General features: G+C 62.7%; 71 protein-coding genes, 1 tRNA gene and 1 pseudogene (1 of these 73 only partly in view). 29 read left to right on the forward strand and 44 right to left on the reverse strand.

Features of this window, described 5'->3' with window-relative positions; all coding sequences use genetic code 11:
* Positions 1-3,082, reverse strand: the 5' portion of a protein-coding gene (gene hrpA / locus P3T21_RS20250; protein WP_429257727.1) for an ATP-dependent RNA helicase HrpA. It extends 1,445 nt beyond the left edge of the window; 3,082 of the gene's 4,527 nt are visible here — the first part of the coding sequence; its start codon is at positions 3,080-3,082; its stop codon lies beyond the left edge, outside the window.
* Between the two features lie 23 nt (positions 3,083-3,105).
* On the opposite strand from hrpA, the gene argA reads away from it, so the two are divergent.
* From argA to proP, 3 genes are all read left to right on the forward strand, one after another.
* Positions 3,106-4,485: an amino-acid N-acetyltransferase gene (gene argA / locus P3T21_RS20255; RefSeq protein WP_429257728.1), complete on the forward strand. Its 1,380-nt coding sequence runs from the start codon at positions 3,106-3,108 to the stop codon at positions 4,483-4,485.
* 54 nt (positions 4,486-4,539) lie between these two features.
* Positions 4,540-4,815, forward strand: coding sequence for an oxidative damage protection protein (locus tag P3T21_RS20260; protein WP_228877117.1), 276 nt, complete (start codon positions 4,540-4,542; stop codon positions 4,813-4,815).
* Positions 4,816-5,506: 691 nt separating this feature from the next.
* Positions 5,507-6,976: a glycine betaine/L-proline transporter ProP gene (gene proP, locus P3T21_RS20265; protein WP_429257729.1), complete on the forward strand. Its 1,470-nt coding sequence runs from the start codon at positions 5,507-5,509 to the stop codon at positions 6,974-6,976.
* A 116-nt stretch (positions 6,977-7,092) separates the two neighbouring features.
* On the opposite strand, the gene P3T21_RS20270 is transcribed toward proP, so the two are convergent.
* The 4 genes from P3T21_RS20270 to P3T21_RS20285 all read right to left on the reverse strand — a co-directional run bounded on the left by P3T21_RS20270 (position 7,093) and on the right by P3T21_RS20285 (position 10,317).
* Positions 7,093-7,593 (reverse strand): metallophosphoesterase family protein, encoded by a 501-nt coding sequence (locus P3T21_RS20270; protein ID WP_429257730.1) that lies wholly within the window; start codon positions 7,591-7,593, stop codon positions 7,093-7,095.
* Positions 7,590-8,465, reverse strand: coding sequence for a hypothetical protein (locus P3T21_RS20275; protein ID WP_429257731.1), 876 nt, complete (start codon positions 8,463-8,465; stop codon positions 7,590-7,592). The genes P3T21_RS20270 and P3T21_RS20275 overlap by 4 nt, the downstream gene beginning before the upstream one ends.
* A gap of 283 nt (positions 8,466-8,748) precedes the next feature.
* Positions 8,749-9,684 (reverse strand): hypothetical protein, encoded by a 936-nt coding sequence (locus P3T21_RS20280; RefSeq protein WP_429257732.1) that lies wholly within the window; start codon positions 9,682-9,684, stop codon positions 8,749-8,751.
* A gap of 276 nt (positions 9,685-9,960) precedes the next feature.
* The gene (locus P3T21_RS20285; protein ID WP_429257733.1) at positions 9,961-10,317 is read right to left on the reverse strand and encodes a hypothetical protein; all 357 of its coding nucleotides are present in this window, start codon (positions 10,315-10,317) and stop codon (positions 9,961-9,963) included.
* A gap of 265 nt (positions 10,318-10,582) precedes the next feature.
* On the opposite strand from P3T21_RS20285, the gene P3T21_RS20290 reads away from it, so the two are divergent.
* Together P3T21_RS20290 and P3T21_RS20295 are read left to right on the forward strand one after the other, a co-directional pair.
* Positions 10,583-11,242, forward strand: a complete 660-nt coding sequence (locus P3T21_RS20290) for a response regulator (protein WP_429257734.1) — start codon at positions 10,583-10,585, stop codon at positions 11,240-11,242.
* Positions 11,239-12,642, forward strand: coding sequence for an ATP-binding protein (locus tag P3T21_RS20295; RefSeq protein ID WP_429257735.1), 1,404 nt, complete (start codon positions 11,239-11,241; stop codon positions 12,640-12,642). Before P3T21_RS20290 ends, P3T21_RS20295 begins: the two co-directional genes overlap by 4 nt.
* On the opposite strand, the gene P3T21_RS20300 is transcribed toward P3T21_RS20295, so the two are convergent.
* The 5 genes from P3T21_RS20300 to P3T21_RS20320 all read right to left on the reverse strand — a co-directional run bounded on the left by P3T21_RS20300 (position 12,624) and on the right by P3T21_RS20320 (position 18,628).
* Positions 12,624-13,673 carry a lysylphosphatidylglycerol synthase domain-containing protein gene (locus P3T21_RS20300; protein ID WP_429257796.1) on the reverse strand — a complete coding sequence of 350 codons (1,050 nt, stop codon included), beginning with the start codon at positions 13,671-13,673 and terminating at the stop codon, positions 12,624-12,626. The genes P3T21_RS20295 and P3T21_RS20300 overlap by 19 nt on opposite strands.
* Before the next feature lie 31 nt (positions 13,674-13,704).
* Positions 13,705-14,901 (reverse strand): bacteriohopanetetrol glucosamine biosynthesis glycosyltransferase HpnI, encoded by a 1,197-nt coding sequence (hpnI, locus tag P3T21_RS20305; protein ID WP_429257797.1) that lies wholly within the window; start codon positions 14,899-14,901, stop codon positions 13,705-13,707.
* Between the two features lie 92 nt (positions 14,902-14,993).
* Entirely contained in the window at positions 14,994-16,415 is a 1,422-nt protein-coding gene (gene hpnJ, locus P3T21_RS20310) for a hopanoid biosynthesis associated radical SAM protein HpnJ (RefSeq protein ID WP_429257736.1), read from the reverse strand.
* Positions 16,416-16,628: 213 nt separating this feature from the next.
* Positions 16,629-17,969, reverse strand: coding sequence for an ATP-binding protein (locus P3T21_RS20315; protein ID WP_429257737.1), 1,341 nt, complete (start codon positions 17,967-17,969; stop codon positions 16,629-16,631).
* Entirely contained in the window at positions 17,966-18,628 is a 663-nt protein-coding gene (locus P3T21_RS20320) for a response regulator (RefSeq protein WP_429257738.1), read from the reverse strand. Before P3T21_RS20320 ends, P3T21_RS20315 begins: the two co-directional genes overlap by 4 nt.
* Before the next feature lie 217 nt (positions 18,629-18,845).
* Here P3T21_RS20320 and P3T21_RS20325 point away from each other — a divergent pair, with 217 nt between their 5' ends.
* Genes P3T21_RS20325 through P3T21_RS20335 form a run of 3 tightly spaced genes read left to right on the forward strand, consistent with a single transcriptional unit; the run spans position 18,846 to position 24,449 of the window.
* A complete protein-coding gene (locus P3T21_RS20325) occupies positions 18,846-20,285 on the forward strand; it encodes a TolC family protein (protein ID WP_429257739.1) in 1,440 nt (479 codons plus the stop codon).
* On the forward strand, positions 20,275-21,375 hold the full coding sequence (locus tag P3T21_RS20330) for an efflux RND transporter periplasmic adaptor subunit (protein WP_429257740.1): 1,101 nt from the start codon (positions 20,275-20,277) through the stop codon (positions 21,373-21,375). The genes P3T21_RS20325 and P3T21_RS20330 overlap by 11 nt, the downstream gene beginning before the upstream one ends.
* Positions 21,372-24,449, forward strand: coding sequence for an efflux RND transporter permease subunit (locus tag P3T21_RS20335; protein WP_429257741.1), 3,078 nt, complete (start codon positions 21,372-21,374; stop codon positions 24,447-24,449). The genes P3T21_RS20330 and P3T21_RS20335 overlap by 4 nt, the downstream gene beginning before the upstream one ends.
* Before the next feature lie 131 nt (positions 24,450-24,580).
* Here the strand turns inward: P3T21_RS20335 and P3T21_RS20340 are convergent, their stop codons facing one another.
* From P3T21_RS20340 to P3T21_RS20385, 10 genes and pseudogenes are all read right to left on the reverse strand, one after another.
* On the reverse strand, positions 24,581-24,913 hold the full coding sequence (locus P3T21_RS20340) for a DUF4148 domain-containing protein (protein ID WP_429257742.1): 333 nt from the start codon (positions 24,911-24,913) through the stop codon (positions 24,581-24,583).
* A gap of 150 nt (positions 24,914-25,063) precedes the next feature.
* Positions 25,064-25,777 (reverse strand): response regulator, encoded by a 714-nt coding sequence (locus P3T21_RS20345; RefSeq protein WP_429257743.1) that lies wholly within the window; start codon positions 25,775-25,777, stop codon positions 25,064-25,066.
* Positions 25,774-27,210 carry a sensor histidine kinase gene (locus P3T21_RS20350; RefSeq protein WP_429257744.1) on the reverse strand — a complete coding sequence of 479 codons (1,437 nt, stop codon included), beginning with the start codon at positions 27,208-27,210 and terminating at the stop codon, positions 25,774-25,776. The genes P3T21_RS20345 and P3T21_RS20350 overlap by 4 nt, the downstream gene beginning before the upstream one ends.
* Before the next feature lie 232 nt (positions 27,211-27,442).
* Complete coding sequence (locus P3T21_RS20355; RefSeq protein ID WP_429257745.1) at positions 27,443-28,276, reverse strand: shikimate dehydrogenase family protein; 834 nt, start codon at positions 28,274-28,276, stop codon at positions 27,443-27,445.
* 86 nt (positions 28,277-28,362) lie between these two features.
* Positions 28,363-28,746 (reverse strand): annotated as a pseudogene (locus tag P3T21_RS20360) (porin); the annotation flags it as partial.
* 176 nt (positions 28,747-28,922) lie between these two features.
* The gene (locus P3T21_RS20365) at positions 28,923-29,309 is read right to left on the reverse strand and encodes a cupin (protein WP_429257746.1); all 387 of its coding nucleotides are present in this window, start codon (positions 29,307-29,309) and stop codon (positions 28,923-28,925) included.
* A gap of 26 nt (positions 29,310-29,335) precedes the next feature.
* Positions 29,336-30,754 (reverse strand): FAD-containing oxidoreductase, encoded by a 1,419-nt coding sequence (locus P3T21_RS20370; protein WP_429257747.1) that lies wholly within the window; start codon positions 30,752-30,754, stop codon positions 29,336-29,338.
* Positions 30,755-30,879: 125 nt separating this feature from the next.
* Complete coding sequence (locus P3T21_RS20375) at positions 30,880-31,068, reverse strand: hypothetical protein (RefSeq protein WP_429257748.1); 189 nt, start codon at positions 31,066-31,068, stop codon at positions 30,880-30,882.
* 343 nt (positions 31,069-31,411) lie between these two features.
* Positions 31,412-32,530 carry a 3-deoxy-7-phosphoheptulonate synthase gene (locus tag P3T21_RS20380; RefSeq protein ID WP_429257749.1) on the reverse strand — a complete coding sequence of 373 codons (1,119 nt, stop codon included), beginning with the start codon at positions 32,528-32,530 and terminating at the stop codon, positions 31,412-31,414.
* Between the two features lie 89 nt (positions 32,531-32,619).
* Complete coding sequence (locus P3T21_RS20385) at positions 32,620-32,928, reverse strand: high-potential iron-sulfur protein (RefSeq protein WP_429257750.1); 309 nt, start codon at positions 32,926-32,928, stop codon at positions 32,620-32,622.
* Between the two features lie 296 nt (positions 32,929-33,224).
* On the opposite strand from P3T21_RS20385, the gene P3T21_RS20390 reads away from it, so the two are divergent.
* Positions 33,225-34,331 (forward strand): OpgC domain-containing protein, encoded by a 1,107-nt coding sequence (locus P3T21_RS20390; RefSeq protein ID WP_429257751.1) that lies wholly within the window; start codon positions 33,225-33,227, stop codon positions 34,329-34,331.
* Entirely contained in the window at positions 34,328-35,995 is a 1,668-nt protein-coding gene (locus tag P3T21_RS20395; protein WP_429257752.1) for a tannase/feruloyl esterase family alpha/beta hydrolase, read from the forward strand. The genes P3T21_RS20390 and P3T21_RS20395 overlap by 4 nt, the downstream gene beginning before the upstream one ends.
* Before the next feature lie 38 nt (positions 35,996-36,033).
* On the opposite strand, the gene P3T21_RS20400 is transcribed toward P3T21_RS20395, so the two are convergent.
* Positions 36,034-36,936: a DMT family transporter gene (locus P3T21_RS20400; protein WP_429257753.1), complete on the reverse strand. Its 903-nt coding sequence runs from the start codon at positions 36,934-36,936 to the stop codon at positions 36,034-36,036.
* 178 nt (positions 36,937-37,114) lie between these two features.
* Complete coding sequence (locus P3T21_RS20405; protein WP_429257798.1) at positions 37,115-37,546, reverse strand: Lrp/AsnC family transcriptional regulator; 432 nt, start codon at positions 37,544-37,546, stop codon at positions 37,115-37,117.
* Between the two features lie 225 nt (positions 37,547-37,771).
* Here P3T21_RS20405 and P3T21_RS20410 point away from each other — a divergent pair, with 225 nt between their 5' ends.
* Together P3T21_RS20410 and ctlX are read left to right on the forward strand one after the other, a co-directional pair.
* Complete coding sequence (locus tag P3T21_RS20410; RefSeq protein WP_429257754.1) at positions 37,772-38,833, forward strand: ornithine cyclodeaminase; 1,062 nt, start codon at positions 37,772-37,774, stop codon at positions 38,831-38,833.
* Positions 38,834-38,890: 57 nt separating this feature from the next.
* Complete coding sequence (gene ctlX / locus P3T21_RS20415) at positions 38,891-39,829, forward strand: citrulline utilization hydrolase CtlX (RefSeq protein WP_429257755.1); 939 nt, start codon at positions 38,891-38,893, stop codon at positions 39,827-39,829.
* A 188-nt stretch (positions 39,830-40,017) separates the two neighbouring features.
* On the opposite strand, the gene P3T21_RS20420 is transcribed toward ctlX, so the two are convergent.
* From P3T21_RS20420 to P3T21_RS20465, 10 genes are all read right to left on the reverse strand, one after another.
* A complete protein-coding gene (locus P3T21_RS20420) occupies positions 40,018-41,052 on the reverse strand; it encodes a class 1 fructose-bisphosphatase (RefSeq protein ID WP_429257756.1) in 1,035 nt (344 codons plus the stop codon).
* 72 nt (positions 41,053-41,124) lie between these two features.
* Positions 41,125-42,573 (reverse strand): glucose-6-phosphate dehydrogenase, encoded by a 1,449-nt coding sequence (zwf, locus tag P3T21_RS20425; RefSeq protein ID WP_429257757.1) that lies wholly within the window; start codon positions 42,571-42,573, stop codon positions 41,125-41,127.
* A gap of 66 nt (positions 42,574-42,639) precedes the next feature.
* Positions 42,640-43,692, reverse strand: coding sequence for a class II fructose-bisphosphate aldolase (gene fba / locus P3T21_RS20430; protein WP_429257758.1), 1,053 nt, complete (start codon positions 43,690-43,692; stop codon positions 42,640-42,642).
* A 113-nt stretch (positions 43,693-43,805) separates the two neighbouring features.
* Positions 43,806-45,842 carry a transketolase gene (tkt, locus tag P3T21_RS20435; RefSeq protein WP_429257759.1) on the reverse strand — a complete coding sequence of 679 codons (2,037 nt, stop codon included), beginning with the start codon at positions 45,840-45,842 and terminating at the stop codon, positions 43,806-43,808.
* Between the two features lie 99 nt (positions 45,843-45,941).
* Positions 45,942-46,613 carry a dihydroxyacetone kinase subunit DhaL gene (dhaL, locus tag P3T21_RS20440; protein WP_429257760.1) on the reverse strand — a complete coding sequence of 224 codons (672 nt, stop codon included), beginning with the start codon at positions 46,611-46,613 and terminating at the stop codon, positions 45,942-45,944.
* Positions 46,610-47,617 (reverse strand): dihydroxyacetone kinase subunit DhaK, encoded by a 1,008-nt coding sequence (locus P3T21_RS20445; protein WP_429257761.1) that lies wholly within the window; start codon positions 47,615-47,617, stop codon positions 46,610-46,612. Before P3T21_RS20445 ends, dhaL begins: the two co-directional genes overlap by 4 nt.
* A gap of 26 nt (positions 47,618-47,643) precedes the next feature.
* The gene (locus P3T21_RS20450; protein ID WP_429257762.1) at positions 47,644-48,414 is read right to left on the reverse strand and encodes a GolD/DthD family dehydrogenase; all 771 of its coding nucleotides are present in this window, start codon (positions 48,412-48,414) and stop codon (positions 47,644-47,646) included.
* Positions 48,415-48,429: 15 nt separating this feature from the next.
* Entirely contained in the window at positions 48,430-49,431 is a 1,002-nt protein-coding gene (locus P3T21_RS20455) for a substrate-binding domain-containing protein (RefSeq protein WP_429257763.1), read from the reverse strand.
* A gap of 45 nt (positions 49,432-49,476) precedes the next feature.
* On the reverse strand, positions 49,477-50,463 hold the full coding sequence (locus P3T21_RS20460) for an ABC transporter permease (RefSeq protein ID WP_429257764.1): 987 nt from the start codon (positions 50,461-50,463) through the stop codon (positions 49,477-49,479).
* On the reverse strand, positions 50,460-51,938 hold the full coding sequence (locus P3T21_RS20465) for a sugar ABC transporter ATP-binding protein (RefSeq protein ID WP_429257765.1): 1,479 nt from the start codon (positions 51,936-51,938) through the stop codon (positions 50,460-50,462). Before P3T21_RS20465 ends, P3T21_RS20460 begins: the two co-directional genes overlap by 4 nt.
* A 287-nt stretch (positions 51,939-52,225) precedes the next feature.
* Here P3T21_RS20465 and rpiB point away from each other — a divergent pair, with 287 nt between their 5' ends.
* Together rpiB and P3T21_RS20475 are read left to right on the forward strand one after the other, a co-directional pair.
* On the forward strand, positions 52,226-52,696 hold the full coding sequence (rpiB, locus tag P3T21_RS20470) for a ribose 5-phosphate isomerase B (protein ID WP_429257766.1): 471 nt from the start codon (positions 52,226-52,228) through the stop codon (positions 52,694-52,696).
* Between the two features lie 87 nt (positions 52,697-52,783).
* Entirely contained in the window at positions 52,784-53,770 is a 987-nt protein-coding gene (locus tag P3T21_RS20475) for a sugar-binding transcriptional regulator (protein ID WP_429257767.1), read from the forward strand.
* Positions 53,771-53,833: 63 nt separating this feature from the next.
* Here P3T21_RS20475 and P3T21_RS20480 read toward each other — a convergent pair whose 3' ends face one another.
* Positions 53,834-54,973, reverse strand: coding sequence for an ABC transporter substrate-binding protein (locus P3T21_RS20480; RefSeq protein ID WP_429257768.1), 1,140 nt, complete (start codon positions 54,971-54,973; stop codon positions 53,834-53,836).
* 89 nt (positions 54,974-55,062) lie between these two features.
* Positions 55,063-56,082, reverse strand: coding sequence for a zinc-dependent alcohol dehydrogenase family protein (locus P3T21_RS20485; protein ID WP_429257799.1), 1,020 nt, complete (start codon positions 56,080-56,082; stop codon positions 55,063-55,065).
* Positions 56,083-56,273: 191 nt separating this feature from the next.
* Between P3T21_RS20485 and P3T21_RS20490 the strand changes: the two genes are divergently transcribed.
* A complete protein-coding gene (locus P3T21_RS20490) occupies positions 56,274-57,215 on the forward strand; it encodes a LysR family transcriptional regulator (protein ID WP_429257769.1) in 942 nt (313 codons plus the stop codon).
* 123 nt (positions 57,216-57,338) lie between these two features.
* On the opposite strand, the gene P3T21_RS20495 is transcribed toward P3T21_RS20490, so the two are convergent.
* A tRNA-Leu gene (locus P3T21_RS20495) sits at positions 57,339-57,423 on the reverse strand.
* Positions 57,424-57,574: 151 nt separating this feature from the next.
* Between P3T21_RS20495 and P3T21_RS20500 the strand changes: the two genes are divergently transcribed.
* The 7 genes from P3T21_RS20500 to P3T21_RS20530 all read left to right on the forward strand — a co-directional run bounded on the left by P3T21_RS20500 (position 57,575) and on the right by P3T21_RS20530 (position 64,912).
* Entirely contained in the window at positions 57,575-58,630 is a 1,056-nt protein-coding gene (locus tag P3T21_RS20500; RefSeq protein ID WP_429257770.1) for a LacI family DNA-binding transcriptional regulator, read from the forward strand.
* 97 nt (positions 58,631-58,727) lie between these two features.
* Positions 58,728-59,744, forward strand: coding sequence for an ABC transporter substrate-binding protein (locus P3T21_RS20505; RefSeq protein WP_429257800.1), 1,017 nt, complete (start codon positions 58,728-58,730; stop codon positions 59,742-59,744).
* Positions 59,745-59,826: 82 nt separating this feature from the next.
* On the forward strand, positions 59,827-60,651 hold the full coding sequence (locus tag P3T21_RS20510) for an ABC transporter permease (protein WP_429257771.1): 825 nt from the start codon (positions 59,827-59,829) through the stop codon (positions 60,649-60,651).
* Positions 60,652-60,671: 20 nt separating this feature from the next.
* Positions 60,672-61,604 (forward strand): ABC transporter permease, encoded by a 933-nt coding sequence (locus P3T21_RS20515; RefSeq protein ID WP_429257772.1) that lies wholly within the window; start codon positions 60,672-60,674, stop codon positions 61,602-61,604.
* A complete protein-coding gene (locus P3T21_RS20520) occupies positions 61,601-62,641 on the forward strand; it encodes an ABC transporter ATP-binding protein (protein WP_429257773.1) in 1,041 nt (346 codons plus the stop codon). Before P3T21_RS20515 ends, P3T21_RS20520 begins: the two co-directional genes overlap by 4 nt.
* Before the next feature lie 52 nt (positions 62,642-62,693).
* Entirely contained in the window at positions 62,694-63,521 is an 828-nt protein-coding gene (locus tag P3T21_RS20525) for a phosphodiesterase (protein WP_429257774.1), read from the forward strand.
* Positions 63,522-63,706: 185 nt separating this feature from the next.
* The gene (locus P3T21_RS20530) at positions 63,707-64,912 is read left to right on the forward strand and encodes an MFS transporter (RefSeq protein WP_429257775.1); all 1,206 of its coding nucleotides are present in this window, start codon (positions 63,707-63,709) and stop codon (positions 64,910-64,912) included.
* Between the two features lie 42 nt (positions 64,913-64,954).
* Here P3T21_RS20530 and P3T21_RS20535 read toward each other — a convergent pair whose 3' ends face one another.
* The 4 genes from P3T21_RS20535 to P3T21_RS20550 form a co-directional block, all read right to left on the reverse strand.
* Positions 64,955-65,404 (reverse strand): response regulator, encoded by a 450-nt coding sequence (locus P3T21_RS20535; RefSeq protein WP_429257776.1) that lies wholly within the window; start codon positions 65,402-65,404, stop codon positions 64,955-64,957.
* An 8-nt stretch (positions 65,405-65,412) separates the two neighbouring features.
* The gene (locus P3T21_RS20540; protein WP_429257777.1) at positions 65,413-66,045 is read right to left on the reverse strand and encodes a response regulator; all 633 of its coding nucleotides are present in this window, start codon (positions 66,043-66,045) and stop codon (positions 65,413-65,415) included.
* A 114-nt stretch (positions 66,046-66,159) separates the two neighbouring features.
* A complete protein-coding gene (locus tag P3T21_RS20545) occupies positions 66,160-66,723 on the reverse strand; it encodes a ferritin-like domain-containing protein (RefSeq protein ID WP_429257778.1) in 564 nt (187 codons plus the stop codon).
* A gap of 85 nt (positions 66,724-66,808) precedes the next feature.
* Positions 66,809-66,970: a DUF1328 domain-containing protein gene (locus P3T21_RS20550; protein WP_012400904.1), complete on the reverse strand. Its 162-nt coding sequence runs from the start codon at positions 66,968-66,970 to the stop codon at positions 66,809-66,811.
* A gap of 328 nt (positions 66,971-67,298) precedes the next feature.
* Here P3T21_RS20550 and P3T21_RS20555 point away from each other — a divergent pair, with 328 nt between their 5' ends.
* From P3T21_RS20555 to P3T21_RS20565, 3 genes are all read left to right on the forward strand, one after another.
* Entirely contained in the window at positions 67,299-68,687 is a 1,389-nt protein-coding gene (locus tag P3T21_RS20555; RefSeq protein ID WP_429257801.1) for a sensor histidine kinase, read from the forward strand.
* Between the two features lie 190 nt (positions 68,688-68,877).
* Positions 68,878-69,015: an entericidin A/B family lipoprotein gene (locus tag P3T21_RS20560; protein WP_429257779.1), complete on the forward strand. Its 138-nt coding sequence runs from the start codon at positions 68,878-68,880 to the stop codon at positions 69,013-69,015.
* Positions 69,016-69,400: 385 nt separating this feature from the next.
* Positions 69,401-71,431 carry an FAD-dependent oxidoreductase gene (locus tag P3T21_RS20565; RefSeq protein WP_429257780.1) on the forward strand — a complete coding sequence of 677 codons (2,031 nt, stop codon included), beginning with the start codon at positions 69,401-69,403 and terminating at the stop codon, positions 71,429-71,431.
* 79 nt (positions 71,432-71,510) lie between these two features.
* Here P3T21_RS20565 and P3T21_RS20570 read toward each other — a convergent pair whose 3' ends face one another.
* From P3T21_RS20570 to P3T21_RS20590, 5 genes are all read right to left on the reverse strand, one after another.
* A complete protein-coding gene (locus P3T21_RS20570; protein ID WP_429257781.1) occupies positions 71,511-72,428 on the reverse strand; it encodes an EamA family transporter in 918 nt (305 codons plus the stop codon).
* A 333-nt stretch (positions 72,429-72,761) separates the two neighbouring features.
* Positions 72,762-73,022, reverse strand: a complete 261-nt coding sequence (locus tag P3T21_RS20575) for a pentapeptide MXKDX repeat protein (protein WP_429257782.1) — start codon at positions 73,020-73,022, stop codon at positions 72,762-72,764.
* A gap of 105 nt (positions 73,023-73,127) precedes the next feature.
* Positions 73,128-73,910: a molybdopterin-dependent oxidoreductase gene (locus P3T21_RS20580; RefSeq protein WP_429257783.1), complete on the reverse strand. Its 783-nt coding sequence runs from the start codon at positions 73,908-73,910 to the stop codon at positions 73,128-73,130.
* A gap of 9 nt (positions 73,911-73,919) precedes the next feature.
* Positions 73,920-74,558 (reverse strand): cytochrome b/b6 domain-containing protein, encoded by a 639-nt coding sequence (locus tag P3T21_RS20585; protein ID WP_429257784.1) that lies wholly within the window; start codon positions 74,556-74,558, stop codon positions 73,920-73,922.
* 71 nt (positions 74,559-74,629) lie between these two features.
* Positions 74,630-75,502: a DUF1223 domain-containing protein gene (locus tag P3T21_RS20590; RefSeq protein WP_429257785.1), complete on the reverse strand. Its 873-nt coding sequence runs from the start codon at positions 75,500-75,502 to the stop codon at positions 74,630-74,632.
* 742 nt (positions 75,503-76,244) lie between these two features.
* On the opposite strand from P3T21_RS20590, the gene thiC reads away from it, so the two are divergent.
* The 4 genes from thiC to P3T21_RS20610 all read left to right on the forward strand — a co-directional run bounded on the left by thiC (position 76,245) and on the right by P3T21_RS20610 (position 81,176).
* Positions 76,245-78,176 (forward strand): phosphomethylpyrimidine synthase ThiC, encoded by a 1,932-nt coding sequence (gene thiC / locus P3T21_RS20595; protein WP_429257786.1) that lies wholly within the window; start codon positions 76,245-76,247, stop codon positions 78,174-78,176.
* 229 nt (positions 78,177-78,405) lie between these two features.
* Positions 78,406-78,618: a glycine zipper 2TM domain-containing protein gene (locus P3T21_RS20600; RefSeq protein WP_429257787.1), complete on the forward strand. Its 213-nt coding sequence runs from the start codon at positions 78,406-78,408 to the stop codon at positions 78,616-78,618.
* A gap of 180 nt (positions 78,619-78,798) precedes the next feature.
* A complete protein-coding gene (locus P3T21_RS20605; RefSeq protein ID WP_429257788.1) occupies positions 78,799-79,287 on the forward strand; it encodes a hypothetical protein in 489 nt (162 codons plus the stop codon).
* Positions 79,288-79,577: 290 nt separating this feature from the next.
* Positions 79,578-81,176: an L-lactate permease gene (locus P3T21_RS20610; protein WP_429257789.1), complete on the forward strand. Its 1,599-nt coding sequence runs from the start codon at positions 79,578-79,580 to the stop codon at positions 81,174-81,176.
* The last annotated feature ends 239 nt before the right edge of the window (positions 81,177-81,415 follow it).

The raw sequence follows: 81,415 nt of genomic DNA on the forward strand, positions 1-81,415 counted from the left end.
CCGCCGTCACACCGTCGCGCGGCGAGCCCGGCTCGAAGTGATACGTGAGCGCCATCTCGACGCCCGACATCGTCATCCGCTTCGGGAAGAGATCGGTCGTGACGCCGGCCGCCTCGTGCCGCATCAGATCGTCGCGCGACAGATACAGCAGACGCAGTTTGTCCTCGGGCTGACCGCTCTTTTTGACTTCGTCCTTGTACCAGCGCTCGAACGACGCGCCGGTGTAGATGCCTTCGGGAATCGCCTGATCGTAGAAACCGAAGATCAGTTCATCGTCGACCAGCACGTCCTGACGACGCGACTTGTGCTCCAGCTGTTCGATGTCGGCAAGCAGCTTCCGATTGTGCGCGAAGAACGCGAGCGTCGTGTCGAACTCGCCCTCGACCAGCGCACCGCGGATGAACAGTTCGCGCGCGCGCGACGGGTCCTGCTTGCCGAAACCCACACGCCGCCGGTGGTAGATCGGCAGCCCGTACAACACGGCGCGCTCGTACGCCGACACTTGCGCCGCGCGCTTTTCCCAATGCGGTTCGGACAACGATTTCTTCAGCAGATGCGCGCCGATCTGCTCGATCCACTCGGGCTCGATCTTCGCGATACACCGCGCGTACAGACGGCTCGTCTCGACCAGTTCCGCCGCGATCACCCAGCGGCCGGCTTTCTTCACCAGCGCCGAACCCGGCCACAGATAGAACTTGATGCTGCGCGCGCCGAGGTAATACGGTTCGTCGTCGGCCTTGAGGCCGATGTTACCGAGCAGGCCCGTCAATAGCGCGAGATGGATCTGCTCGAACGTGGCTTCACTTTCGTTCAGCCGCCAGCCGTGTTCACGCACCACCGTCAGCAGTTGCGAATGCACATCGCGCCATTCGCGCAGCCGCAGATGCGACAGAAAATTCGCGCGGCACGCGTCGACGAGCTGCCTGTTCGACTTCTTGTGCGCGACCGCTTCCTCGAACCACGTCCAGATTTTGAGCCATTGCAAGAACTCGGAGCGCTCGTCGGCAAAACGGCGGTGTGCCTGGTCGGCCTGCTCCTGCGCTTCGATCGGCCGGTCGCGCGGATCCTGCACCGACAGCGCGCTTGCGATGATCAGCACCTCGCGCAGCGCCTGCTGGTCACGCGCAGCGAGAATCATCCGGCCGACGCGCGGGTCGAGCGGCAGGCGCGCGAGTTCGCGGCCGAGCGTCGTGAGATCGTTGTCGTCGTCGACGGCGCCGAGTTCATTCAGCAATTGATAGCCGTCGGCAATCGCACGGCCCGGCGGCGGTTCGATAAACGGGAAGGTTTCGATCGCGGTCAGATGCAGCGATTTCATCCGCAGAATGACGGACGCCAGCGACGAGCGCAGGATTTCCGGATCGGTAAATCGCACGCGGCCCTGATAATCACTTTCTTCGTAGAGACGAATACACACGCCATCGGCGACACGGCCGCAACGCCCTGCCCGCTGGTTCGCCGCCGCCTGCGAGATCGACTCGATCTGCAACTGCTCGACCTTGTTGCGATACGAGTAGCGCTTCACGCGCGCGAGCCCGGTATCGACCACATAGCGAATGCCCGGCACCGTCAGCGACGTTTCGGCGACGTTCGTCGCGAGCACGATGCGGCGTGCGTTCGATGGCTTGAACACACGCTCCTGCTCCGCGGCCGAGAGACGTGCGAACAGCGGCAGGATCTCGGTGTGCGGCGGATGGTGCTTGCGCAGCGCTTCCGCGGCGTCGCGAATTTCGCGCTCGCCGGGCAGAAACACGAGCACGTCCCCGGAGCCTTCGCGACAGAGCTCATCGACGGCATCGACGATCGCTTCCATCAGATCGCGGTCGGCGTCGCGTTGTGATTTCTGCCGCTCCGGACGGTCCGCACGTTCACGACCGGACGACGTGCCTTCGGCGGACTTCACGGCCGGGCTGTCTTCGACCACAGGCCGGTACCGCACCTCGACCGGATACAGACGTCCGCTCACCTCGATCACCGGCGCGGGCTTTTCGTCGCTGCCGAAATGACGCGCGAAACGGTCTGCGTCGATGGTCGCGGAGGTCACGATCAGCTTGAGATCGGGCCGCTTCGGCAGGATTTCGCGCAGGTAGCCGAGCAGGAAATCGATGTTCAGACTGCGCTCGTGCGCTTCGTCGATGATGATGGTGTCGTAGGCCTTGAGCAGCGGATCGGTCTGCGTTTCGGCAAGCAGAATGCCGTCGGTCATCAGCTTCACCGACGCGCCGGGCGCGAGGTTGTCCGTGAAACGCACCTTGTAGCCGACCACTTCGCCAAACGGCGTGCCGAGTTCTTCGGCAATACGCCGCCCGGTTGCCGAAGCCGCGATCCGGCGCGGCTGCGTGTGACCGATCAGACCTGAGCCACCCGCGCCGAGGCCGCGTCCAAGCGACAGACAGATCTTTGGCAACTGCGTCGTCTTGCCGGAGCCCGTCTCGCCGCTCACGATCACGACCTGATGCTGCGAAATTGTCCGTGCAATCTCATCGCGGCGGCCGGAGACCGGCAGCGCTTCAGGGAAGCTAATCGGCGGAATCGGGTTTGGTTCGACGATGCGCGGCGCGCGCGGCGGTTTTTTTTCGCGCGGGGTGGTCTCGTTGCGGGGCGGTTCCTCGCTGGGTGTTTGCTGGCCGCTGCGCAGCTGGTCGGCGTTGCGCCGCTGCCCGGCGCTGTGCGGTTGCCGGCCGTGATGCGGTTGCCCGGCGCTGCGGGATTGTTCGCCCTTACGCGGCTGTCCCGCGTCGCGAGGCTGACCGCCATCGCGCGGCGGCCGTTGCGCGCGCGCGTCACCCTGCTTGCCCGACGGAATGCTTTTTTCCGCACGCGGCGCGTCACCAGCGGCCGCTTGATCCGGACGGCGCTGCGACTGCTGCGAAGTAATCGACGGCTTCGGTTGCGCCTTCTGCTGGGGGCCCTGCGGCGGTTTCTGACTCGCGAGCTGCTGACGCAACTGCTCCAGCGCGTCCGTCCCGCGCGCCTGCGTGCCGCCCGCACTTTCGCTGCGCGTCTGCGCCGGTTGGCCGGGTCCGCCCTCGGGCGTCTGATTCACGTTCGCCGAAGCGGGACTTTTGGGTACATTCGACATGGGGGCGCATTATAATCCCGGGCATGAATTCCCAAACCGACCTCGTCCCCGCGCCCGCAAGCGCTCCGGCCCCGACCGGCGCAGCGGAAGATCTCGCCCAGCACGCGCAATTCGTCGACTGGATGCGTTCGGTCGCCCCGTATATCCACGCGTTCCGCAACAAGACGTTTGTCGTCGGGTTCGGCGGAGAAGTGGTGCATCAGGGCCTCCTGAACGCGCTCGTGTCCGATATCGCGCTGTTGCAGGCGATGGGCATCCAGATCGTGCTCGTCCACGGCTCGCGACCGCAGGTCGAGGAGCAGATGAGCCTGCACGGCGTGGAATCGGAGTTTTCGCACGGCATGCGCATCACCGATGCCCGCGCGCTGGAATCCGCGAAGGAAGCCGCCGGCGAAGTGCGTCTCGACATCGAGGCGGCGATCAGCCAGGGCTTGCCGAACACCCCGATGGCGCATGCGCACATCAGCGTGGTGTCGGGCAACTTCGTGACGGCGCGGCCGGTCGGCATTCTGGACGGCGTCGATTTCGCGCACACGGGTGTCGTGCGCAAGATCGATGCGGATTCGATCCGCCATTCGCTCGCGAGCCGCAAGCTCGTGCTGCTCTCGCCGCTTGGCTTCTCGCCCACGGGCGAAGCGTTCAACCTGAACATGGAAGATGTCGCGTCCGCTGCCGCGATCGCGTTGCGCGCCGACAAGATCGTGTTCCTGACCGAAACGCCGGGCCTGATGGACGAGGAAGGCTCGCTCATCCGCGAACTCTCGCTCGACGACGCATACAAGCTGCACGAAAGCGGCGAACTTCAGGGCGACGAAGCGTTCTATCTGAAACACTCCATTCGCGCGTGCCGCGGTGGCGTCGCACGGGCGCACATCGTGCCCTACGCGCTCGACGGCAGCCTGCTGCTCGAACTGTTTCTGCACGATGGCGTAGGCACGATGATCTCGTACGAGAACCTCGAAAGCCTGCGTGAGGCCACGCCGGACGACGTCGGCGGCATCCTGACGCTGATCGAGCCGCTCGAATCGGACGGCACACTCGTACGTCGCGGCCGCCACCAGATCGAACGCGACATCGACCATTTCTCGGTGATCGAGCACGATGGCGTGCTCTTCGGCTGCGCGGCGCTTTACCCGTACACGCAGGAGCGCATCGGCGAAATGGCGTGCCTGACGGTCGCACCGGAAGCGCAAGGCTCCGGCGACGGAGAGCGTCTCTTGAAGCGCATCGAGCAGCGCGCCCGTGCGCGCGGCCTCACGCGCATTTTCGTGCTGACGACACGCACCGAACACTGGTTCCTGAAGCGCGGCTTCGTGAAGGTCACGGTCGACGACCTGCCCGAAGACCGTCGCCGGCTCTATAACTGGCAGCGCAAATCGCTCGTGCTGATGAAACAGCTCTGAGCGGCCCCATATAAGGCGACTGCCGCCCCACACTGATTACAGGAGAAGCACAGCATGGCTCGTATGGTTCAATGCGCGAAGCTCGGCAAGGAAGCCGAAGGCCTCGATTTTCCGCCGCTGCCGGGCGAACTCGGCAAGCGCATCTATGAAGGCATCTCGAAAGAAGCCTGGCAGGCGTGGCTCAAGCAGCAGACGATGCTGATCAACGAAAACCGTCTGAACATGGCCGATCCGCGTGCACGCCAGTACCTGATGAAGCAGACCGAAAAATTCTTCTTCGGCGAAGGCGCCGATCAGGCTTCGGGCTACGTGCCGCCGTCGCAAGGCTGATTTCCTTCCGCCTCCGGTAAAAAAATCCGCGCGTTGCGCGGATTTTTTTTGTCTCTTTCGCCACGCTTTTCACCCGGCTTTTTCCCCTCTCAGCGAGCAATTCTTCGCCCGCGCGAGCGTCCCACGGCGCTGGTTTTAAGCCGCTTTTTCAAACCCTCTCGATCCGCTGCATCCCCCGCCAGGCATGGGATTGAGCAAGGTTCCACGCCCCTCCGACAGCTGGGTCATTTGCACGATCCGCTGCTATCGTGCTACTATGTACCTCGTTTCAACAGCAATCCACCTTCATTCGCGTTCAATTCGCAACCGGTCAACCTGAGAAGATCAGGGGCCAACCGGGCACGGTTGAATAGTTTTTATACAAGAAGGCTTGTCGGTCGCTTCGCAACTCCTCTGCGGAGTCGCGATAAATCACCGGCCTTTTTCGTTTCAAGCCTTTCAGTGGCGCGAGCGGGCAACCTGTCCGGTTCAGCGTCCTCATGCATCTGCCCCCCTTCCACGGCCACGCAGGTGCAACAGTCAGCAGCAACTCGAACGAGTGCACTTTCGCGACCACCTTCGCGAGGCACGGGCGTTTCTTTTTCGTCCTTGCGTGGGTCCCAGGCCCACAGCGTTATCGCGAAACTGCACTTCCCCGGCAACCGTGGCGGATCGCTCATGCGTTTCAGCCGCAGTCATTGGAGTATCAACCTTGACCGCTTCCAGCAACGGCTTCTGGCGACATCACAAAAAAGAACACAGCCTCACCCTCGACGACATCACGATCGTCGATAAATCCCTCCTCAAGCGCGCCGTCGCCGCCATGGCGCTCGGCAACGCGATGGAATGGTTCGATTTCGGCGTGTACAGCTACATCGCCGTCACGCTCGGCAAGGTGTTCTTTCCCTCGAGCAGTCCGTCCGCCCAGTTGATCGCCACGTTCGGCACGTTCGCGGCCGCGTTCCTCGTGCGCCCGATCGGCGGCATGGTGTTTGGCCCGCTGGGTGACCGCATCGGCCGTCAGCGCGTGCTCGCGATGACGATGATCATGATGGCGCTCGGCACCTTCGCGATCGGTCTGATTCCGGACTACGGCTCGATCGGCATCTTCGCGCCGGTGCTGCTGCTCGTCGCGCGTCTCGTGCAGGGTTTCTCGACCGGCGGCGAATACGGCGGCGCGGCGACCTTCATCGCCGAGTTCTCGACCGACCGCAAACGCGGCTTCATGGGCAGCTTCCTCGAATTCGGCACGCTGATCGGCTACGTGCTCGGCGCGGGCACGGTCGCCGTGCTGACGGCAACGCTGTCGCAAGACGCGCTGCTGTCGTGGGGCTGGCGTATCCCGTTCCTGATCGCGGGTCCGCTGGGTCTCGTCGGTCTCTACATCCGGATGAAGCTCGAAGAAACGCCCGCGTTCAGAAAGCAGGCCGAACAGCGTGAAGCCGAAGACAAGGCGGTGCCGAAGCAGTCGTTCCGCGATCTGCTCGCGCAGCACTGGAAGCCGCTCCTGCTGTGTGTCGGCCTCGTGCTGATCTTCAACGTGACGGACTACATGGCGCTGTCGTATCTGCCGAGCTATCTGTCGGCGACGCTGCACTTCAACGAAACGCACGGCCTCTTCCTCGTGCTGGTCGTGATGGTATTGATGATGCCCATGACGCTGTATGCGGGTCGTCTGTCGGATGCGATCGGCCGCAAGCCGGTGATGCTGGCGGGCTGCGTGGGTCTGTTGCTGCTGTCGATTCCGTCGCTGCTGCTGATCCGTACGGGCGCGCTGCTGCCGGTCTTCTTCGGCCTGCTGATTCTGGGTACCCTGCTGTCGTGCTTCACGGGCGTGATGCCGTCGGCGCTGCCGGCGCTGTTCCCGACGAAGATCCGTTACGGCGCGCTCGCCATCGGCTTCAACATCTCGGTGTCGCTGTTCGGTGGCACGACACCGCTCGTCAGCGCGTGGCTCGTCAATTCAACCGGCAATCTGATGATGCCCGCGTACTACCTGATGGGCGCATCGCTGATCGGGATCGTGTCGGTGCTCGCGTTGAAGGAAACGGCGAAGAAGCCACTGCTGGGCTCGGGTCCGTGCGTCGCGACGCGTGCCGAAGCGCATGCCGTGTTGCGCGGCGAACGCGAAGCTGCGGAGATGGATGAAGCGTACGCGTCAGCTGCGACGGCCCGCGCCTGATGTAGCGCAGGTACAGCGCTAAAGCGCGGCGTTCCAGGAACGCAGAACGTCTCTGCAACGCATCGCTTGCATCGCTTGCATCGCTTGAAGAGAAGGCCAGCTCGCGCTGGCCTTTTTTATTCGATCAGCCGATGCAGCGACGCTTCAGCATGCGCACCATCGATCAGCAGGATTGCCGCTGTAACAGGCAGTTTGAACCGCCGTGGACCCGCGCTGCCAGGATTGACGTACAGCACGCCATCGCGTGTTTCGATTCGCGGCTTGTGCGAATGGCCGGTGATGACGACGCCGATCCCTTCTTCGCGTGGATCGGCGTTCAGATCGGCAATATCGTGGACGACGAGAATCTTCGTCTGCTGCACGCTCATCCGCTCGTGCGTGCGCAACGATTCCGCCCAGCCGCCGGCATCGTTATTGCCGCGCACGGCGGTGACGGGCGCGATCTGCGCAAGCGCATCGAGCACGGGCTGTCCGCAGATATCGCCCGCGTGAATGATCGCGTCGCAACCGGCCAGGTGCGCGAGCGCTTCAGGACGCATCAGATTATGCGTGTCGGAGATCAGGCCGATACGGACGGTACGCACGATACGCACCCCGACGCGGGACGTAGTGCTCATCGGGCCGACGTCGAAGTATGGGGCCACGTCAGCGTGAAGCGCACGCTGCCTCGCGATGGCACGTAGAGTTCGCGGGCGCGCGCGACGCCATCGACGGTCGCGACCACACGATAACGCCCGGACGGAAGCCGCGCAAAGAGATACGGACCTTCCGACCGCGCCGCCAGCACGACCGTTCCATCAGGCCGCGACACCTGCACCCCGACACCCGACAGGTACTCGCCATTTCCCAGCGTAAACGTCGCCCGCATGTTGTAGCTGGGCGCGAGCTGGCGCAGCGCGGCGGCTTCGTCCTGGCCGACGCCGCCCGTCACATAGTCGACGCCGCGGTCGTGCCCCACGGGTACTCCATTGCGCGTTGCGTCCGGCGCTGCCGTTGCGGAAATGGGGGCTTCATTGACCGGCGTCTTCGGGAGGGGTGCATCAGCCACCGGCGTATTGCGGGCCGACGCTGGACTCGCGGCGGCAGCGCCGCGTACGGGTGCATCGCGGGCCGGAGCCGGGGTCGCGGCCGGCGCAGCGGGCCTGGTCGACCGCTGTGTGCAACCGAGGCCCGGAATACTGTCGCCGGCGCCGCCGGGTACGCTGGCGCCACGCGCGTCCAGCAGCCACGACGGCAGCGCGACATCCTGCGCGCTCGCGCGCGGTGTCAGCGTATCGCGCAGACTCCGTAACACGGCCTGACGCTCCGCCTGGGTCGAAGCACGCTGCATCTGCGCGCAGAAATCGACGCGTTCGTCGTCGCTCAAGAGCTGTGAGGGGATCGTATCGGGCGGCCGCTGTGCCCGCGCGCCCAGCGCCACGGTCGTCGCGAGGCACAGGACAGCAACCGCAACGGTCCCCGATAAACCCAAACGCAATATCCTGGACATGAGGAGCCTCCGGGTCGATCCCGGGAACGCAATAGATGACCGGTTCCGGGCGCGTCGGCCCACGCGGGGTTCGGTCTGGACCGGCGACGGCACTGACGTTGCTCCTGCGCGGGAAATGAGCGGGAAATGAGCGGGCCGGAATACCCATTCAGTGTAGCAAGCCGATATCCATGCAACGGCCGCGGTCAGAATAACCCGCGACCACGCGGCCGAATGAACCGGGCCAGCCGGAATTGCGCGCTTGAAGGGCTAATCCGAGGCAAAACGCCCCCAATGCCCCCCGTTACTGCACCGTTTGCTGACGCGTGTATTCGTTATTTTTCATCTGAAGATACGCATCGCGATCGACTTCGTGGAGTTGCCGCGGATACTGCTCGGTCGCGTCGAACCACGTGATCAGACGCTGCTGCAGGCGTCCGCCGGCCGGAACCGATAGCGCGGCGAGGTAAGCGTCGATTGCGAGGTAATAGCGCATCGTGTTGCGCTCCAGCAGGCCGCGCACACCGCCGATATATTCAGGTTGTCCGGACGACGGATCGTTCACGGTCGTGAACCCGACCTTGTCGCGGCCGATGGTCGACAGATAGGTTTTCATCGCCACACGTCCCGCGAGGCCGTATCCGTACGCATAGATCAGATGCAGGAAGGTGCGGTTACCGCTGACCGGTATCGCCTCCAGCACGATCCGATAGTCTTTCGTGCTGAGCGGGCCCGTGTCCGCATTCAGTTCCACCCTGAAATACTCCGCACTGGTAACCGCCGGGCGGTAGTTGAACTCCACCCGGTAGGTGGACGACAGCTTCTCTTCGACCTTCTTGCCCAGATTCACGCTGAGCTGCGCGACGCCGTTGTTTGTCGCGGCGTGGCAGTACTTCACGTTGAGATGCAGGATCAGCACATCGCACCAGTTGGCCGGCCCTTTCACCGGATCGTTCAACGCACCGCTGACCGTCGCAAACGGATAGTCGACGACGGCGTAGATATCGCCCTTGAGATTCGTCGGCGATTCCGACGAATCCATATACAGCTGTCGATGAAACTGATTGTGGTCGAGTTGCTGCGTGTGGTTCTGGTAGTGCTCGCGCAGGCTCGCGGCGTCGTCCGTGCCCTGCGCCAGCAGCGTTCGACCTGGCAGGCATACCAGCAGTAGCAGCATTGCCAGCAATAGCCACGCTACGCGGACGCGAGTGATGAAGAGGCTTTTCGTCTGCGCGCTCATGTGCGTTCTCCGGTTCTCTACCTCTCTCCGCGCCGCCTGCCATGCGCGCTATCCCTTGAGGCGCGGGACGCTCATTCTATCGCGCCACGCAAGACCCACCGGTGGTGCCCTTTCAAACCACCCGGGCACACGCGGAGAGCACTTCGATTTGCAAAACGGGAGAACAGGACGAGATGTCCGCGTAAGTCACGCACACCTGGCGTTCGACGAATCGCCACGGCCGACATGACGCTGACGACACTAACCGTTGTGCGCGATTCGCGACGCCAGCGTGGTTCAGGCCTTCACGAGCTCGAACGACCTGCCGCTGAACCGTAGATGCAGGATCACCAGCTCGCGCAGCGGGCAGTTCGACGCAACCGATACCATTGCGCCCTTCGAGGCCGGCGTGCGAAACGTCGCGTGATGGCTTTGCAGCGCGCGACTGAACGACATCGATGCAATCTGTCGCGTCAGCGCGACCCCGCAGACAATGCTCACCATCGCGGCCAGCCGGAACGGCAAGGATTCGAGCGACGACTCGGAGACATCGAAGAGCGGCAGCGACAGCAGAAGAATGACCTGAATGCACATCGCTGCCAGCGACGCCGTGATCAGATGGGCGCGTAGCATGTCGACGGTGACTGGTTTCATGACGTGACCGGGCGTTCCATATGAAAAAACATAAGAGAGAAAACGCGAACCGGGACGAAGGCACGCATGAACCGCCAGCGATGGTAACGTTCCGACCTGAAGGAAACCTGATGCGGCATCCGGGGAAAACCAGCGCAAGGCGGCGTAATATGCCTTCGGCGAAGCTGTCGCCGTTAAACTGCCTGCAAGTTGCAATTCGCAGGCCGCAGAAACGACCGGGCGCCCACTGCAACGTCATAGCCTCTCTGAAACGGATATTTTTCCCATGCGTGTTCTCCTTGTTGAAGACGACGACCTGATCGGCTGCGGTGTCGAAGCAGGCATGCGTCAGGCTGGCTTCACCGTGGACTGGGCGCGGGACGGCCACAAGGCCGACCTCGCCCTCTCCACCACCGACTACTCGCTCGTTATCCTCGATCTTGGCCTGCCGAGAATTTCCGGTACTGAAGTGCTGAGGCGGCTGCGCAGCGCCGGAAAGGATGTACCGGTGCTCGTACTGACCGCGAAAGGCACGGTCGCGGACCGCGTGGACGGTCTCGACGCAGGCGCCGACGACTATCTCGGCAAGCCCTTCGATCTCACCGAACTGATCGCTCGCTGCCGCGCATTGCTGCGACGCGCGCAGGGCCGCAGCGTCGAATTGATCCGCCACGGTGTTCTGACCGTGGACCCCGTCGCGCGAACCGCCGCAGTCGATGGAAACCGTGTGCCGCTCACTTCCCGCGAATGGGCAATCCTGCATCAGCTGGTGACGAATCCAGGCGTGCCGCAATCGCGCTCGCGACTCGAAGAAAGCCTGTACGGCTGGCAGGAGGAAGTCGAGAGCAATGCGATCGAAGTGCACATTTCCAACCTGCGAAAAAAACTCGGCGCGACGCTGATCACAACCGTGCGCGGTATCGGCTACGTCGTGGAGAAACCATGATTCTGGGTTCGATCCGTCGTCGCCTGATGCTGCTCGTTCTTGCCAGCATCGCGCTCGTCTGGAGCCTCGCGCTCGTGTCGAGCTATCAACAGGCCTCCGGCGAAGTCGGTGACTGGGAGAGCGCGCGCCTTGCCGAACTGGCGCAGATTCTTGCGCTGCTCGATCAAAAGAATCTGGTCACGCTCGCCAACGCGCATATCGATGTGCGCGAGGAAGAAAAAGGCGGCGACCCCGGCGCCAGCCAGGACGATGACGACGATTCGCTGCCGCGTGATGCGCTCTTCCAGGTGCGCGATGCCGACAACCGCGTGCTGGCCGCCAGCCCGCAACTCGTCGCGCTGCATGCCGCCGATCTGCCTCTGCCCGCCACCAGTGGTGCACGCACGATGGTCCTCGGCGGCAGGTCGTGGCACACGTTCACGCTGCGCGGCACCGCGCCCGGCCACAGCGTGCGCGTGTTCGAACCGGCGAACACGCGCAGCGATCTCGTGAGCGGTGTCGCGCGGCGTATCGGAGGGCCGATCGTGATCGCGCTGCCAGTGCTTGCGCTCTTCGTCTGGTTCAGCATCGGCCTCAGCCTCGCGCCGCTCAAGACGCTGTCGAAGGCAATCCGCGCGCGCGATATCCATAAACTCGAACCTATCGATATGGGCGGCGCGCCGACTGAAGTGCGTCCGCTTGTCGACGCGATCAATCACGTGCTGTCGCGCCTTCAGAATTCGATCGAGCGCGAGCGCGCATTCACCGCCGACGCCGCGCATGAACTTAAAACGCCGCTCGCGGCGATCAAGGTGCAGGCGCAGGTCGCGCTGGGTGAATCCGATCCGGTATTGCAACGGCTCGCGATGGAGCGCGTCGTACAGGGCGTCGATCGCAGCGCGCGGCTCGCACAGCAGTTGCTTCTGCTGGCCCGGCTCGACGAACGCGAAAAGGTGTCGACGTCGCCGCTGGAAGCCGGCGTTGTCGCGCGCGATGCAGTGCTCGCCAATGAACAGAACGCGCTGCAAAAGAACATGACCGTCGCGCTGACCGGCGACCTGCACGCGGAGATCACCGCCGAGCCTGTGCTGATCGGTATCCTGCTCGACAACCTGATCGATAACTCGATTAAATACGGCCGGTCCGGCGGCGCCATCGAAGTGGTCGTGCGCCGCGACGCCCGACACGTCTTGCTGACCGTCCGCGACGATGGTCCGGGCGTTGCGCACGCCGATCTTGCGAACCTCACGAACCGCTTTTTCCGCGCTACGGGGAACGAGGCGAGTGGCAGCGGTCTCGGGTTGTCGATCGTCGCACGGATCGTCGAGCACTTCGACGCGCGCCTCACGTTCGGCGCGGGGATCGGCAATCGCGGCCTCGCGACCGAGATTGCTTTTCCCGCTTACGAGCCGGCGGCCTGACGGTTCCGTTCGTTGCGGCGTGATGCGGGCAGCCAGAACATGGCGCCGCGTCCGCCGCCCGCACCGTCGCGCGCGGATTCAGCGAACTGCCACGCGATGAGGCCCGGCACGAAAATCAGCAGGTCGCGAAGCCGCCGCGCGCCGGCCAGCGCAAGGCACGTGGCCGGGTCGAGACCCAGCGCGCCGCCGATCAGGATGAACCCGCCCTCCTGCACGCCGAGTCCGCCCGGTACGAAGAAGGCCGCGCTGCTCACGGCCTGGATCAACGATTCGATCACGACCGCCTCGGCGAAGCTCACGGGCGCGTGCAGAAAATACAGCGCGAGCCAGATTTCCAGCGAAGTCGCGATGCACTGCAGCGGTTGCCAGAAGAACAGATAACGCAGCACGGTTGCACGTCTGCGCCAGACCAGTTTGATTGCCTGGTCGATCTGCGCCGACTGCCCCGTCAACGCGGCGAGCTTGCCGCTCGTCACCCGGTTGAGCATGCGCGTGGCGCGTTCAAACGGGCTCGCGTGCTGCACCATCGCGAACAGCACCAGCAGCGGCGCGAGCACCACGACGCCCCACGCAAGATCGCTTGCAAGCCGCAACGTGCCCGACTGCGCGTGCGCGAACAGAAAACCGATGCCGACCATCGTGAACATCAGCTGGCTGATGACCGTGAGCTGCATATCGACAATCAGACTCGCCACTGCCGTCGACGGTTTCACGCCCCAGCGACGCATCATCCGGAACGAGACGATCTCGCCGCCGACACGCGCAACGGGCAGCATGCTGTTCACCGATTCGCGTATCCACACGAGACGCACCATGTTGGCGAACCGCGGACGCCTCGCGCCGCGGATCAGCGTCTGCTGGTCGCGTGCATTGGCGAGCATGGGCAACACATGCGCGAGCCCTGCCAGCACGAGGCCGACGCCGGCGTCGCGCATGAGTCCGAATACCGCGCCCGGATGCTCCTGGTAGACCAGCACCAGCGAGATCACGAGACCGGCGAGCGCCGTGAGCCGACCCAGATGCTTCGTCAGCGCCGCACGTTTTACAACAGAAGAATTATTGTCACTCATCCTGAACCGGCGACAGCAGTCCGTCGCCGTCCACATTAAAACTGAAACCACGCCAGATTACGCGGGACGAAAAGAAGCTTGCCACAAAGATCGCGAACGCCACGACGTCCCACGCCGGCAGCAGCCACAGGCCACGCGGCGCCTGTTTCAACGCGCGGTCCGACAGACACTTGAGCGCCATGCGCGCACACAGCGCCGCCGCCACGAAAGCCCATGCCCAGCGTGCGCCACCTGACAGCACGACGCCCAGCATCGAGAACGCGACCGGATGCATCAGCACGGAGCCGAAATGGCCGACGGGATCGACGCGGCGTATCGTGCGGCTCCAGCGCAGTTCGTGCGCGATCAGCTTGGCCGCGCTGGTTTCGACACAGGCATGCGAAACCGTGAACGGCGGAATCACGACCTTTTCGCCCGTCATGCGCACTGCCTCGCCAATGGCGTGATCTTCTGCCAGATGATGGACGAACGGCGCAAAGCCGCCGATTTTCTCCAGCGTGTCACGGCGCATCGCGATGGTCTGCCCGAAACACGGCCGCGCGAGACCGAGCGCGAGACCCGTCACGACACCCGGAAGAAACTGGTAATTGGTGGCTTTGGCCGAGAGCCGCGGCCAGAAGCCCGGATCGGGCGCGCCGCGATAGGCGCAGGTCACCAGGCCGACGCCCGGCTTCTGCAATTCGCCGATCACATTGCGCAGATACGTCGGCTCGACGCCGACATCGCTGTCGGCAAACACGAGCACGTCGTGTCGTGCATGCGGCAGCATGTTGAGGATGTTGCTCATCTTGCGGTTCGGGCCGTGCAGACGCGTATCGGCGATCACCGTGATATCCGCGTCAGGATGTGCGCGACGCAGATCGTCCAGCACCTTCAATGCCGGATCCGCCGAATCGTGCACACCGAACAGGAATTGCACGACGCCAGGATAGTCCTGCTGACAGAAGCTCGACAGATTGCCGTGCAACGCCCACTCATTGCCGTGCAGCGGCTTGACGATCGTCACCGGTGGAAAGCTGTCCGGCTGCGCGCTCGATCGTCCGAAGAACCGCCCGATCAACGTCGCGGCGAGCAGCGTATAGCCGACGCCGAGCAGCGCACACGCGCTGCACGCAAGGGTCAGCGTGGCGAAGAGCAGATGCGCCGTGCGCGCAGGACCATCGAAGGTAATCAGTGCGCTGATGCCCATCACGCCGGCTACACAGCACAGCCGCGATGCGAGCCGCCTGAAGTCCGGTCCATCTATGCGACGGACGCGGACACGGGCGGGACGCACTTCGCTCACGCTTCGTGCGCGTGCAGGAAACGGAAGAACTCGACGCCTTCGCGCAACCGGCGCTTCATCATCTCCCAGCTCATCAGCATTTCGCGGACGATTTCCCAGATCTTCGAGGGACGGAAATAGAAGCGCTTGTAGAACGTTTCCAGGTGGTGATAGATCTCGTCGCGTGACAGGTGCGGATAGCCGATCGCGGCCAGCTGCACGCCTTCCTTGCTGACGAGGTTGATCACCTTGTTCTCTTCGAGCCAGCCGTTCTCGACCGCCTGGTTATACAGCGTCGTGCCCGGATAAGGCGCGGCAAGCGACACCTGGATCGTGTGCGGATTGATTTCCTTCGCGTACTCGATCGTCTTTTCGATCGTCTCTTTCGTCTCGCCAGGCAGGCCGAGAATGAAGGTGCCGTGAATCTTGATGCCAAGCTTGCGGCAATCCTCGCTGAAGCGGCGCGCGATGTCCGTGCGCAGGCCCTTCTTGATGTTCAGCAGGATCTGGTCGTCGCCCGATTCATAGCCCACCAGCAGCAGACGCAGGCCGTTTTCCTTCATGATCTTCAACGTCGAGTACGGCACGTTGGCCTTCGCGTTGCACGACCACGTCACGCCGAGCTTGCCGAGCCCACGTGCGATTTCCTCGACGCGCGGCTTGAAGTCGGTGAACGTGTCGTCGTCGAACATGATCTCCTTGACTTCAGGCATGTTGTCGCGAATCCACTTCACTTCTTCCAGCACGTTCTCGGTGGAACGCGTGCGGTAACGGTGACCGCCCACCGTCTGCGGCCACAGGCAGAACGTGCATTTCGAGCGGCAGCCGCGCCCCGTGTAGATCGACACGTACGGATGCTTCAGATAACCGATGAAGTAGTTGTCGATCTTCAGATCGCGTTGATATACCGGCGCGACGAACGGCAGTTCGTCCATGTTCTCGAGAATCGGGCGCGCGGCGTTGTGTTCGATCGAGCCGTCGGGGGCGCGATAGCTCAGCCCGAGAATCTGCGAAAACGGCTTGCCTTCGGCGACTTCCTGGCAGGTGAAATCGAATTCCTCGCGGCACACGAAGTCGATGGCTTCGGTAGCCGTCAGCGAGTTGTGCGGATCGACCGCGACCTTCGCGCCGACCATGCCGACCAGCACCGATGGCTTGCGCTTTTTCAGATCTTCCGCGAACAGCGCATCGGTGGGAAACGAGGGTGTGCTTGTGTGAATGATGACGAGGTCATAGTGCTGCGCAATATCGAGCGTGGCGTCGACCGACAGCCCGTCTGCAGGTGCGTCGAGCACGCGGCTATCCGGAACCAGCGCCGCGGGCTGTGCAAGCCACGTCGGATACCAGAACGAGCGGATTTCGCGTTTGGCTTGATAGCGCGAGCCTGCACCACCGTCGAAACCGTCATACGACGGCGCCTGCAAGAACAACGTCTTCATGAATACTCCGGCAAGCGAGCGTGACAATGCCCGCACCCGGCAGTCCGAGGGACTGGGCGCGTGCAGTCCGTGCTTTCATTGATCTGACGGCAACCTTACGATGTGCGCTTCGCGCATCGTCCGTGGCCGTCTGTTAGGGTATGTGCGAGGGAAATACTACCGGCGATACCTGAAGGAAATCTTAAGACCAGGAATTGCTGCACGTGCGATCAGTCAGCGTGGCTGCAATCCGGTCACAGAGACAGACAGTCCTGGTGCATCCGCGTTGTTGCGAATCGTGAGCACCGCGCGATGCCGCTCTGCGATGCGCGACGCGATCGCAAGACCGAGCCCGCTGCCCTGCCCCTCAGCATCGGCGACACGATAGAATCGGTCGAGCACGCGGGCGAGTTCGTCCTCGGGAATGCCGGGACCGCTGTCCACCACGTCGAAGCCCACCCTGCCCCCATCCCGCTTCAGAATCACGTCGATCTTGCCACCCGGCGGCGTATAGCGGATCGCGTTGTCGACCAGATTGTCCAGCAGCACGCCGAGTGCATGCTGCTCCGCGAGGACCGTATAGGCGTCGCCCGGCGCGCGGGACGCGGACAGCTCCAGACCGAGATCGATACCCTTCGCTTCGGCCAGCAGCGAGAAATCGCCAACCGACTGCTCGCCCACCCGTCGCAGACTGACGGGCGCCATCGAAGTTGCCGGCTGCGCATCCTCGCGCGCAAGCGTCAGCAGTTGCTGCACCAGATGAATCAGACGATTGAGGCGCCCTTCGATGCGCTCCATCGTCTGACCATGCGCCACCAGCGAGCCATCGCGCACGGCGGCCTGCAATTGCAGCTTCAGCGCGGCAAGCGGCGAACGCAGTTCATGAGCGGCATCCGCGACGAACGTGCGTTGCGCCTGCGACGCCACGTTCAGTCGATGTAGCAGATCGTTCAGCGCCTCGACGAGCGGCTGGATTTCGACGGGCACACGGCCATGGCCATCCAGCCGCACCGGTTCAAGCGAATCGATCGAGCGCGTGGACAACGCGCGCGACAGCCCGCCAATCGGCGCCAGCCCGCGCGCGACGACGAACAGCACCAGCGCGATCGTCACGGGAATCAACAACCAGAGCGGCCACAGCGTGCGCAGCGCAAGCCGCAGCGCGAGTTCTTCGCGGACGGAAACCGGTTGTGCGACCTGAATGAAACGCCCGGCCTCTTGCAGCCCGAACACGCGCCAGTGATGTTCGCCGCGCTCGATCGTGCGGATGCCGGCGGGAAAACGCGTCAGGTCCGGCGCGCTCAACGATTGATAGACGAGGGCGCCGTCCTTGTCCCAGATCGCGATGACGATGCGATCCTCGGAAATCCCTTCGAAATCGGGGCGCGTGCGCTGCACGCTTTCAGTACTTTCCAGATTGGCCGGCAACGAGAGCGCGACGGCGCGCAGTTCGTAGTCGAACAGTTCGCTCGCTTCCTCGCGCGCGGTGTGAAAGATGCCGTATCCCGCCACGAGCGACGCCGCCGCGAGACCGAAGATGAGCCAGCCCAGCAGCCACCGCCGGATGGACGTCATTCAGCCCTCTTCAGCCGGTAGCCGACGCCCCGGACCGTCACGATCTGCTCGGCGCCGATCTTGCGGCGCAGGCTGTGCACATGGACTTCAATGGTGTTGCTGCCCACTTCTTCTCCCCATCCATACATTTTTTCTTCGAGTTCCGCTTTCGTGAATACGCGTGACGGTTCTTCGATCAGCGCCTGCAGCAAAGCAAATTCACGCGGCACGAGCGGCACCAGCTCGCCGTTCTTCGTGGTTTCGTGCGCGGCCGGATCGAGTGTGAGTTCGCCGTGCGCGTAGACCGGCTGCTTCTGGCCGGTACGCCGGCGCAGCAGCGCGCGCACGCGCGCCGCGAGTTCGTCGAGATCGAACGGCTTGATCAGGTAGTCGTCGGCGCCCGCGTCGAGGCCGCGGATGCGGTCCTCCACCGCATCACGCGCGGTCAGGATGATGACGGGTGCAGCGCCGCCTGCCTTGCGATAGGTGTTCAGCACGGCGATACCGTCTTTTTTCGGCAGACCCAGATCGAGCAACACAAGATCGTAGACGCCGTTGCCAAGCGACAGATCCGCGGCGCGCCCGTCTTCCGCCCAGTCGATCGCGTAGCCGACGCGGCGCATCGATTCCAGCACGGTTTCTGCGATCATCTCGTCGTCTTCAACCAGTAGCAGACGCATCCGGTGACTCCTCTGTCTTCTATGTATATCTGCATTGTCACTGCCCGAAGCTTAACGCTCGCTTAAGCGTTACTTAAGCTGCCGATCGCGAAAATCGCCCCTTATCCGGACGCGCCATCGCCTGAGCACTGGCGCGTCCGCTTCTTTTTGCCAGGAGCAGGACTTGTCTATCTTTCACGCAGCAAGGTCGGGATCGAGGCCGCAGCCGTCGAGAAGCGTGCGTGGCCCCGCCCTGCCTGATGCGCCTTCAGCCGCTCCGTTCCGCTTCCGGTCCGGCGCGGCATTGCGCGCCGTCGTGCCCGTCTGCGCCGCGCTGCTCGCGGGTTGCACGTGGTATCACCGCGAACCGCTGTCGCCGCGCGAGACCTCGACCTCCGCCGCCACGCTGGAGCGCATTCAGGTCGACCCTGCGACCATGCCGCTACCCGAACTGGCGGCTCACCGCTTCGATCCGTCCGACGGGCTCGATATCGAGGAAGTCGCGATGCTCGCGGTTGTGAACAATCCCGACCTGAAACTGACCCGCGACGATCTTGGCATCGCCCGCGCGCAGGCGTTTTCCGCGGGGCTGCTGCCCGATCCGCAACTGAGCATTGCCAGCGACTATCCCGGCGCCGAAGGCCTGACCCGGGCCTTCAATTATGGCTTGAGCATCGACGTCATGGCGATCGTGACGCGCGGCGCGAACAAGGCATCCGCCGATGCGACGTATGTGAAAACCGATCTCGGTCTGCTCTGGCAGGAATGGCAGATCGTCGCGCAGGCAAAGCAGCTGTTCCTGAAGGCACGCTTTCAGGACGAGACGTTGCCGCTCCTCCAGCAGCAGCGGGAACTGTCGCGTACGCGTTACGAGCGCATGGCCGAGGCACAGCGCGATGGCAATCTGGCCGAAGACACCCTCACCGCCGCACTCACGTCATACAACGACGCGCGCAAGCAGTACACCGACGCCGAACGCGCCGCCGAACAGACGCATCACGATCTGAACGCCCTGCTCGGTCTCGCGCCCGACGTGCAGTTGCAATTGACCGACGACAACGAAAGCGCACCCGTTGACGACGCAACCATCGATGCCGCCCTTGCGACGCTGCCGAAGCGCCGTCCTGACCTGCTCGCGCTAAAGGCGGGCTACGAAGCACAGGAGCAGAAATATCGCGCCGCGATCCTGTCCCAGTTCCCGAGCCTGTCGGTCGGCTTCGTGCGGGCACGCGATACGTCGAACATCTACACGAGCGGCTTCCAGATCAACATGAGCCTGCCCATTTTCAACCGCAACCAGGGCAACGTCGCCATCGAAAAGGCGACCCGTCAGCGTCTGCGCGACGAATATCAGGACCGTCTGAACCAGGCGTACTCGGACGTCGCGCACATGCGCGCGGACAGCGCGATCCTCACGCGTCAGCTCCAGCAGACCGAAGCGGCACTGCCCGATGTCGAGCTCGCCGCCCGGCACGCGCGGCAGGCGTACGCGGACCACAACCTCACGCTCGGCGCATACGCCGACGCGCAAAACGCGGCGCTGAGCAAGCGCGTCGACGTCGCGACGCTGCGCGAATCGCTCGCTGAACAGCGGATCGGGCTGCAGGCGCTCCTCGGCAGCGCGATTCCCGATGCTTTCTCTTCCGATCAGACTTTCACCGAAAACCATGCGAACTAACCGCCTTTCGATGCAGGCCCGGCGCGCTGCGGTCTGCGTCGCCGTCATGTCCGTCTTCTGGCAGATCGTGGCGCGCGCTGACGAAGAACCCGTCGTCAGCGTGCAGACCGTTCAGGTGCGCCGCGACACGATTGCGCAACCGGTACGCGCGTATGGCGTCGTCGCTGCATCGGCGTCGAATGTGACCACCATCAATCTGCCTTACGTCGCCCGCATCACGCAGATGCGTGTGCAGGCCGGTCAGAGCGTCACGCGGGGCACGCCGCTCGCGCTCGTGCAGGCCGATCCGGCAGCGGTGCTTGCCGCCACGCAGGCAAGGAGCACGTTGACGCTCGCGCAGGGCGAAGTCGCGCGCACGCAGTCGCTGTACGACAAGGGGCTCGCTACGCAGTCGCAACTGGCCACCGCAAAAAAGGCCGCACAGGATGCGCAGCAGGCGCTCGCCGCACAGGATCAGATGGGCATCGCTTCGGGCGCACGCACGCTGACTTCGCCGGTCGACGGTGTCGTCTTGCAGGTGTCGGTCGCACAGGGCGACCAGGTGCAGGCCGGCGCGGCGATCCTGCAGCTGGCCGCGGGCGGCAGCGGCAAGGATGCGCGCGCGAACGTCACGCTCAGCGTGGAGCCTTCGGACGCCGCCTCAATCCACACAGGCGATGTCGTCACGCTGCATGGCCTTTCCACCGCGCTCGCGAAATCCGCGGTGCCGGGACGCGTTGTGATGGTCGGCGCATCGGTCGATACACAAAGCCAGCTTGTGAATATCGGTGCCAATGTGCCGCTCGGACAGACCGCCTTCATTCCCGGCACACGCGTGAGCGCCGACATTGCGACCAGCACGGGCACGCACTGGATCGTGCCGCGCAACGCCGTGCTGAAAGACGAAAATGGCGAATATGTGTTCCAGATCACGTCCGCCAGGAAGGCGCACCGGGTGAACGTCGTCACCCGAGTGGAAGACGACCGCCGCTATGGCGTCGACGGCATGATCGACGGCACGCTTCCCCTCGTCGTATCCGGCAACTATGAGCTGAAAGACGGCATGGCCGTGCAGACGGGTGGCAAGGCCGCTGGGGGCGCCGCACGATGAATTTCGGCCAATGGATGCAACGGCACCGACGTTCGCTGCTGTTCGTGATCGCGTTGCTGGCAATCGCGGGCGCGTTGACCGCGTTCCGTCTGCCGATCTCGCTGTTCCCGAATGTGGCGTTCCCGCGCGCGGTTGTTTCGCTCGACGCCGGCGATCGTCCCGCCGAACAGATGACGACACTCGTCACGATGCCCGTCGAAGAAGCATTGCGCCGCGTGCCGAATGTGCGTGATGTTGAATCGAAGACGAGCCGCGGCTCGGCCGAGATCTCGATCAATTTCGACTGGGGCACGGACATGGCGCAAGCCACGTTGCAGGCGCAGTCCGCGATCAGCGAGATCCTTGCCACGTTGCCGCAGGGCACGTCGATGCAGGTGCGCCGGATGGACCCGACCGTCTTTCCGGTGCTCGCCTACAGCCTGACTTCGAACCAGCAGTCGCTCTCGGCACTGCACGATCTCGCGCAGTTCCAGATGCGTCCGTTGCTGTCGTCCGTTGAAGGCGTGGCGCGTGTCGATATCACCGGCGGTGCGCAGGACGAGTTCGAAGTTGCGATCGACCCGGCGCGGCTCGCGGCCTGGAAGCTTTCGCTTTCTGATGTATCGAAGGCGATCGGCGCGAGCAACGTACTGATGGCAACCGGTCGCATCGAAGACCATGACAAGCTGTACCTGGTGATTGCCAATACCACGGTCACGCATATCGACGAATTGAAGAACGTCGTCGTATCGGCGAACGGTACGTCACAGGTTCGCCTGGGTGATATCGCGAACGTACGCCAGGGCGTGGTGCCGCAATGGATGCGCGTCACCGCTGACGGACAGGACGCTGTCCTCATCAACATTTTCCAGCAGCCCGGCGCGAACAGCGTTGCGATGGCCAGGGCGATCCGCGCGAGACTCGCGGCCTTCCAGCATCAGATGCCGCCAGGCGTTCACCTCTCGAACTGGTACGACCAGAGCGAACTCGTGATCGCGTCGGCAACCAGCGTGCGCGACGCGATCATGATCGGCGTCGTGCTCGCGGCCTTCACGCTGTTCGTGTTCCTGCGCAACTGGAAAATCACCGCGATTGCCGTCGCGCTGGTGCCTGTCGTGATGGCAGCGACGATCCTGCTGCTCGACGTGTTCGACATGGGCTTCAACATCATGACGCTCGGCGGGATGGCCGCCGCCGTCGGCCTCGTGATCGACGATGCGATCGTGATGATCGAGCACATCGTCAGACGCATGCGTGAAGCTGGCGCACACAAGTTTCATGGCCGCGTGATGTCGGCGGCGCTCGAATTCACGCGACCGCTGGCGGGATCGTCGGCGGCCACGCTGATCATCTTCGTGCCGCTCGCCTTTCTGTCGGGTGTCACGGGTGCGTTTTTCAAGGCGCTGTCGGTCACGATGGCAAGCGCGCTCTTCATCTCGTTCCTCGTTACGTGGCTCGCCGTGCCGATTCTGTGCGACCGCTGGCTGAAGCCCAAAGACGCGGAAGAACATCGCGAGACGCGCTTCGCACTGTGGATGAACCGTCGTTATGCCTGGCTGATCGAGCACGTCACTTCGCGGCCGCTGCTGGTGCTGGTCGGACTGGTGCCGCTCGTTGTGGTCGCTGCGTTCGCTTTTACGCGCGTCGGCAGCGGCTTCATGCCGACGATGGACGAAGGCGGTTTCGTGCTCGACTATCACACCGAACCCGGTACATCGATTACCGAGACCGATCGTCTGATGCGGCAGGTCGAGACGATCATTCGTGCGAATCCGAACATCGCGACGTACTCGCGTCGCACGGGGACGGGTCTTGGCGGCGATCTGCAGGAACCGAATCGCGGCGACTTTTTCGTGCGCCTCAAATCGGCCAACCGGGAGCCGATCGAAACCGTGATGGAAGAGGTCCGCTCGAAGATCGAGACGCAGGTACCGGGTGTCAACATCGAACTCGCGCAGCTGATGGAAGATCTGATCGGCGACCTGACTGCTGTGCCGCAGCCGGTGCAGATCAAGATCTATTCCGACGATCAGGAGACGCTCGACACTACTGCGAAGAAAGTGGCGGCGAGCATCGGCAAGATCCAGGGCGTCGTCGACGTGAACGACGGCATCAACCCGGCCGGCGACGCGCTCGAACTGCATATCCGCCCCGATGCCGCGGCTGCGGAAGGCATGGATCCGCAGTCGATCGCGCAGGCTGTGTCGGACATGGTCGAAGGCACCGTTGCGACGCAGTTCCAGAGCGGGCCGAAGACGGTCGGCGTGCGCGTGCGGGTTGCCGGCGCGCTCACGCTCACCGACACGCAGCTCGGCCAGTTGCAGATCCGCGCGCCCGACGGCCATCTGTTCGCGCTCAAACGCGTGGCCGACCGCGTGGCCGTGACCGGCCAGCCGGAAATCAGCCGCGACAACCTGAAGCGGATGGTCGCGGTGACGGCGCGCATCGACGGTCGCGATCTCGGCTCCACCATCGCCGATGTGCAGAAAGCACTCGCTGATCCGAACCTGCTGCCCACAGGCGTGTATTACGAACTCGGCGGTCTCTATCAGCAGCAGCAGATTGCGTTCAAGGGCCTGCTCATCGTATTCGGCGCGGCGATCGCACTTGTGTTCGGCCTGCTGCTGTTCCTGTACGAACGGTTTCGCGTGGCGATTGCTGTCATGGCGATGCCGCTGCTTGCGACGGGCGCAGTCTTTGTCGGCCTGTGGGTGACGGGCATCGAACTCAACATCTCCGCGATGATGGGCATGACGATGATCATCGGGATCGTGACCGAAGTGGCGATCTTCTACGTGTCGGAATTGCAGGCGCTGGTGCGCGATGAAGGCGTGCCGTTCGAAAAGGCGCTGATTCAGGCTGGGCGCAACCGTCTGCGGCCTATCACGATGACGACGATCGCGGCGATTCTTGCGCTCCTGCCGCTTGCATTCGCACTGGGCCAGGGCTCCGCGATGCAGCAGCCGCTTGCCATCGCGATCATCTCCGGGCTCATCGTGCAGTTGCCGCTCGTGCTTTTGTTGCTGCCGGTGCTGCTGCAACTGCTGATGAAGCAACGCAACCCGGAGCGCAGCGAACCGTCGGAAACCACCTGATTCAGCACAACGCAAGCGGACCCGCGCTGGGTCCGCGACTGGATCGGCGACTGGATCGGCGACGCATTCCGTGTCTGCAAACTGAAAAGGGGCGCCAGTCTGGCGCCCCTTTTCAGCATCAAGCGGATTACTCAATGACCCGAATAGATTGAATGGCTGACAGCGTAGTGCGGCAAGGTTGCCGGTTGACCCGATTGCGTTGATCCATAAGTCGCGGGGCCGTAATCGACATTGCTCGCGACATTGCCCGTCGACGCGACACCGGAAGCCATAGCGTGCGCGGGTGTGTCGTACTGCGGATAGTGCGTCTTCGATTGATGCAGGACGCCCTGCTGCTCCGCCTGCACAACCTGGGCGCGGACAGAATCACGGGTGATGGGGTCGTTATTGCCGGTTTGGGCGAACGACACGGCAGGAACAATCAGCGCACCTGCAACGACAAGCGATGAGATAAGGCCTTTCATGCGGGTTCTCCTTGAACACGATCGTCCGGCGAATCCAGACGATGCATGTAGACAGGATAAGGAGCGAATCCTTAACAAACCCTTAGACGGTGCGATGAATGGCAACTCCCGGCACCGAACAGTTGACCGGAAGAAACGCGGGTGAAAACACTAACTGGACATCGCGACAGTGGCTCCTGCGAATGCTTCGCGCGGTTCTTCTTCGCGAAGGATGTATCCAAGGCCACGCAAGGTCATGATCTTTGCGTTCGAGTTCGCAAGATGTTTGCGCAGACGGTGAATATAGATGTCGATCGCATCGGCGCTCGGCTCGTCGTCGAGATTGAAGACACTATCCATCAGCACCGCCTTCGAAACCGTCTTGCCCTGCTTCAGGATCAGTGCCTCAAGAATCGCATGCTCGCGACGACGCAATGGCAAGGGCTCGTCATGCAGCACGAATTCGCGGGTGTCGAAGAGATAGTGGAGATCGCCGCAATCGAGGGACTGTCCCTTGTCACCGGCTGCCTGCCGCCGGATCAGCGCCTTGATGCGCGCGACCAGCTCGCGGGCATCGAATGGCTTGACGACGTAGTCATCGGCGCCTGCCGAGAAGCACGCTACCTTGTCGTCGGTCGAGCCATTGGCGGTCAGCATCAGCACCGGCACGTTGTCGCGTTTGCGGCGCAGGCGCGCAAGCACATCCTTGCCGCCGATGCCCGGCAGACGCAGATCAAGCAGTACCGCGTCGTAGCGCTGCAGACCGAGCAGCGTTTCCGCGCGCTCGCCATCCTGGGCCCAGTCCAGTGCGAAATTCTCAACCTGCATCAGATTGATGACCCAGCGCGCGAGATCGGCGTCATCTTCGACAAGCAGCAGTTTCATGTTTCTTCCCTCGTTGTCGCTGGCCTGGCGGCAGCCTGCCAGACACGCATCTCCACCGTCGCGACCAGACCGATTCCGTGTTCTCCCGTTTCGAGCGTGACGGTGCCGCCCTGCCGCTGCGCAATCTCACGCACGATCGGCAGACCGAGACCCGTGCCGTCGGCGTTGCTCGACGCGCGATAGAAGCGCTCGAACACGCGAGCCTTCGCTTCGTTCCTGATACCGGGTCCATTGTCGATCACGCGCACGATCACCCTGTCGTGCGAGCGATGCGCCTGCACGGTCACGCGACCGCCTGTCTGCGTATAACGCAGCGCGTTGTCGACCAGATTGGTGAGGAGCGCGGCAGTCAGCGCTTCGTCGCCCGTCACATACAGACCTTCATCGAGTTCCGCGCCCAGATCGATCTCGCGCGCCTGTGCGAACGCGATCAGTTCTTCGAGCACATTCGCGATCAATGCAACCAGATCGACGCATTCCTCCGTATGGGAAGGCGCGGCCGACTCCGCCTGCGCGAGCAGCAGCAGCTTGTTGGTCAGCGTCGTCATCCTGCGACTGCTCTTGTGCATGCCGGTCAGTGCTTCGGCCAGTCTGGCGTCGCGGTTTTCACGTTGTCGCGCAAACTGGATCTGCGCATCGAGCAGCGTAAGCGGTGTGCGCAACTGATGCGCAGCGTCGGAGATGAACTGCCGCTGGGCCGCGGTCTGCTGACTCATGCGCGCAATGCACTGATTGATGGCATCGACGATCGGACGCAACTCGACGTGAAGCCGCGCCACACGCAGCGGTTGCAGCTGTGACGGGTTGCGATCGGCGACGTCGTCCTTCACCTTCATGAGTGGCCGCAGTTCGAACGTCAGGCCAAGATAGACGAAAACCATGGCGAGCAGCAGCGTCAGTACCTCGCCGAAGAGCTGCGGACGCAGTAGCTGCCACACCATCGCATCGCGCGAGGCCTCCGTCTTCGCGACCACGACGATGACTTCCTCGGTGCGTCCCGAGTCGTACAGCTGACGCACATAGGCCGCGGCACGCACCACACGGCCGTCCTCGAGGCGCGTCGAATAAAGCCTGGGCGCGGCAACAGACCCGTGCGGCAGCGGCAGTTCGGCACCGCCCGCGAGCAGACGATGCCCGCTCGCCTCGACGCGGTAGAACACGCTGTCCTGCTCGGGGGATTCAAAGAGCTCGAGCGCCGCCGGCGGAATCTGCACGACGACGTTGCCGTTATCCCAGTCGATGTCTTCCCCGATAATCCGCATCGACGAAGCGAGTGCGTTGTCCTGGACGAGGTCGGCCGTGGCCATCGCGTCGCGAAACGAAATCAGGCCGGAAACCGAGACGAACGCCGCCAGGGGCAGCAGGAGCCACCACAAGAGGCGGCCACGCAGGCTTCCCGGAAACACGGTACGTCGTTCCTCCTTTTTGACCATTAGCGCGCGCCTGAACGAGAAGGCGCAGCGGACGCTGCAACGGCAACGCCGTCAGTACAGCCGGCGCGGCCGATGACCTGGTTCATGGTGATGTCTCCGCGAGGTGTCTGTTATGTCCCGCGAACGGGATGGCGTCTCATGAGCGCCTTGCGCGGAAATTCTAGGCGTGCAAACCCTTCTCAATGCTTTCTGACTTTCACTTTTCGCCCAAAGTACGGGTTTGTCCTGATCCCTACTGCCTGATCTGCGAAACCGCGCGCAACTCGTCGGGCGTCGCCGTTCCGAATCCGAAGAACTCCAGATAGGCCGGAATCATTTCAAACAGCATGTCGGTGCCCACCTGCACCGGACAACCCTTGTCTTTCGCCGCGCGCAGCAGTGGCGTGTATTCCGACTTCATCACGACCTCGCCGACGAACGTCGCAGGCGCAATACGGTCGATGTCGAACGGAAGCGGATCGCCATCCTTCATGCCAAGCGGTGTCGCATTGACGATCACATCGAAGCCGGCCGGATCTTTTGAACCGGTAGTCACGACGAGCTGCGGATAGTGCTTGCGCAGACGACCTGCTAGCGCCTCCACCGACGCCTCAGCGGTATCGAACAGCGCCATCTCCGCAACGCCCGCACCCGCAAGCGAAGCTGCAATCGCCGAACCCACGCCGCCGCTACCGAGTACCAGCACACGCGCACCCTTCAACACACGGCCCTTACGCTCGACGCCGCGCACGAAGCCCGCACCATCGAACTGGTCGCCAAGCAGCGTGCCGTCTTCGCGTTTGAGAATCGCATTACATGCGCCCGCGATGCTGGCCGTCGGCGTCAGATCGTCGACGAGTGCGACGGTCGTGACCTTGTGCGGCATCGTGACGAGAGCGCCGCGGATATTGCTCATTCGAAACAGCAGCGGCAGAAATGACACATAGTCATCGGGCATCACGCCCATCGGCATCACAACGGCATCGATGCCTTTTTTCTCGAACCACGGGTTGTAGATCATGGGCGCCTTGAACGCTTCGGTCGGAAAGCCGAGGTGTGCAATAAGCGTCGTTTTTCCGCTGATCATTGCGGGACTCCTTGAACTGTCTATGTCAGAACTTCAAATATCGATGCTGTCGCACATCGCCGGAGACGGCGATACGCAACAGCGTGGAAGCGGGTGATGATACCAACGCCACCCGCGAACTGGCTACGCGACGACGAAGGCGCCGACTGGTAGCCATCGCCCACGCTCGCCGTTGCATTGATGATATTCCCCTTTCCCGAGGTGCCCAGCGTCTGCCCGTTCGCACGCTGATACGCCTCGAGCGCATACAGTCCCGTACGCTTCGACAGCGCATGGTACAGGGACAGGTTGAACTGTTGATATTGCGCGGCGCTATGGATGCCGTTCGAGGTCGTCGCGCGCGTATAACTATAGCCCGCAGCGAGATCCACCTGCGTCGTTGGCTTGTAATGCACCACCAGGCCGCCGGTGTTCCAGATCGCCGTGTCGGTAAACTTCGAGCCGGTACCCGGAATGTACTGCACGTTCGAAGGTCCGCACAAACTGCATCTCTTCGTGAGCAACGCGCTTTAGCAGATTGAGCACAGCGTCGACAAGCATGTCTTGCTAGCTACCTGCCCTTTTGCGGCGACCGGGTTCAACCAGAATGTCGACTGTCTTAAGCCGATATTTACTGGCCGCCACCCGAGCCTTTGAAACGGGTTCATTACGACGTAGCAGGCCCACTGCTTTCGTAATGCACCGCGAGCCAGAACGTCGGCTCACTCGCATGCGTCCATGCCACGCGATGCCGGCAATGCGCGGGAATCTGCACATAATCGCCGGGCCGCATCGTATGCAGCTGCGCAGCGCCTTCAACCGCGCCTTCAGACCCGCCTTCGCATCCCTCTGCGAATTCCAGCGCCGCTGCGCCCGCGAGCAGGACGACCCATTCCTCGTGCGGACTGTCGTACCAGAAGTCAGCAGGACTCGCCTGTCCCGTCGACACGATCCGCTCGACACGCACCCCTTTGCGATCGACCAGCGTATCGAACTGCTCATCGGGACCGTGTGGTCCCGCCAGGTCGAAGAGATTGCCGGTCTCGGGTTTCATCGCGTGCCTCGTTTGACGGACCGAAGTCAAACCATCGGTTTGAGCCCTTCAAGCAGCGTCGGAATCAGTTCGCTGATGGTCGGGTGAATGTGCATCGCGCGCATCAACGTGGTGTAGGGCGCGCCGGCCTTGATGGTGTCGATGATGGTATGGATCGCTTCGTCGCCGTCCACGCCGAGGATGGTCGCACCGAGAATCTGCTTCGTGTCGGCATCGACGAGCGTCTTCATGAAGCCGGCCGTCTCGCCTTTCTCTCGCGCGCGTCCAACACGCGACATCGGCATCGTCGCGATCAACGCCTTGCGTCCCGACTGGCGCACTTCAGCCTCCGACATCCCCACGCGCGCAAGCGGCGGATCGACGAACACCGCATACACCATGGTGCGGCCGTCGACGCTGCGACGCTCGCCCGTGCGCTCCGCCTCGAACAGATTGGCCGCGACGACCTGAAAATCGTCGTACGACGTGTGCGTGAACGCGCCGCGTCCGTTGACATCGCCAATGGCCCACACGCCGGGCACCTTCGTACGCAGCTCGCCATCGACGGGGATCAAGCCGTGTTTATCGACTTCAATACCCGCAGCGTCGAGACCCAGATCGTCGGTGTTCGGACGACGACCGGTCGCGAACAGCAGATGCGAGGCGTCGAGCGGCGGCGCATCGCCCGCAAGATGAACGCGCACCGCCGTGCCGTCGCCGCGGCCGCCCAGTGCTTCAAGTCGCGCGGGATTGGCGCCAAAGCGGAATTCGATGCCTTCACGCACGAACACGTCCTGCAGGCTTTTCGCAAAGTCCGCGTCCTCGCGGGTCAGCACGCGCTCGCCACGCACGATCACGGTCACCCGGCTACCGAAGCGGCGGAACACCTGCGCGAACTCCAGCGCGATATAGCTCGCGCCGACGACCACCAGATGCTCCGGCAACGTCGTCAGATCGAGCAGCGTCGAATTCGTGAAGTAGCGGATGTCCTCGATGCCGGGAAGCGTCGGGATGACCGGGCGAGTGCCCGTGTTAATGAAGATTTCGTCGGCCTCGAGGTCCTGGGCCGGCTGGCCGTCGCGCGCTTCGATGCGCACCGAGTGCGCACCCGCGAAGCGCGCGTGGCCGTTGAAGACGCTGACGTTTGTGGCGCCGCGCAGCCACTTTTCGACGCCGCGTCTGGATTGCCCGATGATTTCGTCCTTACGCGCCTTCACGCGTGCGAGATCGACGGTGATGTCGCCCGTGATCTGGACGCCCCAGGCGGCCGCGTGGCGCGCTACATGTGCGGCCCGCGCGGATGCCACGTACGCTTTGGTCGGCGTACAGCCGACGTTCACGCACGTGCCCCCGAACGTCGCCCGTTCGATAACGGCCGTCTTGCGGCCGTTTTCACCGAGGCGGACCGCCAGCGGCGAGCCGCCCTGTCCAGTGCCGATCACGATTGCGTCGAAATGCTGGGGCATGGCAGACCTCCGGGGAGCCGGTATGGGGTCGTGCCATCTTACACGTGACTCTTTTGCTGTGCGGTTTCGCGGGCCTCCGGCGGACTGAGGGTTCAGGCGTGGTTCAGACGAGGCTCAGGGTGGGTTCAGGCGTCGCAGTAGACGTGGCAGATCAGTTCGCGCGAGCGGTCGAGTGCCGCCTTCGCGCCCTTTGTCGCAACGACGAAACCAACCTGGCTCAGGTTGAAATCGAGCGACACCATCAATTGCATGAGCGACACCATCGGCAACACCACGGCCGGGTGATATAGCTGGCGTTCGATAAGGTCTCTCATGTCCACTCCTTCGCCCGACTGTTTCGGTGGGGCACTGCATCCAATGTTCCGATGGAAGCAATTTTAGGAGGGACGCGTCCACGGATAAATGGGCAGAACGCGAAGTCACTTGTCGGTGGATTCGAACAATCGACAGAAGCCCGGTGGGCGGGCTTCGGCGGGGCGCGGGCCTGATCTGGCGGGCGTTCGTCAGCGTTCCGGCGGCGCCTGGCGAGGGGTTTCGGGCGTATTCCGCCGGCGCCGGCGACGGGCTGGCCGGCATTATTCCGGCATTATTCCGGCATCAGCCCGACATCACCCGGCGTTGCCGCGGCTGCAATCCGTGGTACGGCCAGCCCCGGATTCAGCCGGCGCGACGCGCCCGGACAGCTGCGGCCAGCCTGTCGAGCACCGGCGCGGTCTGCGCCCACGAAAGGCACGCATCCGTGATCGACACGCCGTAGCGCAGCGGCACACCCGGCTTCAGGTCCTGGCGCCCTTCCTCGAGGTGGCTCTCGATCATCACGCCGATGATGCGGCGATCGCCCGCCGACAGTTGCCCGGCCAGGTCCTCCGCCACGTCCATCTGCCGCAGGTGCGATTTGCCCGAATTCGCGTGCGAGCAGTCGACCATCACCTGCTCACGCAGCCCCAGTTCGCGCAGCGCCGCACAGCTCGCCTCGACGCCCGCGCTGTCGTAGTTCGGCCCTTTCTTGCCGCCGCGCAGGATCACGTGCGCATCGTCGTTGCCGCGGGTTTCGAAGATCGCCGCCATGCCCATCTTGGTCATGCCCATGAAGGCGTGACTCGCGCGCGCCGCGACGATCGCGTCCGCGGCGATCTGCACGCCGCCATCGGTGCCGTTCTTGAAGCCGATCGGGCAGCTGAGACCCGACGCCAGCTGGCGATGGCTCTGGCTTTCCGTCGTGCGCGCGCCGATCGCGCCCCACGCGATCAGATCCGCGATGTACTGCGGGCTCAGCAGATCGAGAAACTCAGTCGCGGTCGGCAGGCCGAGGCTGCTGATGTCCAGCAGCAGTTCACGCGCACGGCGCAGCCCTTCGTTGATGCGGAAGCTGCCGTCGAGCTGGGGATCGTTGATATAGCCCTTCCAGCCGACCGTCGTGCGCGGCTTTTCGAAGTAGACGCGCATCACGATCAGCAGATCGTCCTTCAGCGCATCGGCGGCGGCTTTCAGACGATGCGCGTAATCCATCGCCTGCTGGTGGTCGTGGATCGAACAGGGGCCGACGACAGCCACCAGACGGTCGTCGCGACCGTGCAGGATGTCCGCGATTGCCGAGCGGCTTTCCTCGACGAGCGTCTGGACGTCCGGCGGAACCGGCAGCTCGTCCTGCAGCAGCGCCGGGGAAATCAGGGGACGGACGGCGCCGATGCGGGTGTCGTCGATGCGGGTAGTGTCCTGCGTCGAGTCGGCGCGGCCGGCTTCCTGATCGTGCAAAGGGTTGTCCAGGCGGCTCAAGATATTCTCCGTAAAGCGGGTTGCGACATACCAGGCGGCAAACCGGCATTATCGCACTCGCGGCCCGCTCCGGCGCCGCCGCGGCCCGCCTACGCATTCGTCCAGGACGTACACCAGCCGCGCGCCGCGACCTGCTTCACACCGAACAGCGCGCAGCCTCCGTACGGGTCGCTGGCGCCGCCCTGATACAGCGAGCAGTTGCTGCAGGTCTGCCCGGCAGCCCAGGCCGGAAACTTCGACTTGTCGACCTTCGACGCATCCAGCCGGTAGCCGAGCTTCTGCGCGGCGGGGTCGTCTTCGCTGAGTTTCGCTTCGTCGGCGGAAGCCACACGGGATAACGCCAGCGATGACGCCACGCTGGCGCTAAGAATGAGAAAGCTGCGACGCGTTGCTTTCATGACTGGACCCTGTTCGTGGGATGGTTTGATGGAACCTGCTTTCCGTCGGCGCCGTGCACCTTCTTCCATTCTCGCAGCAGAAGGCCGCGCCTGCCACGCGCCTGATCACTGAAGTCAAGACGGAGTCGATTCGCCTCGCTACGCGACGATGGATTACCACGCGCCAACAGGCTGATTTCAGTTAGCTGCCAACGCACAATCGTCACGCGATTTCCATTGACACGCCTCGTGCTTACGCGGAACGATCCTCTTTTATGTCTCTCCTACAGAGAGCTAAAACGCGCGCGGGAACGTCGATGAATTCGCATCAGGGACGCTCGATCGAAGTGGATTTCTTCCGCGGGATCGTGCTGATCGTCATCGTGCTGGACCATATTCCCGGCAGCGTGCTGTCGCATCTGATGCTGCACACGTACGCACTATGCGACTCGGCGGAAGTGTTTGTGTTTCTGGGCGGCTATGCATCGGCGGCTGCCTATACGGCCGTGCTCGAACACCGCGGACCCGGTGCCGCACAGAAGCGCTTTCTCAGACGCTGCTGGGAAATCTATCGCGCGTATCTGCTGACCGCCGTGCTGACGCTCGTGTCAGGCGCCGCGCTCGCGCTCCTGCATCTGAACCGGCCGATGATCGATCTGACTGGCTGGCCGCTCTTTTCCAGCGAACCGCTGCGTGAGTCGCTCGATATCGCACTGCTCAGGCGTCAGCCGTATCTGTCGAGCGTCCTGCCGATGTACGTGATCTTCGCGCTGTGCGTGCCGTTCGCCGTGCCGCTCGCGCGACGCTCGGCGCTTTCCGCAATGACGCTGAGCCTCGCGATCTGGGCTTTAGCGCGGCCGCTAGCCTCGCTTTTCAGCATTGACGACGTCGGCGATTGGGCTTTCAATCCGTTTGCATGGCAACTGATGTTCGTACTCGGTATCCTGTGCCGCGTGCAGCCGGTGGGCGACCGCTTCCATATATCGCGTGCTGCGCGCTGGCTCACGCGGATTGCGGTGGCCGCCGTGCTCGCATTCGCCGTCGTCAGGCTGTTCGTGCTGACGCAGGCCTTGCCGGGTCATCTCAAACAGAATCTTTCGATGGATCGTGTGATCAACTTTCTTGTCATTGCGTGGCTTGCCGCGCGTTTCGTGCACACCGGCAGCATCGCGCGCCTCGCGCGGCGGCTGCCGGCCGTGGTCACGGTCGGACGCACTGGGCTCGTATGTTTCGTGACGGGCACGCTGGTGTCGATGATCGTCGACACCGCGACGCCGCGTGGCCTTCACGGCCTGGAGGGCACGATGGTCGCGCTCGCCGGCGATCTTGTCGCGATCACGGCCGTGCTCGTCATCGCGCGCGGCTGGAACGACTGGAAGGGACAGCAGTCGCGCGCAGCCGTCAACAGTGCCGGCTGCGGATGAGCGCGCGGATCGCTCTACCCCGCGCCGCGCGCGCGATCGTCCTCGTGTTCGTGTGCTCCACACTTCTGCTGACCACTGTCGACGCAACGGCAGCCCCGACCGGGCCGAACCTCGCTGTGCAGTGCACGCAACTCGCCGGCCTGACGGTGCCTGCCGAAGTCATCGGATTGCCGACGCGCGGCGCGCAGATCGACACCGCGGAGATGATCGCGGCGACCGCCCGTAACAACCAGGACGGCGAGTATTGCCGGATCACGGGCAGCATCAAGGCGCTGAAGGTCGGCACGCCGGATATCCGCTTCGATCTGAATCTGCCGCGCCACTGGAACGGCCGCGCGTTGCAGGTGGGCGGCGGTGGGTATAACGGCGTCGTGGTCAGCGGCACGGGGGTGATGCCTTTCTCGCCGAATCGCGCGCCGCTGGCGCAGGGCTACGCCACCTTCGGCGACGACTCCGGCCACGTCGGCAATTCGGCGCTGGCGGTGTTCGGCCTCGTCGACGAAGCCGTCGTCAATTTCGGCTACGCGCATCTGAAGAAGACCCACGACGTCGCGCTCGCACTGATCGAGCACGCGTACGGACGGCGGCCAGAGCGCATGTACTTTGCCGGCGGCTCGACGGGTGGACGTGAAGGCTACACCGTCATGCAGCGCTTCCCGGACGACTACGACGGCGTCATCGCCAACTCGCCCGCGCTGAATTTTTCCGGCGTGCGTCTGCTTGGGGTGAAAGTCGGCCAGACTGAATACGCGACACCGGGCGGCTTCGTGCCGCCTCCGTTACTCCAGCGCGTCTACCAGCGCACGCTTGAAGTGTGCGACAGGCTCGATGGCGCAGCGGACGGCATCGTGAGTGACGTTACCGCATGTCGCCGGCACGAGGCCGAGATCATCGAATCGCTGCGTTGCCCCGTGAGCGATGCGTACATCGCGAACGACGACTGTCTTTCCACTGCGCAACTGGCGACGCTGTCGGTGCTGCGCGACGGACTCTCGCTGCCGTATTCGCTCGCGTGGAATGTGAACCGCTATCGCGGCTACAACGTGTTTCAGGGCACGCAGTTCACCGGCACGCTCGGCCTTGCGCACGATGACAGGCATGGACCGTCTCCGGCGATCATCGCCAACGGCTATCTGTTCTCACAGGGCGACGGCTACGTGAGGTACTTCATCACGCGCGACCCGGCGTTCGATTCGCTGAAGTTCGACGTGCAGCATCCCGGCAATTACCAGCGCCAGGTGGTCGCGCTTTCACAGACCATCGGCGCGATGAGCACCGACCTCTCCCGCTACATCGCGCGCGGCGGCAAGCTGATCACGTTGCACGGGCTCGCCGACGAAGTCATCAGCCCGAACCAGACGATTGCGTATTACGAAGCGCTCGTGGACCGCTTTGGTATCGACAGGGTCGATTCATTCATGCGGCTCTACATGGTGCCGGGATTCCAGCACGGCAGCGGCGTATTCATTCCGTCGACGGATCTGCTCGGCGCGCTCGACAACTGGGTCACGCACGATATTTCTCCGGAGACGCTGACCGCCATCGATATCGCCGCGGCGACCAATGGCCGCTCCCGTCCGCTATGCCGGTATCCGATGTTTCCGCGTTATAGCGGCAAGGGAAATGTGAACCGCGCGAGCAGTTTTGTCTGTGCGGAGCCGTGAATGGCATGTGACGCGCTACCGGTGCGTCGTGCGGCCGGTCAGACGTTGAGCGCTTCAGGTTCCTTGCGCCGGATCGCAATCGCGATCGAACTACCGACGATCAGCACGATCCCGGCCAGCGACAGCATGCTCACCGACTCGCCCCACACGACATAACCGAAAAGCGTCGCCCACACGATGCTCGTGTAGCTGTACGGTGCGAGCGTGCCGGTGTCGGCGTGACGGAACGCCGAGGTCATCAGCAGTTGCCCGGTGCCTGCGGCGACGCCGAGCAGCAGGAGAATGCCGAGGTGAACGGGCGTCGGTGTCTGCCACGCGAAGAAGAGCGAAGCGCCCGTCACCAGCGTGCCGATCAACGTCGAATACAGCACGATCAGGCCCGGCTCATCCGTTGCGCCGACACGCTTGATCTGGATGATAGAGATCGCGCCAAACACCGCGCTTGCCAGCAGAAGCGCCGGGCCGAGGAGACCAGACGCCACGCCTGTCGGCCGCACGACCAGCAGAATGCCGGCGAAGCCGATCACCGCGGCAAGCGCATCGCGACCACGCCATTTTTCGTTGAGCACGAGCGGCGCGAGCACGATGACGAACAACTTCTCGGTGTAGGCAAGCGCAACCGCCTCGCTCAACGGTACATAACGCAGGCCCGCGAAGAAGAGGCCAAGCGCCGCCATCAACACGACCGCACGCTCGATATGTACGCGCCAGTGACGCGAACGCAGCAGGTTGCGCGGCGATCGCGCGCGCAATGCAAGGATGAGCGCCGGCGCGAGGCCGAACAGCATGCGGAAGAAGGTGATCTCGTTCGCCGGGTAGTGGGCCGTGATGGCCTTCGCCAGCGCGTCCACGATGGCGAAGCAGAACATCGACGCGATCATCTGCGCGACGCTGCGGAGGGGAAAATGCGCGGTGCGAGTGGTGGTGGTTGCTACTGGCATCGGACGAAGCTCGTGAGGTGGGTTGGCCGGTAAAGGCGGGGGCGGGACCGAACTTGAATCATCGGTCACCACCTGATCAGACAGGACCCGACCCGTCGTATCGAACACGCGGACCGTGAAGGCATCGATGCGCGTGCGAACGCGCATCGGTCAAGTCGCCGAAGCGAAGACTGCCGGCTCACATCTTGTGCGTCGAAAGAAAGATGCTCGTCTCGGTGCTCGCGATGCCGTCAATCAACCGGATCGCACCCAGCACGCGATCGAAGTTCTCCAGCGAATCCGCCCGCAGTTCCGCGACGAGATCCCAGCGCCCGTTGGTGCTGTGGATCGTCGCGACATTCGGATGCCCGCGTAGCACCTTCAGCACGTCGGCCGCGCGGTTGCCTTCGACGGCGATCGACATCAGCGCGCGAATCCGGTGCGCCTCCGCCGCCGGTTTCAGCCGCACCGTGTAGCCCACGATCACCCCGCTTTCCTCAAGGCGCGTCAGCCGGTTCTGCACCGTCGCACGCGCAACGCGCAAGTGCTTCGCGAGCGTCACGACCGACATGCGCGCGTTGTCGCGCAACAGCGCGATGAGCTGCCTGTCGATGTCATCGAGATTGATCATTTCCTGTTGCCATTTTGTGTTGCCGGTCACGGCGTTTTGCGTTTTTCCGCGTCGCTCAGCGCAACGTCCGCGCCCGCTATGTACAAAACGCCATTTAGCCTTAGCATTTTGACACTTGCACCGGAAAATTTGCGAGGTTTGTCATCTTTTTGTTGGCGAGGTCCGACGGAATAATTCCGTTATCGCTCCCGAGCTGGAGCCCACATCAACAACGGAGGCATGACCATGACCCGCTTTCTCGACGTACCCGCCACCTGTCGACTCGTCGCCGATATCGGTGTGCCGCGATTCCTGAGCGAACTCGCCGACACCATTCGCGCGGACTATCTTCGATGGAGCGATTTCGACAAGTCCCCGCGCGTCGCCTGTCATTCCCAGGTAGGCGTGATCGAATTGATGCCTGTTGCCGACTCGAAGCTGTTCGCCTTCAAATACGTCAACGGGCATCCCATCAACGCGGAGCGGGGCATTCACACGGTGATGGCGTTCGGCGCGCTCGCATCGGTCGATACCGGCTATCCGCTGTTCCTCTCCGAACTCACGTTGACCACCGCCCTGCGCACCGCTGCAACCTCGGCGCTCGTCGCAAGCACCCTTGCTCGCCCCGACTCGCGACGCATGGCGCTGATCGGCAACGGCGCACAAAGCGAATTCCAGGCAATCGCGTTTCACACGCTGCTCGGCATCGATGAGATTCGCGTGTTCGATGTCGATGCGCGCGCAACCGACAAGCTGATCCGCAACCTGTCCGCATGGCCGGCGCTGCGGATCGTTCGCGCATCGTCGACCGCTGAGGCGGTGCGAGGCGCCGATATCGTCACGACGGTCACGGCCGACAAAACCTGCGCGACGATCGTCACGCCCGACATGATCGAGCCCGGCATGCATCTGAACGCCGTGGGCGGCGACTGCCCCGGCAAGACCGAACTGCACGCGGACGTGCTGCGGATGAGCCGCGTGATCGTCGAGTACGAGCCGCAAACCCGCATCGAGGGCGACATCCAGCAGTTGCCCGCCGACTCGCCCGTCGTCGAACTGTGGCGAGTGCTGCGCGGCGAAACGGCCGGCAGGGAGAGCGCCGCTCAGGTCACCGTATTCGACTCGGTCGGTTTTGCGCTCGAGGACTATTCCGCGCTTCGCTATCTGCACGCGCTCGCGCAGGAGCACGACGTCGGCATCGACGTTGCACTGATTCCGCCGGCCGCCGATCCGAAGGATCTCTTCGGCGAACTGGCTACGGCCGCTACCGCGCCAGCACGTGCCGACGCGTTAGCGTTCTCCCGATAGGCACAACAGCCCCACGCCCGTTCCAGCCCCGTACTCCTGCCATCCATCAGAAATTTCATGAGCCTCCTGTCGATTCAGGCGCCGGCCGCCGTAGTCATGATCCGGCCGCATTGCTTCCACCCCAACCCGGAAACAGCCACCGACAACGCATTCCAGCGTTCCGGCGAGATCCGCAGCCACGCCGAAGGGGCATCGCTTGCGGCGGCCGCGCGCGACGAAGTCAGCGCCGCTGCGGCAGCGCTGGAGGCGGCAGGCGTACGCGTTCACGTATTCGACGATTACGGCGAGCACCAGACGCCTGATTCGGTGTTCCCGAACAACTGGTTCTCAACACATCCAGGCGGACACGTCGCGGTCTATCCGATGCATTCGATCAACCGGCGACGCGAACGCAGGACCGACGTGATCGAAATGTTGAAGACCGGGTACCGCGTGCAGGACGTCATCGACTATTCGGGCCTGGAACACGACGATGTGTTTCTGGAAGGCACGGGCGCCATGGTGCTGGATCACATCGCGCGCATCGCGTACACGGCGCGCTCGCGCCGCGCGGACCCAGTGGCGCTCGAACGGTTCTGCACGCATTTCAATTTCGAGCCGCTGTGCTTCGACACGGCCGATCCGGCCGGTCGTGCGGTGTATCACACCAACGTGATGATGAGCGTCGCGACCGAATTTGCGCTTGTCGGTCTCGATCTGATCCAGAACGAGCGTCGACGCGACGAGGTACGAAAACGCCTGCTGGAAAGCGGCCGCGCTGTCATCGCGCTGGACGGTTCGCAGATCGGCAATTTTGCGGGCAATGCACTGGAGCTGTCGGGAAAGGATGGCCGTGTCCTTGCGCTGTCCGAACGGGCTGTGTCCTCGCTGACAGCGCAACAAAAAGCGCTCATCGAGCGCTCGGCGCAGCTGCTGCCGTTGCGCGTGCCCACGATCGAAATGGCCGGAGGATCCGTGCGTTGCATGCTCGCGGGAATCCACCTCGCGCAGCGTTAGAAGCTTGAAGGAAGAAGCAGACGGCGACCGCTTGCGAGCAGTCGCCGCATCTGGCAGCCAGGCATCCAGCAGGATGCGACACCGCCACGGAGCGGTCCTATTGGCACAGTCTGGCACGCGCCCTGGCAATCAACGCCGAGCTCGACACCCCACTGGTCGAACGGGTTGCAAGGATATTTTCACGGCGATCAAGCGGCCGCGACCTCGTCGTGGTATCGAAGCAGGCGCTCCACTTCAAGCCTTGACCCGAGGATGACGGGAACGCGCTGATGGACATGGTCCGGCTGGACTTCCATGATCGGGGTCTCGCCCGTCGTGCTCAACCCGCCGGCCTGTTCGACGATGAACGACATCGGATTGGCCTCATAGGTCAGCCGCAGCCGTCCGGCAAGCTGGGGATTCTTGTTGTCCCGCGGATAGAGGAAAACGCCCCCACGCATCAGGATTCGATGCACCTCCGCGACCATGGATGCAATCCATCGCATGTTGAAATTCGTCTGTCGAGGCCCCGACGCGCCCGCGACACACTCACGGACATAGCGGCGCACAGGCGCTTCCCAGTAGCGCTCGTTGGACATGTTGATCGCAAACTCGCGGGTATTTTCCGGGATCTGGATCTGTGGATGGGTCAGGACGAATGATGCCGATTGCCTGTCGAACGTGAACCCGTCGACGCCGTGCCCCGTGGTCAGCACGAACATCGTCGTCGCACCATAGATCGCATACCCCGCGCAGACCTGCTTCACGCCCGGTTGCAGAAAATGGCGCTCGTCGATTACGGCGCCAGACGCCGGAGCAGCAAGCACGGAAAAGATACTTCCGACAATGCCGTTGATCTCAAGATTGGAGGAGCCGTCGAGCGGATCAAAAAGGAGCAGATAACCGGAGGTATCCGCGGATTGCCCATGCCCGGTCACCTGAACCGACTCGAGCTCTTCCGACGCCAGTCCGCGAAGACAGCTAGCCGACCCGACCGCGTCGATCATGATGTCGTTCGACACGACGTCGAGCTTCTTTTGTGCCTCTCCATGAACGTTCTCCGAATGGGCATTTCCAGATGCGCCGTCGAAGACGCCTCGCTCGACAGCCGTTGCGATGGACGAGCACGCATCGGCAACGGCTTCGATGAGCGTGACGAGCGCCGCCGGGGCTCGCTCATCACGTGCTGCGTTCGCGAAAAACGAGGACAGCGTGATGTGCTCAGTGCTAGCTATGTGGGTCATGTTCGGTCCGCCTGGCAGGAACTACTCGTGATCGGTGGAATCAACGGGGTTGGGGACAACAGCGATGGAATCTCACGCGTCGCATGGCGCGACGCTACCTTGCCCGACTAGCGCGAGGGCTGCATCGGGGCCGGCGCCTCCTGCGGCATAGGGCGCGGGAGGATCCTGCTCGCGCCAGGCGTCGATCACCGGGTCGACCCATTGCCATGCTGCGTCGAGTTCGTCGCCTCGCATGAAAAGTGTGAGTCTGCCCCGGATCACATCGAGCAGGAGCCGCTCGTAGGCATCCCTTCGTCTCGTCGAGAATGCCGAAGAAAATTCGAGATTCAGACTCACCGGCCTGACCGTCATCTCATCACCCGGCGCCTTGGTCATCAGATAGAGTTTCAGGCTTTCGTCCGGCTGCAGCCGGATCACGAGACGGTTACCGTGACTGGCCGTCGTGGACGAGCCGAACACCGAATGCGGCACATCCCTGAAATTGACGACGATCTCGGCGACGCGGCTCTGCAGGCGCTTGCCGGTGTGCAGGTAAAAGGGCACGCCTGCCCAGCGCCAGTTATTCAGCTCCACTTTCAGCGCGACGAATGTCTCCGTCCGGCTATCGGCACCAATGTCCGGCTCGTCCAGATAGCCGGCAACCGGAGCACCATGCATCTCGCCGGCTGTGTACTGACCACGCACGGTCTGCTGCGCCACATCGGCCGCGCTGAGCGGCTTGAGCGAGCGAAGAACCTTGAGCTTCTCGTCGCGCACCGCGTCCGCTTCGAGACTCAGCGGCGGCTCCATTGCGAGTATGCACAGTAGCTGCAGCAGATGATTCTGGACCATGTCCCGCATTGCGCCGGTGCGCTCGTAAAACGCGCCGCGCCCCTCGACGCCCACCTGCTCGGCAATCGTGATCTGGACATCGCGAATCCCGTCGCGGTTCCAGAGACGTTCGAACATGCCATTGCCGAACCGCAGCGCAAACAGGTTCTGTACGGTCTCCTTGCCCAGATAGTGGTCGATCCGGTAGATCTGGTGCTCGCGAAATATCGCGCCGACCTCCCGGTTGATCTGTTGCGCGGAGGGCAAATCATGGCCTAGCGGCTTTTCGAGAACGACCTTCGATGTGGCAGAAACAAGCTCTGCCCGGTTCAGCTCGGCGCATATCGGAACGAACAGTTCCGAAGGCGTGGCAAGGTAGAAGATCTGCGCCCGGCTGTCCTGCCATCGCAATGTTGCAGCGAGCCGTGCGTAGTCCGCTGACACCAGCGCATCCATCTGAACGAATTCAAGGCGCGACGAGAAGGTGGTCCAATGTGCGTCGTCGAAGTCGGTGGCGGACAGGAATTCACGCAAGGCATCCTGTACCTTTGCGAGGTAGCCGCCTCGTTCCAACCCCTCCCGGCCGACGCCAACGATGCGCATGCCGTCCGGGAGCGTTCCCTCCCGGTGGTTCTGATACAGCGCGGGAAGAAGCTTGCGCATGGCAAGGTCTCCCGTGCCGCCAAAGATCACCAATAACTGTGCTTTCATTGATCTGATCCCAACGAGATTCCTGAGTCCGCTGAACGCATCGCACGTTCGTGCCAGCGCAATCCATTACCCGTGATGCACGTGGTCATAGCGCCCTGCCATCGCCGACAGCGCAACCGGCTTGATCTTGTGCGCCTGTCCGGCACTGCCAAATGCCTCGAAGCGGGAACGGCACAGGTCACGGGCCACGCCAAGTGCCTCCGTGAGGAATCGGCGAACGTCGAACTCAGAAGGACGCTGTGCGAGTGAGCGCCGTATTGCTCCGGTCATCGCGAGGCGGATATCCGTATCGATGTTGACCTTGCGTACGCCATGACGAATGCCCTCGCAAATCTCTTCCACCGGAACACCGTACGTTTCCCGGATTTCGCCGCCGAACTCGCGGATGATCTCAAGCCATTCCTGCGGCACCGAACTCGATCCGTGCATGACCAGATGGGTATTGGGCAGGCGGCGATGAATCTCCCTGATCCTGTCGATCGCGAGAATATCGCCCGACGGTTTGCGGGAAAATTTATAGGCGCCGTGCGACGTACCAATCGCAATGGCCAACGCGTCGACCCCGGTACGCTGCACGAAATCGGCGGCCTGCTCGGGGTCGGTCAGCAGCATGTCGTGGGTCAGCACGCCTTCGGCACCGGAGCCGTCCTCCTCACCCGCCATGCCCGATTCGAGCGAACCGAGACATCCGAGCTCACCCTCGACTGACACCCCGACGGCATGCGCCATCTCCACCACGGTCCGCGTCACCTCGACGTTGTAGTCGTAGGTCGCAACGGTTTTCATATCCGGCATGAGTGAACCGTCCATCATCACGCTGCTGAATCCGCTGCGGATCGCGGCCAGGCAAACAGCCGGCGACGCCCCATGGTCCTGATGCATCACGACCGGGATGTCAGGATAAGTCTCGATCGCCGCAACGACGAGGTGCCTCAGAAACGCTTCGCCTGCGTATTTCCGCGCGCCGGCGGAAGCCTGCATGATGACCGGACTATCGCAGTCAGCGGCCGCCTGCATGATCGCCTGAACCTGCTCGAGGTTATTGACGTTGAATGCCGGCACGCCATACGCGTGCTCCGCCGCATGGTCCAGCAACTGCCGCAATGAAATCAGCGCCATGTCGTTTCCAGGAAGTAATGTCGCCGTGCGGCGAACGTCGTTAAATTGATCTCGTGAACGATCACGACATCGTTCTGGCGTCGGCCGTTCTGGCACTATCGCGCGCGACGCGGCTAATCAACGATCCCCTGTTCCAGCTCGAGCGTGCGGCTCACTGCGTCCACGATCGCGTCCACCGTAATACCGAACGCTTCGTACAACGTCTCGGCTGGAGCCGACTCGCCAAAGTGCGACAATCCGACCACCGCGCCGCTCAAGCCGACGTACTTCCGCCAGAAATCGCCAGCTGCCGCTTCAACTGCCACGCGCCGGATCTTTGGCGGCAGAACGGAGACCTGGTACGCAAGCGGTTGGTTATCGAAGGTCGTGGTCGACGGCATCGAAACGACCCGTGCGGCAATGCCCTGATCGGCGAGCGCAGTCTGCGCCTTCAGCGCCAGCTCCACTTCGGAACCTGTCGCGATCAGAACGATCTCCGGCTTGCCGCCGACAGCCTCCGACAGCACATAACCGCCTTGCCGGATTTGTGCCTTCGCCTGGGCGCTGCGGGAAAGCGGCGGCAGATTCTGGCGCGAAAGCAGCAGCGCGGTCGGCGCGTCAGTGGTCTCCAGTGCTGCCGCCCATGCAAATGCCGTTTCGACCGTGTCCGCCGGTCGCCATACGTTCATCCCCGGAATCTGGCGCAGCATCGCCGCATGCTCGACCGGTTGATGGGTGGGCCCATCCTCGCCGAGACCAATCGAATCGTGGGTGAAGACATAGACACATTGCAGGTGCATCAGCGCCGCCATGCGAAGCGCATTCTTCGCGTAGTCGGAAAACACCAGGAAGGTTCCGCCATACGGAAGAAAACCGCCATGGAGGGCAGCACCGTTCATGATCGCGACCATGCCGAATTCACGAACGCCGTAGTGGATGTAGTTTCCACGTCCATTCGTGCTGTTGGGTACGACCGCACGGGAAGCCGGCACCATGGTGAGATTCGACGGCGCCAGGTCTGCCGAGCCGCCCAGAAGTTCAGGCAGTCGACCCACCAGCAGGTCAAGGCATTTCTGCGACGCCTTGCGGGTCGCCATCTTCTGCTCGAACCAGTCACCGCCCTCCAGCAGGCGTTCGATCACTTCGGCGGATCGCTCGCGGCGACTGCCGTGCATACGGGATTCGAAGTAATCGGCCTTTTCCGGAAAGCGGGTGCGATAAGCTTCGAGCAGCGTGCGCCAGGCCAAGTTGCGTTCACGGCCCGCTGCTCGCGCATCCCATGCGCTGCGAACGGGTTCGGGAATCTCGAATGACGCGTGATTCCAGCCAAGATGCGCTCGCGTGGCCGCGATTTCGTCGGCGCCGAGCGGGGCGCCATGCACGTCGTGAGTGCCGGCCCGATTGGGCGAGCCATGTCCGATCACCGTCCTGCAGCAGATCAAGGTCGGCCGGTCACGCTCCGCATGCGCTGCCTCGATCGCCTGCTCGATCGACAGCGGATCATGTCCGTCCACACCTTCGACGACATGCCAGCCATATGCGCGGAACCGCATCGCGGTCTGGTCGGTGAACCAGCCATCGACATGGCCATCTATCGAAATGCCATTGTCGTCATAAAGCGCGATGAGTTTGCCGAGATGCCATGTGCCGGCGAGCGAGCATGCTTCATGCGAGACGCCCTCCATGAGGCAGCCGTCGCCGAGAAACACATAGGTGTGGTGATCGACGATATCGAATCCCGGCTCGTTGAATTCGGTCGCCAGCAACCGTTCAGCCATCGCCATGCCGACGGCATTGGCAAGACCCTGCCCTAACGGGCCGGTGGTCGTCTCGACACCTGGCGTCAAGCCCCGTTCGGGGTGCCCGGGTGTGACCGACTGCCATTTCCGGAATCGCTTCAGATCATCGATCGACAGGTCGTAACCGCTCAGATGCAGCACCGCATAGAGCAGCATCGAACCATGACCGTTTGACAGCACAAAGCGATCCCGGTTAACCCAATCCGGCGCCGCCGGATCATGCTTCAAATACTTGCGCCACAGTACTTCGGCAATATCCGCCATTCCCATCGGCATACCGGGATGTCCGGAATTCGCGGCCTGGACGGCGTCGATAGCCAGAAACCGCACTGCGTTGGCAAGTTCGGTCCGGGTCGGATTAGCATGAGGCATGAATCACCATTATTTCGTATACCTAAATTAATATATTGGAGCCCCGCGCGTTTTTCTCGACGAGGCTCCGGCATCTGGTCTTCGGGTACGGTTACGACGTCAGGCAGCGGGCACCGCCGTGCTGTCCAGCAGATGCGTGATCGATTCGCCCATGCTGCGCAGGATCAGGAAGCAGGAACACGCACCAGCGTCCAGCACGCCAATCGAACGGTCGCCCAGCCGGGCTGCCCGTCCGATACGGGCGCGCAGGTCGCGCGTCGAATTCATCCCGGCTTCAGCGGCAATCACCATCGCACCAATGCATTCCCGGAAGCTCTTACCCTCTTCCAGCGCCGCCTCATACGCCGTACGCGCAGGAACCAGCGTGTCGATCAGTGTCTTGTCGCCGACCTTCGCATCGCCGATCTCCTCTACGGAGGCGATACCGGCAACGAGCGCCCGATAGAAAAGGGACTTGTCGAGCTCGGCGTGGTCCGCAAGCGTGTCACTCATGCCGAGAAAGAAAGTCCCGTAGAGCGGCCCCATCGAACCACCAATCCCTTCCATGAGCGCCGAGGACAGATCACCCAGGGCCACCGGGAGCGACGGTACCGCTCCGTGTGCGGCAAGATGTTCACCACACTGGGTGAAGCCCTTGCTCATGTTGATGCCATGATCGCCATCGCCGATTGCGCCGTCGACTTCGCTCAGATACTGGCGATTCGCATTGATGATGCGAACGAGATCGACGACGACTCCGCCAGCGTCGGCCAATTTAACGGTTTCAGTCATCGTGCGTCTCCCACATTGAGTCCGATGCTTTGACATGGATAAGCGAGGCAGGCGCTCAGTTCATCGTCGAGCTTCGTCAAGGTCAGCGTTACCCCCATCATCTCCAGGGAGGTGAACAGATTGCCGACGAACGAGAACTGGATGTCGATTCCCGCTTCGCGCAGATAGTCGGCGACCTCGCCATACAGAATGTATTGCTCCATCACCGGCGTCGCGCCAAGACCGGACAACAGTACCGATACCTTGTCGCCTCTGGCGAACGGCAGATCCGGCAGCAGCCTGTCGAGCATCAGTCTCGCCATGTCTCGCGCGGGAACAGTAGGCTGGACCAGGATACCGGGCTCTCCATGATGACCGATGCCGACTTCCATTTCGCCATCCTTGATGACGAAGTTGGCCTTGCCGACCGCCGGGATCGTACAGGCGGACAGGCCGATACCGATCGAGCGGGTCGAGTCCACGGCCTTGCGGGCCGCGGCGATCACTTCATCGAGCGTGGCACCCTGGGCCGCCCGCGCGCCGCCGACCTTCCACATCACGATTTCACCGGCAACGCCGCGCCGCTTTTCGATCTCGTCTTTCGGCGCCGATGCGGCATCGTCGTTTGCGACAACCGTGCGCACGCGAATGCCTTCGCGCTCGGCCAGCTTCATCGCCATCTTCACGTTCATATTGTCGCCGGCGTAATTGCCGTAAAGACACGCTACGCCTGCGCCACTATCGGCCGCCTTGAAAGCGTCAAAGAATGATTTCGCAGTCGGCGACGAGAAGATTTCGCCGATGGCCACGGCGTCCACCAGGTTGCGCCCGACATAGCCGATGAAAGCCGGTTCGTGTCCTGATCCCCCGCCGGTCACAATACCCACGCGGTTCTTCTGGCGAGCGTGCGCATGCGATACAACGCGAGGATTCTCCGGTGCGGCGCGCAGCTCCGGGTGTGCCGCGAGGATGCCGCGGAGCATGTCCTCGACAACGAGATCAGGGTTGTTAATGACGCGATTCATACCGTTCCTTTACATCTTGAGTAGTGTTACTGGGCGGTGTAGCCGCCATCAATCACGATGTTCTCGCCGTTGACCATGGCCGCCGCGTCGCTGACCAGATACAGGATCAACGCGGCGATTTCGTCGGGGCGTGCGAATCGCCCTGCAGGAATTTTAGCCTTCATCGCTTCGCCCACCGCACCCGCCCAGGCTTTCCTGCCCAGTTCGGTGTCGACGACCGTGGGCGAAACGGCGTTGACCGTAATGCCGTGCTTTGCCCATTCGAGCGCGAGCACTTTTGTCATACCGACGATTGCCGCCTTACTCGCGCAGTACGCCACATGACGCTCCAGTGCGACAACACTCGCCTGGGAAGCCAGATTCACGATCCGGCCAACACCGCCACGGCCCATCATCTGCTTGCCGACGGCCTGCGCAAGGAGGAACGGCGCTTTGAGGTTGATCGTCATCGTCCGGTCCCAGGCTTCTTCGGACAGTGTTTCCGCGTTATCAAGCAGAGCGACGCCGGCATTGTTGACCAGGATGTCGACAGGGCCTAACGCTTCGGTCACGCGCCGCACCAGGTTATCCGATGCCCCGGCGGCGGTGATATCCGCTGCGATACCCACGTGCCGGCCGGGGCCACCTGGCAGCGTCCGGGCGACGGCCTCGACGGCCGGGTTGATATCGAGCAGTGCGACGCGCGCACCCGCGGCGGCAAGGCACGCGGCAACGGCAAACCCGATACCGCTTGCCGCACCGGTCACGACCGCGATGCGGTCCGTGATATCGAAAGGGGTCGTTGAATTAACCGACATCGCTCCACTCCTTGATTAATTACTCTTGGGAATCTTGTTGAGAATCTCCTGGGCATTTGCCGGCGTGACCTGCGTCCAGGGCACCGCGTAGGACTTCGCAGTACCGTCGTCCCAGGGCATCTTCGCGCCGTATCCCGCCCAGACGTCCGAGCGCGGCTTGTAAGTCGAACCGACGACCGTACGCAGCGCGACGTCTAGCGCGCCTTGCGCCTGCGCCTGCGAGTCCTGGAAGAAGGTTGTCATTTCGCCGCGCTTGACTGCCGCGATACCGTCGACAATTCCGTCAATACCGGCGACCGGGACCTTCTTCGGATCGAGGCCCTTCGATTTCAGGGCCTGGATAGCGCCGAGCGCCATGTCATCGTTCTCCGCAATGATGCCGGTGATCTGCCCCGGATGCGCGGTCAGCCAGTTTTCGACCAGCGCCAGCGACTCGGCACGCGACCAGTTCGCCGTCTTATGCTCGAGCACCTTGACGGTCGGCGTCTTCGACAGCACGTCCTGGATGCCCTTCGAACGATCGATCTGCGCGGACTGACCGATCGGACCCTCGAGGATCACCACATTTCCCTTGCCGCCGATTGCCTTGACGATCGCCTCCGCTTCCATCTGTCCCGCGATCACGTCGTTGCTACCAACATAGGACGTGAGCTTGTCGCCGGACACCAGGGTATTCGATCCGATAACCGGAATGTGTGCCGCGGCGGCTTTCGCCACGGCGGCGGCGCCCGCCGCCTTGTCGATCGGCACGAAAATGATCGCGTCGTATTTCTGCGTGATCATCGTGTCGAACTGGTTGCTCTGGGTGAGCGCGTCGTAGTTGCCGTCGAATACCGTGAGCTGCACCGTGCCGTCCTTGACCGCGGGCTGTGCCTTAAGCGCGTTGGTCCACATCTGCATGAACTCGCCCTTGAGGCCATACACCGCCGCGCCAATACGGATGGGCTTGGCCTGCGCCACGGTACAGGTGAGGCCCATCACTGCGCAGGCCAGCACGGTTTTTTTCCACGAAATCATCGAAGTCTCCTGAATATTTGCAGATTGTTTCTTTTGGGGTTGAGGTTATTGCTTCTTGCGCGAAGCATCGAGCAGGACGGCACCGACGATGATGACGCCCTTCACAACTTGCTGGTAATACGACGACACGCCCAGCAGATTCAGTCCGTTATTGATGACACCGATCAGCAGCGCGCCAACAACGGTTCCGCCGAGCGACCCCGTGCCGCCCGAAAGGCTCGTTCCACCAATCACGACGGCCGCAATCGCATCGAGTTCATATGACATGCCGGCCTGCGGCAAAGCCGATGTCGTGCGCGCGGCGAGGATAATTCCGGCGAGACCGGCGAGCAGCCCGCCGATCACGTAGACGGAAAACATGATCTTTCCGGTCGAGATACCGCTCGTTTTGGCGCTCCTTGCGTTGCCGCCCACTGCATAAACGTAGCGGCCGTAAGTCGTATAGCGCAGGACAAACCAGAACAGCACGACGACGAGCGCGAAAACGATGATCGGCACCGGTATCCCGGCAATCGCACCCGTGCCGATGGTCAGGTATGCGTCTGGCAGGTCGGTCACCGGCATGCCATCGTTATAGATATAGGTCAGTCCCCGCGCCGCGCTCAGCATGCCGAGCGTTGCAACAAACGGAGGAATCGAGAGACGGGCAACGAGCAAGCCGTTGATTGCGCCAACCGCAGCGCCTGTGGCAAGCCCTGCCATCAGTCCGAATGCCGCGCCGTGCGGATGCGGACCGGTCACGAGACTGGCGCTGATGATGCCGGCGAGAGCGAGCGTGGACCCGACCGACAGGTCAATGCCCGCGGTGAGAACGACATAAGTCATCCCCACGGCCAGGATGCCGTTGATCGAGGTCTGCCGCAGGATGTCCGCGATGTTGCCAAGCGTCAGAAAGTACTGGTTCGCAAAAGACAGCACGATGCACAGGACGATGAGCACTGCGACGATGCCGTAGCGCCGGTAGATATCGCGCATATGGGTGGAACGGCTTTGGCTCGCCGGGGCTTTCAGGGAAGTGGTATGAGTATTCATGATGCGAGGTGCAGAAGATCTTCCTGAGTGGTGGTATGGCCGTCGATCACGGTGACCAACTGCCCCGACTTGAAAATGGCGATGCGGTCGCTGACATCCAGAATTTCCTGTGCCTCGGAAGACACCACCATGGCGGCGCCCCCTTTCGATACGAAGTCGTCGAGCAGCTTGTAGACCTCGCGCTTGGCACCTTCATCAATGCCCCGGGTCGGTTCGTCGCACAGCAGGCACGTGGGCTCGGTGGAAAGACAACGCGCGAGTACAACCTTCTGCTGGTTTCCCCCGCTCATCGACGAGACCGGAAGCGACACTGAACTCGTCTTGATCCGCATGCGATCGACCATCGTATCGACGAGGGTCTTCACCTTTCGACGGTTGATCAGAGACAGGCGCGACAGGCGTTTGTACGCGGAGAACGAGATGTTGTCCCGCACGGACGCGGACAGCACGAGGCCCGTCTCCTTGCGGTCCTCCGTTACGAGCGACAGCCCTGCCTGGATGGCCTTGCGGGGATGTCCAGCCGGCAATGCGCGGCCCTTGAGCCTGACTTCACCGCTATCGGGACGGGTCAGCCCATACATGCAGTTGAGGTATTCACTGCGGCCCGCGCCCATCAGTCCGTATATGCCAAGAATTTCTCCCTGGTGAACGGTGAGCGAGATATTGCGGAATTCCGACGCCCGCGAAAGGCCTGTCGACTCCAGTACGGGCGCGCCCACAGGCCTGCGAATCTTGCCGGCCGATTGAAGCTTGCGGCCAACGATCGTGCTCACCAGGCAGGCGCGGTCGATGTCGGCGATACGCCCGCTGTCGACATACCGTCCGTCGCGAAAGACCGTGTAGTCGTCGGCAATCTGGAATATTTCCGAGAGCCGGTGGCTCACGTAGATGATTCCGGTCCCCTGCGCCGTCAGGTTGCGGATCGCGTTGAACAGCACCTCGGTCTCGCGCTCGCCGATCGCTGAAGTCGGCTCGTCCATGATCATCACGTCGCAGTCGCGACTGAATGCCCTGGCGATCTCGACTAGCTGGATCTGCGCGAGGCTCAGCGATGACATTCGCGCCCGCGCGTCGACCGGAAAAGCAAGCCGGTCCAGCAGTTCCTGCGCCTGCCTCGCGAGCGCCGCAAATCTGACCAGCACACCCGCCCTGCGGGGCTCGCGACCGAGATACAGGTTCTCGGCGACGGTCATGCCGGGAATCGGCGAAAGCTCCTGGGTAATGATCGCGATGCGATTGTCGAGCGCTTCGGCCGGCGTCTGGAAATTGACGCTTCGCCCCTTGAAGAGGATTTCTCCAGCATCGCGCTGGGTGATGCCCATGACGACGCCGAGGAAGGTCGATTTGCCGGCGCCATTCCCGCCGCACAGCGCGTGAACACTCCCGCGCCGCAGGCTCAGACGGCCATCCTCGAGCGCCCGAACGCCATTGAATGCCTTCTGTACTCCACTGGCTTCCACAAGAAGGTCGTCCACTTTGTCTCCTAACATTTGCTCGTTGTTGAACATTTGAGCAGTTGGATGACATCGTAGATTCGCGTTTCACACCTGTCAATTACTGCGAACACGTGGTTTACCCCTAATAAAGCCCCACTACCAGATCTGCTGCAGCGTGGCGATGACAGCCGATTGCGTCCGGATCGGTCGTAGAAAAAACGCATACCTGCGGCCTTGACATTCACACGCGCACGAATGAGAATTTGATCAACTATGGACATTTGTTCAATCGTGCATTGAGCAATCCCGGATAACTGGAGTTAAATATGAAGCTGGCAATCGGATGCGATGAAGCCGCATTTGACCTGAAGGAACTGATCAAGCAACATTTGACCGGCAAGGGACTGGACGTCACCGATTTCGGAACACACGGGGCGGAACCGGTTCAATACCCGAACATCGCGTTCGCAGTGGCCGAAAAGGTTGCGCAAGGGGAGTTTGATCGTGCTGTTCTGATGTGCGGAACAGGGATTGGCATGGCAATCGCCGCTAACAAGGTGCACGGCATTCGCGCTGCGCAATGCCACGACACTTACTCGGCAGAGCGCGCGAGCAGGAGCAATGACGCGCAAATCATTACAATTGGCGCTCGCGTTGTCGGCCCTGAACTCGCGAAAGCAATTGTCGACACATGGCTTGGTGCGAGCTTCGATGGCGGTCGCTCCGTCCCGAAGGTGAACCGCATCAAGGAATATGAGGATGGCCACCTGTTACCCCGCAACAACAAGACTGCATGAACTGGCTGACCAGGTCATCAGTCAATAGCCCACCGGCTCAGCGGCAGGCCACGTTATATCCAGCCGAATGGGAATGAGACAAATCATATGACCACCGACGAACTGACTCGTCTGGCGACGCTTTACTATGTCGACGGACTGACGCAGGAAGATCTGTCGAAGCAGTTCTCGCTTTCTCGAGCCAAGATAGGCCGTCTTCTGAAGCGTGCGCAGGAAGAAGGCATCGTTGAAATTCGCGTAAGGCACCATCCACGTGATACGCGGGACCTCGAACGTGAGTTGATCGATCGGTTCGGGATCGAAAAGGCGATCGTGTCCATCAATCACAAGGACCAGGACAAGCAGCGCGAACTGCTTGCCGGCCTGGTCGCCAGTCATCTGGATCGCATTCTCGCGAATGACATGATCGTTGCCGTGGGTATCGGTCGCAATATCAACGCGATCTCGGAGCATGCGATCTCGTCAACGCAGCGCTCTCCGACCTTCGTCTGCGCCATCGGCGGGTTCTACCGGGGCGGCGAGGTCATGAATGCCGACCACATCAGCCGCCGGCTTGCTGCCCGCTTTGGCGGTGGCAGCGAGACGCTTTACGCGCCGGCGCTGGTGGGCGACCCCAACGTCCGTGAGGGTCTGCTTCACAACGACGCGGTCAAACCCACGCTTGACAAGGCACGTAGAGCACACATCGCGCTCGTTGGGGTCGGCGACATCAATGAAGATAGCAACATGGTCCGCACCGGCTGGTTTTCGCCGGACGAGATCGCGGAGCTCCGCAAGTGCGGAGCAGTCGGAGACCTGATGGGCTACCACTTCATCGATATTGCCGGCCGTCCAGTTGTCACTCCCGTTCGCGACAGGGTCATTGGTCTTAGCCTGGAAGACCTGAAGCGCATTCCGAACGTGATTGCGGTAGCCAGCGAAAATACGAAGACAACCGCCGTCCTCGGCGCTTTGCGCACAGGCGCGATCAACACGCTCGCAACAACGGAAGCCATTGCTCAATCGATTGTCAGCCTGGAAGACGCGACACGCAATCAGCCTTCGCCGCAGCATCCGGAACTGGCTACCCGGTAAAAAACCGTCTGCATAGCCCGTGTAGGTGACGCGCAAACCTGTGCAGCACACGGTCCAGGCAGACTACTTCCCGACCTGCTCGAGAACTGCGAGCTTGCCGCCGCGCATACCAACGATCTGCATCATGACGTGGGAATGATTGTGATCGTCCATCGCAAAGGTCCCGCCAAGCATAGATGGCATCTGTGTCGATCGCAGTGCCTGCCGCACCGCGACGGGATCATCCGACTTCGCGCGGCGGATCGCGTCGATCACAAGTTCCGTCGCCTCAAACGCGAAGATCGATCGCTGGGTGGGAGCGAGCCCGTATTTCTCTCGATAAGAAGCCGTGAACGCCTGCACGCCAGACCCGGAAGCCAAGGGTGTAAATACTGAAATCCCTGCGGCCCGATCGAGCCCGCCAGCCGCCACAAACTGGGGCGACAAATTCGCCATCGCCGCCATGAAATCAACGCGACCAGCTATAGGCGTCTCTCCGCCGGTTTGCTCATAAGCACGGAAAAACGCTCCGCTGGACACGCCAAGAAGCGTAACGATGCGATCAGGCTGCAGCGCCTTCAATCGCTCCAGGGAAGGAGCAAGGTCCGTGGTTCCCTTCGCAATGGTCTCGCTGGCCAACGTCTGGATACGCGCGGCCGTCGCAGCCTTTTCCATAGCCACTGCGTTGGCGCGGTTGAAGTCATTGTCATCCGCCAGGATGACAATTCGCTTGACGTCCCGGGCCTTCAGCCACTGCACCATCGCAGTCGCAACATCGCCATCGGATGGGCTGGTTTTGAAAACGTAGTCGTAACCACCGGACCCGGCAGCGTCGACGAATTCCTGGCCGGCCGAAATGTCGATCACAAACGGCACCTTCGCCGCATTCGCTACCGGCATCACGGCACGCGTGACAGGTGTCGCCAGCGCGCCCAGCAGCACAGAAACATGCTGCTGCTCAATGAGTCGCTTCGCCACCGCAGCACCTGTTGCCGGATCGGCGGCGTTATCAGCGTAGAACGCCTCGACCGGTCTGCCGAGTACGCCGCCGGACGCGTTGATGCGCTCTAATGCCAGTTCGATACCGTACTGCTCGCTCTGTCCGCGATCGGCATTTGGGCCGCTCAAGATGGTTGTGACACCGATCCGAATGGGCTCCACCGCAAGTGCCGGGCTAACAGCAATCGCAAATCCCATCGCCAGCAACGCTGACACCCATCTCATACACGACTCCTTTGCTGATCGCTTCACTAGCGATCGCAGCCAAACTACGCGTGGAAAACCCCTGTTACCGGAACGGAAGACGAACGTCGTTATGCGCGCATGTCTATCACCACCTTGCCGAAATGCCGCCCGCCCGCGAGATACTCATAGGCGGACGGAGCCTCACCGAACGGGAAGACTTTGTCGACAGCAGGTTGGATTTTGTTGACGTCGACGAAACGGACGAGCTGTTCGAGCATCGCGCGGCTACCGGCCGTAATGCCGACCAGGCGCTTTGCCCCGCCGATGAGCGCGCCGGGCTCGATCGAGACGCCACCCCCGCCGCTGACCCGGCCGATCACGACAATCGTCCCACCGGGACCGACGGACTTCAGGGAGCGCGCCAACGTGCCCTCGCCACCGACCTCGACCACGACGTCGACCCCGGCACCCTCCGTGAGCCGCAAGACTTCGTCCTGCCATTCGGGCGTAGTCCGATAGTTGATGGTCGCACTCGCGCCCAGCGAGCGTGCACGTTCAAGTTTTTCGTCTTGAGATGAGGTCACGATCGTGAAGACGCCCGCGGCCCTGGCAAGCTGTAGCGCCCAAAGCGAGACACCGCCGGTTCCCAGCAGAAGCACGCTGCCGCCAGGTTTGACTGCGCCGGCGACGAACAACGCATTCCATGCCGTCACGCCTGCGCAAGGCAACATTGCCGCTGTAATGGCGTCGAGACTGCGTGGGGCCAGCACGAAAGCCTCCTCACTGGCCACGTTCTCTTCGGCGAGTGTGCCGTCGAACTGGGCGCCGAAGGACACGGCTGTCTTGCTGGGGGAGAGCGCACCGTCGATCCATCGGGGGTAGTAGCTTGTGATGACGCGATCGCCTGCCTTGAAACGAGTGACCGCTTCCCCGACGGCGATGACTTCGCCGTATCCGTCGACGAGCGGGATGATCGGATAGCTGGGCGGGCTATAGAACTGGCCCCGCGCGAAACTGAGATCACGGTGGTTCAGTGCGGCAGCGTCAACGCGCACCCTGATTTCGCTGGCACCGGGGTCCTGGCTCTGGCGTTCGACACGTTCAAGTCCGGCAATGCCAGCGCCGGCCTGGATTTGATAAGCCTTCACCACACCGCCTCGCAGACTGCGCGGCGAAGTGCGATTGGAAAATCCCCGTTCACCATATGTCGAAGTTTTCATTGCCCATTCTTGCCGCATATGCGGCCAATCAACTGAATGAGGCTAATGTACGGTTCCACCTCTGAACTGATAATCTGTCGACCAGGCGATTCAGTTTTTAACCAGAGCAGGAAATCGCAATGCTCGATCGTATTACGGGAATGCAGGTGTTCTCCCGTGCCGCCACAGCGGGAAGCCTGTCTGCCGCCGCCAGGCAGCTCGGCCTGTCTCCGGCGATGGCGACAAAGCACCTGGATGCAATGGAGCAGCGCCTGGGCGTGCGCCTGTTTCATCGCAGCACCCGCAAGCTCACGCTCACCGAAGCGGGCCAGCAATATCTGGAAACGTGCAACCGGCTCCTCCCTGATCTGGAGGAAGCGGAGGCCCTGATCGCGTCACAGCGGATCGATGCGAGTGGGCTGCTCCGGCTGAATTCCCCCCTTTCGTTCGGTGTTCGCTACGTGGCACCACTCATCCCGGCCTTCAGCAAGCAACACCCTGGGGTCACCGTTGATCTCGGATTGAACGATCGCGTCGTCGATCTCATGGAGGAAGGCTGGGATCTGACGATCCGGGTGGGGCGCCTGAAGGACAACCGCCTCGTCTCCCGCAGGCTGGCCGAAAGCGCCATGATCGTCTGCGCTGCTCCCGGCTACTGGGCGCAGCACGGACGTCCAGCGCTCTGGCCCGATCTGTCCGCTCACAATTGCCTGAGCGTCTCTTTCTCCAGCATCTCGCGGCCCGACGAATGGCGGTTCGGCAAGGACGGCGACAGGCGCGTCGCCGTAAAGGGAACCTTGCGGACCAACAACGGCGATGCCCTCGTCGCGGCTGCCATCGCCGGCCTCGGGGTTCTCTACGAGCCCGAATTCATCGTTGCCGACGCCATCCGGAGAGGTGAACTGGAGCAGGTCACGCTCGACGTCCGCACTGCGGACCTCGGAGGCATACACCTGGTTCGCTCGCCGGATCGTGCACCACCGGCAAAGGTGCGGGTCATGACCGATTTTCTCATCGCCGCGTTCAATCCACGTTCGCCATGGACCATTCAACGAGACATCTGCGCAGACCTCGTCGAATGAACCGGTGAGCGCATCGATCTGGAGGATCTGTGCGCCGGCCTTCAGCTCTGGAAATAAAAAACCCGCGAAGCCTCGTGCTGTCGCGGGTTTTTAGACGCCGTCGGAATCTGTCGGAAGAATGCCTGGTGCCGGGGACCGGACTTGAACCGGCAAGCTGTTAAGCGGCGGATTTTAAGTCCGCTATGTTTACCAATTTCATCACCCCGGCAGCGCGGACGCGATTCTACCATTACCGGTCACCGCCCCGGCCAGACTGCAAGCCCCCAAACGCCGCCCCAGCGTACCCATAGCGTCATCGCAAGGTCACAAACCTTCCAGATAATCCGCTCGACGAAAACGTTTACAACACGGGGCGGAAAATGATTCCTACGATCAAGGATGTCGCGGCGCACGCGGGCTTCTCGATTGCAACGGTCTCGCGCGCGATCAATGCGCCGCACACCGTCAATCCCGTCACGCTCGACAAGGTGCGTCAATCCATCGACGCGCTCCACTTCCGTCCAAGCCCGCTCGGCCGCCAGCTGCGCGGCGAGCGATCACGCCTCATCGGCGTCGTCCTGCCGACGCTCGCGAATCCGGTCTTCGCCGAATGCCTGCAGGGCATCGACGAACTCGCGTCGGCGCAAGGCTACCGCCTGATGCTGATGACGACGCAATACGACGCCGACCGCGAACGCCACGCGATCGAAACGTTGCGCACGCAACGTGTCGAAGGCCTGATCCTGACCGTCGCCGACGCCGATACGCACCCCGCCCTCGACGAACTCGACCGCGACGGTTCGCTCTACGTGCTGATGCACAACGATACGGTGCGCCGTCCGTCAGTATCGGTCGACAACCGGCTCGCCGCGTTCGACGGCGTGCGCATGCTGATCGCCCACGGACACCGCCGCATCCTGATGCTTGCCGGCACGCTCGCGGCGTCGGACCGTGCGCGGCTGCGCCATGTCGGCTACACGCAGGCGATGCAGCAGGCCGGCCTTCAGCCGGCTCCCGCGCTCGAAATCGATTTCAACGCCGACGAACTGGCGCCTTCGGTGCTCGCGCATCTGACGAATGGTCCGACGCGCCCCACTGCCCTCTTCTGCAGTAACGACCTGCTCGCGATGGTCGTGATGCGCGGCCTGCGCCGCGCGCAGGTCGACATGCCGCGCGATATGTCGATTCTCGGTTTCGACGGGCTCGCGGTCGGCGAACTGCTATCGCCGCCGCTGGCAAGCATCTGCGCGCCGAATCGCGAGATCGGCTGCGCGGCCTGGCGAAGACTCACAGGCCGCATCGAAGGCACGTACGAAAGCGGTGCGTCGCTGTCGTTGACCCTGCCGCACACCTTGCGCGACGGCGCGACCATCGCCGCCATCGCAAACGCAAGCGACGTCACCCCCGCACGTGCGCTGCCGCAGGCCGGCCGATGAAATCCAGCACACAACCCACGCTTCATCCATGCGCCTTTACTTTTCCCTTGAAAGGAGACCTGTTGTGATCCGTCGTCCCTTCCTTATCGATTCACTGCTGCGCCGGTTGGCCAGCGTGGCGGGTATTACGCTGGTCGCATCGGCCGCCCTGTTCGCCGCGCCCATTGCTCACGCCGAAGAAACCGCGATCTGCTACAACTGCCCGCCCGAATGGGCCGACTGGGCGAGCCAGATCGCAGCGATCCAGCAAAAGACCGGCATTCGCGTGCCGTACGACAACAAGAACTCGGGCCAGTCGATCGCGCAATTGATGGCCGAACAGAAAAGCCCGGTCGCCGATGTCGTGTATCTGGGCGTCTCGTCGGCCTTCCAGGCGAAGGACAAGGGCGTGATCCAGCCATACAAACCGGCGCACTGGGACGACATCCCCGCGAACCTGAAGGATCCGCAGGGCTACTGGTTCACGATCCATTCGGGCACACTCGGCTTCTTCGTCAACAAGGACGCGCTCGAAGGCAAGCCGGTGCCGCGTTCGTGGGCCGATCTGCTGAAGCCTGAGTACAAGGGCATGATCGGCTACCTGGATCCGTCGAGCGCCTTCGTCGGCTATGCCGGCGCGGTCGCGGTCAACCAGGCGCTCGGCGGCACGCTCGATAACTTCGAGCCGGGCCTCGACTGGTTTCGCAAGCTGAAGGCGAACGCGCCGATCGTGCCGAAGCAGACAGCCTATGCGCGCGTACTGTCCGGCGAGATTCCAATCCTGCTGGACTATGACTTCGACGCGTATCGCGCGAAGTACAAGGATCACGCGAACGTCGAATTCGTGATCCCGAAGGAAGGCACGATCTCGGTACCGTATGTGATGAGCCTCGTAAAGGGCGCGCCGCACGACGCAAATGGCAAGAAGGTACTTGATTTCGTGCTGTCCGACGAAGGCCAGAAGCTGTGGGCGAATGCGTATCTGCGCCCGGTGCGTGCAGGCGCGATGAGCGCCGAGGCGGCTTCGAAATTCCTGCCGGCAAGCGACTACGCTCGCGCGCAGCCGGTCGACTTCGCGAAGATGGCCGAAAAGCAGCCCAGCTTCGGCGAACGCTATCTGCAGATCATGCATTAAGTGAAGGTGCGACCCGCGCGGCATAGACGCATGCACGCCCGGGTCGCATTGCATCCCTGTTCACGCGCTTCCAGAACCCGTCATGCACGACATCACTTTCCCGCTGCGCTGGCGCATCGCGCTGCTCGCGCCCGCGCTCGCGGTCTTCATCGCGTTCTGGCTGCTGCCGATCGTTGCGCTGCTGCAGGTCAGCGCCGATGGCCACGCGTTCGAAACGTACCGCATGCTCCTTATCAACGGCCGCTATATGCGCAGCCTCGGCGCGACGGTCACACTGTCCGCTGCAGTCACGCTGACCACGCTCGTGCTGTCGGTGATTTCGGGTCTGCTGCTCGCGCGTCGTGAATTCGCCGGCAAGCGCACGCTGCTTGCGCTGCTGACGTTCCCGCTTGCGTTCCCGGGCGTGGTCATCGGCTTCATGGTGATCATGCTAGCGGGACGGCAAGGTCTGATCGGCGCGCTCTCGATGAAGCTCACTGGCGACCGCTGGGTCTTTGCCTACTCGATGAGCGGGCTCTTTCTCGGCTACCTGTATTTCTCGATTCCGCGCGTGATCGTGACGGTGATGGCATCCGCGACGAAGCTCGACGCTTCGCTCGAAGAAGCCGCGCGTTCGCTCGGCGCATCGCCCTGGCAGATCATGCGCGATGTCGTTTTTCCTGCGCTGTCGCCAGGCTTGATCGCTGCGGGCGCGGTGTGTTTCGCGACCGCGATGGGCGCGTTCGGTACCGCCTTCACGCTCGCCACCGACATCGACGTGCTGCCGATGACCATCTACACCGAGTTCACGCTCAATGCGAACATGGTGACGGCGGCGGGTCTGTCGATCGTGCTCGGCGTCGTGACGTGGCTGGTGCTGGCGCTGGCGCGCAGTGCGACCGGCGCGGCTGTCGCCGCTACCGCGTGATGCAGGAGGATCGGCACGTCATGAACTCCATCACGCAGAACGCCGCTACAGACCCTACGCCCGCTCAAAGGCGCGTTTCAAAGCTTCCTTCCATGCGCACATGGCTCGCCATCGGGCAATGGCTCGTCACGCTGCTGCTGTGCGCGTTCCTGATCGTGCCCGTCGTGATGTCGATTGTCGCGGGATTGACGGTCAACTATTTTCAGGGCGTCGCGAGCGGTCTGACGCTACGCTGGCTCGCCGAAGTGTGGACGCAATATCACGCGTCGGTGTTTCTGTCGCTCGAAGTCGCTGCGGCGACGCTGGCGATCACGCTGTTGACCGGCGTCCCTGCAGGCTATGCGCTTGCGCGCAGCAAGACGCGTCTGTCGCGTGTCATCGAAGAATTTCTCGTGCTGCCCGTTGCGTTGCCAGGTCTCGCTTCCGCGCTCGCGCTGCTCGTCGTGTACGGCGGATGGACGATGTTTCGCATGAGCGTCGCGTTTATCGTCGTCGGGCATGTCGTGTTTACGCTGCCGTTCATGGTGCGCGCGGTCTCCGCCGTATGCGCGGGCTCCGATCTGCGCACGCTTGAAGAAGGCGCGGCGAGCCTTGGTGCGACGTTCTTTCAGCGCTTCATCACGATCGTATTGCCGAATGCGAAGCCTGGCATCGTCGCGGGCGCGCTCGCGGTGCTCACGCTGTCAATCGGCGAATTCAACCTCACGTGGATGCTGCATACGCCCGACACGAAAACGCTGCCCGTCGGGCTCGCTGACACGTATGCGTCGCTGCGCATCGAAATCGGCAGTGCGTACACCATCCTGTTCTTCCTGATGACGATGCCGCTTCTCATCGCCATGCAATGGCTCGGCGTCGATGCCACGGGGCAACGTCGTACGGCATCGAAACGCCGCGCACAACACCTGCCCTCCCCGCCTGCTACACCGATTCGCCCGGACGACACGCCATGAAACTCGCCTCCGTTCCCATCACGTTGAGCCGTTGCTCAAAGACGTTTCGCGATACACGCGTACTCGAACCGCTCGATCTCTCGATCGAAGCGGGTGAAACGCTCGTGCTGCTCGGGCCGTCCGGCTGCGGCAAGACCACGACGCTGCGCATGATCGCCGGCCTCGAAACGCCGGACGCCGGCGGCCGCGTCCTGTTCGGCGACGAGGACGTGACCGCGCTGCCCATCGAACGACGCCACGTCGGCATGGTGTTCCAGAGCTACGCGCTGTTTCCGAACCTGAACGTGCGCGGCAATATCGGCTACGGCCTGAAAATCCGGCGCGTCGCGGCCCGGACATTGCGCGATCGCGTCGACGAACTGCTCGCGATGATGCGTCTCACCGATCACGCCGACAAACCCATCGACCAGCTCTCAGGCGGCCAGCGCCAGCGCGTCGCACTGGCCCGCGCGCTCGCGTTGCAGCCGCGCGTCCTGCTGCTCGACGAACCGCTCACTGCTCTTGACGCGCGTCTGCGCGACGCATTGCGCAGCGAGATGAACACGCTGCTGCGCGATCTCGGCGTGACGACGGTCTACGTGACGCATGATCAGGCCGAAGCGATGGAACTCGGTGATCGCATCGTCGTGATGAGCGCGGGGCGCATCGAACAGATCGGCACGCCGCGCGACATCTACTACCGGCCCGCTAACAAGGCGGTCGCCGGGTTCGTCGGCACGATCAACCGGCTTGCAGGAGAATGGCGCGACGGCACGCTGACGACGACTGGCGGCGCCGTGCCAACCTCACGCCCGTATGACGCCGGCATGCGCGAACTGTTTTTCCGCCCCGAAGATGCGTACCTCGCCGATCCTGCGCACGCACAGCTACGCGGCACGATCGCAGGCGCGTCGTTCCTCGGCGAACGTACGCGGCTCACGATTCGCGGCGCCGCGCCGGATGCGCTCATCGTCGATGTCGCCGGACGCGTCGAACTGGCACGCGGTACGCCCGTCGGGCTGTCGATCGCGCAGGATGCGCTGATCGCTCTGCCGTGACGATGCGATACTAGTGTTCAATCGTCTGACCCAACACGCAAGGACATTTCCCATGCTCATCGCCCAGATCAGCGACCTGCACATCAAGAACCCGGGCGTGCTCGCTTACCGCCGCGTCGACACGGCGGCCGCGCTCACGCGTTGCATCGCGCGGCTCAACGCGCTGGTCCCACGCCCGGATGCGGTGCTCATGACGGGCGATCTCGTCGATCAGGGCACGGTCGGGCAGTATCGCCATCTGAAGTCGCTACTCGCCACGCTCGACATTCCCTATTACCTGATGCTCGGCAACCACGACGGGCGCGATGAAGTGCGCGAGGTGTTTCCCGAACGGGCAGAACTCTTTGAAGGCGGCGACTTCGTGCAATACGCGCTCGACGTCGGTCCGGTGCGTGTGATCGCGCTCGATTCGCTTCAACCGGGCCAGAGCGCCGGGCAGCTATGCGACGCGCGTCTCACATGGCTCGCCGCGCAACTCGACGCCGCACACGGCAAGCCGGTGATCGTCGCGCTGCATCATCCGCCGTTCGAGTGCGGCATCGGTCACATGGACCGCGTGCGCCTCGATCCGCCCGCCTCCGCGCGTCTCGCGGCGCTGATCGCGCGACATCCGAATGTCGAACGCGTGATCTGCGGCCACGTACATCGCCCGATGTTCGTGCGCTTCGGCGGCACGATTGCATCGGCTGTGCCCGCGCCCGCGCATCAGGTCGCGCTCGACCTGCGTGACGATGCGCCGTCCGCCTTCATGATGGAACCGCCCGCTTTCGCGCTGCATCGCTACGAACCGGCCACTGGCATCGTCACGCATCACGCGTACGTCGATGCCGCCGATGGTCCGTATCCGTTCTATGAGCCGGAGGGCGCGTTGATCGACTGATCGTACAGGGGAGGCCGTGCGCCCCCCGGTGCGAAAGCGCGCCCAGCAAGGTATGGCGCGCTCCGGTATGATCGGCACGCTCAGGGGCGCGGTTCTGATTCGCTGTCCGACCCGCTGCCCGACCCTGTCCGATCCGCGGAATGATGTGCTGTCTGCGCTCATACCGTTCGCCGCTGCGTACTCCCATGTCCACACCTGATCCAGGCGCCACCGCCCCGTCCCCTGCTTCGCTGCGCAGCCTGCTGTTGCTGCTCGCGACGATCGCCGGCGTCGCGGTGGCCAACATTTACTACAACCAGCCGCTGCTCGACGATTTCCGTCAATCGTTTCCGCACAGCGCGTCGTGGATCGGCGCGGTGCCGGCCGTCACGCAGCTCGGCTACGCGGTCGGGATGCTGCTGCTCGCGCCGCTCGGCGACCGTTTCGACCGGCGTCTCCTGATCCTGCTGCAGACCGCTGGCATGTGCGTCTCGCTGCTCGTGGCCGCCACCGCACCGACCCTCGTGGTGCTGATCGTCGCGAGTCTCGCGATCGGTGTGCTCGCAACGATCGCGCAGCAGGCCGTGCCGTTCGCCGCGGAACTCGCGCCGCCGTCCGCTCGTGGACACGCCGTCGGCACCGTGATGAGCGGCCTCCTGCTCGGCATCCTGCTCGCACGGACGGCCGCCGGCTTTATCGCCGAATACCTCGGTTGGCGCGCGGTGTTCTTCGCTTCGATCGTTGCGCTGCTCGGGCTCGCGGTTGTGATCGTGATGCGTCTGCCGCACAGCAAACCCACATCGACGCTTGGCTACGGCAAGCTGCTTGTGTCGATGTGGCATCTGACCGTCGAGCATCGCGGACTGCGCGAAGCATCGCTTACCGGCGCGGCCCTCTTTGCCGCGTTCAGCATCTTCTGGTCAGTGCTATCGCTGCTGCTCGCGGGGCCGCCATTTCATCTGGGACCGCAGGCGGCCGGACTCTTCGGCATCGTCGGCGCGGCGGGCGCGTTGGCCGCGCCGCTTGCCGGCAGATTCTCCGACCGGCGCGGGCCCCGCTCGATCATCTCGCTCGCGATCGGACTGGTCGCGGTATCGTTTGTGATTTTCGCCGTATCGGGTGCGAGCATCGCCGGGCTGGTTGTCGGCGTGATCGTGCTCGATGTCGGCGTGCAGGCTGCGCAGATTTCGAACCAGTCGCGCATCTACGCGTTGAAGCCGGAAGCACGCAGTCGCGTGAATACCGTCTACATGGTGTGCTATTTCATCGGCGGTGCTGCGGGGTCGGCGGTGGGCGCTGTCGCCTGGCACGCGTTCGGATGGATTGGCGTATCCGTTGCAGGGTTACTGTGCGCGGCGCTCGCGGCATGGAATCATGCGCGTGGACGTCCGGCCGCGGTGACAGCTTCCTGAAGCCGCTCCGCACATGCGAGACCGGTGATTGCCAGACGAAAATCAGGCGGGCCCGGTGCCCCGCGTCTGCGCATAGTCGTGCAGCGCGTCGATCACACGATCGAACTCGAACGACTTGTCGTAGAAGTGCCGCACGCCGTATTGCTCGCAGCGCGCGCGATAGGCAGGCAAGGCGTGGTTCGTCAGCACAGCGGCGAAGGTGGTGTAGATCAACCCTTCGCGTTGCAGATAGGCCAGCACTGGTACGCCTGAGCCGTGCTTGAGCTGCAGATCGACGATCACGGCGTCGAACTGCTCGTCGGTAAGTAGTGCGATGGCCTCGTCGGCGGTATCGGCGTACGCGGCCACCTGAAGCGTCCCAGAGGCATCGATTGCTTCGACCAGACTGCGCCGGATCAGTGCCGAATCCTCGATCAGCAGCACGCGTAGCGGCGCGTTGCGGGGTTCGTCGGAAAGGGGTTCGGTTTCGCGGCTCATTGGACTCGTTGCCATTGCGTGTCTTACTCGATCAGGCCGTTCTTGATCGCGTAATACGTCAGATCCGCGTTGTTCGCGAGATGCATTTTCTCCAGCACGCGCGCGCGATAGGTGCTGACCGTCTTGACCGAGAGATGCAGTTCTTCGGCAATATCGGTGGGGATCTGCCCTGCCGCAAGCTTGCAGAAAATCTGGAATTCCCGTTCCGACAGCTGCTCGTGCGGCTGGCCCGCGGTCGGCCTGTCGAGCTTGTTGGCGAGCGTATCGGCCACCGTCTCCGATAAATAACGATGTCCACGCGCCACCGCGCGGATCGCCCGGACAATCTCTTCGGGCTCGCAGTCCTTATTCAGATAACCGTTGGCGCCCGCGCGCAGCAGATTGATCGCGTACTGGCTCTCCGGATAGCCGGAGAGAATCAGCACGCCCTGCTCCGGGCGCACCTGCTTGATGACGCGCAGCGTATCGATGCCGTTCTTGTCGGGCATCGCGATGTCGAGCAACACCACGTCGAAGGCCTGCTCGCGGACGTGACTGATCGCTTCATCGCCGGTGGATGCTTCCGCCGCGACACACATGTCCGGCTCATCGGCGACAAACTGTCTGAATCCGCCTCGTACGATTGCGTGATCGTCCGCTATCAAGACTCGAATCATCGGTTCCCATCCGTGCTGGGGTGGCCTGTCCAGAACACCTGGTGTAGTGGCATAAAACCGCGAACGCACGTCGGAACATCACTCACGCGCGTTCACCGTCTCACACGCCCACACTCATTGCCTGCCTTCGAGCAGGTCCGCCATATCGTCCGCATGCTCTTCCTCGACGGCGAGAATTTCCTCGAATATACGGCGTGTCGTCACGTCCTTGTCGCCGATGTAATTGATGATCTCGCGATACGAATCGATGGCGATGCGCTCGGCGATCAGGTTCTCGCGGATCATGTCCGTGAGGTCCTTACCCACTTTGTACTCCGAATGCGCACGGGCGGCCAGGCCATTGGGCTCAAAATCCGGTTCGCCACCCAGCTGTACGATGCGTGCGGCGAGTGTATCGGCATGACCCTGCTCTTCGTTGGCGTGCTCGAGAAATTCGGCGGCAACGCCTTCCGAATTGATCCCTTTCGCCATGAAGTAGTGGCGCTTGTACCGCAGCACGCAGATGATTTCCGTGGCAAGCGAATCGTTCAGCAGCTTCAGCACCGTTTCGCGATCCGCCGCATAACTTTGCGTGACCGAGCCTTCGGACATATGCTGGCGCGCCTGTTCTCGGATTTTCTTTACATCCATCACAAAAGAGCCCTGCGTCGCGCTGTGCCCGCTAGAGGATTTCGACATTTAGCAACTCCTTGTATTGATCTGATGGCAACCGCGCGCGAGCCGTAAAGCCGGCTCACGCGTGTGTTATAGGCCAATGTCGCTGCTACGTTCGAAACACGCCGAGCAACAGCGTGACGACGAAGACGACCAGAAAAATATAGAACAGAATCTTGGCGATTTCGGCTGCGCCAGCCGCAATGCCGGTAAAACCGAACACGGCGGCGATGATCGCTATGACGAAAAATACGAGTGCATAGTGAAGCATGGCGATTCTCCCTGTGACTGCTGGTCCTTGTTAGAAAAGCGGGCTGTAGAACGGTCTCCTCCGGTTTAAGCCTGGACTGATTCTCATCGTAGAGATGCGCGTCGGCGTTGACACTCCGGTGCACGCCGTTTTTCGTGTGAGAATCCGCTTACACGCGATTACGGGAGCTTTACTTGCGCGCTCCTCTCCTCCGCATGCGCGTTGCAGCTGCATGGGGAGAAGGCGCGACGCGTGGCAACCGCTACACTGATGCGTCAATTCAGGAGCGACCTTGGACACAGCGGCGAGACTCAACGACTGGATACGCAACCGCAGCTGGGCGATTGCGATGACGGTAGCGATCGTCATCACGGTCGGCGGGCTGGTGATTCTCGAAACGGGACGTCAGCGCATCGCGGGCGAATACGAAACCGCGCTCGAAGCGAAAAGCGCGACCGTGCAGCTAGGCGCGCTCGCCGCGCAGCTTGCGCAGCTCACCGCCGACGAAAGCACGTTCCTGCTGACGAAGCGGGAGTTATGGTCGAGCGGCTACTGCACGACCGCCGCGCACATTCGTCAGACCTCACAGCAACTCGACACGTACTTCCGTCGCGAGGCCGATAGCGCGGAGCAGTCGAGCTTCAGCCAGATCGCGCTGCTAATCGAGGCGCGCATGGGCGCGGGCCGCGATGCGCTGCAACATGCGGCGCCCGATGCCGATCTGTCGCACTGCCCGGTCACCGCAGAAGCACGCCCGGTCGATGCGGCACTGGTCGAAAGCACCCTCGCCTTGCTGCGCGACAACGAAGAGCGCCGCGCGCAGCACGCGCTCGATGCAAGCCGCGCCGACCAGCGCATCTCGACGTTCATCGCGGGCGGCCTGTCGGCGCTGAATATCGTGCTGTTCATCCTGCTGTTCCGCAATCTGGGCATCCAGTTCGAACGGCAGGCGCGCGTCCAGCGTCAACTGGTCACGCAGCAGGAAGAACTCGACCAGCTCGTGATCGAGCGCACACGTCAGCTCGAAGCACTCGGCTGGCATTTGCAGGCCGTCAGCGAAAACGAGAAAACCCAGCTCGCGCGCGAACTGCACGACGAACTGGGTGCGATCCTCACGGCGAGCAAGATGGATGTCGCGTGGGCGAACCGCAAGCTGAAGGACAGCGAGCCTGCGATCTCCGAAAAGCTCACACGCGCGCTCGCCAATCTGGATCAGGGTATTGCGCTCAAACGCCGCATCATCGAAGACATGCGGCCGACGGTGCTGGCCAATTTCGGGCTCGTCACCGCGCTGCGCACGCTCGCCGGCGAAGCCGCGCAGCGCAACGGCTGGGTGCTCGACCAGCAGTTGCCCGATGACGATATCAAGCTCGATGAACAGATCGAGATCGCGCTCTTTCGCGTCGCGCAGGAATCGCTGACGAATGCGGCGAAATACGCGAACGCGTCGCGCGTGTCGATCGGCCTGACGGTTTTAGCGGACCAGGTGGCTTTGCATATCGCCGACAACGGCATCGGCATCACGCCGGCCGATCTGAAGCGTACGCATACGCACGGCCTGCTTGGCATGCGCCAGCGGGTCGCCGCGCGCGGTGGGCACTTCGATATCCGGCGCGGCACGGCCGGCGGCACTGACATCCGCGTCACGATGCCAACGGCCATCACGCTCACGCCTGCCGCCGACGCACCGCCGCCCGCCTCGACACCCGACGCTTCGACACCTGGCATCTCCACGTAGGACTCCGCTGACGCGAACACCGGATTGCGCCTACAGGAAAATGGCAAGCGCACCGACAGCGTCGGCCCGCCCCTTTTTTTAACATGCAATCAGACCGGATCGGCTTGCTTTATCGCCCGGTCGGACGATAGATAGCGCGCGTCGAACCACACGACGCGTTTGTCGATGCCACTTCATAAGGGGAACACTCATGACTCGACTGATCGCTTTGCTTCTGCTCGCAGGTTCCGCGATGCTGGCCACCGGCTGCAATACCGTTGCGGGCGCGGGCGAAGACATCTCCAAGGGCGGCAACGCCATTTCGAACTCAGCCGAAAAGGCCAAATGATCCCGCTGCAGGCGCACTCCTTCGGGAGCGCCCAAAGCAAAACGGCGATCCACTTTCGTGGATCGCCGTCGTCCCCTCCCCCTGCCATGCCGCCTGCGTTATTCCTGTTCCGGACACTTACAGACCTACAGACCGGTGAGACTGTCGTTCAGCTCGATTGCGGGCGTGGTCGTGTTGCCACCTTGCGCGACGAGCGTCCGCGTCGTTCCGACGACCCCATCGAGCAATCGCTGTGCCGCAGCCCGTGAACAAGTGGACAACGCAACGAAACACTCGCGATTCAATGTTTTCGCGGGCGTAGAATTTTTCTTCGACAGTTTTGCGGCACTGCACACGCCGCACCGTGTATCGTTCGTCGGCATCCCGACTTTACAAGCGACCCTGCATGTCTTACCGCCATCTGCTCGCCCCGCTCGACCTCGGCTTCACAACGCTGCGTAATCGCGTCGTGATGGGCTCCATGCATACCGGTATGGAGGATCGCTTCTGGAACTACACAAAGCTGGCCGCGTACTTTCGTGAGCGGGCAAAGGGCGGCGTCGGTCTCATCATTACCGGAGGCATCTCACCGAATCGCGAAGGCTGGCTGTTGCCGTTCGGCGGCACGCTCAACTCGGTCTTTGATCTGCACAATCACCGCAAACTGACTGAAGCAGTCCATGTGGAAGGCGGCAAGATCGCGCTGCAGATCCTGCATGCGGGGCGCTACGGTTATCAGCCGTTCGTTGTGTCGGCATCGGCCTTGAAATCGCCGATTTCGAAGTTCAAGCCACGCGCACTCACCGAAGCGGGCATTGCAGGAACGGTCCGCGCGTATGCTCGTTGCGCGCGGCTCGCGCAGCGCGCGGGCTATGACGGCATCGAGATCATGGGCAGCGAAGGCTATCTGCTCAACCAGTTCCTCTGCCCTCGCACCAACCAGCGCACGGACCGCTACGGCGGCAGCATCGAGAACCGCATGCGGTTAGCACGCGAGATCGTCGAGCGCGTGCGCGAAGCCTGTGGTGAACAGTTCATCGTGGTGTACCGGTTGTCGCTGATCGATCTGGTCGAAGGCGGCAATACGTGGGAGGAAACCGTGCAGGTCGCAGAGGCGCTCGAAGCCGCAGGCGTATCGATGTTCAATACCGGCATCGGCTGGCACGAAGCGCGTGTGCCGACCATCGTGACTTCGGTGCCGCGCGCGGCATTCGCGCCTTTGAGCGCACGTCTGAAAGCAGCGGTGCGTGTGCCGGTCATCGTGTCGAACCGGATCAATACGCCTGAAGTGGCAGAAAGTCTGCTCGCCGAAGGCGCAGGTGATCTGGTTTCGATGGCGCGGCCGCTGCTCGCCGATCCCGAATTCGTCGTGAAGACGGCCGAAGGTCGCACGCACGAAATCAACACCTGCATCGCGTGCAATCAGGGGTGCCTCGATCACACGTTCCAGAACCGGCGCGCGACATGTCTTGTGAATCCGCGCGCGGGACGCGAAACCGAACTCGTCTACCGGCCGCTCGCGGCCGCTGAGCGAGCGCGTTCGGTGGCGGTGATCGGCGCGGGTCCGTCAGGTCTGTCGGCGGCGACGGTCGCCGCTTCGCGTGGTCATCGCGTGACGCTGTTCGATGCGGGCGCAACCATCGGCGGCCAGTTCAATCTGGCCATGCGCATTCCCGGCAAGGAAGAATTCGCCGAGACAATCCGCTATTTCCAGAGCCAGCTCGAACGGCATCAGGTTGACGTGCGGCTGGATACTCGTGTCGATGCACCGTTGCTCTCGGCATCGCGCTATGACGACGTGATTCTCGCGACGGGTATCGCGCCACGTCGGCCCGCTATTCCGGGCATCGATGGCGCGAATGTGCTCTCGTACGTCGATGTATTGCGCGGCGCGCCGGTAGGCCACAGCGTCGCGGTGATCGGCGCGGGCGGTATCGGCTTCGACGTCAGTGAGTTTCTGCTGCATCGTACCGGCGAACCGCTGCCGCAGACACGCGACGCGTGGCTCGACGAATGGGGCGTCGATCTTGAGGTAAGCGGACGCGGCGGTTTGAAGCCAGTGGAAGCCACAACACCGCCGCGCGACATCTGGTTGCTGCAGCGCAAGACGGGCAAACCCGGCGCGGGTCTCGGCAAGACGTCTGGCTGGGTGCATCGCGCAACGCTGATCCGCAACGGCGTGCGGATGCTCGATGGCGTGTCGTATCTGGAGATCGGCCCGCGCGGCATCCGCATCGCGCGCAACGGCGAGGAACAGTGGCTGGAGGTCGAGACAATCGTCGTTTGCGCGGGGCAGGAATCGATGCGCGATCTGTACCCCGCTGCGCCGGCCGCCGATGGCCCGCGCTATCACGTGATCGGCGGTGCAGCGCTCGCCACCGAACTCGATGCTAAGCGCGCGATTCGAGAAGGCGCGGAACTCGCCGCGCGGCTTTAGTTTCTGGTTGTTACACATCCGCTAACGAACATCCGCCGCCGACTTCGCGCCATTGCAGCCTGCGAACCCACAGGCTGGTTCAAACAGCCGCACGCCGCCGGGAATCGAACCAGAACGACAGGCCGACGCTCGCGAGAATCACCACGGTCGCAATCACGGTCGAACGCGTTACGGGCTCGCCGAGCAGCAGCGCACCGAGCGCGACCGCGACAACCGGATTCACATACATGCAACTGCTCGCGATGATCGGGCTCGTGTGACGGATCAGATAGCCGTACGCGACGTACGCGGCCATCGTGCCGACCAGCATCAGGTACAGAAACGCGACCACCGGCAGGAAGTGCACGTCGAGCATCCGCTCACCCGACGCCCACGCGACGATCGTCGACATCGCGCCGCCGAGGCCGATCTGCAACGAAGTCGACAGAAACAGGTCGGATGGCAGTTTCAACCGGCCGGCCAGATGCGCGCCGCCCGCCCAGAAAAGCGCGCCGCACAGAATCGCGAGACTGCCGCCCGCGGAACCTGGCGTTGAGTCGCCGTGGCTGAGTATCGCGATACCGACAAGGCCAAGGCCGATCGCGAACCACTCGCCATGGCCGATCTTGCGGCCCGCTATGGCGGCAATAACCGTCGCGAACAGGGGCACCGTGGCCACCATGACGGCGGCCGTGCCGGTGCCGACGGTGCGCATCCCGAAGGCCAGCATCCCGCTCGACAGGCCGACGAGCATCGTGCCCACCAGCCCGGCATGGCGGACTTCCGCAGCGGTCGGCCGGACGGGCTGACGTCGGACCGCGAAGACAAAGAGGCCAATGCCCGCGAACAGGTTCCGGAGGCCCGACAGCAACAGCGGCGGAAACGACCCGAGCGCGACGTGCACAGCCAGGTAGGTCGAGCCCCACACGATATAGACGACGGTCAGCGCGAGCGCGATCCGTCCTTGAGGTGAATGGGGTGCGCGAAACGGGAAAGCGTCAGGAAACTGGAACGACATGCGCTCAACCCGCCCGCACCGTTGAGGGTGCCGCACGCAGACCCGGAAGAACGAGGCGTAGTGACGTGCGCCGCACGGTGGGTGCGGCCAGGTGGGCGAAACAGGACGGCATGGCAGTAGAACAACGAAAAACGTTTGCTTGCGGAAAATGAGGCGATTTCGCGCGGGTTACGCGCGCATCGGCAGCATTATGCAATACCGCAAGCCGTTCTCATTGAAAGCAATCGTAAATTATCGATACGGCAAATGAAAAGGCCGGGCTCACGTGAACCCGGCCTTTCTCACATCGATACCGCAGATACCTGCGGCTAACGCAGAACCCAGAGGTGCCAATCAGTTGGCCATCGCGCCCGAGGCTTCATGCTTCATGCCCGTCGAGCCGCTGTCCTTCTTCATCTTGCTGTGGCTCATTTTGTCTTTCGACATGGAATCCTTGGACATCGAGTCTTTCGACATGGAATCCTTGGACATCGAGTCGTGCGACATTGCGCCGTTGGACATCGCGCCGCTTGCTTCCTGCGCGAATGCCGGTGTGCCGCCAGCGAGGAACATCACTGCCAATGCCGCGATTGCTGCGATTGCGGGTTTTTTCATGGGATCACTCCGTTTTGTTATCTAACGATGAACCGGCCTGTGCCGGGTATTTCCGAAGCTTCTGCCGTCCGGGGTCATGCTTTCGGCATATTTGACCCGCGCGCGTCAGGAGCCTCCGAACCAGTTGTAGCCCTGATTGACCCAGTAGCCGCCAGGGTACGTATTCGTGACGAACATCTCCACGATGTGCTTCGGATTCTTGTAGCCAAGCTTGGTCGGCATACGCAGCTTCATCGGGAAACCGTATTTCGGCGGCAGGCGCTCGCCGTCGTATTCGAACGTGAGCAGCGTCTGCGGATGGAGCGCCGTGGGCATGTCGATGCTTTCGAAGTAGTCGTCCGCGCATTTGAAGCCGACATATTTCGCGGACGTGTCCGCGCCCACGCGTCGCAGGAAATCGCCGAACGGCGTGCCGCCCCAGCGGCCGATCGCGCTCCAGCCTTCCACGCAGATGTGTCGCGTGATCTGCTCGGCGTGCGGCAGTGCGTAGAGTTCAGGCAGCGTCCACGTCCTCTTGCCGGTGATGAGGCCGCTCAGCTGGAGCTTGTAGTCGGAGGCGTCGACTTCGGGCACCTCGTCGATGCCGTAGAACGCGTTGAACGGAAACGGCCGCGTGAGCTGCGCTTCGGTGTAGGTCGGGGCCAGCTGGTTCGGATCGAAGATGAAGGCCTGGGCGCGGTCGTTCAGTCGCGAGACCGCGGTGAGGAACGTGTTCACGGAATCGTTGTCCGTGAGCGAACAGCCGGTGAGCATCGTAAGGCCGCCGAGTGTCAGCAGACGTTTGCCGAAGAGCCGCCGTGACGGCATCGCGAGTTCGCGGCGGGCGTCGATCAGGATCGACTCGCGGTCGAGATTCATCGCGGGTTTGCGTTCTGGTTTCGTGGTCATGGAATTCTCCTAACGGCCGCGCAACATCGCGAGCAGCGAGCGCGGCACCAGCGCGACCATCACGACGTGCACGACGATAAACGCCGCCATCAACGACATCGCGGTGAAGTGGACGATGCGTGCCGTGTCATAGCCGCCCATCACTTCGCGCAGCAACGGGAACTGCACCGACTTCCAGATTGCGAGCCCCGACAGCACGAGCAGGATCAGGTCGCAAATCACAAACAGGTACGCAAATTTCTGCACGGCGTTGTACTGACGCAGATCCGCGTGCGAGAGCTTGCCCGTCAGCGCGGCGACGAAATCGCTCAGGATCGCGCGTGGTGAGAGCGGCAAAAACTTGCGCCAGAAACGTCCGCTCACGAGGTTGAGCGCGAGGTACAGCAGGCCGTTGAACACCAGCAGCCACATCGCGGCGAAATGCCATTGCAGCGCGCCGCCGAGCCAGCCGCCAAGCGTCAGCGACGGCGGGAACATGAAGCCCTTGAAAATCGGCGATGCATCATAGATGCGCCAGCCCGACAGCATCATGATGATTGCCGCAAGCGCGTTGAGCCAGTGGGTGATGCGCACCCAGACCGGATGAATCGCGCCAGCCGCGGGTGCCGGCGGCGGCGCGGTGTTGACGTGAAGACGGGACGTGTTCATCGAACGCTCCTTGGGTTCCGCTATCCAGCTATTCAGCCATTCAGTTGTTCAGCGACGCGTTGTTCGACGGCTCAGCGGCAGGCGGCGAGATCGGCCACCTGCAGCACATCGCCGGTCGTTGCATTCTCAACGAAGGCGACGACACCGAACTGCTCCGCGGATGTGGACGTCGACGCGCCAGCTTTGGCATTGCTATCAAATGCGCTCAACGCGACATCCTGATGAATCCGCGCGTTGCCGGCGACGAGCGGCACCGGTCCGATCCATTGCCGCACGACCCGCTCGTGATGCAGCGTCGCGCCATTGTTTTCGCCCGCTCGCACCTGCGAGGTCAGATCGTTTTCGTAAACTGCCACGTAGGCGTTCAACTTCTCGCTACCTGCAGCGCGCGCCGTGAATCGGGCGTTGACGTCGAGCGCGTCTGCCGTGCCGGATCCACGCGGCGCGAGTTCGATTGCGACGTCGGCCTGCGCGGGCTCGGCTGTGACCTTCTGGACACGGCCCTCGAAACTGTCGCGCTGCGACCAGCTACGCAGTTCGCGTCCCGAGACGAACACTTCGGGCGTGTAGATCGTATGGCCGCCTGCGCGGTCGGCCAGGCTTTGCTGCCGCTCGGTAAAGCGATGTTGCGAAAAGCGGTCCATCCAGCCGAGGCTGTTCCAGTAATCGACGTGCAGTGCGAGCGGCACGACGCTGTCCGGCACGCCACTGCCCTTCCACTGGCCGAGCCAGCGGTCGGCCGGCGGGCAGCTGTTGCAGCCTTCGCTGCTATACAACTCGACGAGTGCGACGCGATGGGCCGGGCTGTGCGCGGTGCACATCGACGTGGCCGCCTGCGCGACACCGCTCGTCGCCAGCGCGACGGCCAGCGCGAAACCGCGAACGGTGCGCGTGTGTCGTACCGGTTCGCGTGGCGTCGATGACCGGTGTGATTGCGTTTGCATGGCAGGCTCCATCTGGAAATCTGCACGTTTGTCGCGGCACGTTCGCGGTTATGACAGCGCGCCTGAATTTTTTTTCGATGTGCGAGCGAGGGGAAAGGCGCGGCCGTCCGGGCGAAAAAGCGGCATGCGCGGCGCCGGAACGGGCTTCTACGAACCTGCCTGCGAGGCAGCCACGCCACTCACGCCGCGTGAGGTCGGGCCACAGCGGGCCATGGAAGATCAGACGGTGGCCAAACGAGGATCGGGCGGATCTCTTCCTCAATGCTAGCGCATCGCCTGGGGACCTGGCGGTCTGGCGCCAGATTTCTTACGAAAAGTTTACCGCGCATCCCACGCGCCGGCGCGATGCGATCAACCGCCCGTCAGGTTCTGAAGACAGCCTGAAACCCGAAGCATCAGACGATTCGACGCTGACAGCCCGACGCTGCTCAATGAACCGTTTTTTTTCGCGACGGGTTGCCAGGCGCCTGAAACCCGGTGTATCGTGTGCGCTGCTAACGCGGGGGTCCTGCGTGGCGCATCGAACGATGGTCGGTGTGCTTCGCGGGTGAGAAATACCCTTTGAACCTGATCTGGATAATGCCAGCGCAGGGAAGCGTACGGATTTCGCCGCCTCACCTGCTTCACGCCACACCGAAATCCGACTCCTTCCGTCTCGTCTCCTGCCTGGCTTCCTCACATTGCTTTGCATAGAACCAGGGTAAGCGCTCTGCACCCACTCTGGTCGACACAGGAGATTCGCATGAACGCCAATCCGAAGTTTCTTTCTGCCGACGCTCACGTCGATGCCGCTGCTGTCGCGCCGCTGCCGAATTCCCGCAAGGTCTACGTGACCGGCTCGCAGCCGGATATCCGTGTACCGATGCGCGAAATCACGCAATCCGACACGCCGGACAGCTTCGGTGGCGAAAAGAATCCGCCGGTCTATGTCTACGACACGTCGGGCCCGTACACCGACCCGGACGCGCAGATCGATATCCGCGCGGGTCTGCCCGCGCTGCGCCAGCGCTGGATCGAAGCACGCGGCGATACGGAAGCGCTCCCGGGTCTCACGAGCGACTACGGCCGCGAACGCGCCGCCGATGCCGCCACCGCCGAGCTGCGCTTCCAGGGACTGCATCGCACGCCGCGTCGCGCGATTGCCGGCAAGAACGTGTCGCAGATGCACTACGCACGTAAGGGCATCATCACGCCGGAGATGGAATACATCGCGATCCGCGAGAACCAGCGCCGCGCCGAGTATCTGGAAAGCCTGCGCACCAGCGGCCCGAACGGCGAAAAGCTCGCCGCGATGATGGGCCGTCAGCATCCGGGCCAGGCGTTCGGCGCAAGCGCGTTCGGTCCGGACGCACTGAAGGCGATCACGCCGGAGTTTGTGCGCGAGGAAGTCGCGCGTGGCCGCGCGATCATCCCGAACAACATCAATCACCCGGAAAGCGAACCGATGATCATCGGCCGCAACTTCCTTGTGAAGGTGAACGCGAACATCGGCAACTCGGCGGTCACGTCTTCGATCGGCGAGGAAGTCGACAAGATGACGTGGGCGATCCGCTGGGGCGGTGACACGGTGATGGATCTGTCGACCGGCAAGCACATTCACGAAACGCGCGAGTGGATCATCCGCAACAGCCCGGTGCCGATCGGCACGGTGCCGATCTATCAGGCGCTGGAGAAGGTCAACGGCCGTGCGGAAGACCTGACGTGGGAAATCTTCCGCGACACGCTCATTGAGCAGGCCGAGCAGGGCGTCGATTACTTCACGATTCACGCGGGCGTGCGTCTGCAATACGTGCCGCTGACGGCGAAGCGCATGACCGGCATCGTGTCGCGCGGCGGCTCGATCATGGCGAAGTGGTGCCTCGCTCACCACAAGGAAAGCTTCCTGTACGAGCATTTCGAAGACATCTGCGAAATCATGAAGGCGTACGACGTCGCGTTCTCGCTCGGCGACGGACTGCGTCCCGGCTCGATCTACGATGCCAACGACGAAGCCCAGCTCGGCGAACTGAAGACGCTCGGCGAACTCACGCAGATCGCGTGGAAGCACGACGTGCAGACGATGATCGAAGGCCCGGGCCACGTGCCGATGCAGCTGATCAAGGAGAACATGGACCTGCAACTGGAATGGTGCGACGAAGCACCCTTCTACACGCTCGGACCGTTGACGACCGACATCGCGCCTGGCTACGACCACATCACATCGGGCATCGGCGCGGCGATGATCGGCTGGTTCGGCACGGCAATGCTCTGCTACGTGACGCCGAAGGAACACCTTGGGCTGCCGAACAAGGACGACGTGAAGACCGGCATCATCACGTACAAGCTCGCCGCGCACGCCGCCGATCTGGCGAAGGGCCACCCGGGCGCGCAGGTACGTGACAATGCGCTGTCGAAGGCGCGCTTCGAGTTCCGCTGGGAAGACCAGTTCAACCTTGGCCTCGATCCGGACAAGGCACGCGAATTCCACGACGAAACGCTGCCGAAGGATTCCGCGAAGGTCGCGCATTTCTGCTCGATGTGCGGACCGCACTTCTGCTCGATGAAGATTACGCAGGACGTGCGCGAATACGCAGCGCAGCAAGGCATCAGCGACGACGAAGCCCTGAAGAAAGGGATGGAAGTGAAGTCGATCGAGTTCATGAAGAAAGGCGCCGAGATCTATCAACGGCAATAACTGCCGGTTGCGCCCGCCGCGGCGCACAGGCAGCAGGTAAGGAAGCCCGCTTCGGCGGGCTTCTTTTTTTGGGCTGACCGGCAACGATACATTTGATTACGAAACCGACAGACGCCTGACAATCGCACACAACTGAAGACGGGTTCGGGCGATATCCTGAAGTCGTGAAGAGCATCAGGAACGCGGAATGCTTCCCCGTTTCATCATCCAATAAGATGGAGTCGTCATCATGAAAACGGTTCAGCGAATGGGCGCGATTGCAGTCCTTGTGACGCTCGTCGCCAGTCTGTCGGCCTGTGACGGGATGAGCCCACGTACGCGAGACACTGCGATCGGCGCAGGTGTCGGTGGCGCAGCGGGTGCGGTGATCGGCGGCAGCGCGCTGTCGACGCTTGGTGGCGCAGCGGTAGGCGGCGTGATCGGGAATCAGGTCGGCAAGTAACTGACGGATCGACGCGTGTGAATGACGCGGCCTTGAAATATGCGGTAACTGCTTTCTAACCCGACGCGCGCGACGGCGGCGTAAGCTCAAAGCATCGCGCCGCCATGCGAGGCGGCGCAGTGGTCGTGCGGCCGCGCGCAGATAGCGTGTGGCGCGTGGTGGCCCGTCAAGGAGTGCGTCATGAAGCCCGTCTCCGCAACCTTCCGCCTTGCCAGTGCCGCCTTGTTGCTGGCACTGACGGGCTGCTATTACCCGTACGGCTATTACCCGTATGGGTACTACGGCTATCCCGCCGTCCCCACCGCCGCGACCCAGCAGGAAGTGCCCGCCGGACAACAGCCCGACCAGAACGGCGTGTACACGCAAGCGGTGCCGCCCGTCCAGCAGAACGCCGCGTCGACAGGTTATGTCCCGCCGCCGGTGCCGCCGGTCTACGCAGTACCGGCCTACTACCCGGCGTATCCTGCGTACCCGGCGTATCCGGCGTATCCGGCTTATTACGGCTACCCGGCATGGTGGGGCCCTTCCGTATCGATCGGCTTCGGATTCTGGGGCGGTAGATGTTGTTACCACGGCGGCTACTATCACGGCGGTGGCGGCTACTACCACGGCGGAGGGTATTACCACGGCGGTGGCGGCTACTACCACGGTGGCGGCCGCGGTCACTAGCATGGCGTTCGCGCGTTCACTGGGTGGCAGTCGAGTCTGACGACGCGCCGAGGCAGGCTACCGGACTTCCCGGTGGTTTTCCGCAGACAAAAATCGCGGCTCCGGTAGTTTCCCGTCTTGACGGCGTCATTCTGGGTTCTATGCTGGCGGTTGCTCCACGAACTATCCGTTTAATTACGCGATCCGGTGTTGCGCTCACGCGCAATGCCGCGTCGGTCCGTCCTGTCTCAAGCGGCGCGGCGTGCAGGCAGTAAATCCGCGTCGACTCCTACAACAACGAAGGAGACGTGATGTTCCACCAGCTACTGACTCCCATCGGCAACGCCCTGTTGCCCTCGTTCATTGTCGCCGCGCTACCGATCATCGTCGTGCTCGTCCTCCTTGGCTGGGCGCGGAGGCCTGCGTGGCAGGCTTCGCTGGCTGGACTCATCATCGGCCTGCTGGTCGCGATCTTTGGCTGGCAGTTCCCGGTGGAACTCGCGTTCGACTCGGTGGCAGCCGGCGCCGTGTTCGCGTGCTGGCCGGTGATGTGGATCGTGTTCGCCGCGATCCTGCTCTACAACATCTCGGTGAAGTCGGGACGCTTCGCCGCGTTTCGCATGTGGATGATCGACAACCTGCCGAACGACCGGCGCATCGTGCTGGTAGTGATCGGCTTTTCATTCGGCGCGCTGCTCGAAGGTATTTCCGGTTTCGGGACGCCGATCGCGATCACGAGTTCGCTGCTGATCCTGCTTGGCTTTCCGACGCTTGAAGCCCTGACGTTCACGCTGATCTTCAACACGGCGCCGGTCGCGTTCGGTGCACTCGGTGTGCCGATCACCGTGCTCGGCGCCGTCACGCACCTGCCCACCGACGCGCTCGCCAAAATGGTCGGCCGGCAGTTGCCGTTTTTCGCGCTGCTGCTGCCGTTCTATGTGATCGGCGTGTATGCGGGCTTTCGCAACATGCTGCGGATCTGGCCGGTGTTGCTGGTCTCAGGCGCAAGCTTCGCGCTCACTCAATTCGTGACGTCGAACTACATCAGCTACAGCCTGACAGACGTGCTGTCGTCACTGGTCTCGCTGATCGTGACGATTGTCTTTCTGCGTGTCTGGAAGCCGGCTGTCGATCCGCAGTTCTCGATCAATGTCGACCGCGCGAGCGAGGCGCGCGGCAAGGTGAGCGGCGTGCAGGGCTGGGTTCCGTGGCTGATCGTGGCGGCGGTGGTGATCATCTGGACGATTGCGAAGGTATTCTTGATCGGCGACATCAAGATTCCGTGGCCGGGTCTCGACAAGGCTGTCTTCATCACGCTGTACAACACGCCGTATGGCGCCGTGTGGGACTTCCAGCCGCTCGCGACCGGCACGGCGATTCTGGTCGCCGCGATTATCACGTCGTTCGTGGTTGGCCTGCCCGCGCGCGAGTTCGGCAGCGCGATCGTCGATACATGGGTGCAGACGCGCATCGCGATTCTGACCGTGGCCACGATCGTCGGTCTTGCGTATCTGATGAACTACTCGGGGTTGAACTACACGCTGGGGCTGGGTGTGGCTTCGGTGGGTGCGTTCTTTCCGCTGGTGTCGGCGTTTCTGGGCTGGGTGGCGGTGTTTTTGTCGGGCAGCGACACGTCCGGCAACGCGCTGTTCGGCAACCTGCAGGTGGTGGCCGCGAACCAGTTGAACCTGAGCCCGGTGCTGATGGCCGCGACCAATTCGTCGGGCGGCGTGATGGGCAAGATGATCTCGCCACAGAATATCGCGACTGGCGTCGCTACGACCGAGCTTAAGGGGAAGGAAGGGGTTGTGTTTGCCAAAACCTTCAAGCACTCAATTTTCCTGACTGTGGTGCTCGGGATTCTTGTCTGGCTGCAGCAGAATGTTTTGACGGGGATGATTCCTCATTAGGGATTCTGTTTTGCCCGGGGCCGGCTTCTTTGCTTCTCGTGAAGGGCATCCGGGCGGGGTGGCGCGGTTTTTTGTTGACCTTTCCTTGTGTTCGTATCGGTCTGTGAGTGCCGCCCGGTGCGGGGCGGCACCCGCGGGCCTGTGATAAATTTTGTGTGTAAGGCATAACATGTAGCTCAAGGAGCATGTATGCCACGCAAACCCAAGACGAGCCCCGAGGCCCAGACAGCGTTGCCGTC

It is taken from the genome of Paraburkholderia sp. GAS334 (genome assembly GCF_050436625.1).
GTDB lineage: Bacteria > Pseudomonadota > Gammaproteobacteria > Burkholderiales > Burkholderiaceae > Paraburkholderia.

Excerpts from the sequence above, each read along its gene's own strand:
- argA (WP_429257728.1), top strand. The coding sequence starts at position 3,106 with ATGAATTCCCAAACCGACCTCGTCCCCGCGCCCGCAAGCGCTCCGGCC.
- P3T21_RS20260 (WP_228877117.1), top strand. The coding sequence starts at position 4,540 with ATGGCTCGTATGGTTCAATGCGCGAAGCTCGGCAAGGAAGCCGAAGGC.
- P3T21_RS20270 (WP_429257730.1), bottom strand. The coding sequence starts at position 7,593 with ATGAGCACTACGTCCCGCGTCGGGGTGCGTATCGTGCGTACCGTCCGT.
- P3T21_RS20275 (WP_429257731.1), bottom strand. The coding sequence starts at position 8,465 with ATGTCCAGGATATTGCGTTTGGGTTTATCGGGGACCGTTGCGGTTGCT.
- P3T21_RS20280 (WP_429257732.1), bottom strand. The coding sequence starts at position 9,684 with ATGAGCGCGCAGACGAAAAGCCTCTTCATCACTCGCGTCCGCGTAGCG.
- P3T21_RS20285 (WP_429257733.1), bottom strand. The coding sequence starts at position 10,317 with ATGAAACCAGTCACCGTCGACATGCTACGCGCCCATCTGATCACGGCG.
- P3T21_RS20290 (WP_429257734.1), top strand. The coding sequence starts at position 10,583 with ATGCGTGTTCTCCTTGTTGAAGACGACGACCTGATCGGCTGCGGTGTC.
- P3T21_RS20295 (WP_429257735.1), top strand. The coding sequence starts at position 11,239 with ATGATTCTGGGTTCGATCCGTCGTCGCCTGATGCTGCTCGTTCTTGCC.
- hpnI (WP_429257797.1), bottom strand. The coding sequence starts at position 14,901 with ATGGGCATCAGCGCACTGATTACCTTCGATGGTCCTGCGCGCACGGCG.
- hpnJ (WP_429257736.1), bottom strand. The coding sequence starts at position 16,415 with ATGAAGACGTTGTTCTTGCAGGCGCCGTCGTATGACGGTTTCGACGGT.
- P3T21_RS20315 (WP_429257737.1), bottom strand. The coding sequence starts at position 17,969 with ATGACGTCCATCCGGCGGTGGCTGCTGGGCTGGCTCATCTTCGGTCTC.
- P3T21_RS20320 (WP_429257738.1), bottom strand. The coding sequence starts at position 18,628 with ATGCGTCTGCTACTGGTTGAAGACGACGAGATGATCGCAGAAACCGTG.
- P3T21_RS20330 (WP_429257740.1), top strand. The coding sequence starts at position 20,275 with ATGCGAACTAACCGCCTTTCGATGCAGGCCCGGCGCGCTGCGGTCTGC.
- P3T21_RS20335 (WP_429257741.1), top strand. The coding sequence starts at position 21,372 with ATGAATTTCGGCCAATGGATGCAACGGCACCGACGTTCGCTGCTGTTC.
- P3T21_RS20340 (WP_429257742.1), bottom strand. The coding sequence starts at position 24,913 with ATGAAAGGCCTTATCTCATCGCTTGTCGTTGCAGGTGCGCTGATTGTT.
- P3T21_RS20345 (WP_429257743.1), bottom strand. The coding sequence starts at position 25,777 with ATGAAACTGCTGCTTGTCGAAGATGACGCCGATCTCGCGCGCTGGGTC.
- P3T21_RS20350 (WP_429257744.1), bottom strand. The coding sequence starts at position 27,210 with ATGGTCAAAAAGGAGGAACGACGTACCGTGTTTCCGGGAAGCCTGCGT.
- P3T21_RS20355 (WP_429257745.1), bottom strand. The coding sequence starts at position 28,276 with ATGATCAGCGGAAAAACGACGCTTATTGCACACCTCGGCTTTCCGACC.
- P3T21_RS20365 (WP_429257746.1), bottom strand. The coding sequence starts at position 29,309 with ATGAAACCCGAGACCGGCAATCTCTTCGACCTGGCGGGACCACACGGT.
- P3T21_RS20370 (WP_429257747.1), bottom strand. The coding sequence starts at position 30,754 with ATGCCCCAGCATTTCGACGCAATCGTGATCGGCACTGGACAGGGCGGC.
- P3T21_RS20375 (WP_429257748.1), bottom strand. The coding sequence starts at position 31,068 with ATGAGAGACCTTATCGAACGCCAGCTATATCACCCGGCCGTGGTGTTG.
- P3T21_RS20385 (WP_429257750.1), bottom strand. The coding sequence starts at position 32,928 with ATGAAAGCAACGCGTCGCAGCTTTCTCATTCTTAGCGCCAGCGTGGCG.
- P3T21_RS20390 (WP_429257751.1), top strand. The coding sequence starts at position 33,225 with ATGAATTCGCATCAGGGACGCTCGATCGAAGTGGATTTCTTCCGCGGG.
- P3T21_RS20395 (WP_429257752.1), top strand. The coding sequence starts at position 34,328 with ATGAGCGCGCGGATCGCTCTACCCCGCGCCGCGCGCGCGATCGTCCTC.
- P3T21_RS20400 (WP_429257753.1), bottom strand. The coding sequence starts at position 36,936 with ATGCCAGTAGCAACCACCACCACTCGCACCGCGCATTTTCCCCTCCGC.
- P3T21_RS20405 (WP_429257798.1), bottom strand. The coding sequence starts at position 37,546 with ATGATCAATCTCGATGACATCGACAGGCAGCTCATCGCGCTGTTGCGC.
- P3T21_RS20410 (WP_429257754.1), top strand. The coding sequence starts at position 37,772 with ATGACCCGCTTTCTCGACGTACCCGCCACCTGTCGACTCGTCGCCGAT.
- ctlX (WP_429257755.1), top strand. The coding sequence starts at position 38,891 with ATGAGCCTCCTGTCGATTCAGGCGCCGGCCGCCGTAGTCATGATCCGG.
- P3T21_RS20420 (WP_429257756.1), bottom strand. The coding sequence starts at position 41,052 with ATGACCCACATAGCTAGCACTGAGCACATCACGCTGTCCTCGTTTTTC.
- zwf (WP_429257757.1), bottom strand. The coding sequence starts at position 42,573 with ATGAAAGCACAGTTATTGGTGATCTTTGGCGGCACGGGAGACCTTGCC.
- fba (WP_429257758.1), bottom strand. The coding sequence starts at position 43,692 with ATGGCGCTGATTTCATTGCGGCAGTTGCTGGACCATGCGGCGGAGCAC.
- tkt (WP_429257759.1), bottom strand. The coding sequence starts at position 45,842 with ATGCCTCATGCTAATCCGACCCGGACCGAACTTGCCAACGCAGTGCGG.
- dhaL (WP_429257760.1), bottom strand. The coding sequence starts at position 46,613 with ATGACTGAAACCGTTAAATTGGCCGACGCTGGCGGAGTCGTCGTCGAT.
- P3T21_RS20445 (WP_429257761.1), bottom strand. The coding sequence starts at position 47,617 with ATGAATCGCGTCATTAACAACCCTGATCTCGTTGTCGAGGACATGCTC.
- P3T21_RS20450 (WP_429257762.1), bottom strand. The coding sequence starts at position 48,414 with ATGTCGGTTAATTCAACGACCCCTTTCGATATCACGGACCGCATCGCG.
- P3T21_RS20455 (WP_429257763.1), bottom strand. The coding sequence starts at position 49,431 with ATGATTTCGTGGAAAAAAACCGTGCTGGCCTGCGCAGTGATGGGCCTC.
- P3T21_RS20460 (WP_429257764.1), bottom strand. The coding sequence starts at position 50,463 with ATGAATACTCATACCACTTCCCTGAAAGCCCCGGCGAGCCAAAGCCGT.
- rpiB (WP_429257766.1), top strand. The coding sequence starts at position 52,226 with ATGAAGCTGGCAATCGGATGCGATGAAGCCGCATTTGACCTGAAGGAA.
- P3T21_RS20475 (WP_429257767.1), top strand. The coding sequence starts at position 52,784 with ATGACCACCGACGAACTGACTCGTCTGGCGACGCTTTACTATGTCGAC.
- P3T21_RS20480 (WP_429257768.1), bottom strand. The coding sequence starts at position 54,973 with ATGAGATGGGTGTCAGCGTTGCTGGCGATGGGATTTGCGATTGCTGTT.
- P3T21_RS20490 (WP_429257769.1), top strand. The coding sequence starts at position 56,274 with ATGCTCGATCGTATTACGGGAATGCAGGTGTTCTCCCGTGCCGCCACA.
- P3T21_RS20500 (WP_429257770.1), top strand. The coding sequence starts at position 57,575 with ATGATTCCTACGATCAAGGATGTCGCGGCGCACGCGGGCTTCTCGATT.
- P3T21_RS20510 (WP_429257771.1), top strand. The coding sequence starts at position 59,827 with ATGCACGACATCACTTTCCCGCTGCGCTGGCGCATCGCGCTGCTCGCG.
- P3T21_RS20515 (WP_429257772.1), top strand. The coding sequence starts at position 60,672 with ATGAACTCCATCACGCAGAACGCCGCTACAGACCCTACGCCCGCTCAA.
- P3T21_RS20520 (WP_429257773.1), top strand. The coding sequence starts at position 61,601 with ATGAAACTCGCCTCCGTTCCCATCACGTTGAGCCGTTGCTCAAAGACG.
- P3T21_RS20525 (WP_429257774.1), top strand. The coding sequence starts at position 62,694 with ATGCTCATCGCCCAGATCAGCGACCTGCACATCAAGAACCCGGGCGTG.
- P3T21_RS20530 (WP_429257775.1), top strand. The coding sequence starts at position 63,707 with ATGTCCACACCTGATCCAGGCGCCACCGCCCCGTCCCCTGCTTCGCTG.
- P3T21_RS20535 (WP_429257776.1), bottom strand. The coding sequence starts at position 65,404 with ATGGCAACGAGTCCAATGAGCCGCGAAACCGAACCCCTTTCCGACGAA.
- P3T21_RS20540 (WP_429257777.1), bottom strand. The coding sequence starts at position 66,045 with ATGATTCGAGTCTTGATAGCGGACGATCACGCAATCGTACGAGGCGGA.
- P3T21_RS20545 (WP_429257778.1), bottom strand. The coding sequence starts at position 66,723 with ATGTCGAAATCCTCTAGCGGGCACAGCGCGACGCAGGGCTCTTTTGTG.
- P3T21_RS20550 (WP_012400904.1), bottom strand. The coding sequence starts at position 66,970 with ATGCTTCACTATGCACTCGTATTTTTCGTCATAGCGATCATCGCCGCC.
- P3T21_RS20555 (WP_429257801.1), top strand. The coding sequence starts at position 67,299 with ATGACGGTAGCGATCGTCATCACGGTCGGCGGGCTGGTGATTCTCGAA.
- P3T21_RS20560 (WP_429257779.1), top strand. The coding sequence starts at position 68,878 with ATGACTCGACTGATCGCTTTGCTTCTGCTCGCAGGTTCCGCGATGCTG.
- P3T21_RS20565 (WP_429257780.1), top strand. The coding sequence starts at position 69,401 with ATGTCTTACCGCCATCTGCTCGCCCCGCTCGACCTCGGCTTCACAACG.
- P3T21_RS20570 (WP_429257781.1), bottom strand. The coding sequence starts at position 72,428 with ATGTCGTTCCAGTTTCCTGACGCTTTCCCGTTTCGCGCACCCCATTCA.
- P3T21_RS20575 (WP_429257782.1), bottom strand. The coding sequence starts at position 73,022 with ATGAAAAAACCCGCAATCGCAGCAATCGCGGCATTGGCAGTGATGTTC.
- P3T21_RS20580 (WP_429257783.1), bottom strand. The coding sequence starts at position 73,910 with ATGACCACGAAACCAGAACGCAAACCCGCGATGAATCTCGACCGCGAG.
- P3T21_RS20585 (WP_429257784.1), bottom strand. The coding sequence starts at position 74,558 with ATGAACACGTCCCGTCTTCACGTCAACACCGCGCCGCCGCCGGCACCC.
- P3T21_RS20590 (WP_429257785.1), bottom strand. The coding sequence starts at position 75,502 with ATGCAAACGCAATCACACCGGTCATCGACGCCACGCGAACCGGTACGA.
- thiC (WP_429257786.1), top strand. The coding sequence starts at position 76,245 with ATGAACGCCAATCCGAAGTTTCTTTCTGCCGACGCTCACGTCGATGCC.
- P3T21_RS20600 (WP_429257787.1), top strand. The coding sequence starts at position 78,406 with ATGAAAACGGTTCAGCGAATGGGCGCGATTGCAGTCCTTGTGACGCTC.
- P3T21_RS20605 (WP_429257788.1), top strand. The coding sequence starts at position 78,799 with ATGAAGCCCGTCTCCGCAACCTTCCGCCTTGCCAGTGCCGCCTTGTTG.
- P3T21_RS20610 (WP_429257789.1), top strand. The coding sequence starts at position 79,578 with ATGTTCCACCAGCTACTGACTCCCATCGGCAACGCCCTGTTGCCCTCG.